The organism is Alkalicoccus chagannorensis DSM 18086 (assembly GCF_000429725.1).
GTDB classification, from domain to species: Bacteria; Bacillota; Bacilli; order Bacillales; family Salisediminibacteriaceae; genus Alkalicoccus; species Alkalicoccus chagannorensis.
Genome location: NZ_AUCK01000014.1, coordinates 1 through 101,773, shown reverse-complemented (window position 1 = coordinate 101,773; position 101,773 = coordinate 1). Strand labels below are relative to the sequence as shown.

The following is a 101,773-nucleotide window of genomic DNA, read 5'->3' as shown; positions in this document are numbered from 1 at the left end:
AGGGTCAACGAGGGCGTGTTCAGGTCCAGATGGACCGCAGACCACCCGGTAACATCCGATCCGTTGAACGCATCCAGGACTTCCGGGCAGAAGGTGCTGACGTTTCGATGAAACGTCCGCTGGCTGTAATCTTTCGTTTCTACCCAATCTGCCAGACTCATCCCGCTTTCCTGGTAAGCAGCGCCTTCGGCTCTCCACCAGGAAGCGCGGTCCTCCTGCCCATAAGTAACGTTACTCATACCTTGTGCCTCCTTATCTACTGGCTTGCTTTCAGTATAGATAAAGCGCACGTGTCTCGACAGGTACGTATTCTTTGACGCTTACCACGCCACCCTGTCGACTCAAGCCGAAACCCCGACGCCAAGAAGTTCTTTCTTCCTCCGCTCTACTATGCGAGCAGCGGCACAAGACTGCGCCGCCTCCATAAATGAGAACATTTCCATTCTTATCACATTAGAAATTATCCTTTTCGATTGAAACATCAAGAACATACGGGCTGTTTGGGATACGGCTGCCAGCGGAAAAAGCTTCTTCGGACCGGGAAGAAACCGTTCCATAACAAAAACCAGCAGCTGCCGTGAGTCGTGATCACTGGCAGCCGCTGGTTCAGGATGGATCGTTGTTGATCGGTTCGATGCCGCACCAGGAGATAATCATGTTCGTGTACACTTTTGTTACCTGCTTGAGGCTTTCCAAATCCACCCACTCATCAATTTCATGAAAACACCCGCCGGTCGGACCATAGCAGACTGTGTCAATATCGTAATAGAGCTGGAAGAAACGGGCATCTGTCGTCGACGGCAGCGAACGTCGCTGCGCGGCCTCGCCGACCACCGTTTCATGGGCCGTATCAAGTGCCTGAAAGATCGGCGCCTCGTCATCGCTGACCGTTGCCTCGGCATGAAAGCCGTAAAATTCAATTTCCGGCGGCTGCAGACGGAACCACTCATCGTCCTGCAGCTCTTCTGCCAGAAGCTGCTGCATCTGCTGCTGCCGTTCCTTCACCGTTTCTCCCGGCAGCACTCCGATGCGGCCCTCCATCTTCGCCGTGACCGGTTCGTTGGATTCAAAGTCCCCGGACTGTATTTTTCCGATATTGAGTTCGATCGGCTCCCGCATTTCCGCGAATGCCGGGTGGGTGACGTTTTTGTTCAGCCGATCCACAAAGGCATGAAGGCGGCTGATAATCACCTGGGATTTCTCGATGGCATTTGTCTGCACATGGCCGTCTTCTGTGCGTTTGATCGTATCCCACTTCACCCGGAACCAGAGGCTGCCCACCTGTGCATTCGCCGGGAACATGCCGAATGGTTCCGGTATGAGGGCAGCTTTCGCCGTGTACCCTTCATGCAGGGCGGCGAGGGCCCCATTGCCGGTGCGCTCCTCATCGGGTACGAACTGCATCATCAGATTCGACTTTGGCTGCCATCCAGCTTTGTACAGGGCACGGTAGGCAAACAGGAAAGCGGTCAGTCCCGCCTTCATGTCCGCGGCGCCCCGGCCGTAGAGCCGCCCGTTTTCCTCCCAGGGATCATACGGATCCTGCTTCCACAAGTGCGACGGCTCCGGGCTGACGACGTCGGTGTGCCCCTGGAAAATCAGGCTGTTGGCCTCTCCTTCCGATCCCTCGTGTTTCCCTACGACAATCGAGCTGTTCTCGTACGTCCACTCTACCGGCGAATATCCCGGCAGGTTCTTGATCTTGTCGATATCCAGTCCGAATGTATCTACCTGCAGATGCAGCTCCTTCTCTAAAAAAGAGGCGATATGACGGTGCACGTCCGCTTCCTGTCCACTTAACGAAGGGAACCGGGTGATTTCTTTGAGGAATTCCACCTGCTCCTCCCAGTCAGCGTCTACCATGTCGTGCAGCTGCGCTTGTACATCCTGCTTTATCTCTGTCACGGAAATCTTCCTTTCTTTATCCTTGTTAAAGGAGAATATTCCCGGTACAACCGTACATATAAACCTGCTGCCGTTGATTTCTTCGTGCTCGTTCAGGAATCGAGGTGCTTGAGGACACGCGCTGGATTTCCGCCTACGACGGTGTTTGGGGGAACTTCTTTCGTCACCACTGCGCCGGAAGCAACCACAGCTCCAGTACCGATCATCACTCCGGGATTGATGACTGCCGCACCGCCGATCCAGACATTATCTCCAATCGTAATAGGAATAGCAAATTCGCTGCCGGAGTTCCGTTCCTCGGCCCCGAGTGGATGCGAAGCGGTATACAAATGCACCCCCGGGCCGAGCATGCAGTTGTCTCCGATACGTATTTCCGCAACGTCGAGGAACGTGCAGTCAAAGTTTGCGAAGAAATGATCGCCGACATGCATGTTGTATCCGTAGTCGAAGCGGACGTCCGGTTCCATGAAAACCTCCCTGCCTGCAGATCCGAGGATATCACGGAGAGCATCTTCCCGTCCGGCTGCTTCTGCCGGAGAGGACGCATTATACTCCCGGACTTTCCGGCGGACGCGAAGCCGGTCTTCCATCAGCTCCGGATCGGAAGGCTTATACATCAGGCCGGCTGTCATCTTTTCTCGTTCTGTCATGCTGCATCTTCTCCTTCCCATATACAAAAGCGCAAAGCGCCTTTTGGCCTGTCGAAAACCGCATACATGCCTATCCTCTTAAACAACCCCCTGCCAAATCTCTTGTCCGGCAGGGGGCTCGTCGTCCTTAGATGTTTTTCTTTCCGCTGTGACGGTCCTCAAGACGCTGGAGCACGTCATCGATCGGGAGTTTCTGCTCCTGCAGCAGCACAAGCCAGTGGTAGAGAAAGTCTGCGCTTTCCCACGTCAGTTCCTGCTTGTCGCGGTTTTTCGCTGCAATGATGATCTCCGAGGCTTCTTCTCCCACTTTCTTGAGGATTTTATCGACGCCTTCTTCAAAGAGGTACGTCGTATAGGAGCCTTCCGGCATGTCCTGCTCCCGCTGCTGCAGCATCGCTTCGAGTTCACCGAGGATAGCGTACCGGTCCTTCTCCGGCGTATCATCGTTCCGCTGCCAGAGCGTTTCATAGAAGCAGCTGCGTGCACCGGTATGGCACGCCGGTCCGGCCGGCGTTACGAGCACGACGAGCGCATCCTGGTCACAGTCATAGCGAATTTCCTCCACCTGCTGCGTGTTCCCGGATGTTGCTCCTTTATGCCAGAGTTCGCTGCGGGATCTGCTGTAAAAGACGGTTTCTTCTTTTTCCAGCGTCATCTGCAGCGACTCTTCGTTCATGTAGGCGAGCGTCAGCACTTCTTTCGTGGAAGCGTCTTGAACGACCGCGGGAATCAGCCCATTCTCATCGTAGGTCAGGTCAGCTGGGTTCATCGAATAGGCACTCCTTTTTCTTTAAGATACGCCTTGACTTCCGCTACAGAGGTTTCCCTGTAATGAAAGATGGAGGCCGCCAGCGCGGCATCAGCGCCGGACTTCTGGAAGACGGTCTGGAAGTGTTCTTTGCTTCCCGCTCCGCCGGAGGCAATGACCGGTACAGGGACCGCATCGCCGACGGTTTTGGTCAAGGCTTCATCAAACCCGTTTTTCTCCCCGTCCTGGTCCATGCTGGTCAGCAGGATTTCGCCGGCCCCCTGCGCGACGGCTTCCTCTGCCCAGGCCGTCACTTCCTTGTCGACCGGATTTCTTCCCCCGTGTGTATAGACGCGCCAGGACTGCAGCTCGTCGTCCCATTTCGCATCGATAGCGACGACGATACACTGCGTGCCGAAGAAATCAGCGCCTTCCCGTATCAGTTCCGGGCGGAGAAGCGCGGCCGTGTTGAGCGAGACCTTATCTGCACCGGCACGGAGAATGCGCTTCATGTCTTCCAGCGAGTTGATACCTCCGCCAACCGTGAATGGAATCGCCAGCGTACCGGCCACTTCTTCGACGACGTCTACCATCGTGTCCCTGCCTTCGTGCGAAGCAGAAATATCGAGAAAGACGAGTTCATCTGCGCCCTGCTGGTCATAAAACGTCGAAAGTTCCACTGGATCTCCGGCGTCACGAAGGTTGACGAACTGGACACCTTTGACCACCCTGCCGTCCTTCACATCGAGGCAGGGAATGATTCGTTTCGTCAGCATCAGCGCACCTCCACTTCCGCGATGGCATGCTTGATGTCAATCGCATCCGTGTAAAGAGCTTTACCGATAATAGCACCGGAAATGCCCTGTTCAGCAGCCAGCAGCCGAAGGTCTTCCATCGAGCTCACACCGCCCGAGGCAATTACTTCCCGGTTCGTCGCTTGGCCGAGCGAAGCAATCGCCTCGGTATTCGGACCGCTCATCATCCCATCGCGTGAAATATCGGTCATGATGAACGTCTCTGCACCGGCTTCCGCTAATTCCCGGCCGAGCGTCTCCGCTTTAACTTCGGATGTTTCCAGCCAGCCGTGGGTTGCCACAAAGCCATCACGGGCATCGATACCGATCGCAATCCGGTCCCCGCCGTAGCGCTGCAGCATACGGCGGACGAAACCGGGATCGGCGATGGCGGAGCTGCCGAGAATCACTCGGGCGACGCCGGCATCCAGGTAACGGGCGACGTCTTCTTCCGTCCGGATGCCGCCCCCTATCTGAATACGCGCCTGGAGAGAGCCGGCAGCACGAATGACGTGGTCATGGTTGACTGGGGTGCCCTCTTTGGCACCGTCCAGGTCCACCATGTGGATCCAGGAAGCTCCCTTTTCTGCGAAAGCGGCTGCCATGTCGTAAGGCGAATCGCCGTAGACGGTCTCCTGATCATAATCGCCTTGCAGCAGACGGACACATTTGCCGCCGCGCATGTCGATTGCGGGATAGATCGTAAAACTACTCAGCGCGGACGCCCCCTTTCTGATTCACAAAATTACGCAGCAGACTCATGCCGACGTGGCTGCTTTTTTCCGGGTGAAACTGCGTTCCCCAGACACTGCCGGACGCCGTGACTGCTGCCACTTCCACGCCTGCGTACTCGGCGGAAGCGAGAAGAATGTCTTCTGCGGCGTTCACATAGTAGGAGTGAACGAAATAGACATAGCCTTCTTCCACTTGGTAGAGCAGCGGATGCTGCGGCTGCTTGAAGATCAGGTTATTCCAGCCCATGTGTGGAATCTTCGCCGCCCCCTGCGGAAATCGCTCCACGCGGCCGGGCAGCAGTCCAAGGCCTTTCGTTGTACCGAACTCCTCGCTTTCGTCAAAGAGGAGCTGCATGCCGAGGCAGATGCCGAGAATCGGCTTCCCATCGCCGGCCCACTGTTGAATAAAGGTATCCAGCCCCCGTTTCCTCAGCTCTTCCATCCCGTCTTTAAACGCTCCGACGCCAGGAAGAATCAGCAGATCCGCTTCTGCGAGTTTTTCGGCATGACTGGAGAGAAACGGGGTCTCGCCCAGTCGTTCCACCGCTTTCGTGACGCTGTGCAGGTTCCCCATGCCGTAGTCGATAATCCCGATCATGACAGACTTCCTTTCGTTGACGGAACGCCCTTCACCCGCGGATCGATGCTGACAGCTTCGTCCAGAGCGCGGCCGAGCGCTTTGAAGACAGCTTCGATGATGTGATGGGCATTCGTCCCGTAATGCACGTGCACGTGCAGATTCATTCTCGCTTCCAGTGCAAACTTCCAGAGGAATTCCTCCACGAGCTCGGTATCAAACGTGCCGAGCTTGCGGTGTGGAATGTCCCCGCGCAGTTCCATGTGCGGCCGGTTGCTCAAGTCGATGACGACATGAGCAAGGGCATCATCCATCGGAACAAAGGCGGATCCATAGCGGCGGATGCCTTTTTTATCCCCGAGTGCTTCCTGGAGGGCACTGCCGAGAACAATCCCGATATCTTCCGTTGTATGATGATCATCGATGTCTACATCCCCGCGCGCATCCAGCGTCACATCAAACAGCCCGTGCTTCGTGAAGAGGTCGATCATGTGCGTCATAAATGGAACATCCGTATGCAGGTCGGCCTTGCCTTCTCCATCCAGCTGCCATGTCAGCTCTATCTGCGTTTCTTTCGTTTTTCTCGTTACAGACGCCTGCCGATCACTCATGTTCTTCATCCTTTCCGAGTCGTAGTTCCACTGCCCGCGCATGCGCTTCCAGGTCTTCCAGCCGGGCAAAAGCCGCAATTTTCTCTCCGTGTTCGTGCAGTGCCCGTTCACTATAGGAGATGATGCTCGATTTTTTCGTGAAGTCCTCCACGTTCAGGGGACTCGAAAACCGTGCGGTTCCGTTCGTCGGAAGAACGTGATTCGGTCCGGCAAAGTAGTCGCCGACCGGCTCCGAGCTGTTCTCACCGAGGAAAATCGCTCCCGCATGGCGGATGCGGCTCATTACTTCCCACGGCTTGGCTGTATGCAGTTCAAGGTGCTCTGGGGCCAGTTCATTGACCGCCCATACCCCTTCGTCCATGTCCGCCGCTGTATAAATCGCGCTGTGCGTTTCGATCGCTTCCCGTGCAATCGCTTCTTTCGGGAGTGTCTGCAGCTGACGTTCCACTTCTGCCGCGGTCTCCTCTGCCAGCTCGCGGCTCGTCGTTACGAGAACAGCAGACGACATCGGGTCGTGCTCGGCCTGGCTCAGCATGTCCGCTGCGATGAAGTCCCCGTGTCCCGACTCATCGGCAAGGATCACGACTTCACTCGGCCCGGCGATCATGTCGATATCCACCGTTCCGTAAACGAGCTGTTTCGCAAGCGCCACAAAGATGTTGCCCGGACCGGTGATCTTGTCGACAGGAGCGATCGTTTCCGTGCCGTAAGCCAGTGCTGCGACGGCCTGTGCCCCGCCGACTTTGTATATTTCTGTAATACCCAGCTCTGCTGCTGTTGCAAGCACGGTATCATTGAGGCTGCCGTCCGGCTGGGGAGGAGAGACCATCACAATCCGCTCCACGCCGGCAGTCTGTGCCGGAATAACATTCATCAGAATAGAGGAAGGATACGCGGCCCGTCCTCCCGGTACGTAAACCCCGGCTGCATCGAGCGGCGTGACTTTCTGTCCGAGAATCGTGCCGTCCGGTTTTGTCGTGATCCACGTTTCCTGCCGCTGACGTTCATGGAAGTCGCGGACGTTGGCTGCCGCTTCGCGGATAAGTGCCTTCGTTTCTTCTGACACCCGTTCGAGCGCTGCAGCCGTTTCCGCCGCACTGACACGTCTGTCCGCCAGCTCCACGCCGTCAAACTGCTTCGTGTACCGGGCAACCGCTTCGTCTCCCTGTGCTTTCACGTCCGCGAGTATGCTTTCAACCGACCGCCGCTGGTTAGACGTTCCCTGATCCAGCGACCGTTTCAAACTTATATGGCTGCTCAGCGGGGTGACGTTCATGAAACCCCCTCCTCAATCACGGCTGCGAGACGGTCCACCATATCATCAATCACGGCTGCCTTCGTGCGGTAGCTGACGGGGTTGACAATAAAACGAGAAGTGATCGGGATCATCGTTTCCATTTCCACGAGGCCATTTTCTTTCAGCGTCTGGCCTGTCGACACTATATCGACGATCCGGTCCGCGAGGCCGACGATCGGCGCAAGTTCAATCGAGCCGTTCAGTTTGATGATCTCCACCTGTTCGCCCTGCTCCCGGAAATAGTCTGCCGTGAGCTTCGGATACTTGGAGGCGATCTTCGGATTGACGTCTTCCTCCGCCCGGTACGTCGGCAGTGCCGCAACGGCCATGTAACAGGCACTGATCTTCAAATCGAGTACTTCGTAGACATCCCGTTCTTCTTCAATCATGACGTCCTTTCCGGCTACGCCGACATCAGCGACGCCGTGTTCGACATACGTCGGTACGTCCATCGGCTTCGCGAGGATAAACCGCATCCCGGATTCCGGTGCATCAATGATCAGTCTGCGGGAGTCGTCAAATTCCGGCGGCAGGTTATAGCCTGCTTCGCGCAGAAGTCCCACCGCTTCTTCAAAAATCCGGCCTTTCGGCATTGCTACCGTTAATAGTCCGCTCGTCATCATCGAGCCCCTCCATTTCCGTTCGAGCCAATAAAATAAATCACTTCGTGGAACAGTGCGGAATAAGCGTCTACGTCAGCAATCCCGCCGATTTCCTGCATGACAACCGCACGCCCTTCGCGACGCAGATCAGCCGCATGCGTGATCGCTTCCCGTCGGCGCTCCGCACTGAATATGAGGCAGAGGTCTTTTTCGACGCCCTGCTTTGCCCGTCCGAGTGCCTCCGTCAGCCGATCGACCCGCAGGCCGAATCCGGTTGCCGGCTCTCCGTGGTGGAACTGGCCGAGCAGCTGGTCGTAGCGGCCGCCGCCGCCGAGCGGATATCCAAGCCCTTCGCTGTAGGCTTCGAACACCGTTCCTGTGTAATAGCTCATGTGCATCACGAGATTCAAATCAATCATGATATGCTCGTCCATGCCGTAGTCGTGGAGAATGTCCAGCAGCTGACGAAGCTGGGCCAGGGCGGCACGGCCTTCCGTCGATTCAACCAGTTCTGCTGCCTGATCCAGTACTTCCGGTCCGCCTTTCAGACGGAGGAGCTGATGCAGACGACGCTGATCGAGGGAAGACAGCGGCAGTTCGTCCACTGCTTTGCGGAACCCAACGTAGTTCTTCTCATACAGATAGCGGCGGAATTCAAGCGCGCGGGCTTCGTTGCCGAGAACCTCCTGCAGAAGCGCATTCACAAAACCGACGTGACCGACAGCCGCCTGAAACGACTGGATATCAGCCCGCTGCAGCGAAGAGAGCATGAGGGAAATCACTTCCGCATCAGCTCCTGCTGATTCATCGCCGATCAGTTCGACTCCGACTTGTTCGAATTCCGCAGGTCGTCCTCCTTCGTACTGCTGCGCACGAAAGACAGGTGCATCATACGTCAGACGGAGCGGCCGCTGCGCCTGCTTCAGGCTTGATGCAGCAATTCGTGCAATTGGAGCCGTCATATCCGGACGAAGCACCAGTGTGTTCCCCTGCTGGTCGAGCAGTTTGAACAGCTGCTGATCCAGAATCGCAGACGCCCCTCCAACCGTTTCATTGAATTCTACGGTAGGGGTTTCGACAGGTTCGTATCCCCACTGGTGGACTTCGCTGGAGACCGCTCCTTTTACCTGCTCCTTCAATGTATAGAGTTCCGGCAGGGTATCCCGCATCCCCTGTGGCTTTTCAAACATAAATAATTTCGTCATCGTGACATCCTTTCTACGGCTTCACTTTAGTCTGCTAACGTAATAGAGCAATAAAGTTCTGTAATGAGTAGTTTACCGTTCCAGTCTTTCCGCGTCAACAGCGGAGGTACAGCCTGCATTCTCGCAGAGAAAAAGAAGGTTCTCCGTCTCCGCGGCAATGCAGGGCGCGTGGAGCAGCAGGGCTTGAGGCCTGATCGTCGGAACGGCATGCGCGCCGCTGCCGGGTCCGCGCACGCCTTCCTTTCGGAAGAACACAGGCTTTCTTCATGCCGGACCGCAGACCCTCACGCCAGAAGCGCTTCCTTCTGGCGTGAGGGCCACCGGCAGCTGCCCCTGCGGTGGATTCAGCTGTTCTACTGTTCTGTCGTTTCTCTTCCTTCGCGGATAATTTTCATCGGGTTTCCTCCGACAAACGCACCCGGGGGAACATCTTTATGCACCAGGGTCGCCGCAGAGACGACCGCGCCATCCCCGATTGTGACTCCCGGAAGGATGGTCGCATTGGCGCCGATCATTACATTATCGCCGATGTTCACTCGTCCGAGACGATACTCATCGATGAGGTACTCATGCGCCAGGATCGTCGTATTGTACCCGATGACGGAGTTCTTACCAATCGAGATTTTCTCGGGAAACATTACATCCATCATGACCATCAGCGCCACCGCCGCCCGGGGACCGACGTCCATGCCGAGCAGCCTCCGGTACAGCATGTTTTTCACCGGCAGAAACGGCATGTAGCGCGCGACCTGTATGACAATGAAATTTCTCACGACTTTCAGAAAGGGCACCGTGCGGTACACGTGCCAGAGCGAGTTTGCCGTTTTTACTGGATAGCGGTCCGTTCGTCTCGGCATGGTTCTCCTCCTCAGCTTCCGGACGGCTGCCGCAGATAGCCAAGCAGGTCCGGCATCGTTTCAAGCATAACGTCCGGAGCAAAACGCTCCAGGTGTTCGCGACCTTTGATGGACCATGCCACCCCGGCTGCGTAGGCTCCTGCATTTTTCCCGGCGAGAATATCATGCTCGCTGTCTCCGATCATGATGGCCTTTTCCGCCTGTCGACCAAGTTTGTGCAGCGCCTGATCCACTGGTTCCGGGTCCGGTTTCCAGCGCGTAACATCATCCAGCGCGACGACCACCGGAAAGTACTTCTCCATGTTCATCAACTGCAGTCCTTTTCGTGCGGTGTCGTGGCGTTTCGTCGTGACAACCGCCATCGCATAGCCTTCCTCATGCAGCTTCTCCAGCGTATGATCCACGCCATGATACGCCCGTACAAGATCATCGTGATGTTCGTGGTTGAAACGGCGGTATACCTCGATCATTTCTTCGACGTGATCCGGATTCAGGCGCTCGAATGTTTCCGAGAGCGGCGGTCCGATGAAACCTGCGATGTCCTGCCTCGTGTACGTTCCCGGGAAATAGGCATCCAGCGTGTGCTGAAACGACGTCACGATGAGATCCATCGTATCAATGAGGGTGCCATCCAGATCGAAGAGCACCGTATCTATGTTTTTCATGCATCCACTTCCTTTCTACGAGGTGCCCGATCAGGCTGCCTCTGCATCGTCTTTTTGTTTCTGTTCTACTTTCTTCCATACTACTGCAACAGCGATGGTCAGAAGAACGGCTGTCGTAAACCGGACCAGCAGCAGCGGCAGCAGCGGAACCCCGAGCGGGGCGAAAATCAGCGTGTCCTCGATCACCGCGTGGCAGGCAACGAGGAAAATAAAAACAAGGTATAAATCTTTTTTATCCACGCCATCTTCTTTTGCTGCCTGAATCATGACCCCCGCCCCGTAGGCAAGACCGAAAAGCAGCCCGGAAGCAAGGGTCGTGGACGTATTCGGCTTGACGCCGAGAAGCTTTGTCATCGGCGTCATCCACCGAGAGAAAACCGGCAGCCAGCGCAGATCTTTCATCATCTGAACGAAGAGCATGATCGGAATCACGATCGCGGCCAGCTGCAGAATACCAATCACGGCACTCTCCACGCCGTACTGCAGAATCGGCAGCAGCCCTTCGACCTCTGCCGGCCTGGCAGGAACAAATCCATAGCTTGCTTGTTCGCTGCCGCCCTGCCACAGCAGGTGGATCAGCCAGGCAGAGACAAGCGCGAGACCAATCCGGACAGCAAGGACGACACTGATTTTCAATCCAATCTGCTTCGCTACAGCAGACTCAACGAACAAATTATGGGAGAAAGACAGCATCACAGCGAGGATGAAAACTTCTTTTACGGTGAATTCCATCGTCAGCATCGCCCCGATGGCCGCGTACAGATTCAGAAAATTCCCGAGGACGAGCGGCAGTGCCGCTTCCCCGGGAAGGCCGATCCAGCTCATCATCGGTGCAAGCAGCTGCGTCAGCCAGTCCATCACGGCCGTCTGGCTGAGCATGGTGACGATCAGCGTGATGGGAAAGATGATTTTCCCTAGTTTCCAGGTCGTCTGCAGGCCGACGAGAAGCCCCTGCTTCAGCGTCGGCAGCATCCGTTTAATCATCCAGATATCTCTTTTCTGCCAGGCCTGCGCTGCGGCGGTACCAGATCAGCACGGCCCCGCCGACAATGACGAGGATGGAGACCACCTGTGCGGTCCGGAATGTACCGAAGAGGAGCAGGTAGTCAGTGCGGATCCCTTCGATGAAGAGGCGCCCGAGCGAATAGTACATGGCGTACGTGATAAACATTTCACCCCGTCGGAGATTGACCCGCCTCAGATAAAGCAGGAGCGCCACCCCGAGCAGATTCCAAATCGACTCGTACAGAAACGTCGGGTGATAGTAGGCCCCGTTAATGAACATTTGATCGATAATAAAGTCCGGGAGCAGCAGTCCTTCCAGAAAGCTGCGGGACACTTCACCGCCGTACACTTCCTGGTTCATGAAGTTGCCCCAGCGGCCGATGGCCTGACCGAGCAGAATACTCGGAGCGGTAATGTCGGCTACCTTCCAGAAAGAAACTCCGCGGCGCCGGCAGAACCAGAGCGCTGTCAGGACAGCGCCGATCAAGCCTCCGTGGATGGCGAGACCGCCTTCCCAGACAGCCACCGCGGATAACGGGTTGTCCGCAAACTGCTCCCAGCGGAAAATAACATAGTAAAGCCTGGCGCCGATAATCGCCGCCGGCAGGGCGAACAGCAGCAAGTCTGCCAGGAAGTCATCCGGCAGCCCGCGCTTTTTCGCCTCGTGATTCGCCAGCAGGTACCCGAGAAACGCTCCGAGACCAATTAAAATCCCGTACCAGAATACGGTGATGGGTCCGATTTCGAACGCAATCGGGTCCAGTGGCTGTGTCTGCAAAATCATCATCATTTCATCCCTTCTTCAAGCGTGTTACACGTCATGATCGTGATCGCCCTCTTCAATGACCGACGTGAGCCGCTCGGAAAACTGCTCGGCCGCGTTGATTCCCATCCGCTTCAACCGGAAATTCATGGCCGCAACTTCAATAATGACGGCGAGGTTCCGTCCCGGTCTGACCGGAACGGTGATTTTCGGCAGATCGGTATCGAACACCTGCAGATGATCTTCATCGAGTCCGAGGCGGTCGTACTGCTTCTTCTGGTCCCAGGCTTCCAGATCGATGGAGAGGCCGATCCGTTTTTCGTTGCGGACGGACCCCGCACCGAACAGCGTCATCACATTGATAATGCCAAGACCGCGGATTTCGAGCAGGTGCCGGATCAACTCCGGGGACCTGCCTACGAGTACGCCGTCCTGCTCCTGCCGGATTTCCACTGAGTCATCCGCTACCAGCCGGTGTCCGCGGCGAACCAGGTCTAGTGCTGTTTCACTCTTCCCGACGCCGCTGGAACCGGTGATCAGCACCCCGATGCCGTATATATCAATAAGCACACCGTGGAGCGCTGTCATCGGAGCGAGCTTGCTCTCGAGATACATCATGAGCTTGGAACTGAGCCGGGTGGTGGTGATATCGGTGGAAAACACCGGCACCCCGACCTCATTTGCTGCTTCCTTCAGGACATCCGGTGCTTCCATGTCCCGTGACAGGATAATCGCAGGGGTATCGTATGTACAAAGGCGCATCATGCGATCCTGTTTGTGGTCTTCTGACAACTGTTCAAAGAAGGACAGTTCGGTTTTCCCGAGCAGCTGGATCCGCTTCGCCGGATAGTACGTGAAATAGCCGGCCATTTCCATGCCTGGACGGGAAATATCCGACGTCGTGATCGGCCGGTACGTGACGGACTCTTCATCGTTTACCAGCGTCAGATGAAATTGTTCGAGCAGGTCTTTTGCTGTTACTTCTGCCATGAGGAGGGCCCCTTTCTTCTTTCACTTTCCTGCTGTCTATTGTAGCATATGTTATTTCCGCAGGGGCAGATGGAGTTTACCGGATCAGGCGCCTTGTGCAGACGCACGGGCGCCTCCCTGTGCTGCGATCAAAAGCGCCCAGCTCCTTTTGGTCGGAACGGCGTGCATCGTCGCTGCAGGCTTTTCAAGGGAAGAACAAGTTTTTCGTTCTTCCCGCGCAGCATACGATGCCGCTGTCCTCTTGTATGAAAGCTTATACATTCCTATCCCGCAAAAAAATCCTCCCCTTCCCTGACCGGGAAGAAGAGGACGTCTGTTTCAGCTGCTGCGCCCGGCGCAAGGCACCGGGAAGATCCGTTCATGCCGCGGCTGCAGGAAGTCAGCTGTCTCTATTGAAAATCGGATCGACGATGAAGTTCGTGATGACCGCGTTCAGCGCTGCAAAGATGACCGCAGCGAGAACGGCGATCCAGAAGCCGTCAATGACAAAAGCATCGCCCATAAACCAGGCCGTCAGCAGCAGCGTCAACGCATTGATGACGAACAGGAACAGCCCTAGGGACAGGATCGTCGCAGGCAGGGTCAGCACGACCAGGATCGGTTTGACGATCGTATTCACCACGCCAAGTATGAGACTCGCCAGCAGCGCCATCCCGAATCCGCTCAGTTCAATGCTTTGAAACAAATTGGCCAGAATCAAGAGAATGACCGCATTGACGACGAGCTGTATCAGCCATTTCATGGTTCGTTCACTTCCGTATCATTCGGCATCAGAACGATGCCTGCTGCGTAAAGCAGCAGCACAGCCGCGGAAAATGGGATGAGCAGGATGACACTGACAATTCGCACCACCGTCGGGTCCACGTTGAAATACTCTCCGAGGCCGCCGCAGACTCCTCCCAGTTTACGGTCCCTCGTTGTTCTCGTCAGACGCTTCATGGTTCTCTGCCTCCTTTAACATAGCCTGATTATTTAATATGAACAGAACCGGTTGCCGCTTCTGCTTCGATATAGAAATGACCGTCGCCCTGCTTGTTCGCCAGGAAGGTCATCCGCTTGTTCGCAAAGTCTTTCTTTTCTTCAATGATGGACAAATTCGGCAGCTGGGCATGGATCGCGCCGACCGTTGTTTTGATATCCGCTTCGGTCTTGACCCCTTCCGGGACGGCGATGTGAATGCTGCCGGTCGTCGTCTTCACGTATGCTTTCGACTGGGACGCTTCAGCCAGACGGAAATGGACGGTTCCGTTGACAGACTCTGCGTGAATGTTCCCTCTGCCTGCATCGACATTGATGGTTCCATTCATTGTTTTCAGCGTGCCGTCCAGCGAATTGAGGCGGCGCACGTGAATCGGACCATTGAACGTCTCAATGTGAGCTTCCTTGGCATCCACCTGATCCAGCGAAATTTTTCCGTTGACGGCCTTCGCTTTCAGGTAATGTACCGGCAGGTTGTCTCCGCTGATCTTCCCGTTGAACGTATAAAGCTGCACCCGGTCGACGTCATTGGTCGGGAAGTAGACGATCGTGTTGACTTTCATCGACTTTTTCCGGGACTCCAACTGCAGCTTTCCATTGGAGAAACTGAACTGCGCATCCTGAAGAAATTCCCGGCGGGCCGTTTCCTCATCCCGAACGCGGTAGACCTGCACCTGACACTCAATTCGGATATCGTTTTCCTCCCACGGCCGCAGTTCTATACTGCCGTTTTCAATATGGAGGTCCACTTCCCGCAGCAGGACATCCTTATGCTGGAAGACGTGCTCGATCCGCTGGGACGGCCCGAAGTTCCAGTCAAAATCAGCATCTTTCACGCGCTTCACGGCGTCATCGACGAATTCTGAAAAACGGGAGGCAAACGACGTCATCTTTTCTTCCGCGCGGCGGTCCCAGCCGCTGGCACCTTCGGTAAACGGCGGCGGCAGCGGTTCCTCTCGATGCTGCGAGCCGGCAGAAGCGGACTCCTGCTGCTCTTCTTCCTGCGCTTTCTCGTCTTCTTTCAATGATTCGAGCAGGCGCATTCCTTCCTCTGCGGAAATTTTCCCGTCCTCGATCATCTTCAGTATCATTTTGCGTTCTTCCTGCATGCTGTAACGCCCCTTTCTCCTGTATCAGCTTCCTATATGCTAATGCTACGGTTTAAATCAGGAAAAGTTTCATCCATGCTGTGCTTTCGCTGTTCTTGCTTCCAACTGTTTTTCCATTCGTTCCCGTTCCCGTGCCAGAATCGGTTTCAGAAAGCGTCCGGTATGGGAAGCGTCGATGTCCGCCACCGTTTCCGGCGTGCCTTCTGCAACGAGGCCGCCGCCTTTATCGCCGCCCTCTGGACCGAGGTCGATGACATGGTCAACCGTCTTGATGACATCGAGGTTATGCTCGATGACGAGTACGGTATCCCCGTTCTCCACAAGCCGCTGCAGCACCTGCATGAGCCGGGCAATATCCGCCACGTGGAGTCCGGTCGTAGGTTCATCGAGAATATAAAACGTCTTGCCTGTGGAACGGCGGTGCAGCTGGGATGCCAGCTTGACCCGCTGTGCTTCCCCTCCGGAGAGGGTGGTTGCCGGCTGGCCGAGCTTGATGTAGCCGAGTCCGACATCCTTTAAGGTCTGTATTTTCCGCTTGATCCTCGGAATGTTCTCAAAGTAATCCAGTGCTTCGTCCACCGTCATCGCCAGAACGTCAGCGATGTTTTCCCCTTTATACGTGACGTCGAGTGTCTCCCGGTTGTAGCGCTTCCCGTCACACTCTTCGCAGGGAACGTACACATCTGGAAGAAAGTGCATCTCGATTTTAATAATTCCGTCTCCGCGGCAGGCTTCACATCGTCCACCTTTCACGTTGAAGCTGAAGCGCCCTTTTTTGTAGCCGCGGACCTTCGCTTCATTCGTCATCGCGAAAACATCCCGGATATCATCGAACACGCCGGTATAAGTGGCCGGATTCGAACGCGGCGTCCGGCCGATCGGCGACTGGTCAATGTCCACGACTTTCTCCAGATGCTCAATCCCCTTAATCTTTTTCACGCTGCCCGGCTTCTCTTTCGCCGTCGTCAGCTTCTGTGCCAGCGCTTTATGAAGAATGTCATTGATGAGGGTTGATTTTCCAGAACCGGAAACCCCCGTCACGGCAACGAGCAGTCCGAGCGGAATTGAAACGGACAGGTCTTTCAAGTTGTTTTCCGAAGCCCCTTCAATACGCAGCTTCCGCTTATCCGGTTTCCGTCGCTCCTGCGGCAGCGGAATGAATTTTTCTCCGGATAAATAGCTCCCGGTGACCGATGCTTCGTTGTCCATCACTTCTTCGGGTGTACCGACCGCACAGATTTCGCCGCCGTGGACACCCGCTCCCGGTCCGACATCAATCAGATGATCGGCTGCGAGCATCGTATCTTCATCGTGTTCGACGACAATCAACGTATTACCAAGATCCCGCATCCGCTCCAGCGTCCGAATCAGCCGGTGATTGTCCCGCTGATGCAGGCCGATCGAAGGTTCATCCAAAATGTAGAGCACGCCCATCAGCGCTGAGCCGATTTGCGTGGCAAGCCGGATCCGCTGAGCTTCTCCGCCGGAAAGGGTTCCAGCAGCCCGGGACATCGTTAAATACTCCAGCCCGACGCTCAGAAGAAATCCGAGTCTTTCTTCTATTTCCCGCAGAATCATCCGCGCAATCGTCATATCTTTCTCAGAAAGCTCCAGCTGTTCAAAAAACGTCTGCGCCTCTTTGATGGCCATATCCGTCACTTCACCGATATGAAGGCCGTCAATCTTCACCGCCAGCGGTTCCGGCGCCAGCCTGTTTCCGTGACAGGAAGGGCAGGCCTTCTGCGTCATGTACTGCTCCATCTGCTCCCGGATATAGTCCGACCCGGTCTCGTGGTAGCGCCGGGAAATGTTCTGCAGCACGCCTTCGAAATAGAGATGCTTCTCCCGCACCCGACCGAATTCATTTTCGTACCGAAAGTGAATCTTTTCACGGCCGCTGCCGTTTAAGATAATGTTCTTTTCCTTCTTCGTGAGCTTTTTATACGGCTTCGTCATATCGATATTGTAATGCTCGCACACGCTGGCCAGCAGGGAGGGATAGTACTGGGAGCTCGTCGGCTTCCACGCTGCAACAGCGTGGTTCTCCAATGACAGCGAGTCGTCAGGGATGACGAGATCGACATCTACTTCGAGTTTATGGCCGATGCCGTCACACTGGCTGCACGCCCCGAATGGACTGTTGAAGGAAAACATCCGCGGCTCCAGCTCGCCGATGGAAAATCCACAGTGCGGGCAGGCATGATGCTGGTTGAAGAGCAGTTCGTCCCCATCAATCACATCGATTTTCACCATGCCGCCGCCGAGATCGAGCGCCGTCTCGAGCGAGTCGACGAGACGGGATTCAATCCCATCCTTCACCGCGATCCGGTCGACAACCACGTCAATGTCATGCTTTTTGTTTTTGTCCAGCTCGATCTCCTCTGCGGCTTCACGCATCTCACCATTGACCCGGAGCCGAACAAATCCCTGCTTCTTCATGTCATCGAGCGTCTTCTGATGCGTCCCTTTCCTTCCGGATACGACCGGCGCGAGAATCTGCATCTTCGTCCGCGCCTCAAACGCCATGAGCTGATCGGTTATCTGCTGGACCGTCTGGGAGGATATTTCAATCCCATGCTCCGGACAGATCGGCTTCCCGACCCGGGCAAACAACAGCCGCAGATAATCGTAAATTTCCGTGACCGTGCCAACCGTCGAGCGCGGGTTTTTAGAAGTCGTTTTCTGATCGATCGAAATCGCCGGCGAAAGCCCTTCAATCGAATCGACATCCGGCTTGTCCATCTGACCGAGGAACTGCCGCGCATAAGCAGACAGCGACTCGACATAACGGCGCTGGCCTTCCGCATAAATCGTATCGAACGCGAGCGACGACTTCCCGGACCCCGAGAGTCCTGTCATCACCACCAGCTTATCCCTGGGAATCGTGACATCAACATCCTTCAGATTGTGAGAACGCGCGCCTTTAACTACTATATTCTCCAATGCCATTCCAGCATCATCCTTCCGCCTTCAATTCTAAAATCACGTCACGAAGCTCTGCCGCACGCTCGAAATCGAGGTCCTTTGCTGCCTGCTTCATCTCCAGCTCCATTCGCTCGATCACTTTGACCCGTTCCTGTTTCGACATGTTTCCGGAGAACGCCTTCTCCACCGCTTCGTACGTTTCTTCCTCTTCCGCTGCAAAAGTAGCCTGGATGAGCTCCGGAATCGCCTTCTGTATCGTCTGCGGCGTAATGCCGTGTTTGTCGTTATACTCCTTCTGGATCGTACGGCGGCGTTTCGTTTCTTCCATCGCCGTTTCCATGGAGCGCGTGATTTTGTCCGCATACATGACGACATGGCCGTTCGCATTCCGCGCGGCACGTCCCATCGTCTGGATCAGAGAACGTTCTGCCCGGAGAAATCCTTCTTTGTCCGCATCGAGAATCGCCACGAGCGACACTTCGGGAATATCAAGCCCTTCCCGCAGCAGGTTGATCCCGACCAGCACGTCGTATTTCCCCTGACGGAGCTCCCGGATAATCTCGATCCGCTCGAGCGTTTTAATATCAGAGTGCAGGTACTGCACTTTCACACCAACTTCTTTCAGGTAATTCGTCAGATCCTCCGCCATTTTCTTCGTGAGCGTCGTGACGAGTACACGCTCCTGCCGCTCGCGGCGCAGGCGCACTTCTTCAATCAGATCATCAATCTGTCCTTCAATCGGCCGCACATCAATCGTCGGATCGAGCAGCCCTGTCGGACGGATGATCTGTTCCACCATCTCCGGTGTTTTATCGAGCTCATACGGTCCCGGTGTCGCTGAGACGAAGACGATCTGGCTGATGTGATGTTCGAATTCTTCAAACGTCAGCGGCCGGTTATCTTTCGCGGAGGGCAGGCGGAACCCGTGGTCGACGAGGACATTTTTTCTCGCCTGGTCCCCATTGTACATCCCCCGCACCTGTGGCAGCGTCACATGGGACTCATCCACGACGATGAGGGAATCCTCCGGAAAATAATCCATGAGCGTATACGGGGTTGCGCCGGCTTCCCGGAACGTGAGATGACGGGAATAGTTCTCGATCCCGGAGCAGTAGCCGAGCTCCTGCATCATCTCAATATCGTACCGCGTCCGCTGTTCGAGGCGCTGTGCTTCCAATACGCGTCCGTTATCATGAAATTGCTTGAGCGTCTTTTCCAATTCCGCCTCGATGTTCACAATCGCTTTTTTCAGCTTCTCTTCCCGCGTGACGAAGTGGGAAGCCGGAAAGACGGCCGCATGTTCGCGCTCGCCCAGTACTTCGCCGGTGAGGGCATCGACTTCGGTAATCCGGTCGATCTCGTCTCCGAAAAATTCCACCCGCAGACAGTGTTCGTCACGGGAAGCAGGAAATATTTCGACAACATCACCGCGCACACGGAACGTTCCGCGCGTAAAGTTAATGTCATTGCGCTCATACTGCACGTCGACGAGCTGCCGCAGCAGGTCATTCCGCTCCCGCTCCATCCCGGTCCGCAGGGAGACGACAAGATCTCGGTACTCTTCCGGCGACCCAAGCCCGTAAATGCAGGAAACACTCGCGACGATGATGACGTCCTGACGTTCAAACAGCGCACTCGTTGCCGAGTGGCGCAGTTTATCGATCTCATCATTAATACTCGCATCTTTTTCAATAAATGTATCGGACTGCGGAATGTAAGCTTCCGGCTGATAATAGTCGTAGTAGCTGACAAAGTACTCCACCCGGTTCTCGGGGAAGTATTCTTTGAACTCGCTGTAAAGCTGGCCCGCCAGCGTTTTATTATGTGCAATCACCAGCGTCGGCTTGTTCACTTCCTTTATCACGTTTGACATCGTGAATGTTTTTCCTGTCCCGGTCGCACCGAGCAGTGTCTGGTAAGTACGGCCTTCCTGTATACCCGCTGTCAGAGCCTCAATGGCTTGAGGCTGATCCCCGGAAGGGCTGTATTTCGACTGGAGCTGAAATGGGACTGCTTCGGTCACTTGAACCATCCTTTCGTGCGTTTCTTCTATTCATATACCCGTTCTGCTCTCGACCTTATCATTATAGCATCACTTTTCTTGCAAAGCGAACATACGCTCCCTGAGAAGCACGTTGTTCTGTCTGCTTCAGAATAAGGAGACAACGCCCGCCTTGTCCTGTAGAAAAAGCAACAGGCTGACCTTCTGCTGTCTGCACCTACTGGCGTATACTTGGCGTGTAGAACAGGTTCCGGTTGCGGCAGATGGATGAGAAACAGGGAGCAGGGAAAGCTGTTTTTACTGGTTGTAACATAAATGTTGGGAGATAGGTTCATGTCCGTGGAATCTGTACTTCCGTTTCAGACGGACGCCTGCCAAGGGGCTGTCCTCAACCATTCTCCTGCGGGGAGGATATTCGGACGGCACTTGATCCCCCCGGCGCCGCTTTTTTATTTTCAAAGCTCTGTTCTTGTTTATTGTTGATAATGACAGAAAACGCCGCTGCAACTCGGCAGGCTTGCCGTGGAGGAAATCTCCAGCTTCCTCGGTCTTACGCCCTGCGGGATCTTCCGATCTCCTTCTTCCACAGGCGTCCGCCGGTCTTCGCTGCGTCCTTCTGAAAGAAAAGAAACTTTTATGAAACGGAGCAAGCCCAGGCTCTTTTTCGAGACGCCTGCGGATAAAGAAAGCGTGAAGATCCTCCCGGAGGTAAGGGAGGGAGAACGGAAGGATGTCTCCGCGGCAAGCGAAGAAAAAAGAGCCGCAGGCGTACTTTTGCTATAACAACACTAGGCTTTAACAGCGCCATTTCCAAAGAGAATCATGGGCCATATGAAAAGCGTCTGAGCGTACCTGCGCCTGTTCAACATGTGAAGGAGAACCTCTTTGTTGTATTAGGATGATTTTTCCATATTTGAAAGAACGCCTCCTGCCGGCATGAGGCAGAAGGCGTTGCGTATACGTTATTCATCGCTGCTTCTATCACGGCGTCGCCGCTTGGGCGCATGTTCTTCCATGAAGGCCTTCATGCCGGCCGCCTGACCGTAGACCAGCTCAGAATCACCGCTTTCCTGCCGGCCGGCCTCTTCCTCGGCCGCCGGAGTGTCGTCCGTTTCCTCATCGGAGCCCAGACGGCGCCGATCTTCATGAATGACCGTAGAAGACCGCAGCCCTCTTCTGGAGAGCGGCTGGTCTTCATTGTCCGGAAGAAATAAACATCCAGCCAGATAGTGATCGTGTTCATAGCGGGAAGCCTGGAGCATCCGCTTTTCCCCCTGATAATCGAGCACTTCGAGCTTCACATAAGTGGCCTGCTCCTGCATAATCCGGTAGAAATCACGCTGCGTCCGAATAAATTTCCCGTTCACGCGAAGGACGACTTCCCCTGTTTCCATACCGAGTTTCTCCGCAGTCGTCCCTGGGATAATCCCCATCAGAACCAGCCCTTTGTTGCGGGGGACATAAACACCGGCCCGGGTACGCTCCCCGGATTCAAACATGGAGAACAGCAGCTCTCTGCCGGCAAGCACAACGCCGGCGAGCACGAGCACGACAATTGGATAAAACCAGCCTGCAGCAAGCAGCACGCCGGCGGACAGAAGCAGCAGCGTCATTCTTCCGGTCAGCCGCCGCTTGGCCGACAGCGGAGTATCGCCGCGGACCGATGCATCGATGCCGAGTACAAGCGGGAGCAGCACAAAGCCGAAACCGCCTGCTTCCAGCAGCGGCCAGGCGCCTGTACCGGACATGCCGCCGACCGGGTACAGCGCGAAGGCGGGCATGATCCACATACGCCGCAGCAGCTGTTCCCCAACCACCTTTCCACGCGGACTTCTCGTCAGAGACGGGGATGGATGCCTCGCCCCATCCATTGCAAGCAGCACCGTCTCGAGAAAGAGCAGTGTTACCAGAAGCACGCCGAGGCTGAACAGGTCGGTTTCCTGGAGCAGGGCCAGCTGGTCATCCAGCCACACTGTCCCAGTTCCTCCGCCCGGCAGCATCGGCAGGATCAGGATCACGACGGAGGTCGTCACGGTGAAGCTGAATGCACGGAGACGACGGAAAGGCAGCTGAAGCAGCCAGATAACGGTCATCATCAGCAGCAGCGCAGAAGACAGTGTCACCCCGGTTCCGACAAGCAGAATCGAAGCAGCCGCCCCTGCCCCCAGACCAAAGGCGGCCTGTGTCAGCAGAACGGTAATCCCGTCGTGGGCCCGTGTATGAAAATGTCGTCGTTCTCTGCGGATTCCTGCAAAAATGGCGAGCAGGAAAACCGCAGCAGCAATATATGTAAGCGGATGTAAAAAGAACCGGCCGGCACCCAGCAGCAGTTCCTGCATCATTTCTCCCAAAGCAGAACCCCTCCAGACTATCTATTCAAACGCAAGGCGCACGTTGCAGCATACATGCTGTACATCGCCGTTCCTCGTCGCATCATATCGGACAAGTGCTCCATATTTCGAAGGGAGCGGACGATGCCGCCACCTCTATCGATGAAAACGGACATTTCCTGTTCATACAAGATAAATGCTTCTCTATTCATTTTATCTCAAATATACGAAAAGAAAAGACTTATTCAACAATTTTCCTGCTGATATCGCACTCCTTAGCCTATTTCCCGTCCAGCGGCTGCAGTCAAACCGTTCTCTCTGTTCGTCACACGGAGAAAGCTCCCTGTTTGCACGGCGGGGAGTGCCGCTGTACGTTCTGAAGCGGCGTCTTCTTGTATGAAAACTTGGTTCTCATTCACATGTATTTTAGAACCTAAAACTGCTACCTTCCTATAATTTAAAAAACCGCGCCAGATATGCCTGGCGCGGTTCGTCCGGAACGAGCCTCCACTCTGAGGAGGCCCTGCCGGAATCCGTTATTCATCGTCTCCAGTCAGTGCATCGAGGGCACGCTGGAATTGTTCATCTTCTTCTTGATCCTGAACGGCGTCGATGACTCTCTCCTGGAGCCGGTCCGCAGTCTCTTCCTCAATGATTCCATCCGCCTCGAGGGATTCATCCTCCTGGAACGATATCACAGCCTCTTCCGTCGATGCGTCAAAGTAACCGTCCGTCCGGTCCACGCTGTAGCCGAGTCCATCCAGCATGATCTGGGCGTTCTCAATATGCTCATTCAGCATATCCAGTTCCAGGGCTTCTTCAGCATCCACGGGCGCTGTATAAAAGTACTCCGGCTGTTCGACTTCCATCGTCGGCTGGACGCCTTCTTCGTCAATGTCATTGCCGTATGCAGTCAGCCAGCGGAACAGCGTCAGCTTCAGCTGACTGCCATCTCCCATCGGCATGGTCTGCTGCACCGTCCCTTTCCCGAAGGTCGGAAGGCCGATCAGCTCAGCACCAGCCGTTTCGTTAACGGCTGCAGCAAGAATTTCCGAAGCAGAGGCACTGCCTTCGTTAATCAGCACAGCCATCGGATACTCTTTATCCTCTTCCAGGCTGGACACGTGACGCATCACGTCCCCATCGCTGTCTTCAATCTGCACGACCGGCTCCCCGCCGGGTACAATTAAGTCTCCAATATCCTCGACACTCTGCAGATAGCCGCCCGGATTACCGCGTACGTCCATCAGCAGACCATCAATGCCTTCTTCTTCGAGTGCCTGCAGTTCTTCTTCAAAACGTTCCGCCGTGTTTTCCGAGAACGAACGAAGCTCCAGGACACCAATAGTATTTCCTTCGTGTTCAACAATGTCGCTGTAGACGGTCTCGATTGGAATTTCATCGCGCACCACATCGACATCCATGGCATCCGAGCTGCCGGGACGGTCAATCGTCAGCGTCACGGTCGAGCCTTTTTCTCCACGGATTTTCAGAACAGCGTCGGTAAGGGACAAGCCTTCAATGTCCTCCCCATCGACTTCCATGATCTGATCGTTCGGACGCAGCCCGGCATCCTCTGCCGGGGAATCACGGAAAGGTGCCACGATGGTCACCTGGCCGTTTTCCATACTCACTTCGGCGCCAATGCCTTCGAACGAAGAATCCAGTGATTCCATAAACTCTGCTGCCGTCGACTCGTTCATATATTCAGAGTAGGGATCATCCAGCTGCTCGATCATGCCGGTAAGTGCCCCTTCCACTAGATCTTCTTCTTCCATGTCATTAATATATGTGCTTTGAATCATCTGCATCGCTTGATTGATCTTATCCATTGAGGCATTCTCATCCGCGCTTTCTGCTTCTTCCTGCGCGTCAGCTTCCGATGATCCTGCCTCGTTCTCGACGCCTGCATGTTCCTGCTGTTCGGGTTGTGCAGTATCCGACATTGTCATCCATGTGTACGTCCCTGCTGCTCCCAGCAGCAGAGCCAGGACGAAAACGACCGGTATGAATACCTTGTTTGTCATTAGTCCACCCCACTTTAATATCTCTTCCCCGTAAAGCGTAAAGCTGCTTACTTATCGTTATCATAACAGACTTTGACTGCCGGGAAAAAGCAGGCGTGTCCCATCACATAAAATTTGAAGCTTTCGGTCTATGGCAGATATGGATTCGGGTTCACCGCAGAACTGCCTCCGCTGTATCCGCCTGGATGTACTTCAAAATGAAGATGGACTCCTGTGGAAACCCCGGTTGTGCCCATTTCGGCAATGACTTCCCCGCGTTCCACCCGGTCTCCCGCCGACACATCCATGGACGCGAGGTGCGCATAAAGCGTGGTGTACTCCTGGCCGCCGATCCGGTGCGAAATCAGGACGGTGTTACCGAATCCGCTCATTCTGGAAGCCGAGATGACCGTGCCGCTCTCCGCAGCATAGATATTCAATCCGCCGTCTCTGCCGTAATCGATCCCCCGGTGCGGTCTAACATCCCCATGAATCGGATGCACACGCTCCGGATTAAAGTCGGAGGTGACTCGTCCATCGGCCGGTCGGTGAAGCACCGGCCCGGCGGTTGTCTCAGAAACATCAGCAGCGCCTGCAGCTTCAGCTTCGGCCGCCTCTTCAACGCGCTCTGCCTCTTCAGCAGCTTCTCTCGCACGGCGCTCCTGTTCTTCCTGGCGCCGCTGTTCCTCCAGCCGCCGCTCTTCTTCCAGACGTTCCTGTTCTTCTTCCCAGTCTGTCAGCTCCTGTCTGGCTGCGTCCTCCTGTGCAGCAAGCAGTTCCCGTTCTTCTTCGAGGCTGAGGAGGTTTTCCTCAAGCATGTATCCTTGTTCATTCAGTTCTTCCAGAAGCACCTGCTTCTCTTCCGTCTGCCGCTCCAAGTCAGCCTGAAGCACTTCCAGCTCTTCTTTCTGCTTCTCCAGCTCTGCCAGCTGATTTTCCAGCGCGGCACGGTGGTCTTCCAGCGAATCCATATCTTCAATGTGAGCATCAATGACTCGGCGGTCCTGCTCGGCAATGTTGTGCAGAATCGAGAGGCGCTCAATCAGATCACCGAAACTCTTCGCCCCGAGAATGACTTCAATGTAGTTCACTCCACCGCTCTGGTGCATCGAACGGACTCGTTCCCGCAGCTGTTCATCCCTGTTCTCGATCGTATCTTCCAGCTGAAGGATGTCGCTTCGGAGCTCGTCCGCGCTGTTCGTCGTGGCTTCGATGTCGGATTCCTGTTCCTGAATCTCATGGCCGGTGTGGATCATGTCGTCATCGATGTCCCTGATTTCGTCCTCTACACCTGCCATTTCTTCTTCCAGTTCACGCAGTTCTTCTTCTGTGCTTTCCGCTTCCTGTTCCGTCTGATACTGTTCGTCCTGATACCGCTCAATGTCACGTTCCAGCTCATCTCCCGTATTTTCAGCCGATACCGCTGTCGTCAACATCAATAGAAATGCCAGGAACATGATGATAAACACCTTCACACTGCCGCCTCCTTTTGACTTATTTCCCGGGAAATAATTGATCATGTTTTAAGAAACTTGCGTACGCTCATAAGGCTGCCCCAGACACCAACGACGGCCCCGACGCTGACAAGCAGCAGCGCCGTCTGCCATAGAAGCGATTCCGGCGGCAGGAACGTGAAAAATTCCAGCTGCGCTGCTCCGGAAACGGCGTCATAAAACCGTTGATAGCCGTATGTCAAAAGCACAATCGGCAGCAGAGACCCGAGTACACCAAGAAGCAGGCCTTCGATAAAAAACGGCCAGCGGATGAAAGCGTTGGTCGCGCCGACCAGCTTCATGATCTGAATTTCTTTCTTCCTTGCGATGATTGTCAGCTTGATGGTATTGGCTATGAGAAAGACGGCGGTAAAAAGCAGTCCGAGAATCAGAATCAGGCCGACGACCCGGACGAAATCCGTGGCAGCAAACAGCTGTTCAAATACCTGCTGGCCGTATTCTGTATTATCGACCATGTCCATCCGGTCGATCTCTTCCGCTACCTGCTCTGTCTGCTGCGGTTCGGAAGCCTGAACAACAAACACATCATTGAGCGGGTTTTCCTCCCGGAGGTTTTCAAAGTACTCCGCTTCATCTCCCATCCCATCGATGAATGTATCGAGTCCTTCTTCCCTCGGTATGTAGTCGACCGCTTCGACGGCCGTCAACGAGGAGATGTCGTCCCCAAGATCGTCCTGATCAGACGCTTCTGCTTCCCGGTCAACGAAGACCCGAATTTCTACATCCGCTTCCAGTTCATCCGCGAAGTGGTTGATGTTTAAAATCAGCATGAGAAAAGCACCGACCACGAGCAGCATCACCGTCACGGCACTGACAGAAGCAAAGGTCATCCAGCCGCTCCTCACAAGGTTACGGCTGCCTTCTCTTGCGTGGCGGGTAAAGGTTCTAGCTTTCATAGCGGTACCCCCCGCGCACGTCATCTCTCGAAATGCGGCCGTTGTCGATCGCGATCACCCGTTTACGCATCGTATTGACGATATCCTTATTGTGCGTTGCCATTAAAATGGTCGTCCCACGGTCATTGATTTCTTCAAGCAGGTGCATGATCTCCCAGGACGTCTCAGGGTCCAGGTTCCCCGTCGGCTCATCGCAGATAACCACACTTGGGTTATTGACGATGGCACGTGCGATAGACACCCGCTGCTGTTCCCCGCCGGAAAGTTCATGCGGCAGAAACCGCGCTTTATTCTTCAGCCGGACGATGTCCAGCACATCCATGACGCTGCGGCGGATCGTGCTTTTACCGGCTTCAAGTACTTCCATTGCAAAAGCAATGTTCTCAAACACGGTCATCGACGGCAGCAGTTTGAAATCCTGAAAAACGACGCCGATGCTGCGCCGAAGAAGCGGAATCTGGCTCTCTTTCATGGTCGCCAGGTTCCAGTTCCCGACCATGATATCCCCTTGTGTCGGTTGTTCTTCACGGTAGATCATCTTTATAAATGTCGATTTGCCGGCCCCGCTTGCACCGACAATATAAACGAACTCACCCTGTTTAATATGTATGGAGATCCCGTTGACTGCCGACACGCCGTTTGGATACATTTTCCACACGTCGTGCATTTGAATCATGTCCATCCCACCTGACTGTTCATCTTCCGTTCACCGGATTTTTCCTGTCCCTGCATTATTATACCATGCAAACGACTGAATAAAAGAGCCCCCTTCTTACAATTCCATTGCAGACGGACACCGTGTAGCGCCTTTCGGTCTGAACGGCGTGTACCGCGCAGTTCGCGAGCAGGAATCGGCTTTATGTTCTTCCGTCGCAGCCTCCTGCAGATGCCTGTTCCTGCAGGAGGAATCGCCGCCGCTCCTGATCAGCAGCGGAGTGATACGCTGTGGAACACAAAATAAGCTCCCTTTACACGTCTCGTCGTAAAAGGAGCTGTTTTACCCTCATGCTGCTGCGTTCCGCATTAGTTCTGGTCTTCTACCCATGCAGCTACGTCTTCTGCATCTTCGCCTTCAACGAGGTCTGCCGGCATGCTGCCAGGACCTTCCTGAATGGCGCTGAGTACTTCATCAAAAGAGTATCCATCGAGAGCTGGGCCTGTTCCGCCGTCGAGGTTTTCCCCGTGGCACGATGCACATTCACCCATGTACATTTCTTCCCCGTTTGCGAGGTCATAGCTGTCGTCTGCGGCTTCGTTGTTGGTGTTGTTGTTGGCGTTGTTGTCTGCCGGATCGTCCGCCGGGTCGTTGTTTCCGTTATCCCCGCAGGCTGCCAGCAGCAGCGCAGTACCAAAAAGTCCTGCTGCGATTTTTTTCATGTGTTTACCTCCCTGCCGAAGCATGTTTTCACAGGATATGTAGAGTCCTGTTTTTCTAGTATAACCTATTTATCGTAATTTGAAACCTTCTCCAAGTACCTCCGATGTGTCTGATACGATGACAAATGCCTCCGGATCAATAGTCTGAACGACTTGTTTCAATTTTGTGACCTCGTTTCTGCTCACGACACACATCAGCACCGGCCTCTCATGATTCGTATAGCCGCCGAAGCCGGCCAGCTTCGTCACACCCCGGTCCACGCGCGTCAGCAGCCCTTGTTTCACTACTTCTTCCTGGGAAGAAATGATCAGTACCATTTTGGAATAACCAAAACCAATCTGCACGACGTCTATCGTCTTGCCGGTGACAAACAGCGCAATCAGTGCATAGAGGGCGAATTCCAGTCCGAACACAAAGGCGGACGTGGTGACGATCAAGCCGTCGATAATAAACACACAGCCGCCGAGCGTCATGCCTGTGTATTTATGGATAATCTGCGCAGCAAGATCCGTCCCCCCTGTAGAAGAATGAGACCGGAAGACGATCCCGAGACCGATTCCTACGCCAACACCACCCATGATCGAGGCAAGAAGAGGATCTGTTGTTCCAGGCTCCCAGTGCTGCGTTAAATACACAACGTATGGAAGAAAGATCGTGCCTGCAAGTGTTTTCGCCCCATAGGTGAAACTCCCCGTCAGGCTGCCCCCTAGCAGAAAGACGCCCGCGGCGAACAGAGGAATGTTCAGTGCCCACTGCGTATAGGCCGGTACGAAGCCGAACATCTCCAGAAACAGCGTGGAAACACCCGCCACGCCGCCGGAAGCTATCTGATTCGGGAGCAGAAACAAATTGAACGTCACGGCAACAATCGCTGCTCCGACCAGCACATGCGCAAACTCCCACGTGATTCTTTTTGCCGGCGTCATCATCACGGCGGTTCCCCGCCGCTGTTGTTTTTTCATCAAATGATCTCCCCCTCTGACAAAAGCGCCCGTATTTGTCGGAACGGCGTACGGCGTCCCAGCAGGTTTTTCGTTCGTCCCTCCTGCTCGCGACGCCGCTCTCTTCTATAAAAGAAACAGCGACCCCTCCGACCGGTCCGCTAAAATCCTTGGTCAGTATATCACCGGGTTGGGGGAATGTAAACGCAGTCTGAGCACCGCTTCACCGTGGCAGAGCAGTCTTCACAGCTTTTGGAGACAGCCCAGCTTGACGGGTTTTCAGAGTCCCCGGCCCGAAATCCAAATCCGCTCTGCTCATCCGCCTTCGGGAAGTCGGTTGATCGGCAGACGGGATGACTGCCGGATGCAGGGGCGGGGCTCCTGCACTGAAAGTCCGCTCCTTCACGCTGAACGTTTGCAGAGCCATGCTGTGTGTTCACCCAGCATCTGAACGTCTGCTTTCCTCCGCTGAGCCTCCGCTTCAGCTATAGAGCGTCGCCGCCTATCGCTGCTTTCATCAAATCACAACATCAAGAACAGAGACACTCATGCAACATCACTGCACCATGATAGATGAAACTCCTATGTTCTATTTTCAAGGCAGCTTTAAATAAAGCTCTGTTCTTGTTTATTGTTGATAATGACAGAAAACGCCACTGCAACTCGGCAGGCTTGCCGTGGAGGAAATCTCCAGCTTCCTCGGTCTTACGCCCTGCGGGACCTTCCGATCTCCTTCTTCCACAGGCGTCCGCCGGTCTTCGCTGCGTCTTTCTGAAAGAAAAGAAGCTTTTATGAAACGGAGCAAGCCCAGGCGATGTTTCGAGACGCCTGCGGAAAAAGGAAACGTGACGATCATCCCGGACGAAAGGAAGGGACAGCGGAAGGATTTCTCCGCTGCAAGCGAAAAAAAGGAGCCGCAGGCGTCCTGTTTATATTAACACCAGCCTTTAACAGAGCTTTTTTAAGTAGAGGAATGTAGATGTTTTCATACAAGAAGACGGCGGCTTCATGCGCTGCATGGGTTGATCCTGAAAAGACAAGCCCTCGGCACGCGATCGTCATGGGAAGAATCAACCCCACTCATACAGAAAGCCCTCACCAAAAATGGTAAGGGCTTCTTTCTATACTGGTTTTGTCCCAGCTTTTCTTTACTCAGATCAGGCGTCCATCTGCGAACGAAGGTAACCATCGATAAACTGAGTGAGGTTGCCGTCCATAACGCTCTGCGTGTTTCCGCTCTCAATGTTGGTCCGGTGGTCTTTTACCATGTTGTACGGATGGAACACGTAGGACCGGATCTGGCTTCCCCATCCGATTTCAGACTGCTCCCCTCGCAGCGCATCTGCTTCCTGCCGCTGCTTTTCCACTTCCTGCTGGAACAGCTTCGCTCGAAGCATCTTCCAGGCCTGCTCCCGGTTCTTCAGCTGCGAGCGCTCCGCCTGACAGCCGACGACCGTGTTTGTCGGCAGGTGCGTGATCCGTACAGCCGAGTCCGTCGTATTGACGTGCTGACCGCCGGCACCGCTTGAACGAAACGTGTCGATACGGACATCTTCCGTATTCACTTCAATTTCAATGTTGTCGTCCAGCTCCGGCATGACGTCACAGGAAGCAAAGGAGGTGTGGCGTCTCCCGGAGGAGTCGAACGGCGAAATCCGCACGAGCCGGTGGACCCCTTTTTCTGCCTTGAGGTACCCGTAGGCATTGTGCCCTTTGATCATGAGCGTCACGCTCTTCACGCCGGCTTCATCCCCTGGCAGGTAGTCAAGTGTCTCGACGCTGAATCCCTGCTGTTCGGCCCACCTGGTATACATCCGCAGCAGCATGGAAGCCCAGTCCTGGGACTCCGTGCCGCCGGCTCCTGGATGCAGCTCCAGAATGGCATTGTTGGCGTCATAAGGGTCGTTAAGAAGCAGCTGCAGCTCGAATTTCTCCAGGCGTTTTTCCACCTCTTGAATGTTGCTTACCAGCTCTTTGCGCAGCTCTTCATCGCTTTCTTCTTTGACGAGCTCATAGGATACTTCCATGTTGTCGATCTGCTCTTCCAGCGTGCGGAATTCTCCCGTCACCGCTTTCAGGGCATTGTTTTCACCGATGACTTTCTGAGCTTTATCCTGATCTTCCCAGAAAACAGGGTCGGCCATCCGTTCTTCCAGTTCCGCGGTGCGGGTCTCTTTTTCTTCTAAGTCAAAGAGACCCCCTGAAGTCCGCTAGTGTTGCAGCCATATTATCGAGCTTTTGTTTGATTTCTGCCATTTCCATATGCTCACCTCATGTTGAAATTTTTAACCTGCGGATTAGGAAACATCCTGCCCACAGCAGTTTTTGTATTTTTTTCCGGATCCACATGGACACGGGTCGTTCCGGCCAATCGTTTCCCCTTTGACAAACGGCTCTGCTTTCGATTCGTCCGCCTGCTGTTCCTGCGACTGCTCGGCACTCCGGTGCACCGCCTTGCCCTCTGCCACCTGCTCGCGCTTCAGGTTCTGCTGGATCTGCGCCTTCATGACATAGCGGGAGACTTCTTCTTCAATCGATGCCACCATCGTTTCGAACATTTCATAGCCTTCGAACTTGTACTCCCGGAGCGGGTCGTTCTGGGCGTAGGCGCGGAGATGAATGCCTTGACGCAGCTGGTCCATCTGGTCAATATGCGCCGTCCATTTCTGGTCGACCGTACGCAGGAGGATGACGCGTTCAAACTCACGCATCTGCTCGGAGGTGAATTCCTCTTCGCGTTCGTCGTAATCCGCCTGGACTTTCTCCATGATTAGTTCGTTCATTTCCTCCGGATCCAGGCCATCTACTTCCTGCTTCGTCAGTTCGCGCTTGGAAAGAACCGTCATGTTCATGTATTCAACCATACCGTCGAGGTTCCAATCTTCCGGTACATCTTCTTCCGGAGTGTAGGAATCGACAACGCGCTTGACGGTGGATTCAATCATCTGCTCCACGACCGGACGGAGGTTTTCTGATTCGAGCACTTCATCCCGCTGCTCATAAATCACGTCCCGCTGTTCCCGCATGACATCGTCATACTGCAGCAGCTGCTTCCGTGCATCGAAGTTGTTTCCTTCCACCCGCTTCTGTGCCTGCTCGACCGCTTTCGTGATAATGCGGCTTTCAATCGGCTGATCTTCTTCCATTCCGAGCCGTTCCATCATTTTGCTCATGTTCTCCGACCCGAACCGGCGCATGAGCGGATCTTCCAGAGACAGGAAGAACAGCGACTCCCCCGGGTCCCCCTGCCGGCCGGAACGTCCGCGCAGCTGGTTGTCGATACGGCGGGATTCGTGCCGCTCCGTCCCGAGCACGAACAGGCCGCCGAGATCGGCTACGCCGTCTCCGAGTTTGATGTCGGTTCCGCGGCCCGCCATGTTGGTAGCAATCGTCACCACGCCGCGCTGTCCGGCGTTTTCGATGATTTCTGCTTCCTGGGCGTGGTTCTTTGCGTTCAGAACGTTGTGCGGAATTTTCCGCTTTTTCAGCAGCTTGGAAATCAATTCAGAATTATCAACGCTGACGGTACCGACGAGCACCGGCTGCCCTTTCTCGTGCAGTTCGGCGATTTTTTCCACAATCGCACGCTGCTTGCTCTCGAGTGTTTTATAGATCAGATCCGACTGGTCGACACGGACGATCGGCACGTTGGTCGGTACGGAATAGACGTTCATGTTGTAAATGTTCGTGAACTCTTCTTCTTCCGTTTTCGCTGTACCGGTCATACCGGACAGCTTCTCGTACATACGGAAGTAGTTCTGGAACGTAATGGAGGCCATCGTCATGCTCTCCCGCTTGATCTTGACGCCTTCTTTCGCTTCAATTGCCTGGTGCAGCCCGTCGCTGAAGCGGCGTCCTTTCATGAGGCGTCCCGTGAACTGGTCGACAATCGCGACCTGGCCGTCTTCCACGACGTAATCCTCATCGCGCATCATCACTTTATGCGCCTTGAGCGCCTGATTGATATGGTGGTTCAACTGGACGTGCTCGGAATCGAACAAGTTATCAATATTGAAGACCCGCTCTGCTTTCGCCACGCCCGCTTCCGCCAGCTGGACCGTTTTCGCCTTCTCATCCAGCGTATAGTCCTGATCCTCTTTCAGCATGCGCACGAACGAGTTCGCCGCCCCGTAGAGTTCCGACGTCCGGTTCGCTGCTCCTGAAATGATCAGCGGTGTCCGTGCTTCATCAATCAGAATGGAGTCCACTTCGTCGACAATGGCAAAATGCAGTCCGCGCTGGACCATCTGGGATTTGTAGGTGACCATGTTGTCCCGGAGGTAGTCGAAACCGAACTCGTTGTTCGTTCCGTACGTAATGTCCGCTGCGTATGCCTCTCGTTTCTCTTCTTTAGAGAGGCCGGCTACGTTCAACCCGGTCGTCAAACCAAGGAACCCGTAAAGGCGTCCCATGTCTTCTGCGTCCCGGCGGGCAAGGTAGTCGTTGACGGTGATGACGTGCACCCCTTTTCCTGTGAGCGCGTTTAAATACACCGGCATCGTAGCTACCAGCGTTTTTCCTTCCCCGGTTTTCATTTCCGCTATATCGCCTTTATGAAGGACCACACCACCGGAGAGCTGCACCCGAAAGTGCGTCATACCGAGCACCCGCGTCGATGCTTCCCGGACGACGGCGAACGCTTCCGGAACGAGATCGTCCAATTTCTCTCCCTCTTCATATCGTTTCTTAAATTCATCCGTCTTGGCACGGAGACCATCGTCGCTTAACTTTTTCATTTCATCGCTTCGTTCTTCTATCTGGTTGACGATCTTATCCAGTTTCTTCAGATAACGCGCATCTGAATCGCCAATGACCTTTTTCAGCATACCTATCATCGGACATTGCTCCCTTTATTCTTATTTTCAGCCGGGCGGAAAGCGTGCATTCCACAGAAAAAGCAGCCGTCAGCTGCTGATGGCGAAACGGTCTCAGCCTATATGCTTTCATTATTTTATCAGTTTGCCCGTGTGCTTACAAGGAGAGGCCTCCATCTCCCCGCTGGGAAAAAGCGGTCGTTGAAACCGGTTCCCCTATCATGCATAATAAGCAGAGCAGTCAGAGAACAGAGAGCGGTTCCCTTTTTCAGCCGGTGCGCCGGGCGGATGCCGTCTCATCAGGTAAAGAAACGGTCCTTTCTGTATCTCCAACGAGAACGTATGGCTTTCCTACACTGATTAGAAAGGAGGTGACCGCTTTGATTCTCGTCGTGAAAGTGTTGAATAACAATGTCATTATCGCATCGCATCCGGAACACGGGGAGGTTGTGCTGATCGGGAAAGGGCTCGGTTTCGGCAAGAAAGAAGGCGATGCCGTCGCCGATGGCCAGGCAGAAAAGTTTTTTGTCCTCCGCAGCGGAGAAGAACAGCAGCAGTATAAGGAGCTCATGACCTACGTAGACGAATCGTTTGTCGGTATCATGAACGAGGAGATGGAAAAACTGGAGAGTCACTTCCAGTCCGCATTGAATGAGCACATCCACGTAGGACTGACCGATCACCTTTATTTTGCGGTGAAACGGATTCAGCAGGGCCACGGCATTAAAAATCCTTTTCTGCAGGAAACCGAGCTTGCCTATCCGCAGGAGTATCAAGCGGCCGCCGCCATGGCCGAACGATTCAATCAGGAACTCGGCATCCGTATCCCAGAGGGAGAAATCGGCTTCATCACGCTTCACATCCACAGCGCGCTGACGAACCGCGACCTGGCCCAGATCAACCGCCATACCCAGCTCGTCAGCAGTCTCGTCAAGATGATCGAGACGTATTTTGATCTCGACGTGGATAAAGAAGACTTGAACTACCTGCGGCTCGTCCGACACCTCCACCATGCCATCGAGCGCGTCACAACCGGGCATTACGCTGAGCAGCAGGATACATTACTTCTAGTGTTGCAGAAAGAATATCCTCTGTGCTATAATCTGAGTTGGAAGTTGATGAAAGTCATGCAGCAGGAGCTCGGCTGCCGTGTTCCCGATGCGGAAGCGGTCTATCTGACCCTGCACATTCAGCGGCTCATCAGCGCAGAGCAGACAACTTAACAAGTAAAAGCGGTATTTCTTTTCCGTGTTACTGGTCATGCAGGCATGAGAGAAAAGAAGGTGCCATAGAACAAGCGTCCTGCCCGACGTGTATGTTCTGTGCTGCCTTTTCTTCTCTCATGCCTTTTTTGTTGTCTGCCACACTATTTCATAACAGGAGGATGATGAACATGGGAGGTAGTGTCTTCGGTACACTCCAGAAAATCGGGCGGTCCCTCATGCTTCCGGTTGCACTGCTGCCGGCAGCCGGAATCCTGCTCGCCTTCGGGGATGCCATGCAGAACCCCGATATGATTGAACGATTTGCCTTTCTAGAAACACCCGTCATCGCAATGATTGCTACGATGATGCAGGAAGCCGGCGGGGTTGTCTTTGATAACCTGGCGCTCTTATTTGCGGTCGGTGTGGCCATCGGTCTTGCCGATGGAGACGGCGTTGCCGGTCTTGCCGCACTGATCGGGTATATGATTATCAATATCACAATGGGTGTGCTCGAAGGTGTCGACGCCTCGATGATCGGGGAAGACACCCCGGAGTATGCGATGGTGCTCGGGATACCGACTCTTGCCACCGGAGTGTTCGGCGGGATAATCGCCGGTCTGCTCGGGGCCTATATGTACAAGAAATTCTATAACATCGAACTGCCGTCCTACCTCGGCTTTTTCGCCGGGAAGCGGTTCGTGCCGATCGTCACAGCAGGTTCTTCCCTGCTCGTCGGGGCACTCCTATTCTTTATCTGGCCCTTCATTCAGGACGGCCTGAACACCTTCTCGATTTTCATGACCGAATCCAATCGGACGCTGTCCACCTTTGTCTTCGGTGTGATTGAACGATCCCTCATTCCGTTCGGCCTGCACCACATCTTCTACTCGCCGTTCTGGTTTGAATTCGGTACTTACACGAGTGATGCCGGCGAAGTCATCCGCGGTGACCAGCAGATTTTCTTCCAGCAGATCCGGGACGGCGCTGAGCTTACCGCCGGTGCCTACATGACAGGGAAATTCCCGTTCATGATGTTCGGTCTGCCTGCTGCCGCGCTTGCGATTTACCACTGTGCACGTCCAGAGCATAAAAAAGTGACGGCCGGCATCATGGGCTCTGCTGCCCTGACGTCGTTCCTGACAGGCATCACGGAGCCGATTGAATTCAGCTTCCTGTTTGTGGCCCCACTTCTCTTTGCCGTGCACGCCGTTTTTGCAGGACTCTCGTTTATGACGATGCATCTGCTTGACGTACAGATCGGACAGACGTTCTCCGGCGGTGCCATCGATTTCTTCCTTTATGGCATACTACCCGGGAGAACCGAATGGTGGCTCGTGATTCCAGTCGGCCTCGTGTTCGCTGTCATCTATTACTTCGGTTTCCGCTTTGCGATTCAGAAATTCAACCTGATGACACCAGGGCGTGAACAGCCGGAAGAAGATGCCGACGGACAGACAGGCGGCAAAGCCGGGAACGACGAACTTCCATATGAAGTACTAAAAGCGTTCGGCGGGCAGGAGAACTTGACGTACCTGGACGCCTGCATCACCAGGCTGCGAATCAGCGTCAACGATGTCGAGTCGGTGGATAAAGATCGACTGAAGAAACTCGGCGCCTCCGGTGTCATGCAGATCAACAACAACATTCAGGCGATTTTCGGTCCTCGTTCCGAAACCATCAAAGGACAGATGCAGGACATCATCAAAGGCAAAGCACCAGCAGCTCCAGCAAAAGAACCGGAAGAAGCAAGCGGTCCTGTGAAAAGCAGTATCACGATCGCCATGCCGCTGCAGGGCGAGGTAAAGCCGCTGGAAGATGTCCCGGACACCATGTTCTCAGAAAAAATGATGGGCGATGGCTTTGCGATCGAACCGAGTGACGGGCGCGTCGTCTCTCCAGTCGACGGGAAAGTCGTACAGCTCTTCCACACGAAGCATGCCATCGGGCTGGAAGCAGAAGACGGCACCGAAATTCTCATTCATATCGGTATCGACACCGTTAATATGAAGGGAGAAGGATTCGAAGCGTTCGTACAGCAGGGCGACACCGTATCGATCGGCGACCCGCTGATCACGTTCGACCTGGATAAAGTCCGTGCGGAAGCGAAAGCCTCCATCACGCCTGTTATCTACACGAACCTGGAAGAAGGACAAACCGTCTCCATTGAACAAGGACACGTGGACCGCGGCGACACCGATGCCGTCCGCGTCAGTTAAAACGCCGTTCCTCCGTAAAATGCGCCCTTAGACGAACACGTTCGTATCAGCCAACCGTTTGGAGCGCTCGGATAAGCAGAATAGAAAGAAGCCTTCACCATGTCGGTGAGGGCTTTCTGTATGAAAGGGGTTGATCCTTCCAATGACAATCGCCTGCCTGAGGGCTTCCGCTAATCTTCTCAAAAAACGGTTCTAACATAAATGTCGGGGTGGCATCTTTTCTTCTGTTTCAGGCGGACGCCTGCTAAGGGGGCGCTGCACTCCATTCCTGAGAAGGGTTCGTTTTTGTTTTTTCTTATCAAAGAGAATCAGAGGTGCTATTTGAAAAGCGTCTATTCCTGAGTCTGTTCAACATGTGAGCGACAGGGCATCTTCAGCCCTCGCTTTTCCCGCGGGGTGCCGTCCCCCTCAATAAACACCTATACATGCTGAACAATGAAAAGGGTATCCACGTCAAACAGGAGTGCGTTTTTTGATTGTGCTTTACGAATTAAGCGCTCTCGACGGTCCACCTCGGATCATCGAAAGCGCTTTTCACCTGCTGGAGACGAGGTTGTCCCAGCCTCTTTGTGTAAGCAGCCGAGAGCCGCAATGCACGAGCCGGGGTTTTCTTCCTTCTTTGCTGACAGATCGAGTTTCAGCGCCGGCCCTTGAGCCTCATTTCACTCGTACATTCACGCTGGTTAAAAAGAGTATTTTTTTTACAAGAATTACGCGTCTCCTATTGCAAATATATAGAATGAAGATATGATAGAAGTAAGACAATGGATGTACGATGCTCATAGATTTTAACATTTTAGTCCCGACTATCGGCGCTTTGATACAGGTCCATTTCCGTACGGAAGGGAGGCGTTTCCCATGAAAAGCAGCGACATTTTTACCGGGAGCACGGTGGCCGAAGCTGCTGCGTCAGCGGCGGAAGCGTTCGGGGTCTCGGTTGACCACCTGGAATTTGAAGTCATTCAAGAAGGTAAGGACAACACGTCGTTTTTCAAATTCCAGCGTGCCAGAGCGAAAATCCGGATCACCCGGAAGCCGCAGAAAGAAAAAGAAGCATGGGAAAAAATACTCGATGAGCAGCTCAATACCACTGCAGACGACCCGCAGACAACAGCCGAGCAGACCCCGACAGAAGGAAGAGCCTGGATTCAGGAAGGCCGTCTTTATTATCACGTATCCGAGGAGAAAAATCCGGTATTGCGTATTCCTGCGGAGATGACGGTGACCCGCAACGGGGAGACCGTAGAAAAACAAACCGTGATTCGAGAGGGCGATACGTTCGAATTTGATGTCTCGACCGAAGCAAAAGAAACCAACTGGTCGCTTCGAATCGACAAGGATAAACAAATCGTGACGCTTCATGTAGAGCCCGGGGCCGCTTTTACGGCCCATATGGAGGACCAGCCTCCGGCAGAAGAACTGCACCTCCGCTATCAGCTGACGGAAACGCCGGTCAATCAATTGTCCCCGGCTGCCGTAAAGGACCAGCTTGGATCTATGGAAGTCGTGCACGGCATCGACGACAACGCTATTGAAGAAGCCGCCAGCGCCCTGGATAGCACTACGGTCACGGTGGCCCGGGGAGAACTCCCCGTGCACGGACAGCATGGCCGTGTCGATTTCACGATTGATCTCGAACCGAAAAAGACCGAGTTCCACGAGCGGCATGACGGTACCGTCGATTTTCGGGACTCGATCTACATCCCTACCATCGAATCGGGCATCCGGATGGCTTCCATTATTGAACCGACGCCGGGCGAAGACGGAATCAGTCTTTTCGGTGAAATGCTCAAAGCCCGCCCGGGGAAACCGATCCGGCTGACAGCCGGAGAAGGCATTGAGCTCGACGACACGAATGGCGACATCCTCACTTCGCTGAGCGGAAGACCGATGGTAGAGCAGCGCGGCCAGACCATCCGCCTCTCCATCCTCCCTCTCCTGCAGCACCGCGGGAATGTCGATTTAAAAAACGGCAACATCCGCTTCATCGGGGATGTCGAAATCGGCGGTTCCGTCACCCAGCAGATGATGGTCGAAGCCGCCGGCGATATCTGGGTGCAGGAAACAGTCGAAGACGGCTATATCCAGGCGAGAGGGTCGATCATGGTGGGCAAGTCAGCACTGAATGCCCGCTTATCAGCAGGCAGAAGCAGCGCACTTTATCAAGAGCTTTTCCAGTACCTGCGCCACTTCCTCACCGTGTTCCGCCCGTTCAAAACCGCTTTTCAGCAGGTGATCGAATCCGACTCGTTCCGCGCCTCCTATTCGGCCGGCCAAGGTTGGGGTCCGCTCGTCCGGGCGATGCAGGAGAAAAAGTTTCCTGACGTTTACCCAAGGGCCGAAAAACTGAAGGAGTACATCGTACGGAACGGCCATGTCCTGGACGATTCGTGGCGCCGGTTTGCGGACGATCTGCATACCGCGCTTCTGAGTTTTCACCATAAGGAAAGGCCCGAGGAAGATTTGATGGTATCGATCGAGAGACGGGCCAATCAGAGCTATGACATGCTGCGGATGCCGTCCAGCGGTTCCTCCCGGATCGCCATCCGTTACGCCGCCAACAGCGAGCTGTATTCCGATGGGGAAATCGACGTCCTCGGCAAAGGGGTCATGCACAGCACCCTCTTTGCTGACGGGAATGTGACCATCCATCAAAAATGCATCGGGGGCCACGTGCACGGAGACGAAAGCGTCACCATCAAAGAGGCCGGATCCAGCGGGGGCGTGAAAACGTTCGTGAAAACCGGCAGCGCCGGGTATATTCGCATCGACTATGCGCATGCTGATGTAGTACTGGAAATCGGCGAGCAGCGGAAACTGCTGGACCGGGACTATGACTATCTGTATGCATTCATGAACAAAGACGGCCTGCTGGAAATAAAGGAACGCTAAGCAGCAGTACGCGTGAACCCGGAACAGTGGAACGCTGCTCGGGAAGAAGAAGATCAGCTTCCTATCGCAAAAAGGGGGTTCTCATTCACATGTTGAACAGGCTCAGGAATGCGCAGACGTTTTTCAAATAGCGCACCTAGGATTTTCTTTAAAAAGAAAAACAAAACGAAACCTTTTCAGGAGTGAAGGGCGGCGACGCCAGAGGGATTAAGCGTCGTCCGAAAATCCTCCTCGTAACGCGAGGAGAGTGGAGGGCAAGCGCCTTGGCAAGCGTCCGCCTGAAACGGAAGAAAAGATGCCACGGAAATGAACCTCAACCCCAACATTTATTTTAGAAACAAAAAGGGCGCCTCCACACACGGGAGACGCCCTTTCTTCGTATTGTTTTGATGTGGATCAGGATTCTGGTTCAATCAGCCCGTAGCGGCCGTCTTTCCGACGGTACACGACGTTGGTATCTCCGTTGATGGAGTTGGAGAAAACGAAGAAGCTGTGGCCAAGCATATCCATCTGCAGGATCGCTTCTTCTGCATCCATCGGTTTAAGATCAAACCGCTTCGTACGGACAATTTCCAACTCGTCATCATCCTGCACGTTTTCTTCCGCCACCGGCTCCAGTTCATTTTTGAACATATATTTCAAACTGTTGTCTCCACGGAATTTACGGTTCACTTTCGTTTTATGCTTACGGATCTGACGCTCCAGTTTTTCTACGACAAGGTCCACTGCCGCGTACATATCCGCATGCTTCTCTTCTGCTCGAAGCAGTAGTTTAGGCATCGGGATGGTGATTTCCACCTTTTGATCCTGACTGAGAACGCTCATCTTTACGTGAACGTCCGACGAAGGAGTAGAATCGAAATAGCGCTCCAGCTTGCCTACCTTTTTGTAGACATGGTCCTTCAACGCATCCGTAATCTCCATGTTCTCGCCACGAATGTTAAAATTCATAAGCTAACAACTCCTTTCGGTTATACGTACACTATTCTACGTACCCTTTCCGGAATCCTGCAAAAACATTCATTTTCTTCATGAAAAATTAATATACGTGTTGATCCCCTGCTGCCGATCCACTTCCTCCTCCTGCAGCTGATTACGGGACCTAAGCGCGGAGCACACTTTTGGTCAACACGGCCTGCAGCGCCCGAAGCCGCCGTCTTCCTGGACGAAAACGTATCTATTCTGATCAAAAGGAACAAAAGCACTTAGAACGTTTGTTGTGCACGGCGTTCTACGCTGCTGAAGGCACTCCGAAGAAGAACAAGATGCACCTGCTTTCTGTGCCGAAACAAACGAATGCTTCCTCTTTCTAATGAGAGTTCGTGCCTATACGTACTGGGTAAAAAACGTCCCGGGGCACACGCATGCCCGGGACGCTGAATGGATACGTTATTTTTTCATCACGTTGGAAGCCTGCGGGCCTCTTGCCCCTTCCACGATGTCGAATTCGACCTCCTGCCCTTCATCCAGAGATTTGTATCCTTCTTCATCAATGGCGGAGTAGTGAACAAACACATCCTCCTGGCCTTCTACCTCAATAAATCCGAAGCCCTTCTCTGCATTGAACCATTTTACTTTTCCGAGCATAGAGATCGTCAACTCCTTCGACATGGAATAAGTAGTCACGTTCACTATACCAGCCAGGGATACAGGAAGTCAATGAATTATCTGATAATTCTAACTTGACCTCTTTTTCACAAGTTAGGTATTTGTACTCATTTTTTATCCCGTCTTTTAGATTAATATATATTTGTAACCGCAAACAAGAAGTAATTTACATTTTTGACGTCCACAACGTTCAAAACATACGTTCTTGTTCCGTCGGTGATGAACTTGGGGAGGAGGACTTTACTGCACGATTGGATCATATAAAATAAAATGGAGCGAGGAGCAGAAAACATGTTTAATCAGTTCATTTTTGTAGGACGTATTGCCAAGAACCCCCATTTGGTCACAACAAATTCAGGTACCCCATTAACACGTTTCACCCTTGCCGTACAGCGTCCTTACCGTACGAAGAAAGGGACAGTCAATACCGACTTCGTCCAGATCTGCTGCTGGAATCAGCTCGCAGAGCGTGTAGCAGAATACTGCGGTACCGGCTCGATGATTACTGTGAAAGGACGCGTACAGACACGGGAACTCCACATGGACAACGAAAAAAAGATGACTGTACCAGACCTCACGGCTGATTCAGTCACCTTTCTGAAAATCAATAAAGTGACAGAACAGGAAGAGCGGATCTCCCTTGATGAGGACCGTCAGCTGGTGGAGGACGAAGTGCATGAATGAGAAAGAACTCATTCAAGCTGTGATACGCAAATTGAATACGATAGAATATCAGACTGCGAAACAAGATGATGTACTGGATTTAGTCGAGCAGCTCCAGGAGACGACAGATGCCATACAGTATCTGCATGTCACCGTAGCTGAGCTGAAGAGTCTTGTAGATACCCACTACATAGAAAACATGAATGCTGATGACATGATTATGCGCTCCTTTGTTGAATCAATGGAAAAATAACCACTACCCGCTTCATCCGGGAGGCCCAGGTTCGACCACCTGGCCGCCCTCTGTTTAAGGTCACCGGCGCAAAGAAGGCAGCACGTACCAGCCTGGATCAGGAAGACATGCTTCCATCCCCTCTGCCGGGTCCTGTCTCCCGTGACATCTGTTCGTTACGACGGAGCCAGGGCACAGTTCACCCTGAAATACAATAGACCGCACGTTTCACAGAGCCGCCCGCTGGACCCGGGCGGCTCTGCTCCGTTTTCTCCCCTGGACGCAGCTCCCCGCATGCTACGCCTTCGCACCCGGCTCTGCCACCACGACCTGCAGCTGACCTTCCCACTTCACGCTCGGAATGTCGGCCGGCACGACGAGATGATCGCCTTTCTTCACCTCATACGTCTCGCCTTTCACACAGGCTGTTCCTGCGCCATCGAGTACCGTCACGAGCTGATACGGTGCCCGCTTGCGGAGCATCATTTTCCCGTCCAGCTGCAGCGAGCGCACGGAGAAATAGTCAGTGTCAATCAGCTCCTCCACGAGAACATCGTCTTCCTGCCAGCGCCACCGTTTTGGCGTCCGATCCTGATGCGGAACCGTGGTACAGGCAATCGAATCCTCCACGTGAAGTTCACGGAGGCTCCCGTCCTGGCCCGGCCGGTCGTAGTCATAAAAGCGGTAGGTAATGTCCGAACTCTGCTGCACTTCCAGCAGCACAATGCCTGCTCCGATCGCATGCACGGTACCTGCAGGCACATACACGAAGTCGCCGGCCTTCACCGGCTTTCGGCGGAATACGTCTTCCCACCGGCCTTCGTGCACCATCGTCTCCAGCTCCTCCCGGGTGGCGGCGTTGTGACCAAGCACCAGTTCAGCGCCGGGGTCTGCAGACACAATGTACCAGCATTCCGTCTTCCCGTATGGATACCCCTCCTGCTCCTCAGCATAGGCATCATCCGGATGAACCTGCACCGATAGATCGTCTGCTGCGTGCAGCAGCTTGACGAGCAGTGGAAATTCCTTCTTCTTTGTCATACCGAACAGGTGCGGCTCTTCTTGCCATAGTTCGCGCAGCGTCCGGCCGGCATACGGCCCGGACGCCACTTCATTCGTCGCTGAGCCATGACCGGAAATGCCCCAGCATTCCCCTGTCTGTTCCCCCGGCAGCTCATAGCCGAACGACGCGAGCGCCGTTCCTCCCCATATTTTCTCCTTTAACATCGGTTTCAGCTTCAGCAGTGGCATGCCAGACTCCCCCTTGACTTCGATTTGCACGCGCTTTCACCAGTCTGCTATACTATGAAAAGCTTTCAGCTGCTGGCGCAAACGATTGCACTATTTCTTATCCTTATATTCAGCCGGAGCTGATTGAAAGAAAACCTGACTACTATTCTAATGTGAACCGCAGAGGACCGCAACACTAATAGAGTAAAAGCGCCGGGGGCGGGGCCTCCGCCTCCGGTCTCTGCGGACAAAAAGGAGGACAATGACGATGCTGCTAGAAGCGGTATTCCACCAGCCGAAATCCCACTACGCCTATGCCTACGATGAAGAAACGCTTCATATCCGTGTACGCACGAAACGGGACGACATGGACCGGGTCTCTGTCGTCTGGGGCGACAAGTATGACTTCAACGAAAAAACCATTACGGAAACCGAGATGCATATCTTTGCATCCGATACAATGTTCGACTATTACCAGGCGGAGATCCAGCCGCCGTTCCGCCGGTTTGCCTACGCGTTCAAATTTGAATCCGCCGGCCGGACCGTATTCATGAACGAAGTTGGCTTTTCCGAAAACGAACTGCAGTCCGGAGGGGTCGGCATGCTCTGGTCTCCTTCCGGCATGTTTGAATTTCCATTCATTAATCCAACGGACGTCCACTCCCCGCCGGAATGGGTGAAGGATGCCGTGTTTTATCAAATTTTCCCGGAGCGATTTGCCAACGGCGATCCCTCCTTGAATCCACCTGGCACCGAACCGTGGACACCGGACGCCGTGCCCGAACGGGATAATTTCTTCGGCGGCGATCTGCAGGGCGTGATCGATAACCTGGACTATCTGGAAGAGCTCGGCATCACGTGCATCTACTTCACGCCTTTTTTCGAAGCGCGCTCCAACCATAAATACGATACGATTGACTACCTGAAAGTCGATCCGCAGTTCGGGGACAATGCGAAAGCGAAAGAACTCGTCGATGCGGCGCACGCCCGCGGGATGCGCGTCATGCTCGATGCGGTATTCAATCATTCCGGCTATTACTTCCCGCCTTTCCAGGATGTCCTGAAACACGGGGAGCAGTCCCGGTTTAAAGACTGGTTCCATATCCGCAGCTTCCCGTTATCCACCGATCCGCTGAACTACGACACGTTCGGCTTTGTGGCGAGCATGCCGAAGCTGAACACCGAGAACCCGGAAGTCAAAGCATACCTTCTCGAAGTCGCCCGCTACTGGGTCGAGGACATCGGCGTCGACGCCTGGCGGCTGGACGTTGCCAACGAAGTGGACCACCGCTTCTGGCGCGAATTCCGCGACGTGGTGAAAGCAGCAGACCCGGATGCCTACATTCTGGGCGAAATCTGGCATAATTCCCTCGCCTGGCTCGGCGGCGATCAGTTCGATGCCGTCATGAACTATCCGGTGACCAACAGCATTATCGACTTCTTCGTCAAAGATGACATCGACGCTGCCACCTTCATGGGACAGCTCGATAAAATGCTTATTTCCTATCCGAAGCAGGCGAATGAAGCTGCCTTTAACCTGCTCGATTCGCACGACACGCCGCGGCTGCTGACGCTGGCAGAAGGGAACAAAGACCGCATGAAGCTCGCGGCTGCGTTTCAGCTGACGTACCTCGGATCCCCGTGTATTTACTACGGGGATGAGATCGGCATGGACGGCGGTGCGGACCCGGGCTGCCGGAAACCGATGATCTGGAACGAAGAGCATCAGGACCACGACCTCTTCCAGTTCTATCAGTCCATGATCGACCTTCGTAAAACGTATGCGGCGCTGCGCGACGGTACGTTCGTCTCCCGGCAGGCAGAAGCAGGATCACGCGTGATTGCATTCGAACGAAGCGATGACGACAACCGATTCGTCCTTGCGATGAACAGCAGCATCTCCCCTGCTGTGATCGAACTGGAAGAAGACGAAGGAACGGTCTTCCGAAGCCTTGACTCACACGAACGGATGCAGCCAGAAGCAGGAAAGCTGACGCTGGAGCTTGCTCCTTTTGAAGCTGTCATTCTGCAGGAAGACGGATAAGAATAATCACACGTTTTCCAGGAACGAAAGCGCGAGCGTCTTTCGGACGGAACGTGGCGCTGCAGCGCCACGTCTCCCTCAATGACCACGTCTACATTTTATGAAACAAGGAACCAACGCTTTCGATGATCCAGCCTGGATGATCGGAAGCGTTTTGTTTGTGACTGGACATCACTTGAGAACCGCATCGTCTTTCCTTTATGAAAGAACATAGAGTGCTCCTTCCCCAACGTGCGCAAAGGCGCGCTGCCGCTGCCTGGCAGGAGAACGGGGGCGGTGCTCTGTGCATAAACGAAAGTCCCCTTCTATTTGTGCCTTCTCTCCTTCTGGAGGCCCCGTTTATGACGCATGGTTCATCTTCTAATTTCCCATAACGAATGCCAGAAATAACTAAAAACTTTCATGATTTGGTTTTCCTTTCCCAGGATTGGGGTATGGGACCCCATGCACGAAAAAGCAAAAAGAGGAGAGGATGGGAGACGCGTATGGGAAAAAAACTGCAGATGCAGGTCAATGGTACCCCCGTAGAAGCGCAGGACGGAACTACGGTACTCGAACACTTAAACGAGTCCGGCAGTGAGGTGCCGCAGGTCTGTTACCACCCGAGCCTGGGCGCGGTGAAGACGTGCGATACGTGTATTGTGGAAGTCGACGGAGAACTCGTACGCGCCTGCGATACAAAAGTGAAAGAAGGCTCCAGTGTGTACACGGAGATTCAGGACGTAAAGGATGCCCAGGTCATTGCCATGGACCGGATTTTACATAACCACGAGTTGTACTGCACCGTGTGTGACTACAACAACGGCACGTGTGAGATCCATAATACCGTAAAGGATATGAAGATCGAACACCAGACAACGCCATTTGAACCAAAACCGGCAGCAAAAGACAACTCTCATCCATATTACCGTTATGACCCGGACCAGTGTATTCTGTGCGGACGCTGCGTAGAAGCCTGTCAGGACCTTCAGGTAACCGAAACCTTATCCATAGACTGGAACAGCCCGAACCCCCGCGTCATCTGGGATAACGATGTCGCCATCAACGAATCCTCCTGCGTCTCCTGCGGGCACTGCTCTACCGTCTGCCCGTGCAACGCTATGATGGAGAAAAACATGGAAGGCAAGGCCGGCTATATGACCGGTATGAGCCAGGATACACTCCGCCCGATGATTGAACTCACGAAAAGCGTCGAAACCGGCTACGGCTCCATTCTCGCGATCTCGGATATGGAAGCCTCCATGCGGGAATCGAAAATCAACAAAACAAAAACCGTCTGCACGTACTGTGGTGTCGGCTGCAGCTTTGACGTCTGGACACAGGGCAGAGAGATTTTAAAAGTGGAGCCGCATGCCAATGCTCCTGCCAACGGGATTTCCACCTGTGTGAAAGGCAAATTCGGCTGGGACTACGTCAACAGCGGCGACCGTCTGGAAAAGCCGCTCATCCGTGATGGCGAACGCTTCCGGGAAGCTTCCTGGGACGAGGCCTACACGAAAATTGCGGAGAACCTGCGCCGAATCGAGTCAGAAAAAGGCAAAGACGCACTCGCTTTCATCAGTTCGTCCAAAACAACCAACGAAGAATCCTATCTGATGCAGAAACTCGCACGCAGCATTTTCGGGACGAACAACGTGGACAACTGCTCACGTTACTGTCAGACTCCTGCGACGATGGGGCTGTTCCGCACCGTCGGCTACGGCGGCGACTCCGGCACCATTAAGGACATTCATAAAGCCTCCCTCGTGCTCATCATCGGCTCGAACACGGCGGAATCTCACCCGGTACTCGCCACTCGCGTGAAGAGTGCCCAGAAGCTGCACGGTCAGAAAGTGATCGTTTCCGACCTGCGCCGTCATGAAATGGCGGATCGGGCGGATCAGTTTATCCAGCCGCGCTCCGGTTCAGACCTTGTCTGGCTTTCGGCCGTATCCAAATACATTATCGACAACGACCTTCACGACAAGCAGTTCCTGGCCGAACACGTAAACTTCATGGAGGAATTCACACAGAGCCTCGAGCCGTTTACGATGGCCTACGCAGCGGAAATGACCGGGATAACAGAAGACGAACTGGTGAAAACGGCGCACATGATTGCTGAAGCAGACACGGTCTGCTCCCTTTGGGCGATGGGGGTTACCCAGCATCTCGGCGGAAGTGATACTAGTACAGCGATTTCCAACTTGATGCTCATTACCGGCAACTACATGAAACCGGGAGCCGGCACGTATCCGCTCCGCGGCCATAACAACGTCCAGGGTGCCAGCGACTTCGGCTCCATGCCGAACAAGTTCCCAGGCTACGAAGACGTCACCGACGACGAAGTCCGCCGCCGCTACGAAGCAGGCTGGGGCACTCCACTCTCCGGTGAGATCGGCTACAACAACCATCAGATGGTGGATGCGATCCACGACGGCAAGCTGCACGGCATGTATTTGAAAGGGGAAGACATGGGCATTGTCGACTCCAATCTCAACTACGTGCAGGACGCGTTCAAGAAGCTCGACTTCTTCGTCGTCCAGGACATCTTCCTTTCCAAAACAGCGGAATTTGCCGATGTCGTACTGCCGGCGAGTCCGAGCCTGGAAAAGGACGGCACCTTTACGAACACGGAACGCCGCTTCCAGCGTTTGTACCAGGCACTGGAGCCGCTCGGCGAATCGAAGCCGGACTGGCAGATCATCACCGAGCTCGCCAACCACCTCGGCGCCGGCTGGTCCTATGAGCATCCGTCCCAAGTGATGGACGAAGCCGCTTCGCTCGCACCGTTGTTTGCCGGCGTATCCTACGACCTTCTGGAAGGCTATAAGAGCCTGCAATGGCCGGTGGCTGCAGACGGAACCGATACGCCGCTTTTATTCGAAGACGGGTTCCCATTCCCGGACGGCCGCGCCCGCCTCTATCCAGTCGGCTGGACCGAGCCGCTCGACTTTGGAGAAGAATATGACCTTCATATTAACAATGGACGGCTGCTGGAACACTTCCATGAAGGAAACATGACGTACAAGGCTGAAGGCATTACGAGCAAAACGCCGTCGACGTTCCTGGAAGTTTCGCCGGAACTTGCCTCGGAACGCGGACTCGAAGACGGGACGCTCGTCCGTCTTACGTCTCCATACGGCTCCGCGAAGGTCCAGACGATCGTCACGGACCGGGTTAAAGGAACAGAGCTCTACCTGCCGATGAACGACAACGGCGAAGGGGCGATCAACCAGCTGACAAGCAGCTACGCCGATAAAGATACGGATACACCTGCCTACAAAGAAGTGTCTGCGAAGATGGAAATCCTCAAGCGCACCGGGGAGAGCCCGCTGCCGAAGAAGATCAATCACCGCTATGGCAACCCGCAGCCGCAGGTCGGTGTCAATGTCGAGGCCAAATGGGCACGCAAAGATTATATTTTCCCTGGAGATCTCGTAAGGAAAGGGGCCGATTCGAATGGCTGATCCAATCCGGCATATTGAGAAGCACGAGCCGACCCAAGAAGAAAAAAGACGGGAAACACTGACCGAAATTGAGGATGCGCTTGTCGACAATAAGGAAGCCGTCCTCGGCATGATCCAGCTCACGAAAAATTTGAATGAGACTGGTATAACCTCGGCTCTGAACGGGCTTCTGGCTGAAGGGGATGAGATACTCCATATCCTTGTCCGGGAGGCGACAAAAGAAGGCAATACGGAAGCGCTGAAGAACCTGCTGCTGATCGGATCGACGCTCGGCAAAATCAATATGAGTGAAATTGAGGTGCTGCTGGACCGCGTCAAAAATGGCGTCTCCAGAGTTGCAGAGGACCCGGATCCGGAAGAAAAGACGGGCTATCTGGACCTCATTAAAAAAGTCAAAGACCCGGAAGTGAACAAAGCCATCACCGTGATGTTCCGCTTCCTCGAAGGGATGGGTGAACCACCCAAAAACAAAGATCATTAGGAGAGGATGCGTGTCACTATGGCTGTTGAAGCAACGAAAAACCGCTGGCTGATTGCTGCGGCGGCGGTTGGTATTCATATTTCCATCGGCTCTGTGTATTCATGGAGCGTCTTTACCAATCCGATGAACGAAGCGTTCGGCTGGAGTCTGACAGCCATTTCGATCACGTTCAGTATTGCCATTGCTTTTCTTGGCCTCTCCGCTGCGTTCATGGGACATTTTGTTGAAAAGTACGGGCCCCGGGTATCGGGGCTTGTTTCCACCGGATTTTTTGCAGCCGGGATGCTCGGCTCCGGGCTGGCTGCCCAGCTCGAGTCGATCTGGCTGATGTATGTGGCTTACGGGGCCCTAGGCGGCTTCGGCCTCGGGGTCGGCTACATCACTCCTGTCTCCACCCTCGTTAAATGGTTCCCGGACCGGCGCGGGATGGCGACCGGTCTCGCTATTATGGGGTTCGGCTTTGCGTCTGTCATCGCCAGTCCGCTGATTCAGAACTTCATTGCTATGTTCGGCATTGCCGGTACATTCTTTGCGCTCGGCGCGATTTACTTTGTCGTCATGCTTCCATCCGCCCTTTATCTGGAGCGTCCTCCTGAGGGATGGAAACCACAGTCGATGCTCGACAAGGAAGAGGAAGAAGGCGAGGAGCAGGGAAACCAGGACCTCTCCTACCTTTCGGCTAACGAATCGATCAAAACACGCCGCTTCTACCTGCTCTGGCTGATGCTGTTCATCAACGTCACGTGCGGCATTGCGATTCTGTCTGTAGCGGGGCCAATGGGCGAAGAAATCGCCGGTCTGAGCGCAGCGGCTGCTGCAACGATGGTCGGGATCATGGGCTTCTTCAATGGAGCTGGACGTTTGGCGTGGGCTTCCATTTCCGACTATATCGGGAGAGCCAATGTTTATACTGCGTTTTTTGTCATTCAAGTAGTATCGTTCCTTGTCCTGCCAAGTATTACACACGCCCTGATGTTCCAGGCCATTCTATTCCTGATCATGACCTGCTACGGCGGTGGGTTCGCTACCGTTCCAGCCTTCATCGGCGATCTGTTTGGAACGAAGCAGCTGGGGGCTATTCACGGCTACATTCTGACAGCATGGGCTGCAGCCGGTCTCATCGGTCCTGTCGTCGTCTCGTGGCTGCGTGAAGTGACGGATAGCTACGTACTGACGATGTATATTTTCGGAGGCATGTTTGTTGTCGCACTCGCTGCCTCCCTTATCATCCGCATCGACATGAACCGGCTGCGGAAAGAAAATGCAGAGGCCGCAGAAAAAGGAAACACGTCTCCTGCCGGCAATTAATACCCCATGCAGCTAACGCATCCAGTCGTTGATTCGAAGAAGGCTTGGCCCTGAGGGGACCAAGCCTTCTTCTCTTCCTATCAAGATGAAGCCTTGTTACATCCAAAAAAGCTTCCGACCCTCCACCAAGGAGGATCGGAAGCTTTTTCTTTACAGATATGATGCAATTCGAGCTTGTACCTGCTTTATTTTCTATCCGGGATCAATCGGAAAATCAGTGGGAACCTGTACGTCTCACCGGAAAATCCTTTCACTGCTCCGATAATGGTCAGGACAATCAACGCAATGCCGATAATCGGAATCAGCACCCAGCCGATCAGTATGAATGTGAGAATGCTGGCGATCAACCCGTACACGAAATAGGAAATCGCAAGGTTGAAATACTCCCGGCCGTGAAAATCAACGAATGGCGACGTCTTCATCTTGACCAGCCAGATGATCAGCGGGGCGAGAATCGGAAAGAAAAAGCTCAATACGTAGATGAGTCCTGCAAGTATTTTATCTTCAGATGATGCATGCATAGAATACCCTCCTTTTACCAGTCTATGCCCTTTCTGACGAACATGTACACCTGTTTTATTGTTAATGATGCTGTCAGCCGGCCAAAAAGGGATTCATGGTCCCTTCGTGAGGAAAGAAAAAATGGCTTCAGGGTGACCAGGCAGGTTTTCATGAGCAAAATCCGGGTAGACGAGTACCTCTTTTGGTGATGTCAGCCGGTTGTATGCCGCAAACTGCGTCGACGGCGGACATTCTGTATCCATCAACCCGGTTCCCATGAGCACGTTTGCGCGCACCCAGGGCATCATGTGCTGGATATCAATATACCCGAGTGTATGAAAAAACGACTCTTCCCGCTCGTGCCGTGGATCAAAACGGCGGAACCAGCGGCGGATATCCTGATAGGAAGCTTCCGCCAAATCCATTTCCCAGACGCGGCGGTAGTCGCTCAAGAACGGGTACACCGGTGCACACCGGGATATCCGCGGTTCCAGCGCGGCACAGACGAGTGCGAGGGCTCCTCCCTGGGACCACCCGGTCGTACTGACGCGGCTGCTGTCGACAGTGTCGTCGCTGCAGACAAGGCGGGCGAGCAGCGCAGCATCCAGGAACACGTTTCGGTAAAATAACTGCTCCGGCCCATCTTCCAGCCCCCGTGTGATGTGCCCCTGCAGCGTCCAGCCGCTGACACCCCCGGGATCCGTGGATGCACCGCCCTGGCCGCGGACATCCATCGCAAATACGGACCAGCCTTCTGCGGCCCATGCCGCTTTTTCGAGCCAGCCGCCGGAAGAACGACCGTATCCATGGAACATGATCACGGCAGGAGAAGGGTCTCCTTCGGTCCAGCCGCGCGGACGAAGTTCTTTCACATGCACGTCCGCGCCGCCGATCCCGGTAAAGGTCAAATGCCAGCACGATGCCTGATTCGTCTGAAAATCAGCCTGCCTGCGGACAGGAGCTGCTTCATGATGATCAAGCTCCGCGAGCGCTTCGGTCCAGAATCGGCTGAAATCGTCAGGCTCCGGACTGCGCCCGCGGTATGTATACAATTGTTCCAACGGCAGGTCAATGAGGGGCATGGTTGTCTCCTTCTTTCTGCAGCCGCTGCTGCCATTGCAGTAACGCCGGCATCAGCGCACCCTGCACGAATTGTTTTTTCGCATCTGCTGCCGCGTCATCCGCCTGAATGTGGGAAGCGGTCACCATCGTTTCGTAGTGGACCTTCAACAGCTGCAGTGCTTCCTCATCTCCGGCGAAAATCGAGTACAGCGTCACGTTATCAGGATGATACATAAGCATGCCGCCGCACACAGATGTCAGCAGCCGGTCTCCAATATCATCATCTCCCTGCTCGTAGCAGGAAGCCGCGTACGCAGCAGCCTCTGCTATTTCATCCAGCAGCAGCCGGTACTGCTGCAGAAATATCTCCTGCTTCTCCGATAACCGTGCCATGCAGGCCCTCCTTCCGCTTTCTTTTTTCCTATCATATCATGTGCACAAAACGGCTGCACGAAACAAAGGCCTGCCAGTGCTGTCTTTTCCGCCCATCCCGTGGGGCGGCGATGCAGGTACTTCAAGAACAAGCGCTTCGTTCATCCAGTGTAGAAGACGAAGCCCCCGTCTCCATGGAACAATCGCAGGCTCTTTCCCGCACAAAGAAACAATGCTTCCGATGATCCACCTTGGATCGTCGGAAGCATTGTTTTGTCCAGCGCTTGTTCGTTCAGCACGATGCTGACGTTAGTTCCAGTTCGACGTGCCGGCAGCAACCGCTGCCTGCTGTTTTGCTTTCGCATATGGATTGGATGGTGCTCCTGCAGCCACCGCCTGCTGACGGGCTTTGGCATACGGGTTAGCCGGCTGGGCTTTGGACGGAGCCGCGGAAGCCGCTGGCTGGGATGTTTCTGATGCCGGGACAGCTTTTTTCTCCGGCTGGATTCGTCCTACTGCCTGTCCGTTCGTGCTTCCGGCCTGCGGAGCAGCTGGAGCTTCCGTACGCTCTTTCGTACCGAATCGCTGCCGGCGGTCTGCCTGCACCACTTCTTTCCACGTGTCGCGGAAGTCGATGGTGAACCGCTCGGCCCGCTTCAAGGCTTCCACATCGTTTTTCGTGTTGGCTTCGATCAGCTGATTCAGAATGTAGTCGTACAGCTGCATCATGTCGCTGCTCACCTGAACATCGGTGTTCAAGGTGACCATGAGCTCCCGGATGATGTTCTGCGCTTTCACCAGGTTCGTATGCTTCTCTTCGACTTCGTTTTCTGCCAAAGCTGTCTCTGCGCGTTTCATAAATTTCAGACATCCCTCGTACAACATCAACGTCAACTCGCCGGGGGACTTGGTTTCCATGGCATTCTGTTTGTACTGTGCATATGGATTAGAATTCACGATGCCGACACCCTTTCTGTACACTATCGTGCTTTTCATTGATGACAATGTTCCTATGTATTATATCGGCAGGCAGCCTGAAACCTTTAGCCTTCCTGCACTTTTTTCCTAACAAAAGTGCGAAGCGGCTTCTGGTCGAAACGGCGTGCGGCGTCGCTGCAGGCTTTTGAACGAAAACAGGAATTTTCTTTCTTCCCATGCAGCGCACGACGCCATGTAATCGGCATGGCGTGTACCGTAGGTTCTTGGAGAGAAGCATAGATGCTTCCAGCTTCCCGAGCAGCCGACACAGCCGATGCCTTCCTGCTGTGACTCGTTTCTTACAAGGTGAAAAGCACCCTTTCTTATCACTTGAAACTGCCTGCACCCCACGCCGAAGTCGACGCCCACGCTCTCTTCACTTCCCCCGTTCAGGCAGAAAAACCGCCTCCAGGTGGGAAGACGGTTTGCTGCTTAGATCCGTTCGTCGATGATGATGCCTGCAAATTCCAGCATGGACGAAATCATGTCGAGGAAATCCTCTGGAGGAATTTCCCTTACGATTTCCTCTGTCTCCCGGTCAATCACCTTGACCATCGTCCGATCGAGCGTGTCATGGTGCTCAAACTGAAGCGATCGGTCCTTGAACACGGCGAGCTCATTCATCGCCTCGATACCGCGGTCCAGATCCTCCTGCTGCCAGGTGCGCTCGGTCGAGTCTGCTGCTGCCGCCGTCACTTCCATGCTCCGGCCGGCTCCTGCTGCTGCCACTTCGCTCCGCTCCGATCGTTCCGAAGCATGCCGCGTGCGGGAAAACAGGTCATTCACAGACATCGAGCCAGCTTGATTCACTTCCATGTGATCAACTCCTCGATAAAATGTCGTGCACACCTTTAGTATCGGAAGAAAGCGGAGAAATTCCACCTTTCGACTCTTTTATTTTCATATTTCACCGCAAAAGGCTGTAAGCAAAGGTCCGCATACCCCGGCACCGGCTATTTTTTCGAGTCAAAAAACATCCCGTCCGGCGACGGCCCTGCATACGGATTTTCGTAGCGCCGTCCCGTCTGCCTTTTCTTCTTCAGCTTGTTGAGGTCCTGCTGGATCATCTGCTGCCGCTCCGCGAGCATCTGCTGCACGTCTTTGTTCATCTCCAGTACCTCTCTGGCCGCCTTCTGCTCCATTTCGGTCTCCGGTGCCGCTCCCTGATCCAGGTAGCGCTGACGGAGTTCCAGCAGTTCATTCACCCGGGCGATGTAGCCGTCCCGGTCATCGTCCGATAATGGATAGGGCTGCTTGAGCTGCTCACGGAGCTTGTACGTCGTCTGATACATTTCTTTGATCAGTGCCATGGTACCACTACCTCTCCCGTCATGCTGCGGCAGTGATCCGGCACTGCCGTTTAAAAGTTTCCGTACATCTGTGCGAAGAACGACTCCGACTGGGAATTGGCACGCTGCACGGCCTGCTCCATCGCATTGAACTGCGCCCAGTAGCGGTTTTCAATCTGTTCCAGCCGACGCTCAAAATTCGTCATCCTGTCCTCTATATTATTGATTTCCCGCCCAATCGTAAACTGGTGATTCACGGTACGTCCTCTGGAGCCCCCGGCACGCTGGGCAATCGATTCAATCAGCGTATCCGCGCTGGCACGGACACGTCTCGCAATGCCCTGCTCCTGCGGCGTCCCGTCTCCTGCGAAAAGCTGAAAAACACCTTCTGCATCCGTTTCAATGGCGGCCCGGAGCTTCTCTTCATCCACTTCGAGAATCCCGCCGTCGCGGAAATTCGACGTCGTGGAAATCCCTATTTGCGTGAGCTGGGTGATCGATGTATCGACATCGCCCATCACCGGCGTGTAGAACTGCTGGCGGAACGTATTCATGCCATTTCGAAGCAGCCCGTCGTTGCGGAGAAGGCCGCTCTCTGCACGCTCGTCCCACAGTTCCGCTTCCCGTTCGGACAACTCCCGGCGCTGCTCTTCGGTGAGCGGCGGGTAATCACGGAACGATTCTTCGCGAACACGGCCGTTGACGAGTTCCACAATCTCATTGTATTCATCGATAAAAGAGGTGATCGTCTCCATGATGCTGTCTGTGTTGCGGGAGACACCGACCGTTACATCCCGGTCGGAGAACGTATCCTGCAGCGTCAGCTGGATGTTGCTGATGGTAAACGTGTTCGAACGGCGGTGCGTCTCCAGCCCGTTCACCGTGAAGGCCGCATTGCGGGCAGCGGTTTCCCCAGCGTCATCCAGACGAAGTACGTCGTTAAAAAATGTTCCGCTGAACTGCATTTCCGGCTGGCCTTCCGCCGCAAACACGCCAGTATCTTCGCGCATGACCGACACGCGTCGGGACTGCTCATCAAAGAACGCATTGACGCCGGTCACCGAGCGGTTGAACTGCGAGATCACGTCCTCCATCGAATCCTCCGACGTGACGACGAAAGCATCCCGGACGGCCTGACCATCCTCATCATACACCGTCAGCTCGTTCACCGAGTACAGATCCGGACCATTCTCATCAGCCGTCATCGCAGTGACTTCCACACGGTCGTTCCGCGCGAGCGATTCTCCAAACGTCAGCTCATTCGTATCCGGATTGATCATGACCTGCGTCGCACGAAGCCCCTCATCGAACTCTTCCACCACTTTATACGCCTGGCCGTTCACCCGCACAACGACAGAATCCGGATTCCCGAGTTCTTCATCCAGCGACATCGTTGTATGCGCCTGCTGCACCGTAATCGTCTGCCGGTTCACCAGTCCACGTGTCCACGCACCGCTCTCTTCCCCGGCAAACGCCTGACTGCCGAACGACGCCTGCACATCCACCGGCTCCTCCGAGACAGCGCCTGCGCTCGCGTTCGACGCTGCGGAGGCCAGAGAAGTCACTTCCGTAATCCGGAGCGACGCCTGCGACGCCGAAGACGATGCCTGAGCCGTCACGAGGTTCTCATGTGAACTGGTCCCCTCATTGGCGAGCATCTGCGACCGGCGCAGCACCGAATCAAACGTATTATCCCGAAAATCCCGAAGCTTCTCATTAATCTCCCGGTATTGATCCATCCGGACCTCCGCGCGGATCTTGTCCTGCTCCATCCGCTCCATCGGCATCCGTTCCGCCTTCATCAAATCCTGCACCATCTGGTTAATATCCAACCCCGTCGCAAAGCCGGTCAGCCGCATATCGCCATCTCCTTTACCTCTATTCTGTTGTGGAAGCAGCCTCCAGGCAGTCTTTCGAGCAAACGTTGTGCCCGCAGCGGCCTCCGTCTTTTCCCCCGTCCGCCCTGCTCCTTCGGTCTTCAATCGGTTTTACTCTTTCTCTCTGCTTCTATTATCGGCCTTGTCATCGGAAGTCTTCACTGTTTCACGCAAAAAAGGGCTTTAGACCCTCAACCGGGCTAAAGCCACTATAGAAAAGCCTTATTCTTCTACCGCCCAGCGGCGGTTGTGCATAAACGAAACGGTCATCCATTTTTTCGGAGCAAGGCCGTTCATTCCCGATGCGATCTGCTCACGGATCTGGTCCTGTACACGCAGCGAATCCAGCGGGGTATCCGGCTCAGCGACGAAATCAACTTCGACCCAGATCGTTCTGCCGACCTTCGTCACCCGCAGAAACGTTTCGGAGATCGCATACGCTTCTTCTACGCCGCTCACGACGGCGGCAATATCCTGCCGGACTTCATCCGACGGACGCATCTCGAGCACTTCAGCGAGTGCTGCTTTCATTTCCTTCAGTGGAAAGCGGAGAAAATAGACAGAGACGAGGATCACCATCACCGGGTCCACGTAAGGAACCAGCGCCGTAGCGGTGCCCGTCTGCTCCATCAGAAAAGCCACCAGAAATCCGACAGCAACAGCGACGCTGATCATGGAGTCCATCATCCACTGATCAGACTCTGCTTTCACGAGGGCCGAGGTCCCCCGCACAGAACGCCAGCGCAGATAAAGCCAGACCCCGGCACAGGCAGCCATGCCAATCAGGCTGTAGACAAAGGACGGCCCGACATCCATCATCCGTCCCCCCTGCAGAACAGCCACAGCGGCCGCTGTGAGCGAGGCGAGGACGAGCAGCAGAATGACCGTATACTTGACGAGAATCACGAGCGGCTGGACCATGTCCTTGCCGAAAGGGTAGCGTTCCCAGTCTGCTTTCGACATAAACGAAGCCGCCAGCAGCGACAAGTAGGACAAGCCGACACTGATCAGCGAGTATAGTCCATCAAATAAAATCATCTGCGATTGGAACAGGAGACCGAACACAATACCGGCCCCGCTGAATAAAATGGCTGCAATCACAGACATCCACAATACGTTTTTTTCCTTTGCTTCGTTCATGATGTCTCCTCCAACATAATTTCCTGCCGGCCTTACTTGGAAGGCCGGATCATTTTATCGGTGATAAGCAGGAGCCTGGAGACGGCTTCGTCCTCCGTCTGCTCTACGGCTCGGGAGAGGATATGCCCTTCGGCTCCATGTTCGACCAGCCCGATCGTATAGTGCACGAGCTGCATTGGTTCCAGCTCATCCATGACGTTCCCTTCTTCCTGCAGCCGCGCAAAGGCGCCGGACAGCCAGCGGTTGTATGGCTCATACAGCGCCTCCCAGCGTTCAAACGAATAATACAGCGAAATGCCGGCATAGCAGAACGTGATCAGCGTCTTATACTGCTTCGTCATCGCAAAGGTGACGCGGATCATCGACTCGAGCAGCTGCCGCCGCTCCGGCTCTTCCCCGGCAGCTTCCTGAATACGGGCGAGCTGTTCTTCCAGGATCTGCTGGGCAATCGCCGGGACGAGCTCTTTTTTTGACTGGAAATAAAGATAGAACGTGCCTTTGGCTGTGCCGGCTCGCTCCGTCACTTTCGATACGGAAGTCTGATCAAAGCCGTCTTCTTCAATAATCGCTTTGGCTGCTTCCAGGAGCGCTTCGTATTTGGCCGGGTGCTCTCCCATCGCCGTTCACCTCCAATACATGAATGATGTTTAGTGACTGACCGTCAGTCATTAACTTTTTCTACTTTACCTCACCGTTATCTTTCTGTCAAGCCGGTGGAAGAGCCATGGGAACGGGCCGATAGAGGAGGCCTTGACTTCCATGCCATAAGAGGCGTTTGCGAAGAAGGCATTTTATCCTGCCGGTCAGCGTGGATGCCGGATTGGGAGCCGATCGGACGTTCGTGCTGCCAGAGCGGACGTTCAGCTGCAGCGGGCGGTCACTCAGCAGACCGCAGCAGACGTTCAGCAGCGAAAAGCAGTCACTACGGCTCTGGGCGGTCACTCCAGGTGCCGGAGCGGACGTTTCGCGCACCGGAACGGTCACTCCGAGCGGACGTGCAGTCACACGAATGAAAAACTCCCCCTTTTCCACTAATGCTTAAAAGCGCAGATCGCCTTTGGACCGGAACGGTGGATACGGCAAGCATGGGTTCTTCATCCTTCCCGAGCAGCTGCGGAAGCCGCCAACAGCCTGCTATTTATTCAAACAAAGCACTCCCTCCGAAGCGGCTGCTTCGAAGGGAGTGCTTGAAATTCCTATATCCAGGCGGAACTTGAGTCCGCCGTTCACAGCGTAAAAGGTTGTCGGGCGTGTGCTTACATCTGGCCGCCCATGCCGCCCATCTGCGACATCATCTGCTGCTGCTGGTTGTTCGCTTCGGCCATCGCCTGCTCCATGCGGGTGAACTGGCTCCAATAGCGTTCCTCCACTTGGTCCATTCGTCGTTCGAAGTTGGAGATACGGTCCTGCTGCTGCTCAAATTCGCGTCCCAGCGTAAAAGATTCATTTTGAGCGAGGTCGGTTCTGCCGGCTCGTTCGCCGATCTGCGCCATCACATCCGACGTGCTGTCGAGGACCCTTCGGGCAATCCCACGCTCTTCCGGTGTATCCCCATCTCCGCGGAACAGATTCTCGACAGCGTCCGGATCTTCGGCAATTGACGCGCGCAGCTCATCTTCATCCACTTCCAGGATACCGCCCTGCCGGAAGTCCGACGTGGTGGTGATACCGATTTCCGTCAGTTGATTGAACGAAGCGTCCATTTGATCGGATTCGACAGTTTGATACATCTGCTGGCGCATGCTGCTGAGACCGCTTGTAAGAATGCTGTCCCGCTGCAGGAGACCGCTGTTGGAACGCTCTTCCCACAGCTCCACCTCGGATTCATCCAGTTCACGGCGCTGTTCGTCGGTAAGGGGCGCATAATCCCGAAAGTACTCTTCGTTCGTTTTTTCCTGTACCGTTCCGACGAGCTCGTTGTAATCTTCGACAAAGCCCATGACGGTGTCGAAAATGCGGTCGTCATCCGCAGCGACATCGATGCGCACCGACTGGTCTTCAAACGACTGATTCAGCGTCAGGTTCAGACCATTCTCGCTGTATGTGTTCCCCTGCTGCTCCATGTCGATTCCATTAAGATTGAAGGTCGCATTCGATGCGGCCTGAACCGGGGCGTCGTCGTTGGAAAATTGAAAGGCTGATGTCATCAGGCCGTCCTCCGTTGCCGTAAACTCGCCGCCGTCCATGGCGCCAAAGAGGATTTCCCCTTCCTCATCAGGATTAAAGACACCTTCTTCACTCCGCTGAATCGACATCTGCCCCGAACCGGGATCAAAGAAAGCCTGAATACCGAGGTCCGAGTTGTTCATCCCGTTCACGACGTCATTCATCGAGTCGTTGTCTCCGATCTCGAACTCTCTCGCTATTTGTTCTCCCGCTTCGTTGAACGTGGCGATGGCAAACGTGAGGTCTTCCCCTTCTTCCATGCCATCGATCATCTCCAGCTGCTCCCGTATCGGCATCGATGGATCAAAGTTCTCCGTATCATTCACGATCGCTCCATCCGAAGCACGAACTTCCTGCTGGGACAGGGAGACGTCCGAGACAGTGTAGGAACCTTCTCCAGCGGCTGAGGTGGCCGAGGCCGAGACGAGCGACTCATCCGAACTCTCCGCTTCCCGGCTCGAGAGCGTGTTCGTTCGGATCATGCTTTCGCGGATACTGTCATCAAATTCGAGGAATTTCCGGTTCATGTCCCGGTACTCATCAATTTTCATCTCTGTCTCCCGCAGATCCTGCTGCATTGGTTCGAGTGGTTGACGCTCCGCTCGCATCATATCCGCCACCTGCTGATTGATATCCATGCCGGATGCAAAGCCGGTCATTCGATTCACACCATCCATTGTGGTTCCTCCTTTAAATAAAAAACAGAAAAAGGCGGCCGAGGCACGCTTTTTCTGTTTTCAGTACCGTTTTCTCTACCCCTCGTATCGGCAGATGTTCAATAATGTTAAGCTCCTGCGCCTGATTTTTTCAGAAACATCTCTTTTGTCATGGAAGCATCCCCGCGTTATTCTTGAGAGAGATCATGCTCAACAAGGCGGCTTCAAAAGCCACCTTGTTGAAAAAACTTTTCAGGAGGGATCCGGCATGCACCAAGTATTTGCCACGACTGACTTTGTCGAAAAGGAGCAGGACCGCATCACACTGCTCGACGCGACGGTTTTTATGGAAGAGACGAGCGAAGGGCTGCGGGTGACCGGCGGGCGTAGTGCCTATGAGCAGGCACACATCCCTGGAGCCGTGTTTGCTGACCTGCTCCGGGATTTCTCGGATACGGCTTCTCCCTATCCGTTCACCGCACTTGGACATACGGCCTTTGCCGAGGCTGCCGCAGCCGCCGGTGTTTCGGATGACAGCACGATCGTGATTTATGACCGCGGTCCGGATGTCGCAGGCACCTCGGAGGCATCGGACTGGGCGAGCAGACTCTGGTGGCAGTTCCGGCTGGCAGGGCACGAGAACGTATACGTCCTGGCAGGAGGGATGCCGAAGTGGGAAGAAGAAGGCCGGCCGCTCGAATCAGGTGCCGTCACTCCTGCACCCGGCAGCTTCGCTGGGCGCCCTGCTCCAGGCTGGTATGCGTCCACAGCGGATGTGGAGCAGGCGCTGCACGATCCCGGGATCCTGCTGATGAACTGCCTGTCGCCTGCTGACCACCGAGGAGAGACATCGACCTATCCACGCCCCGGCAGCATTCCCGGCAGTCAAAATATTTTTTTCCATGACCTATGTCCGGCACACGGCCCACCGCAGGAAGCAGCGCTGAGAGAGACGTTCGCTGCAGCCGGCCTGCCGGACCCGGACAAAAAAGTCATTGCCTACTGCGGCGGCGGGATTGCAGCTACCTGGAATGCCATGCTGCTCCACGCGATCGGGCAGCCGGAAGTGTCCGTCTACGACGGCTCGATCACCGAATGGGCCTCGGATGACAACAGGCCGATGGAATCCGGCTGATAGAAAAAAGAAGCAGCGCCTTTTGCGCGCAGCGGTGGGCGGCGTCGCTGCAGGATTACAAAGGGAAGAACAGAGTGTTTGTTCTTCCCTAACAGCTAGAATGACGAATCAATCAGAGAGCCCGTCCTCCGTGGACGGGCTCTCTGTTTTTTAGGGACATGACTGCCTTCGCCGGCCGGGCCCTTCTTCCCCAAAGGGCTGTACTAGAGCACCCGCTTCATGACGCCCGGCGCACGGCCGTCCACCGTCTGAAATCCGGCAGCGGCAAACATGTCCTCCGTTTTTTGGCGGAACACCGTGTTGCCAAGGTCCGGCAGCACGGTCACGGCATCTACCTGCAGATCGGTCAGCGAATCCACCACGTCCTCGACAAACCATGTACCACGGCCGCGGCCGCGTACCGCCTCTTCAACATGCACCCGGCCGATGACCGCCACGGTACCCGTGTGGTGCATGTCTTTTTCCAGATGGAAGGCACGTACGGCTTCCACTACGTCATCCGAGACGTGAGCCGCTGCCTCAACCATGCCGACATGCCGGCGCATCGACGGAGGAAATAAAAAGATGGATGCCTCCCCGCAGTAGACGTCCTGATCTCCGCTGCTCTCAAACAGCCTCGTCAGACACTGGGAATAGCCAAGTTCCGGTAATTTCGTAATATAAAAGTCGGTCCATAAATGACGGTTCATAAGACATCATCCTCTCTGAGTAATAAATGTACAAAAGTTGGAAATATGGTACAATACAGAAAAATGACAGGGAGGCTGACCCATGTACAACCATGTGCTCTACACGCCTTTTTTCCACGAATCTGTTCCTCTGGATGAAAAAGAACTGCTCGACTCTTTCACAGAAGAAATCCACCTAGCCAGAGAACAAGTCCTGTATTTCGAAGGAGATCATGGAGACAGCATGTACGTTGTCCGCTCAGGAACACTGAAAATTTTCCGCGAGTATCATGGCGTACAGATGGTTCTCGGGCACCAGTTCCCCGGGGAGGCCGTCGGTGAGCTCGAAGTTTTCCATTACAGCAGTGTGAGAACCGCCTCGGTTGCAGCTATCGAAGAAACGGTCGTCTGGCGGCTGCCTGCACCGGAAATGCGTTCCATCGCTTTCCGCTATCCCGGCCTTCTGTATAAGACCGTCTACATTCTGAGTGAGCGACTCACGCAGGCGGACCGAAAAATCGAATACCTCGCCTTCTACGATGTCCGGATCCGGACTGCCAACCTGCTGCTCGATCTCCTCACCAACTTTGGTGTCCGGACGGAGAAAGGCATCCGTATCGGCTGGAAGCTGACACACCAGCATGCCGCAGCCATGATCGGTGCATCCAGGGAATCTGTGAGCCGGGCACTCCGGGAACTGCAGATGGAAGGCGTTATTGAGCTGCACAAACGGACGGTCTACATATTAGATGAAGAGCGCCTGAAAGAAGAGGCTGACACTTCCAATGGTATTTCGCACGACCGGGCCTGGCACCGCACCCAGTCCTACCTGGACCACAAAAATGAATAGACTTTGTATCCTCTACGAAATACCCGGTGTTGTCTTCAAATTGTAGCATAGGAAATGAATGTTATTCAGTGACCCAGCTCACAAAAGGTAAGTACAAACATTTTTTTCTTCCACAGGATGGGAATCTGATGTGCAGAAAACCCCTTTCTCCCGGGATGAAAGCTCGACTTCTTGAGGAGAACGTTTCTTTTCGGCGTCATGAAAAAAGTCGTTCCTGCCTCCTTCCTCCCTTTCCTTAGTATGGTACAATCGTTTCATATCGATACGTTTGAAGGGGGAATTTGTATGTTGTATCTACTTACGGCTCTGATCGGTGCGGCCGCAGGGGCCCTGATCTACCACTTCGTGCAGCAGCGGAAGCATCAGCACATCAAAAACATGCTGAAAAAAGCAGCAGACGGAGATTTTATGCATGGTCTTCAGCACCAGACCAGCGGATCGGAAACACTCGCGTACATACAGCAGTTGAACGAGAGCCAGAAAAAAACGTTCGAAGAAATGGTCATCGCTTCCCTCCGGACGTCGGAAATGGCGGGAAAACTGACCTCGTTTATGAAAGATAATCATGAGCGCATGGAAGAGGCCGGCCGCGAAGTCAGTGGGCTGGCGGAAAGCACGGACACCTATGCGTCGGCATTTCAGGACGTCCAGTCCAACGTCAACGGCACCGCTGCCGCCATCGAACATGTGATGGAGAGCGCAGCTACGACGGGGGCCGCAGCTGAACAGAATGCAGCGGATGCATCCGCTGTCCGGACAAACATCGAGACGTCGGTTGAAACCGTGAAAAAAATGGGCACAGAAGCGGCAGCGATGAAACAGCAGATTGAAGACGTGCAGCAGGCAGCTGCCCAGATCGTCTCCTTCACCAAGGTGATCGAAGACATTGCCAACCAGACGAACCTGCTCGCCTTGAACGCCAGCATTGAAGCCTCCCGGGCCGGAGAAGCCGGGAAAGGGTTTGCGGTTGTCGCCGATGAAATCCGGAAACTATCGGAAGGAACCTCCAACTCCCTGTCCCAAATCAACGATGCCGTTTCGAATGTCACCGGGGCTCTCGACGGCGCTGCCGAACAGACCAACGTGAACGAAACGCTCGCCTCCCAGGTGCAGGAAGAAGTCTTTCTAGCAGCAGACGCCATCTCCGCGATCGCTGAGCAGGCCGGCACAGCCCGCGAAGAGATGGCCGGAATGAATGACACGCTGCAGTTGATGCGGACCGAACTGCTGCAGATGAATGACGAAATGCAGACACTCGAAGAAAAAACAGGCAGAAACAAAGAACAGGTGCAGCGGGTGCGCCGGACATTTGATCAAGTGGAAGAAGAGATGAACGGCCTGCAGACTTCCGTACAGGATCTAGAGGAAGTCAGCTCCCACGTCTACGCCTTCGTTTCCGACCAGAGTATCCACGTCGTTCTGGAGAATCAGCTGGAGCTGCTGAAAGAACAAGTCGATGCGTCCCATACGCCAGAGCAGGCTTCGGCCCTCGCCGGCAGGCTCGGCACCGGTAATTTCCAGATTCTCGATTCCTCGGGCACCGTCGTCTGCGCAACAGAACAAGAGGCCCTCGGACTGAATTTGTTCGAGCTGTTCCCGCCGTATCAAACGTTTGCAGAAGATGGCAGCCGGCAGAAAATCTTCACACCGATTGTCACCCGCCTGGACGGATACTACGGGAAATTCGCCGCTGTCAAACAAGGCGATCTGATCATTATCGTTGAATACGCGTTTAACATTCAAGGAGATAAACCAGCAGACACAGCCGCCTGACTGCACCAGGTGCTTTCTCCAGCAGACACCCGCGCCGCTAAAAAAACGGCGGGCAGCGCGCGGAGCCGCCGCCCTCTTCTAATAAAAACGTTCCTAAGAACAAAAGCTCAAAGCGCCTTTTGGTCGGAACGGCGTGCGGAAGCGCTGCAAGCCTTTTGAGGGAAGAAGACGTTTTTGTTTCTTACCGAGCAGCGCATGAAGCCGCCGTCCCCTGTATGAAAACTTTTACTTTCTTATACTTTGAAAAAAGCACGCCGGAAGCATCTCTGCTTCCGGCGTGCTGTCGTATCAGAACTGTATAGAAACATAGACAGGAATGCCTTTCTTACTGCTGCTGTTGACTCATCTTCTCCACCTGTTCTTTAGAAAAAGGACCCGCCAGCGGGAATTCGAACCATTGTCCCTGGTAAGCTTTGATCATGCAGACAATCCATACAATGAGAGCTACCGGTGTCAATAGTGCTGCGAGAAGCCATCCGAGAAGCGGAATGAATCCAAGCACCGTGCTGAGAACAAAGAAGGCGACGGAGAGCACAATGGACTGCATCGCATGGTAACGGACAAACTTGTTGTCTTTTTCAAGAAACAAGAAGATCAGTCCCGTGATGAAACCAAGCACGTAGGCAAGTACTGCGGCGACATTCTGCGTCAGGCCCGAACTAGTGGTCTGCTCCTGCGGCTGATGCGGCTGCTTATCGGTCATGATAAACCTCCTCCTTCATCTAAACATAGTCCAATGCATTGATTTTATTATAGCATTTTTGAAAAGTATATAAAATCAGAATTTTCTGCAAAATTAGTCCGCCATACGAATATTTCGATAGACTGAACGTCATAAGTGATAAAAGAACCAGGATAAACGTTATTTATCTTGCTTATTTATACAAATGGGAGGGAATTATCGCGTCGTAAGCGGATGTATCTTCTTCCCCACCCCTAAGATGAGTCTATTTGACTAATTTTCTTCTTTATTATGCAGGGCGGTGTCTGACGTCGACAGTTGCGCCTTACTGCAGGTTCGCTGCGGAAAGCATAGGCTTTTTACGCTTTCAGAGCAGCTATCCGCTCCTTTACATTCTGATCCATCGGTTTAAAATCCAAAACCCGCGCCGGAAGCAGATACTTCCGACGCGGGTTGTTCTTTCATTCATTTAGTTTTCGTAGTAAATAGGTGCACCAGGTCCGAGATCGACGCCGAGCAGGATCCAGACGACGAGCATAATGATCCAGGTGATCGTAAAGAAGATCGTATACGGGAACATGACGGAAATCATCGTCCCTATGCCCATCTTCTTATCATACCGCTGCGCGAACGCGATGATGATCGCAAAATACGTCATGAGCGGCGTGATAATATTTGTTGTCGAGTCGGCGATCCGGTAGGCCATCTGTGTGACTTCCGGGGAATATCCCATCTGCATCATGACAGGGACGAAAATCGGTGCCATCATCGCCCATTTGGCCGATGCACTTCCGATGAAGAGATTGATGAAGCCGGCCACAAAGATGAACGCAATCAGCAGCGGTATTCCACGCAGGCCGCTGGCATCGAGTGCTTCTGCGCCGTAAACCCCGATGACGATGCCCATGTTCGTTTCGGCAAAGTAGGCAACAAACTGCCCCGCAGTGAAGGCGAGGACGATAAACATCCCCATCGCCGCCATCGTTTCGGAAAGTTTGTTTGCTACATCCTTATCATTCGTAATGTCCTTCGTCACAATCCCGTATACGAGTCCCGGAAGGAAGAAGAGAATCGCGATAATCGGCACGATGCCATCCATGAACGGAGACTGAATCACGCCGCCGTCATCGGCACGCAGCACACCCTGCTCCGGCACGACAAGCGCGGCGACAATGGCAAGGCCGGCCGCAACGGAGAGGCCGGACCACAGCAGTCCTTTTTTCTCCACCCCACTCAAGCCGTTCAGATCCTCAGTGTAGTCTCCTTCATACTTTCCGAGACGGGGCTCCACAATTTTTTCCGTCACGAAAGCGCCGACCAGCGTCAGCAGAAAGACGGACACGATGATGAAGTAATAGTTCATGAGGATGTTCATGCCTTCGGCGTACGTCTGATCCATCATCGCCGCAGCGGAAATGGTCAGTTCCGCGAGCAGCGGATCCGTCGCAGACACGAGCAGATTGGCACTGAACCCGGCAGAAACTCCGGCAAACGCAGCGGCCAGTCCGGCCAGTGGATGACGGCCGAGCGCAGCAAAGATAACAGCACCGAGCGGCGGCAGTACGACGTAACCAGCGTCGGATGCCACGCTCGACATAATGCCGGCGAAAACGAGCCCGGCTGTGATGAGTGCTTTCGGAATCGACAGAACAAAACCGCGCAGACACGCACTGATCAACCCAGTCCGCTCTGCCAGACCGATCCCGAGCATCGTTGCGAGAACCACACCGAGCGGCGCAAAACCGATGAAGTTATCTACCATGCTCGTGAGCATGTACTGAATGCCTTCCCGGTCGAGAAGACTTGTAACGGCAACTACCTCTCCTTCCTCTCCCGGATGTTCAACCTCGATCCCGACAGCCGAGATCACTGCAGACAATCCGATCACAAGCAGCGTCAAAATCGCAAACAGCGTGACCGGATGCGGCAGACGGTTCCCTGTTTTCTCGATCCCATCGAGAAACCGCTGAAAAAAACCATGACGTTTTCTTTCCATATGTAGGATCCTCCTTTTTTCAGATCGCTCTGTTCAAGCTCCTATTGTTTGGCGTGTCTGCGGCTTCTTTCTTGAAGAACCGCCCGACACCAGCAGGCGCCTGTAAACCGAGTATGCAGCTGACGCCACTTCCGAACAGACGTTAACAGAACGTGTAAACTGGCAGCCTACACGGTAGTATAGCGCTTACGCGTGCAAAAAGGAAGAAAAAGTAAAATAGTGAGAATGATGGGAAATTTCAGTCTAAAAAAGACTTTTAGAGGATATAATGGATAATAATGGATATTTTTAAGCCGAAAGAAATATCACACCGCAAAGACGCTGTAGACGGTTGTTTTCAGCTGTGTCCCCCTGTGCGCGGAGTTCGCATGGAAGAGGTGGCCATCGGCCGAAACGACATACGCCGACTTGCAATGGAAGCCCGCACTTCTTGCTGTAAGCGCAGGGAACGGAGCTGCCGTCTTCCTCGCTGCGATGAAGTGGGACAAAAGGTTATCTGTTTTCTATGCCAGTGACAAGCTGGCCGTTCTTCGCCCCTGCCGCTGGTCCGGCAGAAACCTGGTCGACTCGACAGGCAAAGCATGTCGCCCGGGCCCTCCAACCTCGTCGCCCCGCGGCAAAAGGCCGTCGCCCCGGAGAAAAAGCCCGCCAGACGGATCAAACCCCGCCACACGAGGCAAGAGGTACGTCGAGGTATGCATGAGGCCCTGTCGACTCACACCGAAACCCCGCCATCACGCAGCACCTTCCTCCTATCTGCAGAAGAAATGCAGCTCGGAACGGGAAGCCGCTGCAGGCGGTTAACGGGAAAGAGGCGTGTGTCCTTTGCAGCGGAAGCAGCCGCCGTCTTCTTGTATGAAAACTTATACATTCCTATACTTCAAAAAAGACCCGCCGGAAAACCGGCGGGTCTGGCGGAACTATGCAAAGAAATCGATATTTCCGCCGAGATACGGCTGCGCATTCTGCTGCGCTGCCTGCATCTCCTGCTGGCGCATGCGCTGATCTTCCCAAGAGCGTTCACTCTGCTCCTGCTGCTCTTCGTTCTGCGCATCCGGAGCCTGGTCAGTCTGATCAACGACCTGGCCCGGCTGTACTCCAGCACGCTCCACCTGCTGTTGCTGCTGATGAAGCTCGGAGATTTGGTGCTGCGTCTGCATTTGATTTGCTGCATGTGACATGCGGCCAAGATCCACAGTCCGCACCTCCTTTCTACGGGATAGAATCCCGCTACTTTCTTATCGGCTTCTTTTCCCTTCTCTTCTACCTATTACACCTACTTTCTTTCAAAATCCAGCACAAGTATCAACAGGAAGAAACTTCTCTGCATTCGCCGTGGAATGGATTCCGATCAAAAGGGCGGTACGGCGTGCGGACCAGGTTTTTGAAGGGAAGAAAGGATTCTTCCCGCGCAGCGCGCGACGTCGTCTCTCTCTCAATAAACCATCTCCAGCTTATCGCCCAAAGAACTTTCTGCCTTCTTTCCACCGCTACTCCGATCTGCTTCAAACGAACAGGCACTTCCCGCTCTTTAAACATCGGCCTTTTCCTGCAGGTTTCTTCATGCTCCCTCCCGCAGGCAGCGTAGTCCCCGGCTTCATGCAGGGGGCGGCGCGTCTATGTCCGTCCTCCCTCTATGTTTTCAAGAGGAGATGCAGCGCCTGGCCTCGGTCGGGCTTCTCTTTTCCAGAGATGTGGGCAAATGTGAGAAAAACATCGAATGCTATTTTTTTTGATAAAAAACAGAGGAAAATTCAGCGGGATAAGAGAGCGCTTTCCCGCTGATTTCGCAGTACGAAGCGGTAAAAACGATGTACCAAAGCACCAGACGTAAATTATGTAACAATGTAAAAAACAGGGTGTGTACGTTTGAACATCCAGCCAAATGGCAATACCCGAAGTAGAGTTCAAATTAAAGGAGGAACTATTTCCATGAAAAAAACACTACAAATTTCCGCAGTATCTACACTTCTCGCAGCAGGCGTACTCGCAGGCTGTGGCGATAACGAGAACATGAATAACGACGGCCTGAATGACAACGGTGGCGTCGACAACGTCGAGAACGACCCAATGAACGATGATGACAACATGGACAACAACATGAACAACGACCTTAACAATGACGATAACATGATGAACGACGATGATGATGACGATGACGACATGATGAACGACGATGACGATGATGATGACGACCTCATGAACGACGACGATGACGATGATGACGACGACCTCATGAACGACGATGACGACGACGACGACGATTATTAATTAGGAAGCACCAGCAGCGGAGGATGTTCCTCCGCTGCTTTTTTTATAGTATAGGAATGTATAAGTGTTCATACAAGAAGACGTCGGCTTCATACGCTGCACGGGAAGATAGAAGCCCTCTTTCTTTTCTCGAACGCCAGCGGTTCAGGCCGTTCCGATCAAAAGTCGCTCTGCTTTTGTTCTCTGCATATAAAAAGGCCGTCCCTCCCGCTGGCAGAGGAACGGCCTTCTCTCTATGACGAAACGCGCCGGAAGAATCGCTTCCGGCGCGTTGCTGCTCCTCCTGCCCGGCCGCGTGCAGCCGGACCCTTCTCTGAGGATTCTTTGCTATTCGTGATGCCCCGATTTTTCTGCTTCCGCCGTTTCTGACTCCAGCACGTGGAGGTATTGGAGGAAACTTGAGACGTTATGCTGGGTAAAATCATTGCGCACGGTATAGTGGACCAGGCTCTCCCGGAGCGCCCCGATCAGAAGCGGCTGATACGGAAAATGATGTACCGTCGCTTCCGTATACTGCATCTGCATCTGAAACGCCACCGCTAGTGCCATCGACTCGCGGCAGCGGCTCATCAGCTCCTTTTTCCCATGCCTTGCTGCCAGCTGCCAGAGAGCGCCGGTTCCTTCCGTCCTGCAGGCTGTCGGCGTCGACCTCGGCGGGCCTTTCATCCGGCTCGAACCGACCCACGATTCCTGCACGCCTTCGATCCGCTGCGCCTGAAAAATCGCTTCGCCAATCAGCTCGGCATGCGCGACGTACTTGTCGTTCGGCCGCAGGGCCTCCAGCTCATTGAGCGCATACAGCAGCCAGTGGTCATGGGCGATCGTGTGGATCGACTTGCCTTTATCTCTCCGGTCAATCAAATACGACGCCTCGCGTTCCGCCGCATCCAGCCAGCCTTCCCGGCCATCGAGCTGGTGCAGGCGGATCAGGCCGAGCATCGCCTCTCCCGGATAATACCCCGATTCGAAATCCGCTTTCTCGCCCGTCTCCGCATTCATCTTATGCACCGCAAACCGGCCCGTCTCATCCTGGGTGCCAAGAATCCACGAAGCCAGATCCTGCATGAGCGGGACATAGCGGCGGTCGTTCTTCACTTCCGTCCACTTGGCCATTGCAACAAGCGCCAGCCCATTTCCCCCGAGCTTCACTGCATTGTTATGCACGAGTGCCTGCTGCCCCTCGCTGCCTACCGGCTGGATCTGTTGTTCGAGAAAATGGAGTGCTTTCCCGGCCTGAGCGAGCAGCGTCTCCCCTCCGGTCCGCTCATATAATTCCAGCATCGCATACACCGTACCGGCGTGCCGGAGCATGTTGTATCCGCGTGCTTTTTCCCGGGTCGCCGGGTTCCATTCATACAGAATACGGCCGTCCCTGCTTACCGCCTCGGAAAAATAATGATCTCCCGCGCGGCGGGCCGCCGCCTCTACCACTTCCGGGGAAGGAACGGGCCGTTCACCGAGACGCACGACGCCGCGGTCGTGGACAAACCACGACTCGCACGTGACGACCTCGACGTCCTCCTGCTCTTCCACGAAGAGCTCCCGGAGCATCTCCTCCGATACCGAAGACGAGGCGGTAAGCGCCCGCTCGACCCGGTCCGGATGCCACATGTGGTTCTCGGCAATCCCGAAGGCTTCTATCTCTCCGGGGAACAGCGTCATCGTTTCTCCGATGATCAAAGCATCCGTGCCGACTTCGATGCGCAGTTTTGCCCCCGGGCGCAGGATCGTGCCGAGGCTGCGCCTCGATACCGGCACATCCACGCGCAGGCCTTTGCCCGGAAACGCCGCAGACGCTTCGTCCAGACGAACAGCCGGCCGGATGCCATCACTGACGGACAGAAAAAGTTCTTTTTCCGGCAGATCCGGCTGCGGCGCACCTGCTTCGGTAAACCACTGCCAAAGCTGCTGGAGATGACTTTCCTGCAGCCGGTTCATAGCTCCATATACGCTTCGAACGTGTCATCAATCGCCCGGCGCCACGCCTTAACGGCCGGGACGAACGTAAACTGAGCGATTTCTGCCGCCTTCGGCTGGTCCTTTTCTTCGTAGGCGTCGACGAGCTGACCGAGCGCCCGCTGCAGTTCGAACGCCTGCTGCTCGATTTCCGGCATCACGTCGATCTCACGACGGATCGGCTCCATCGACTCCTGTACCGTCGCGAAGGCACTTACGACGTCTTCCAGCAGGTACGCGGTCTGTTCAATCTCGGTTTCCAGCAGCAGCCGCTGAATATGCTCTGCGGCTTTTTCGACTGTTTCTGCAATCTGCATGCACTGCTGCATCACGGGAATTGTTTTTTCCATTTCGATCACTACCCTTCTATGTACGTACTGCTTCTATCATACAGACAATGACAGCTCCTGCACAAGAAAACACCTGCTTTTGTGCTCCTGCAGATTTCGATGTGCGAGCAGGCTTCGGCCTGGGCAAGGGGAGGACCCCGCCGCACAGCAGAATCCCCCGCCGGAAGGAACGTCCTTCTGACGGGGGATTCTGTCTTTCGATCGATGCAGCGGTGACTTATTCCATGCCGCCGGAAGCCGGGTCATATTCTTCCCGATTCATCTGAATAACCCCTTCGGCGATGTTGGAAGCGTGGTCTCCAATCCGCTCCAGGTTGCTCAGCATGTCGAGGAAGACCATGCCGCTCGCGCCGGAGCAGATGCCTGCATTCATGCGCTGGACGTGGGATTTACGTCCTTCTTTTTCGAGATAATCAATCTGTCCTTCGAGTTCGAGCACTTTCATCGCTGCTTCGAGATCCTGCTTTTCGAGTGCTTCGAGTGCTTGACCGAACGCCTCGGACGTAACGGAAATCATGTGTTCCAGCTCTTTTGTTCCTTCTTCGGAGAAGTTGATTTTATGCGCAATCGAGTACTCGGAGAGCTCCATCAAGTTTTCACAGTGGTCCCCGACGCGTTCAATATCGGTCACGTTATGCATCAGCAGGGAATTCATCGACGACTGCTGCTGGTTCAACGAACGCACCCCGATTTTCGTCAAGTAATCGACGATTTCGTGGTTCAGGTCGTTGATGATTTCTTCTTTTCGTATCGTGCGCTCGCCTTCTTTGGCATCGTTTTTCAGCAGCATGTTCGTGGAATGGACGACGTTCTCTTTCGCGAGTGTCCCCATGTGTACCACTTCCTGACGGGCCTTCTCGAGGGCAAACGTCGGCTGCTGGATCAAGGCCGGGTTCAAGTACTGCGGGCCGTGCTGGATGATATCATCTTCTCCACGGATGACTTTCGTTGCAAGAATGGCATACAGCCCGATCAGCGGGAACTGCAGCAGCACGTTGACGGAGTTGAACAGGCCGTGCGCGTAGGCAATTTCACGGGCGATGTCCCCGCCGAAGTTCGCAGACATCCAGACGACAACAGCCTGGACGATCGGCAGAATAATAAGGAACATAATCGTGCCTGTCACATTGAAAATCACGTGAATCATCGCGGCACGCTTGGCAGCAACGGTCGCACCGATGGAAGCAAGCACGGCCGTGATCGTCGTCCCGATGTTATCCCCAAAGAGGATCGGAAGCGCCTGCTCCAGCGTTACGAGGCCATCGACGGCCATCGTCTGCAGCACCCCGATTGCCCCGGTTGAGCTCTGGATCAGCATCGTAAAGCCGGTTCCTGCCAGCACCCCGAGCAGCGGATTCTGCCCGAGCGTCGCCATCATATCAACAAATGCGGGAACGTCCCGGAACGGATACAGCCCCTCGGACATCGTGTTCAGCCCAAGGAAAATCATCCCGAAACCGAAAATGACCTGGCCGATGTTGTTAATTCGTTTTTTATTAAAGAAGAAAATCAGGATCATGCCCGCAAACAAAATCGGCAGCGCGTAGTCACCGATTTTAAAGGAAATCATAAACGCGGTCGCGGTCGTACCTAGGTTTGCGCCGAGCAGCATCGGAATGGCACGCCGGAAGCTGAGCAGCCCCGCGTTGACGAGTCCGATGATCATGACGGTCGAACCGGTGGATGTCTGCAGCAGCATCGTGACCAGCATCCCCGCAAAAATACCGCGGACAGAGCTGTTCGTCGCCGCCTCCAGGATTTTTCGTAATTTCTCGCCGGCTGTCTTCTGCAGCCCGTCACTCATATATTTGATTCCAAAGAGGAACACCCCGAGTCCCCCGAGGAATAAAAACAACATCGCCTGTACATCCATGAATGATCATCTCTCCCATGTTTCAGCTTTTTTTGACAACATGGCTAACCTTACCATCGGATTGTAAACATCTTGTTGTACGAATATTAATTTTTTGTAAAGATTGTCGCTTTTGTTGCGGATAGGGGACAAAAAGATGGAAATGAAAAGGGGGGATCCCGCGGGAAGGGGCGGTACAGAGGAAGAAGGCCGGGAGCAGACGGCCGTATGCTGGGGAGGTATGTAAAAAAGAAAAGACCAAATGCACGAAGGGCATTTGGTCAGAAGTGCCGCCTGGGTGGGTGGTTCCAATTGCTGGTCGTCGATGGTCCGGCTGGAAGTGGCTCAAATGGCCGGCAGACCGTCTCAAACTTGCTCACGGGCTGCCGGTTCCACGCTCGTCCTGTCTCAATATTACCGTGCTGGCTCCTTTTTCTGGCCAAGCGACCCGTTTTTTCCGCCAGCCGCCCGCTTCATGCCGGCAGGCGACTCGATTTCACCGTGAAGCGACCCGCTTTTCCTCTCAACCCCAGCAGCCGACTTCGATGGACGGTCATGCGGAAAGTGTTCATTCATCTAGGAGCAAGCCACCTTTTCTCTTATGACCTACTGGCAGAGCCGGCCCCCAAGGTTTCCAGCTTCAGCGGAAATCCACACACTCTCCATCAGGATGACGCCGATCCGGATCCGGTGAACGGCCGGCGCGTCGCTTCGCCTTGCTGCTGGACATCCTGCCGTTGGAGTACCTTCGCTGCAGTCCGCACGAGAATCCATAGATCCCCGGCAACCGAATGCCGGTCCACGTAGGCGGTATCGAGGCGGAACGTTTCTTCCCAGCTCAAGTTGTTGCGGCCGCTCACCTGCGCCGGACCGGTGATACCCGGCCGCACGAGGTGCCGCCGGCGCTGGTCCTCTGTATAAAGCGGCAGATAGGCCATCAGCAGCGGGCGCGGACCGACGAGGCTCAGGTCGCCGCGGAGCACGTTCCAGAGCTGGGGTAATTCATCGAGGCTGAGGGAGCGGATTTTCCGTCCGACGGGCGGCAGCCGCTGCTCATCCGGCAGCAGCTCTCCATCCGGGCCGCGTGCATCTGTCATCGTTCTGAATTTATAGAGGGTAAACGGCGTTTCATGGAGCCCCGGCCGGACCTGGGTGAAGAGAACCGGTCCGCCGAGCCGGAGGCGGATGACGATGGCCGTGCCTGCCAGAAGCGGGAGGAACAGCACGAGCAGGACAGCCGACACGACCACATCCAGCAGCCGCTTCATTGGAGCACCTCCGCTGCCTGCTGCTGTTCCCAGCGCCAGGCATCCCGGCACATGTCCTGCACGCCGCGCTCGGGCTTCCACTGCAGCAGGGCCACCGCTTTGTGTGTATCTGCAAAGCTGACGGCGGCATCCCCCGGTCTGCGTTCGACCATTTTGAGCGGGATCGGACGTCCGAGTACCTGCTCATACGCCTGCACCAGCTCCAGTACCGACGTTCCCGCTCCGGTACCGAGGTTGATTTCTTCATAGCGGCAGCTGTCGGACAGCACTTCCAGCGCCCGCACATGGCCGGCAGCAAGGTCACAGACGTGGATGTAATCTCGGACGCCGGTCCCGTCCGGTGTCGGATAGTCGCTGCCGAACACGTGCAGCTCCTCCCTCACGCCTGCAGCCACCTGCGATAAATACGGCATCAGGTTGTTCGGAATGCCGTTCGGCTTCTCTCCGATGCGCCCGCTCGGATGGGCACCGGCCGGATTGAAGTACCGCAGGCTCACGATGCTCCACTCCTTGTCCGCTTCCCACGTATCGCGGAGCATTTTTTCAATGAATTCTTTCGTCCTGCCGTATGGATTACCGGCTTCGATCCCGCTCGTTTCTTTCAGCGGCATGGCTGCTGCCTGGTCATACACGGTGGCAGAGGAGCTGAACACGAGATTGCGCACATCGGCTTCCTCCATCACTTCGAGCAGCGTGATCGTGCTCATCAAGTTATTCTGATAGTAGGAAAGCGGCAGCTTCACTGATTCGCCGACGGCTTTCCAGCCGGCAAGATGAATCACGCCATCCGGCTTCTCCGTGCGGAAAATCCGCTGCAGTGCTTCCCGGTCCCGCAGATCGGCTTCATAAAACGGAAGCGCCCGCCCTGTCATCGACGACAGGACGTCCGGCGTTTTCGGGCTGCTGTTGGACAGGTTATCAACCAATACGACGTCGTATCCTGCATGGACGAGTTCGACGACGGTGTGGCTGCCGATATAGCCGGCGCCACCGGTTACGAGTATTTTCATGATGGTACCTCCTCTGTCAGCTTCGGCCGGGGACGCTGCAGCGAGAACAGTTCGTTTGTTTCCCAGCTGTATACCGGCTTGTATGTCAGGCGGTGAATCGCTTCTGCTTCGCGGTGGCTGCTTTCCACAAAAAGATCGGCATCACAGTGTGCGTAAACATCTGCTTTATGCGCCGTGCTGGAGGCGAGCGTCCGATGCGCACCGGGAGGAAGGTGCATCATGAGCAGCTCGCCATAGTCGACGCCATGTGCCTCCAGCCAGAGCTCCGTCTCCGCCCGGTACTGCTCCAGGCGGCTCGTGACGACATACGGCACCCGCCCCTTTGGCAGGAAGAGCGGCGGGGCCGTTGCGAGAAAGTGGCGGTAGCGTTCCCCATCGGCATCCTCTTCCGGCGATGGGTCCCGGCAGAGCACCCCATCGATGTCAAAACAGGCTCTGGACGTGATTTCCTCCTCGAACAGGGACCATTCGAACAGGACCGGTCGCTGAAGTACATCAAAGACATAATCGACTGCCGGTGGATCGACCTCATCTGCGTAGATCGAGACAATCGTCACGTCGATTGTTTTCCCCTGCTGCCGGATCAGCTGCTTGAGGCATCCGGCGTCGGAGAGCATGTAGTCCACCAGCAGCACCCGCTCCGCTTCGGACGGGAGTTGAAGCGCCTGTTTTGTCTTTCTCGTGGACCCTTTTTTCAATGGTTTATCCTGGACATAATCCTCGAGCGAGCAGCAGTGTACGTTGATCAACAGCGCCGCCATGTAGGCGGGCACCATCGCTCGTTCACTGACACCGATCACGAGGTCATACCTGCCGGCGTTCAACACCTCGGCGTGCTGCTGGATGCGTTGACGGACATCGTTATAGGATCTGTACTGCATCGTCTTCCTCCTTCATCATGTAAAGTGCCGGCTGGCAGCCGGGTCGAGCAATATTCCGACGACTGCTTCAGCGCGGGGCCCCTGCCCTCCACGGCACTCTGCGGGACAGCCATTTCAACGATGCCGGGACGGGGCCTGGCAGCGCTTCGGCTTTGTTCCGCACCCTGCTGTATACATAGTGACGGGCCGTGCGCGACCCCCGGAGCGCGGTATAGAGAATTCCCCGTGAGAACAGGCGGTTTGCTTCTGTCGAAAAGACCGGCCTGCCGGAGCGGGCGAAAACGGCCTCTGCTTCTTCCACGGATCCCGCTACGAAAAGCTCTGCACCGCTCTTTCGGTACACCTGCGCTTCCCAGCTTCCGGCTTTGGACGACTGCTTCTGTTCCGGCTGGAAGACCAGCTGCCGGACCTGGATTCCGTAATAGGCGAGCCATGCTTCGACACTGCTGCGGGAAGCTTCCGGCAGAGGACAGAGCAGCGTATGAATCGGTTCGGCGGGAATGATTTTCGGGCGGCTGTACCGGCAGCACGCTTCTATTTTTTCGGCAGCCGCCGCCTTCGGCATAGACGTCAGGAGCGCCCGCAGCGAAAACACCGCTTCTCTCACGATAAAACAGTGCATGATGTTCCACTCGTAGACCGCGACGCGCGGCAGGTATTCAAGAAACAAATCAACGTCTGTGCGCTCCGGCTGGTTTGAATACAGGCAGCACGTCCTCAGACGTGAATGCACGTTGGCCGGGATCGCTTCGAGTACTTGACGAAGCGATCCTCCCGTACCGATACAGTCATCCACCAACAGGATTCGTCCGCCTTCCTCCGGGTTCTCGAGAAACGTCTGCAGATCGATCACCGGTGCATGCAGCAGCGCACCGAGCATGTACGCGGGTATCATGCCGCTACGTGGAATCCCGACGATCGTGTCTGGCTTCATGGGCCGGATGCGGTGCAGCTGCTGCCGCAGGAGTGTATCTGCATCTTCGTAACTGCGGTATATCATATGGCTCCCTCCGTTTCGTTTGTCAGCTCGTTTCTCGAGCAGCCGGCTGCCTCGTGCCGATCACCTGGCCGTCCTGGAGCTCGTAGATCAAATCGCAGTTCTCGATCGTCGACAGACGGTGGGCGATGATGATGAGGGTTTTCTCCCCCTTCAATGCATCGACGGCTTCGATAATGTGTTTTTCGGTTTCTTGATCCAGGGCGGAAGTGGCTTCATCCATGAAGAGGATATCCGGATCATGATAGAGCGCTCTCGCGATGCCGAGACGCTGCCGCTGCCCGCCGGAGAGACGGACCCCGCGTTCTCCTATCACCGTATCGATACTCTGCGGCAGCTCAGACACAAACTGATCGACGTTGGCCTGCTTCAAAGCCGACCAGACCGCTTCCTCATCAATGTCCTCTTCCGCGATGCCGAACGCCACATTCGCGCGGATGGAATCATCGGATAAATAAATGTGCTGCGGAATGTAACCGATCCGGCGCTTCCATCGGCCGAGCTGATCAAACAGTGGAATCCCATCGACGTGAATCGTCCCTTCGTCCGGCTGATACAGCCCGAGCATGACATCCACCAGCGTGGATTTCCCGGCCCCCGATTTTCCGACGAAGGCGGTAGAACTGCCAATCGGAATCGACAGCGAAATGTTTTGCAGCGCCGGGGTATCCTGGTCCGGATACCAGTACGATACCTGGTCGACATCAATCGATTTCGTGAAAGCAGGACCGCTTTCGCCGTCCGGCCTGTCCCATTCCTCCAGCTGCTGCATATCCTGATGAACGACTTCCAGTGCCGGCCGGTTGAACCGGATCGCATTCAGCATGTTCACCACCCGGTTGATGGAAGGCATCAGCCGGAATGCAGCCATCGCAAACAGTCCCATCATGGCAATAATGCCTTCCGGGGACGTCTCCTGGAAAAGAATGATCAGCATGGACACGAGCACGGTCGACACGATGAACGTCTCAATGAAGAGCCTCGGCGTCTGCTCCAGCATATTCATGTACAGCGTGTTCTTCGCATGCTCTTTGCTCCGCCCGGCATAGGAGTCGATGAAAAACGCCTCCCGGCCGGAGACTTTGATTTCTTTCGATGCGCCCAGGCCCTGGTTCACTGATTTGATCATCCCACCGTGAATGACCTGCTGTTCATAGCCGAGCGTGGAGACTTTCCGCCGGAAGAACAAGAAGAAACTCCCGATCCCGACTGTCAGCAGCCCTGCTGCGGTCAACGTGGCACCCGGCGCTGAAACGAGGAGAAGCGTCAGGATGAAGAGAATCACGAGCAGCTCCGTCATCAGCTGGAAGCCGGACATGACGAGTCCCTGGAACACTTTCTGCGTCTCCCCTTTGACATTCCGGAGGAGGTCCGCCGTGTTCCGCTGCAGATGGAATTCATACGGCTTCGTTAAATACCGTCGGAACAGCCGCACCGACAGCCGCACCTGCTGCTTTAAGATGACGCGCTGCTGCATGTAGAGAAACAGCATCAAGTACAAGTTTTTCAGCAGAAAGACGAGCAGCATCGCCCCCACTGCCGCCACCGTGAACGCGAACGTGGACGTGAAGCCGCCCGCATCATACAAGTAAGCAAGCGCAGCCTGCTCCTGAATGATGCCCGGATTGGTGACAATGCCGATCAGCGGAATAATCAGTCCGATACTCAGCGTTTCAAGAAAAGCAGCAATGATCATGAAAAAGAGGAGCATCACTAAATGGCGGCGCTCCCTCGTTGAAAATAGACTCCAAAGTTTCTGTATCGTATCAAGCACGTGCTCCCTCCTTTCTTCGTTCCTTCCACAACAGCAGGTGCTGTTTCGTACTGCTCAGCCCCAGCACCATCCCCGGCATGTTCCATCCGGCCGTCCGGGCGAGCAGCCGGTAGTACACGGACGGCGGTGCAAAGGCCGACAGCGCATCCTGAAAAGCGCTGCTGGCAAGCACCTTCGCAGCAATGTCGCGCTTTTTTTCGTCCGGCAGCGGAGCAGCCGCTGCTTCTTCGAGATACGCGAGCGCATATAACGCGAAGTCGTGTTCCATGTGATCGATCAGTTCGGGCAGCTCGTATCGGCGGCACAGCTCGATGCCGAAGTCTCTGCTTTCCCGGTAATAGTCAAATAAATCCTCGCGGAACCCGCGTGTGAGCGATGGCGCTTCCCGGATCATGTAGCGGTAGAACGGCAGCGGGACGAACGCAATCCGCTCCGCGCGCTCCAGCAGCTCGAGGTTCAGCCGGACATCCTCCCCGTGTGAGCGGGTTTCGTCGAAGGACGCCCCTTCGAGCAGATCCCGCCGGTACAATTTGTTAAAGCAGGCTTCCAGGCTGAAATGGCCGCGGTTCAACAACGCCGGCATGAGTTCCGTCCGGATCTGCGCCTGCTCCAGCACGTCCGTACCGTCCCAGTGCGGCGAGACGGTTTCCCGCTCGTCCTGGACAATCACGTACGGCGCGGTGACCAGCTGCGCTCCGGTGGTGAGGGCGGTGTTCATCACGGCTTCGTACCCCGCATCGGCTAGTTCATCATCGGCATCCACGAAAGCGATATACATGCCGCGGGCTGCACGAATGCCGTGGTTTCTCGCAGCGGAGACGCCCGCATTCTGCTGCTGCAGGAGACGCACTCTCTGGTCGTTGCAGGCGCGCACTTCTTCGGCCGAGCGATCCGTCGAGCCGTCGTCGACGACGATCACTTCCAGCGTCGGCCATTCCTGACGGAGAATCGACTCCAGGCAGGCGCTGATATGCGTTTCTGCATTATAGACGGGGATAATAACGGTTACTAATGGGATCATCGTGTCCTCCTTTTTAAAACACCGGCCGTGTTTTGACTGATTTGGTCCGCTGCAGCAGGTACGTGCAGAGGACGGGATGAAGTTTGGATGCGGTCAGCAGGACTTTCGCCTTCCGCGGAAGCGCCTCATCTTTGACGGCTTCGCCGTAGATGCTGTTCATCCGGCGGGCGATACGCCTCATCTGCTGCCGCCGATCGGCATGGTCCGGTGCGGCCGCCATCCCTGCGAGCAGGGAGAGACAGACATCGGCCATCTTCCGCGATGCCAGTGTCGTCAGCTCCGGGTAGTTTTCCGCCAGAAAGGTGTACATGCCGGCGTACACCTCCACCGCGTCATCCCGCAGATCGGCCGCAGCCGCGCTCATGATGCTGCCGTCCCGTTTGTAGTAATGGTAGAGCGGCAGGCCGAGCGACGCGACATGTTCCGTTTCGTGCAGCGCACGGTACGTAAAATCGGTATCTTCATAAATGATGCCTTCCGTGAACTGGACGTGCTCCAGAATGTCCCGGTGAAACAGCTTCGTCCAGACCACTTCATCGAAATGCGTGCCTTCGAGCATGACACGCATCGCTTCTTCTCTCGTATGCACGTGCAGCCCCCGTCCTCCGGTGCTGACGGTCTTATCCGGATAGTGGATCAAGCTTGCCACGCTGGCTGCCTCACTGCCGGTATCTTTACAGAGACTGTAGAGCACGTCATACATTTGCGGATCCACGGTATCATCACTGTCCACGAAGCCGATGTAGGTGCCGGCTGCCGCGCGGATGCCGGTATTCCTGGCTCCACTCAAGCCTTTGTTCTGCTGATGGATGACGCGGAAGCGGCTGTCTTCTGCAGCGGCTGCTTCGCATATCGCTGCGCTGTGATCGCTGCTGCCGTCGTTGACGAGAATGAATTCGATCTGCGGCAGGGTCTGTTTTTTCAGAGAAGCGATACAGTCGCCTAACAGCCGTTCCATGTTATACACCGGCACGACGACGCTGACGTTTATTTCCATGATTCGTTCCCCCTGTCTTCGTTAATTCCCTCATGTTCCGCTGCAGGTCGACGAAGGAGGCCATCCGGCTGTAGGAAACCTGCTCCGACAGCCGTTCCCGCTGCCGGGGGTTGTCGATCAGCATGCGGATCGCGCTGCTCAACTCCCGTGGTTCCTTTCGGACGACGACACCGTCAAAATAGGAGCGGATCTGTTCAGCCGCTCCGGTAAAATCGGTTGTAACGATCGGCCTGCCTAACAGTTTCGCCTCCGCGAGAGTCAGGCAGAACCCTTCATGCAGCGAAGGCTGAATGTAGATGTCGGATGCGCCCACGAAAGGATACGGGTTTTTTTGTCTGCCGAGCAGCTGAAAACAGTCGGCAAGTCCACGGCTGCGGACCTCCTCTTCGACTTTGTCCCGTTCCGGCCCGTCTCCGACCCAGTACCAGCAGAAGGCGATCCCTTCCTTTTTCAGTTGGGCGGCTGCTTCCAGCGCCAGATACGGTCCTTTTTCTTCGGAGAGGCGTCCGACCGTGACGAGCCGCATCCCCTGTTTCTCCCCGCTGAATCCTTTTTCTTCTGCCTGCCTCCGGATCTGTTCGGCTGGAAGCGGCGTGTAGAAGACGCTCGTTTTTTTCTCTAATTCCGGCGTTTTCAATGTGGCAATCAAATGACGCTCTGCCTGACGGGAGACGACAAAGATATGATCATACTCGGCGTACAGACGCTGATACAGCCGGCGGTTGACTGGAAAGGAACCGACATCGAAGTGCACCCACCCTATTTTCCGCCGGGCGTTTACTTTTTTTGCTACGTAATAATCAAGAATGTCGGTCGGTCCCTGGTAGGCGACCACGGTATCATAGTCCTCTTCCAGCTCCGGCACGCCGGAAAAAAGCATCCGGTAGAAGAAGGTGCGATCGCTGGAATACGTCGAGATCAAGGTGCCTGCACTGAATGTGAGCGCCTGTTTGATCCGCCCCATCCGCAGATCCTGCTGCACGACCTGCCGCGGCGGCGCCAGCAGCGGACGCTTCATCGCTTCGTACCAGGGGGCTTCGAGTACCCGCACCCAGGAGGGCAGTTCCTCCAGCAGTTCGCCCGTCTTTTCGAGCAGGAGGACATCTACCTGCCAGCCTTCCCGCGGAAAGGAGGCAAGCAGCGCCAGGAACGACTTCTCCACCCCGCCCAGCCGCATGCTGCTCAGCACAAACAAGATTCGCTTCACAGGCTCTCCTCCTTCGCCCGCGGAGGAATACGCAGCAGTTTGAGTGCCTCGGTGGACGTATCCGGTTCTTCCTGTTCCAGGGCACTGCTGAAGGCGTGCCGCTTTTCCGGGTCCTGAAGCAGTTCGAGCATCCCCGCTGCCAGAGACGGCGCGTCCTCCTCGGTGACAATACCTGTCTGTTGATGGGCGATCTGTTCCTCTGCCCCGGTGAAATTCGTCGTGACGATCGGCCGGTTAAAACAGCGTGCTTCGGCGAGCGTCAGGCAGTATCCTTCATGGCGGGACGGCTGCACGTAAAGGTCGCATGCCTGAATAAACGCGTACGGGTTCTCAATCGTCCCGTGGAACGTGACCGCCCCGCTGAGATCGAGCCGGTCTGCAAGAGCCTCCAGCTTCGGGCGCATCGGCCCGTCTCCAATCAGATGAAGGTGCCAGCCGGCCGCTTCTTCCCGGACAAGTGCCGCGGCCCGCAGCAGCTCATCCTGCCCTTTTTCCCAGCAGAGCCTGCCGACCGAGACGACGTGCAGCAGTGAAGGATCAAAAGGCGGCCTTGCTGCCATCTGCGCCTCCAGCATCAGCCGCGCCGGAGAGAGGACATTGTACACCGTCTCGGTCCGGTCGGCGAGTTCCGGCATGGCTGCACGGAACAGGGACGCCGCTCTGGACGACACCGCAAAAACGTGATCGAACTTCCGGTAGACCGGCAGCATCGCCGGTGCATGAAACCCGATGCGTGTAATATCAAAATGAATCCACTGCACTTTCCGCTCGGCGGATATCCGCTCGGCGACGTAGTAACTGATGAAGTCAAACGGACCGGCAAAGGCGACGGCGATATCGTATGTTTCTTTCTGCTGCGGAATCCCGGAGGCCATCTGCGACAGCAGCGGCGCGTTCGTCCGTCCGCTCCGGCTCTGCATCCATCCGCGGACAAAGCGGACAGCCTCTCTGCGGCGGCCTTCCCGCCACAGCCTGACACTCGTTTCCCTCGGCGGCTGATCGAGCATACTCGTCAGCTCATCCGGGGCTTCCAGCGCCATCACCCGGACGTCCGGGGGAAGCTGTTTTAAAAACGCCCCCTCTTTTTTCATGAGCAGCACCGTAATATCAGCGCGGCTCCGGTCCATTTCCCACAGGAGCGACAACAGGGCCCGCTCGGTCCCTCCGATCCCGAGACTCGGCAGCATAAAAAGCATCCGTTTCATTCCGATCACCTCCTAATAGCAGTTGATGTAATGCATGTTCCGGCACCGGCACAGGGGAAGATGGCTGCGGATGTTCCAGCATATGGGCACAGGCAGCGCCCAGTGCCTCGGCTTTCACGAGCCAGCCGCCGGTCTGCCTGCACAAATCCGGCGCTGTGCCGAACGGGGTGCAGATGATCGGCAGGCGGAGGGCGGCTGCTTCGAGCACCGCCATCCCAAACCCTTCCTTTCTGGAAGGCTGCACGTAGAGGCCGGCCTGCTTCATGAGCGGATACGGATTGGCCCGTGCGCCTAGAAGCTGTACCTCCTCCTCCACCTGGTACGCCTTCACTGCCTGTTCTACCTCTGCCCGTGCCGGACCCTCCCCGATCACGTACCAGCGGAAATCGACACCCGCCTGTTTCAACTCTGCCGCCGCTGCCGGAATCCGGTCGATGCCTTTCGCCGGATCCAGTCTGCCGACGGTCACGATGCGTCGGACGCCGTGCAGGTCTTCCGCCGGCGCTTCGGCCAGCCGCTGCACGAGCGACGGATCGACAATGTCCGGAAAACAGACCGTTTTCCCGCTCATCTCCGGACAGTGCTGCTCCAGTGATGCTTGAATGTAAGGGGAAACGGCGGTAACCTGATCGAACTGTTCATAAAAAGCAGCATCCATCTTCCGATCGAACGTGCCCGCGGCATAGTCCATGTTGATCCAGGCGGTTTTCCTGTCCGCCTGCAGGTGCGAGGCCACATAGGTCGGCATCCCCTGGCTGTAGGCAATTACCGTGTCATACCGTTCTTGAGGCAGATCCAGCACTCGACGGATCGTTGAGAAAACTGCCTGTTCTGGATGAAGCCTAGTCAACCGCAGCCGCAGCGAAACAAGCATCCGCAGGAGCGGGAAGATCCCACGTCCCTTCTCCCCCTGCAGCCAGCGGAAGTATGCCGGTGCTGCCACTCTCTTCACATAGGCAGGCACCTCCGCTTCCCACGCACCGCCGGCGGTAAGCACCAGGAGCGACACGTCATAGGCATCCGGATCCAGCCGGTGAAGCAGCGTGAGGAGGCTTTTTTCTGCCCCGCCGATCTGCAGCGAATCAATAAGGAATAGCAGCTTCGGGCGTGTCATGAACGTTCCCTCCCAGCAGTGCGTAGATTTTATCTTTCTCCTGTTCGTTCCCATACGAGCGCGCCCGGCAGGCAGCTGCCAGCCGGCCCCTCAGCTCATGATGATGAGCGAGCCGCCGGACAGCGGCAGCGATACCATCGGCTGAGAGGGCACAGATCATGCCGTCCACGCCGTCTTCCATCTGGCTCGAAGCCGTCGGGTAATCCGTGATGAGTACTGGCTTCCCGAGAATCTGGGCTTCGCTCACGGTGACCGCTTTGCCTTCGTAGCGGGAGGGCTGCACGTACACATCCGCTGCCTCGATATACGGGTACGGATTGACCTTTTTGCCGAGCAGGTACATGCAGTCCTCGAGGCCGTGATCGGCGATCCGCTGCCGGAGCATCGCTTCATCTCCCCCGTAGCCGACGACATACCAGGCAATGCCGGTAATCCCTTTTTCCTTCAGCTTTTTCATCGCATCCACGGCGATATCAATGCCTTTGGCGTACGAGAGACGGGCGACTGTCACCAGCTTGATGCGGGGATCGTCCTCCATTTCCGGAGCTCCGCACGCTTCCGCCTCTCTGCGGATAAACGCCGGCGACTGCAGGTTTTCGATGACGATCGTTTTCTCCGCGAGCCTCGGGTATTTCGTGACGAACGCGTCCCGGCAGGCTTCCGAGACAGCGACGATATGGTCGTAGGCATTCCAGATCGTCTCGTCCATCTTCGGGTCCGCCTCCACCGTGGAGAAATCCGTATGAATCCAGGCAATTTTTTGTTTCGCCTGGACTTTTTCGGCGACGAAATAATGCGGCCATAAGTAGCTGATGGCGGTGTCGTATTCGGTCTCCAGCTCCGGCAGGTACCGCAGCGCATATTTCCACATGTACTGCAGCTGCATGTAGCCCGGCTCAAACAAACGGCGCCGGTGCCCGAGCCAGAGGGCTTTGTACCGGGAGAACAGCCGGACCGCGCCGATCGTGTAATGCCCTTGGCGCAGCACGTCGGCAATCGGATAACGAAACGTGCTGTAGGCCGGAACTTCCGGCAGCAGCGTCACTTCTTCCGGCAGGTACTGCATGAATTCGCCGACGTGCCGGTACAAAAATAAGTCCACCGGCACCTCATCGCCGGCGAACTGTTCCAGCAGGGTAATGAGACTCCGCTCGACCCCGCCGACTTCCATATCATACGAGGCGATCAACGTTTTGTTCATGGCGCTCCTCCTCTTCTGCTCCATAGATAATCCGGAGCTGATCGACGATGTCGCTCATCGAACGCCCCTGCTGCTCAAATGCCCGCCGCCGGACCGGGACGGGAACGTGGGGTTTCACCGCTGCTTCGGTCAAGGCAGCATCCGCCCATGCTGCGGCGCCGTCTGCGAGCCGGCAGCGCCGCAGCAGATGCAGGCCGAGATCGGCTTCCGGCTGGACTGCTTCGGATACGAGGCACGGCACCCCGGCGGCCTGCGCTTCCAGCAGCACGAGGCCGAGGCCCTCGTAATAGGACGGAAACAAGAAGCAGGACATGGCGTGCAGCGCCGGTCGGACATCCTCCAGCGCGCCGGTGAAGCGGACGCGGTCGCGGATCCCGAGCCGCGCTGCGAGCGCCTTCGTTTTCTCGAGCGTCTCTCCTTCTCCGACGAGCAGAAGCGTCACATCGGTGCCGCCATCGACGAGCGCTTTCGTCACCTGGAGCAGGTGGGCGTGGTTTTTCGGCTCGATGAAACGGCCGATATGACCGAGCACCATCTCATCTCCGATCTGCCACCGCTGTTTGAATGCTTCTATCTCCTCGCGGCTGCAGTGCATCATCCGCTCATACGGGACATAGTTCGGCAGGTGCAGTCCGCCCTCCCGGCCGTACAGGCAGGCGGCGGCTTCGGCGCTGCAGCTGACGGTGTCCGTCGAGAACTGCTGGATCATGTTCCGCATCAAGGAGCGGTAGCACGAACGCAGCAGCGAATCGGTATCGTCCTGCGTCGTGTGCGCATGGGAGATGCGTACCGGCACGCCGGCAAGTTTGGCTGCTGCCATGGCCATGCCGCAGTGAAACATCGTATGGGCATGCACCGCATCATACGGTCCGGAGACTTTCATCACCCGGTAGAGCGCCCGGATCGACGTCTGATCGGATACATACAGCACCCGGCCCCCGAGCTCCCGGATTTCATCATCGTAATCCCCTGCTTCAGTCTGGAAAGAAACAAAGTCAAACTGGATCCGGGAGCGGTCGAGCTCCCGGTACACGTTCATCAGCATCGTTTCCGTCCCCGCACGGTTCATCCTTCCTGTCACATGGAGCACCCGTTTCATCGTGTCACCTCCTTGAAGATATGGAAACAAACCGCTGCCGCTCTTCGCGGAGGCGGGCGAGAATACAGTTGATCACCCACTGCTGTTCCACATCCCGCAGCGCCGATCCCGACGGCAGGCAGAGTCCCTGCTCGAACAATCCTTCCGACACGCTCGTCTGATTGCTGTGCGGGTGGTACTCCACGCCTTGAAAGACCGGCTGCGTATGAAGCGGCTTCCATACCGGACGCGCTTCGATATTCTGCTCGGCGAGCGTTTCGATCAAGTGATCCCGCGTGACTTTCGTGAACTTCGGATCGACCGTCAGCGTCGTCAGCCAGCGCGTCGAATAGGACCCCTCATACTCCGGCATGAACGTAAATCCTTTCACCCGGTCGAGTGCGTCCTGGTAAATCTCGAATACCGCCCGCTTCTGCTTAATGCGGATGCGGAGCTGCCGCAGCTGCGCCCGACCCACCGCGGCAAGCAGGTTGCTCATGCGGTAGTTGTAGCCGATTTCTTTATGTTCGTAATGCGGCACCGGTTCTTTCGCCTGCGTCGCGAGCTTTTTCGCCCGGTCAATCGCCGGAATCGAACGGGAGACCAGCATGCCGCCCCCGGACGTCGTGATGATTTTATTGCCATTGAACGAAAAGGCGCCGTACATGCCCATCGATCCGGTCTGGACGCCAAAGTAGGAGGCGCCGAGGGATTCGGCGGCGTCTTCGATCACCGGCACATCGAAATGACGGCAGATGCGGAGAATTTCCCGCATTTTCGCGCTCTGGCCGTACAGGTGGACGACGATGACCGCTTTCGGCAGCCGGCCGTCGAGCGCGTCCTGCTTCATCGCCCGGCGCAGGGCACGCGGCGACATGTTCCACGAATCCGGTTCAGCGTCGATAAACACCGGCTCCGCTCCGAGGTAGAGCGCCGGGTTGATGCTCGCAATAAACGTGAAGCTCGAGCAGTACACCCGGTCCCCCCGGCCGATGCCGAGCAGTTCCAGCGCGAGGTGAATTGCCGCGGTGCCGGACTGGACGGCCGCTGCGCCCTGCATGCCGGTAAAGGAAGCAAACTCCTGTTCAAAGGCATCCAGATGCGGACCGACCGGCGCGATCCAGTTGCTCGCAGTCGCATCGTCGAGAAACTCGATTTCTTTTCCGCTCAAATGCGGTGGTGATAGATGAATTTTATGATTGTTGATGTTGGACAAAAACAGCACCTTCTCTCTTGATAATTTTCGCGGGCGTGCCGACAGCTGTGACACCGGCGGGCAGATCATCGATCACCGTCGATCCAGCTCCCGTCACCGCCCACGCCCCCACGTTCTTGCCGGGAATCACGCAGCTGCCTGCTCCGAGATGCCCTCCTTCGTGCACCGTGACACTGCCGGTCAGCGTCACGTTCGGCGACAGATGCACATAGTCGCCGATCGTATTGTCGTGCTCGACCACCGCCCCCGTGTTCACGATGACATGACGGCCGACCTCCGCATCCGAATTGACGACCGCCTGCGGTCCTAGCAGAGTTCCGGCACCGATTCGGCTGTCGCCGTTGATCTGCGCCGACGGATGGACGAGCGACGCGTAGGCCGTTTCGGGAAAGTCCAGCCGGGCGGCCAGCTGCTGACGGACCCGGTTGTTTCCGATGCCGATAAACCACTTCACATCCGGGAATCCTTGATGCAGCGCTTCTGCATACGACACGGGCGCATACATGCGCCCGTCTGTAATCTTCATATGGGTAAACCGGTCATCGAGGACCCCGGCGAGTTTTACGCCGGGCATCCGGGCAGCGATGGCGGCGGCCACTCGGCCGTGTCCCCCCGCGCCGACAATAATCAGATCCATCAATATCCCTCCCCTTTGAACGACGGCAGGATGTCACTTAAATATTGAATGTTGAGCGTCATGCTGTATTCATACCAGAAGAATCCCGCATACAGGACGACAATAGCGAAGTAGATCAGCGGCTGATCGCGCCAGCTGAAGATTTTCACTACCCAGGCAATCAAAATGAGATTGAACAAGTCGAAATAGATGGCGAAGCGGGCGAAAATCCAGTTCTGTGTGGAAATCAGCATAAATACAATGCTCAACAGCGCCAGGTTGACGAGGTAGTCGCTTTTTGGATACAACGCTTTGAGCTGCTTTCTGCCGATAAACGCGAGCAGCAGCGGCGCAGCGGAAACGGCCACCCTCATCGCATTGGCACCGCCTTCGTTGAATTCGGAGTATTCCCCGTACTGCGTTTCCGACATCGCCTCAAACAGCACTTCCGACAGCTGCTGGTAGCCGATGACCCCGAGCACGCCAAGCGCGAGCAGCCCCATCGTGGACCAGGACCAGGCTTCCCGCCGGACGATGAAGTAGACCGGCAGCAGGATGAGCGCACTCTGGTGAAACGTCGAAGCGAGCAGCACACACCCGGCATAGCCGAGAAACTTGCCTTTCATGATGAAATGAACGGAAGCGAACACGATCGAGGCGGCCAAGTACTGCCGGATGCCGTTCATCGAGACGAGAAACATACCCGAAGCGATGAAGACGAACAAACTCAGTTCAAAGAGCGGTGAATACCGATACAGAACGAATCCGATCAGCGACAGCGTGATCAGTGCGCTGGCAAAAATCATCAGCTGCGCATCATGGGAAAACTGCTGCAAAAACATCTGCAGCACCACGAATCCTTCGTCCTGCATTTCCGGAAGATCGCCCCACGTGAACGTATCCCGTTCATAAATATTGCTGTACACATACGTATCGCCGATGTTCGTGCGGAACCCGGAGACGAGAATCATGCAGAGCACCGCTGCAGCTGCAAACATGCCGTCCGGCCGCCGTTCCAGTCCGGCCAGCTGCATCATCTCCGTTTTCGGCTCCGGCCGGGCCAGTGCTCTCGCCATCAAACCGAGCATCATCACAAACAGCAGCTGCAGCGTAATGATCTCCATGCGCGTCCCTCCTTAAGCGGTTGTTTTCCATTGAATATAACAGTACAGCAGCGCACCGAATGGAATCGCTGCAATCGTTGCTCCTTTTTTCGGCGATTCCCGGAGAAACCGCCGATTGCGGCCGAGCATCGAACTCGACACGTAATGAATGCACTGCCGGAATTGAAACGGCAGGCAGGATTGTTCGAGCTGCATCAGCTCCCGCCGGTAGAAAGCAAATCCCTGCGGATTCGATTTGTACTGGTAGAGCATGTTATGGGACGAACCGTCCAGCTGATAATCGACGTAGCAGACCGGCTCGTTCATCAGCAGCAGTGGATAATGCTGATCGAGCTTGTAATACTTATAGGCGAGGCCGACGTAGCGCTCCCCGTGAAACAGCGGGTATGGATACAGCTTCGTCAGCTCGGTTCGGTACACGAGCTTTTTATCACCGCGGACCGACCAGCGGTTGTACAAATCAAAGAGCGTCGACCGGGTCAACGTGGAAGGAAACGGTGTGCCAATGAGCCGGCCCTCCATGTTCGTGTTCAGCGCGGCAAAGCCCGCCGCCTCCGTCGTACCGAACATCTCCCAGAAAAGGAGCATGTTATGTACGGCATCCGGATAAAAAAAATCGTCCGAATCAAGGCAGACGTTCAATTCCGTATCGATATGGCTGTAGGCTGTATTGTGGGCGCCGTGCATGCCCTGGTTCTGCTGGTAAATGTAGCGGATATCGACCGCTCCTTCCCGCTGCCACGTCCGCACGAGCGCGCGCGTATCGTCGGTGGAGCCGTCGTCGACAATCAGCCAGACGAACCGCTGATCCCGCTGTTCCATCAGGCTGCGGTAGCAGCGAGGCAGGTAGGCGGCGCGGTTATACGTCGGCGTGAAAACGGTAATCTTCGCGTCCATCGGCGGCCCCCTTTCCTTTCTGCAGGTAAAAGCCGGTCAAGGATGCTGCTGTTTTCTCAGCGTCGACCTGATCCAGCACCGCTTCCGGAATACGATGCCGTTTCGGCGGCAGCAGCATCCGGATTGTCTCGATCCAGCTGCCGGTATCGTGCAGCGGCAGGTAGTGCAGCAGCCCGGCCTGCAGGTCGACCTCTTTCGTGATATGATCCGAGACGAGGCACGGCAGCCCCGATACCTGCGCTTCGATCAACGTGACCGGGTACCCTTCATGAAACGACGGCATGATGAACAAATCTGCCGCCGACAAGTACGCAGCGACATGATCCTGAATACCGGTGAAATGCACATCGGAAGCGACCTGCAGCTGAATCGCCAGGCTTCGCAGCCGGTGCTTCTCCGGACCGTCTCCAACGAAAAACAGCCGCGCATCCGGCCGCTTCTTTTTCAAGGCGGCGAACAGGCGCAGCGTCATCTCGTGATTCTTCGGTTCTTCCATTCTTCCGACCTGCACTAATACCAGCGCCTTAGAAGAAATTTGCCAGGCCCGCCGCATCCGGTGCCGGTCGAGCGAAGAATAGCGGAACCGGTCCGTATCGATCGTATTCGGCAGCACGAAAAACGTGCGTTTCCCCTTTTCAAACAGCCACTCACCAGCTTCTGTCGAACAGGCGAAGCGGTCGGTAGCGGTCGTCCGCAGCTGCTTGCCTGCGTACCATTTATAGAGCCGCTTGAGCCTTCCCCCTTCGCTCTTCGTGCTGTGGCTGTGCGCAATCCGCACCGGCAGCCCGGCCCGGGCCGCCTGCCCCAGCACCATCCCGCTCATCTGATCCATGTGGGCATGCACAATCTGGTACTGCGGATGCCTGCGGAAAAAGTCGTACAGCGCGCTCTGATACAACTTCGGACCGACTTCCCCGGCTCCCGGGATCCGGTGGACCGTCCCTCCGAGCGCGCGGATCTCTGCATCGAATACGCCGGGCTTCGACGTAAGAAAATCAAACTGGACCAGGCTGCGGTCCATGCGGCGGTAAATATTCATTAAAAACGTTTCGGCACCACCCCGATTCATGTTAACGAGGACGTGCAGTACTCTCATCGGTTTCACGAAGCGACACCTCCCTGTCCATAAACGGCCGGTACATCGCCTGAAGCTGCTTCTGGACGACCGGCCTGCTGAACTGTTTCACGATTTTTTGTCTGGCCGCCGCCCCACACGCGGCTGCTGTTTCCGGATGCTGCTGCAGATACTGGATGACGGCAGCGAACGCTTCCGGCTGCTCGTCAGGCACGATGAAGCCGTCTGTCTCGTGCTCGATCAGCTCGCGGTGCCCCCGGTTCGCCAGCGCCGCCACCGGCAGGCCGCAGGCCATCGCTTCCATAATGTTGACCGGCAGCCCTTCCCGCCTGCTTGAGGCGGCTACGGCATCGCTTGTGATGTACCAGGCGCGCATGTCCCGCTGCTCGCCCACAAAAAACACCCGGTGTCCGACACCGAGTGACGCTGCAAGTGCTCTGCCCGACGCGGCCTCCCCCGGTCCCGCGAGCACCAGCTTCACCTCATCCCCGCAGAACGCGAGCATGCGGATCAGCAGCTGCTGGTTTTTGTTCTCGTTGTATTCCGCTGCGTAAAACAGCACGTAATCTTCGCTCCCCCACCCTCGTTTCTTTCGTTCGCGCTCTCTTTCTTCCATCCCCCCTGGATAGAACTGTTCTGTATCGACGCCGACACCGGCCACGTACGCCAGAGAGCCGGATCGCAGCCGGCGGTCCGCCAGCTGATAGTCTTCCTGATTGATGGTAACTAAGCCGTCCGTCACATAAGAGAGTACGTATTCCACCGGATAGTAGCTCACCCACGCTTTCCAGGACGCCCCGCGGCAGAAATGAAAGCCGTGCGCCGTGTAGAGACTTTTCGTCTCCTTCAGGCCGGCTGCGGCGGTTCGTGCCAGCAGGCCGCCGACCGGTGTATGACTGTGGACGATCTCATATTTCTCCCGGCGCATGATCCGCCGGAGCTCGGCTGCGGCGCGTGCGTTTTTCCACGTCAGCGGCGACCGCTCCAGCTCCATGTGGTACTGGCGGTCGACCGAGGGGAGCGTCTCTTCGCCATTGGAAAAGGTATGCACCTCCCAGCCTTCCTCCTGCAGCCACTGGAAAACCGGAAGATGGAACAGGCGGAAGTGATACGTGACGCTCGCGCAGAAGAGGATCTTCGGCCGGCTCATGACAGCACGCTCCGCTCCCGGGTCACGACGTCCTGCATATGATCGATCAACCGCTCCCGAAGCTCCGGATACTGGAGCGCATAGTGGATCGTCGCTTCCAGGAACCCGAATTTTTCGCCCACGTCAAAGCGCTTCCCTTCAAACTGGAATGCCTCGACCGGCTCCACGGCAGCGAGACGCGAGATGGCGTCCGTCAGCTGCACTTCGCCGCCGGCCCCAGGCTCCTGGGAGGCAAGGAATTCAAAAATGCGCGGGGACAAAATGTAGCGGCCGAGAATCGCAAGGTTGGACGGCGCCTCGCTCGGATTCGGCTTTTCGACGAGCCGCTGTACCTGGCGCCTTCTACCTCCCCCTTCGGACACCGGATCGACAATCCCGTACCGGTGCAGCGTCTCGCGCGGCATCGGCTGCACCCCGAGCAGGCTCGCCGGTGTGTCGTCGAACGCATCCAGCATCTGCTTCAGGCACGGTTCCTCGGCATCGACAATGTCATCACCTAGCAGCACCGCAAACGGTTCATTGCCGATAAACTTTCGAGCACACCAGACAGCATGTCCGAGTCCTTTCGGTTCCTTCTGGCGGATGTAGTGAATGTCCACCATGTTGGAGGTGCGTTGCACTTCTTCCAGCAGGGCGAATTTCTTTCCATTGCTGAGCGTGCGCTCGAGCTCCGCCGCCGAATCGAAATGGTCTTCGATTGCACGTTTGTTTTTTCCGGTGACAATGATGATATCTTCAATGCCGGACGCAACAGCTTCTTCAATAATCAGTTGAATCGTCGGCGTATCGACGATCGGCAGCATTTCTTTCGGCATCGCTTTCGTCGCCGGCAGAAACCTCGTTCCAAGGCCTGCAGCCGGAATGATCGCTTTCTTGACACGCATGGTTACACCCTCCTTCAAGCTTCGTAGGAATACACATCGGCTTTCGCCGTATCGTTTGCGAGCGTAATGATGGCTTCCCGCAGTTCGTCATTCGTCATCGTCGAGAACTGCTGCAGAAAGGCCGCCGTATTCGATGTATCCGCGAAGTACGGCCGCCCGAGGTAAATCTTCGGGAAGATCTGCTCGTCGTGGATCTCTTCTTCGTTCAACAATTCTTCATACAGCTTCTCTCCGGCCCGGACGCCGGTGTAGCGAATGCCGATATCGTCGGCGGTGTGCCCGCTGAGCCGGATCATGTTGACGGCGAGATCGACGATTTTCATCGGTTCTCCCATGTCCAATACGAACGTCTCTCCGCCCTCCGCCAGCGTGCCCGCCTGAATCACGAGGCGCGATGCCTCGGGGATCGTCATGAAATACCGCTCCATGTCCGGGTGGGTGACCGTCACCGGTCCACCGGCTTCGATCTGCTCGCGGAAGAGTGGAATCACGCTGCCGCTCGATCCGAGCACGTTGCCGAAGCGGACGACCGCAAACGTCGTCCGGCTCCGCCGGTTCATCTGGTGCACCATAATTTCAGCAAGCCGCTTCGATGCTCCCATCACGCTAGTCGGGTTAACCGCTTTATCGGTAGAGACCATGACAAACACAGCCACACCTGCATGATGGGCTGCTTCGGCCGTCTGGAGCGTGCCGATCGTGTTGTTTTTCACGGCTTCGTGCGGATTCCGTTCCATAAGCGGCACGTGTTTGTGAGCCGCGGCGTGGTAGACGACGTCCGGTTTCTTCTGCAGGAAGACTTCCTGCATGCGCTCCCCGTCCTGAACGTCTGCGATAACGGTCGTGACGACGGTCTCTCCTGCAATATGCAGCAGCTCCCGTTCGATTTTATAGATGCTGTTTTCGCCGTGGCCGAGCAGAATAATCTCCGCCGGGCTGAACTTCAGCACCTGCCGGCAGATTTCGGAGCCGATGGACCCCCCAGCGCCGGTAATAAGCACTTTTTTCTTCGTGATGGATTCCTGGATGCCGCACTCATCGAGTTCGACCGGTTCCCGTCCGAGCAGATCTTCGACGGACACATCTCGGAAATGACTGATCTCGACCTGCCCGGTCGCCAGATCCTCGATCATCGGCAGAATCTGCGTCTTCGCCGGCGCCTGGGCACAGGCGTTGTACATGTGCTTCAGCCTGTCGCGCCTCAGCGACGGAATGGCGATGACGATATGTTCAATCCGGAAACGTTTGACGATGCCCGGAATATCTTCGGTCCCTCCGGCGACTGGCAGCGATAAAATATCCAAGCGCTGTTTGTTGATATCGTCATCGGCAAACGCCACAGGAAGCAGCTCGCTGTCTTTGTTTTGAATGAGCTGCCGGGCAATCATCGTACCGGCGGCGCCGGCACCGACGATGAGCGTGCGCCGCCGTCCTTTCTGAGCGAACGGCGATCGGCTCTGCAGCATGCGGAGCCAGAAGCGGGAGCCTCCGACACCGAGCACCATCAGAAGCCAGGTGACAAAGAGAATCCGGTATTGAATAAAACCGAAGACGAGCAGGTGCAGCAAGGCAATCAGCGCCACCGAGGCGGTGAGCGCTTTGAGTATCCGCTTCAATTCGCCGATACTGGCGAACTCCCACGACTGACGGTGCAGCTCAAACAAAAACGAAATCAAATGATAACTGAACAGGATGATCGCGAGCGTCATCCAGAAGCTCGGCGTCCAGTAGATACCGGGCTCGTTAATGATAATGAAGCTTGCGAGAAAAGCGGAAATCATCATCACGGAATCGAGCAGCAGAAATATCATAACTCTCGTCCGGTGCTTCACGTTATTCCTCCTTTCCGCCCGGGAACACCCGGCTTCTCCTTGCTTTACGAACGTGGACCGGTTTCCAATCATACCGGGGACGGCCGTCTCCGACGTGTTCCAGAGCGGCCCCCGGCCTTCGTTGTATCGGCGTTCCATTCATGTTTGCGTTGGTGTATACTAGGGAATGTACTGGTAACGGCGATTCTTCATGGTGTCACCGTATTCCTGCTGTTGAGATGGTACAGGCACTGAGCGGACGCTGATACTCCGGTGGCAGCCGGAAGCAGTACCCGCGTGCTCAGCACCTTCTTGCAGCCGTGTACAGGAAGATGGCAGTCTTCCTGTACACAGCAGTAATCGGGCCTTCAACCCATCCCCACTCCATACCACCGACGACCGGCGTCTAAGGTCATAACGACCCACAGCATAGACGAGTACCGTCGGTGATAGGGGATCAGCGGTGTCTCCCGTTCCTGCATGCTTCCAGCTTTTACAGCTGGAAGCTTATTTTTTTGTGGTGTTCCGGATGAAGAACTGTTTGAACGTGTACTGCTTGCGGTTGAGAATGACGCCGATGATGTTGGTGCCGCGTCCTTCCAGTGATATTTTCGTGTCCTTTAAGTCTGCTGCTTTCGTCCGGTTCCGCCTCGCGACAATGACGGTACCGCCGCAGAGGCCCGCAGCCGCCTGGCTGCTTCTTCCTTCGAGAATCGACTCTGTCTCGATAAGCACGTAGTCAAACTGGCGCTCCACTTCTTTAAGCATGCGCCGGAATGCGTCCAGGTAGACAGCCGGATCAACGGCCGAGGACATCACCCCGCACGGCAGAATGGACAAGCCGGTGAACTGCGTTTCATGCAGACACTCTGATGTCCGTTTCTGCCCGAGCAGCACGTGACTGAGGCCGGCCCCGGTGTCACAAGTGAAATGCTGATGCATGACCGGCTCCTGGAAGTTGGCGTCAATGATCAACACCCGCTTCCCCTCTTTGGCCATCGTCAGCGCGAGATGCCGGACAATCGTGGATTTCCCTTCCCCATTTCTGGCAGAGACCACGGCGAAACTTTTATGCTGATGAAGCTCCGAAGCAAATTCCAGGCTCGACTTCAGCCGTCGGAACTCTTCATGAAAGGTAGAGCCGTAGGAGCTGTAAAACTGCTGCAGCCTCCTGCTTTCGGTTTTCTTTGTCATGATGATCTCTCCTCCTCCTGTAACGATGATTCCACTGCCGCGGGATCCGGCTCTTTCACCCTCCGGGATGGCCGGGAAATACCGGCAATCACCGGCAGGCCGACCGCTCGTTCAATATCCCGCTCGCCCCGGATTTTGTCGTCGAGTGCATCGAGCAGCAGTGCCAGCCCGATGCCGAGCAGCAGCCCGAGCACGGTACCGAAGATCAGCAGGTTGTTCGTCGGCGTATAGACCGGATTATCGAGACTGACCTGCACATCTGCGGTGGACAGCGGCAGTACTTCGACATTGCCAATGGTGCCGGAGACCACTCCCGGGAATACCTCCGTGATGGTATTGGCGATTTCCACCGCATTCTCTGCCGATGTATGTTCGACGTCAATTTGGATAATGTCCGAGCCTTCCCCCGACGTCGACGTCACCCGTTCCGCCATCTCGGAATGGCTGATGGGAAACGACAGCTCTTCAATGACAGCATCCATAAACAATGGTTCGTTGATCATTTCCGTCATCGTATTCATATTGACGTTCTCTTCCGTGACGATGACCGACGACTGCGCCCCGTAAATATGCACCAGCTGGTTCTGCTCCATATAGAACATCAGCAGCCCGCCGATCGCGAGCGTGGTGACCACAATGACGCTCCACCTTCTTCGTACAGCACGGATCACCTGTCTGACCCGCAGTCCCTGTTTTTCTTCCTCACCCATACCAATATCCCTCCCTGATCATGAAAATCTCCACTGAATGACTGCTGCCTGGTTAAGTCGTTGTACATATTCTATAAAGGAAGGATAAAAGACGCAATTAAACTTTCTGAAAATTCTACCAATGAAGTTCTAAACCCTCTTCAACCCAACCAGGCCAATCGAACCCCCAACCGTGCCGGCTGCTTCGAGTCGAACACGCGCGGCTGTTGCTGCCTTTCGCTTTGCGTCCGTTTCTGTCCCACGTAGAAAAACCCCTCCGTCATCCGACGAAGAGGGATGCCTGGGTCACAGGCAATAGACCTTTCCCATGCATTACACATTATTACACAATGAATCGGTGCTCATTTACCTACGGGTTTATGCCCAATTCGTCCGTTCGTTGATAGGTTGGGGAAAGAAAAAAGCACTTTTCCCGTCAAAACGGCTCTCAGCGGCGAAGTCGGCCTTTCTTTTTCCGAAAATGACCCCTCCCATCTGCTTACACAATCGCACACAATCCAGGTCCTGCGTCACATCCTTTTTGCACAATTCCTGCCGTTCCTCCGCACTTCTGGTCGTATCGTCGGAAAAAATGCTGCGTGCCACGACAGGCGGATACAGCCGGTGCCTGCTCGAAGAACGAACAAGCGCTGCTGATCGGAGATCTTTTTAAAAACAACGCTCTGTTAAAGGCTGGTGGTGATAGAAACAGGACGCCTGCGGGTAAGCGTCAAAGAATACGTACGGAAATCAGGCACTGTGCCTGCCGCGCCGGGCTTTCCGCAGGGCTTGTCTTCAAGTCCTTCTTCCCCTCTCCCGGGGAAGAAGGAATTTTCAGAAGGCGCGGCTCGGGATCCGCGCCTTCTGCTCGGGCACGTGAAAAAGCCGTATACCTTTCTCTTTTTGAAGAATGGCATACGGCCCACAGGAACAGACCGAAAAGCAAAAAAAGGACGGCACCATGAAGGTACCGCCCGCCTGAGCTGTTGTTATTCGTCTTCTGCTTCGACTTCATCGTCGTCGAAGAATTCAATTTCTACTTCGAGCTCGTCATAGCCGTCTTCCAGATCAAAGGCTTCCATGGTCGCATCGAGGATTTCGTCGTCCGAGCTGTCTGCGTCCAGATCAAGTTCTGTCAGCGGCTCTTCCAGCTCATCCAGTGCTTCGTCGCCTTCCATCTCTACTTCTTCACCGCCGCGGGAATCTTCAATTTCCGCTTCCGGCTCTCCATCATTATACTCATACTCTACTTCGTATTCGCCGTCATCGTACTCAGCATCGAGTTCAAACTCATCAAAGTTCAACTCTTCATACCAGTCGCCATCCGCGTCACCCGCGGCTTCGTTGTTCATGTCATCGTCGTCGTTGTTCATCATGTTGTCATCGTCATCATCGTCGTCATCGTTCATCATGTCGTCGTCGTCGTCATCATCGTTCATCATGTCGTCATCGTCATCATCATCGTCGTTCATGTTGTTATCATCGTTGACGACGTTGTTGTTGTTTCCGAGGTCCGCGTTTGGATTGTTATCCGTACCGCCGTTATCGTCGTTGCCGCATGCAGCCAGTGTCAGGACCGCTGCTGCGGTTACTGTTGTCAGCATGGTCTTTTTCATGAATGATACGCTCCTTCAATGTTTCCTGGATTCATTGTGTTACAAGTGGACTCTTCCCCGGTGTATTCGTCATTAAACATCAACCGAAGAACTAGTTGAATGAATCCGTTTCCAGGAAAACATTTGTTTATTTCAAAAAGTTTTTTTCGTGACGGTGATAGAAGTAGAAAGCAGCAAGACGAAAAGCGAAGCCGTCTTTGCATCGGAGCGCGCCTCCAGCTTCTGGACTTCACGCGCCATTTACAGGAACATATGTTCTTTTTTTACTGCAAAAAAAGACCCCGGAAAACCGGGGTCGATTCGTTATTACTTCTGCACGTTGGCAGCTTGTGGTCCACGCTGGCCTTCTTCGATGTCGAAGTTGACAGTCTGGCCTTCGTCGAGTGTCTTGAAGCCTTCGTCCTGAATAGCGGAGAAGTGAACGAATACGTCGTTCTGTCCTTCAACCTCGATGAAACCGAAACCTTTTTCTGCGTTAAACCATTTTACTGTACCTGTAGTCATACAATATTCCTCCTGTGTGGGGGTTGCCCACGTAGTATTGCTAGTTGAT

86 protein-coding genes and 1 pseudogene are annotated in these 101,773 nt (G+C 55.2%); 13 read left to right on the top strand and 74 right to left on the bottom strand.

Annotation, left to right across the window (positions count from 1 at the left end; genetic code table 11):
- The 30 genes from G477_RS0109415 to secA all read right to left on the bottom strand — a co-directional run.
- A partial coding sequence (locus G477_RS0109415) for a hypothetical protein (RefSeq protein WP_026697744.1) occupies nt 1-239 on the bottom strand: 239 nt, incomplete at its 3' end.
- A gap of 367 nt (nt 240-606) precedes the next feature.
- Nucleotides 607-1,905 carry an ArgE/DapE family deacylase gene (locus G477_RS0109405; RefSeq protein ID WP_026697742.1) on the bottom strand — a complete coding sequence of 433 codons (1,299 nt, stop codon included), beginning with the start codon at nt 1,903-1,905 and terminating at the stop codon, nt 607-609.
- A 92-nt stretch (nt 1,906-1,997) separates the two neighbouring features.
- The gene (locus G477_RS0109400) at nt 1,998-2,555 is read right to left on the bottom strand and encodes a sugar O-acetyltransferase (protein ID WP_035211681.1); all 558 of its coding nucleotides are present in this window, start codon (nt 2,553-2,555) and stop codon (nt 1,998-2,000) included.
- 127 nt (nt 2,556-2,682) lie between these two features.
- Nucleotides 2,683-3,324, bottom strand: coding sequence for a bifunctional phosphoribosyl-AMP cyclohydrolase/phosphoribosyl-ATP diphosphatase HisIE (hisIE, locus tag G477_RS0109395; RefSeq protein WP_026697740.1), 642 nt, complete (start codon nt 3,322-3,324; stop codon nt 2,683-2,685).
- The gene (gene hisF / locus G477_RS0109390) at nt 3,321-4,079 is read right to left on the bottom strand and encodes an imidazole glycerol phosphate synthase subunit HisF (protein ID WP_026697739.1); all 759 of its coding nucleotides are present in this window, start codon (nt 4,077-4,079) and stop codon (nt 3,321-3,323) included. The genes hisIE and hisF overlap by 4 nt, the downstream gene beginning before the upstream one ends.
- Nucleotides 4,079-4,813, bottom strand: a complete 735-nt coding sequence (hisA, locus tag G477_RS0109385; protein ID WP_026697738.1) for a 1-(5-phosphoribosyl)-5-[(5-phosphoribosylamino)methylideneamino]imidazole-4-carboxamide isomerase — start codon at nt 4,811-4,813, stop codon at nt 4,079-4,081. Before hisA ends, hisF begins: the two co-directional genes overlap by 1 nt.
- Entirely contained in the window at nt 4,806-5,429 is a 624-nt protein-coding gene (gene hisH / locus G477_RS0109380; protein WP_026697737.1) for an imidazole glycerol phosphate synthase subunit HisH, read from the bottom strand. Before hisH ends, hisA begins: the two co-directional genes overlap by 8 nt.
- Nucleotides 5,426-6,019: an imidazoleglycerol-phosphate dehydratase HisB gene (gene hisB / locus G477_RS0109375; protein ID WP_026697736.1), complete on the bottom strand. Its 594-nt coding sequence runs from the start codon at nt 6,017-6,019 to the stop codon at nt 5,426-5,428. Before hisB ends, hisH begins: the two co-directional genes overlap by 4 nt.
- Nucleotides 6,012-7,295, bottom strand: coding sequence for a histidinol dehydrogenase (gene hisD, locus G477_RS0109370; protein WP_026697735.1), 1,284 nt, complete (start codon nt 7,293-7,295; stop codon nt 6,012-6,014). Before hisD ends, hisB begins: the two co-directional genes overlap by 8 nt.
- On the bottom strand, nt 7,292-7,936 hold the full coding sequence (gene hisG, locus G477_RS0109365; RefSeq protein WP_026697734.1) for an ATP phosphoribosyltransferase: 645 nt from the start codon (nt 7,934-7,936) through the stop codon (nt 7,292-7,294). Before hisG ends, hisD begins: the two co-directional genes overlap by 4 nt.
- Nucleotides 7,936-9,123 (bottom strand): ATP phosphoribosyltransferase regulatory subunit, encoded by a 1,188-nt coding sequence (locus tag G477_RS0109360; protein ID WP_026697733.1) that lies wholly within the window; start codon nt 9,121-9,123, stop codon nt 7,936-7,938. Before G477_RS0109360 ends, hisG begins: the two co-directional genes overlap by 1 nt.
- A gap of 353 nt (nt 9,124-9,476) precedes the next feature.
- Nucleotides 9,477-9,980, bottom strand: coding sequence for an acyltransferase (locus tag G477_RS0109350; RefSeq protein ID WP_026697731.1), 504 nt, complete (start codon nt 9,978-9,980; stop codon nt 9,477-9,479).
- 11 nt (nt 9,981-9,991) lie between these two features.
- Nucleotides 9,992-10,645, bottom strand: coding sequence for a pyrophosphatase PpaX (gene ppaX / locus G477_RS0109345; protein ID WP_026697730.1), 654 nt, complete (start codon nt 10,643-10,645; stop codon nt 9,992-9,994).
- Between the two features lie 30 nt (nt 10,646-10,675).
- Nucleotides 10,676-11,629: a nucleoside recognition domain-containing protein gene (locus G477_RS0109340; protein ID WP_245575453.1), complete on the bottom strand. Its 954-nt coding sequence runs from the start codon at nt 11,627-11,629 to the stop codon at nt 10,676-10,678.
- Nucleotides 11,622-12,434 carry a prolipoprotein diacylglyceryl transferase gene (gene lgt, locus G477_RS0109335; protein WP_026697728.1) on the bottom strand — a complete coding sequence of 271 codons (813 nt, stop codon included), beginning with the start codon at nt 12,432-12,434 and terminating at the stop codon, nt 11,622-11,624. The genes G477_RS0109340 and lgt overlap by 8 nt, the downstream gene beginning before the upstream one ends.
- A gap of 27 nt (nt 12,435-12,461) precedes the next feature.
- Nucleotides 12,462-13,403: an HPr(Ser) kinase/phosphatase gene (hprK, locus tag G477_RS0109330; RefSeq protein WP_026697727.1), complete on the bottom strand. Its 942-nt coding sequence runs from the start codon at nt 13,401-13,403 to the stop codon at nt 12,462-12,464.
- A gap of 379 nt (nt 13,404-13,782) precedes the next feature.
- Nucleotides 13,783-14,145 carry a phage holin family protein gene (locus G477_RS0109325; RefSeq protein ID WP_026697726.1) on the bottom strand — a complete coding sequence of 121 codons (363 nt, stop codon included), beginning with the start codon at nt 14,143-14,145 and terminating at the stop codon, nt 13,783-13,785.
- Entirely contained in the window at nt 14,142-14,342 is a 201-nt protein-coding gene (locus tag G477_RS0109320) for a PspC domain-containing protein (protein WP_026697725.1), read from the bottom strand. Before G477_RS0109320 ends, G477_RS0109325 begins: the two co-directional genes overlap by 4 nt.
- Before the next feature lie 29 nt (nt 14,343-14,371).
- Complete coding sequence (locus G477_RS0109315; protein ID WP_026697724.1) at nt 14,372-15,490, bottom strand: DUF4097 family beta strand repeat-containing protein; 1,119 nt, start codon at nt 15,488-15,490, stop codon at nt 14,372-14,374.
- A 69-nt stretch (nt 15,491-15,559) separates the two neighbouring features.
- On the bottom strand, nt 15,560-18,439 hold the full coding sequence (uvrA, locus tag G477_RS0109310; RefSeq protein ID WP_026697723.1) for an excinuclease ABC subunit UvrA: 2,880 nt from the start codon (nt 18,437-18,439) through the stop codon (nt 15,560-15,562).
- Between the two features lie 7 nt (nt 18,440-18,446).
- Entirely contained in the window at nt 18,447-20,438 is a 1,992-nt protein-coding gene (gene uvrB / locus G477_RS0109305) for an excinuclease ABC subunit UvrB (RefSeq protein WP_415783265.1), read from the bottom strand.
- 941 nt (nt 20,439-21,379) lie between these two features.
- Nucleotides 21,380-22,768: a PDZ domain-containing protein gene (locus G477_RS0109295; RefSeq protein ID WP_026697720.1), complete on the bottom strand. Its 1,389-nt coding sequence runs from the start codon at nt 22,766-22,768 to the stop codon at nt 21,380-21,382.
- A 515-nt stretch (nt 22,769-23,283) separates the two neighbouring features.
- The gene (locus G477_RS0109290) at nt 23,284-24,774 is read right to left on the bottom strand and encodes a S41 family peptidase (RefSeq protein WP_026697719.1); all 1,491 of its coding nucleotides are present in this window, start codon (nt 24,772-24,774) and stop codon (nt 23,284-23,286) included.
- A gap of 128 nt (nt 24,775-24,902) precedes the next feature.
- Entirely contained in the window at nt 24,903-26,228 is a 1,326-nt protein-coding gene (locus tag G477_RS0109285; protein WP_026697718.1) for a murein hydrolase activator EnvC family protein, read from the bottom strand.
- Nucleotides 26,229-26,269: 41 nt separating this feature from the next.
- Nucleotides 26,270-27,163 (bottom strand): permease-like cell division protein FtsX, encoded by an 894-nt coding sequence (gene ftsX / locus G477_RS0109280; protein ID WP_026697717.1) that lies wholly within the window; start codon nt 27,161-27,163, stop codon nt 26,270-26,272.
- On the bottom strand, nt 27,153-27,839 hold the full coding sequence (gene ftsE / locus G477_RS0109275; protein ID WP_026697716.1) for a cell division ATP-binding protein FtsE: 687 nt from the start codon (nt 27,837-27,839) through the stop codon (nt 27,153-27,155). The genes ftsX and ftsE overlap by 11 nt, the downstream gene beginning before the upstream one ends.
- Nucleotides 27,840-28,186: 347 nt before the next feature.
- A complete protein-coding gene (locus G477_RS0109265; RefSeq protein ID WP_026697715.1) occupies nt 28,187-28,540 on the bottom strand; it encodes a c-type cytochrome in 354 nt (117 codons plus the stop codon).
- 69 nt (nt 28,541-28,609) lie between these two features.
- Nucleotides 28,610-29,467 (bottom strand): YitT family protein, encoded by an 858-nt coding sequence (locus tag G477_RS0109260; protein ID WP_415783267.1) that lies wholly within the window; start codon nt 29,465-29,467, stop codon nt 28,610-28,612.
- Nucleotides 29,468-30,639: 1,172 nt separating this feature from the next.
- Nucleotides 30,640-31,744, bottom strand: a protein-coding gene (prfB, locus tag G477_RS0109250) for a peptide chain release factor 2 (RefSeq protein ID WP_156897326.1) whose coding sequence is annotated in 2 segments (ribosomal slippage) — nt 30,640-31,671 and nt 31,673-31,744 — 1,104 coding nt in all. Because the reading frame shifts where the segments join, the coding sequence is not laid out codon by codon here.
- Nucleotides 31,745-31,779: 35 nt separating this feature from the next.
- Nucleotides 31,780-34,317 carry a preprotein translocase subunit SecA gene (gene secA, locus G477_RS0109245; RefSeq protein WP_026697711.1) on the bottom strand — a complete coding sequence of 846 codons (2,538 nt, stop codon included), beginning with the start codon at nt 34,315-34,317 and terminating at the stop codon, nt 31,780-31,782.
- Nucleotides 34,318-34,676: 359 nt separating this feature from the next.
- Here secA and glcT point away from each other — a divergent pair, with 359 nt between their 5' ends.
- From glcT to G477_RS0109230, 3 genes are all read left to right on the top strand, one after another.
- Nucleotides 34,677-35,519 (top strand): glucose PTS transporter transcription antiterminator GlcT, encoded by an 843-nt coding sequence (gene glcT, locus G477_RS0109240; RefSeq protein ID WP_026697710.1) that lies wholly within the window; start codon nt 34,677-34,679, stop codon nt 35,517-35,519.
- A gap of 170 nt (nt 35,520-35,689) precedes the next feature.
- A complete protein-coding gene (gene ptsG, locus G477_RS0109235) occupies nt 35,690-37,717 on the top strand; it encodes a glucose-specific PTS transporter subunit IIBC (RefSeq protein ID WP_026697709.1) in 2,028 nt (675 codons plus the stop codon).
- 858 nt (nt 37,718-38,575) lie between these two features.
- Nucleotides 38,576-40,609 (top strand): flagellar assembly protein A, encoded by a 2,034-nt coding sequence (locus G477_RS0109230; RefSeq protein ID WP_026697708.1) that lies wholly within the window; start codon nt 38,576-38,578, stop codon nt 40,607-40,609.
- Nucleotides 40,610-41,005: 396 nt separating this feature from the next.
- Here the strand turns inward: G477_RS0109230 and hpf are convergent, their stop codons facing one another.
- Both hpf and G477_RS0109220 read right to left on the bottom strand, forming a co-directional pair.
- Complete coding sequence (hpf, locus tag G477_RS0109225) at nt 41,006-41,560, bottom strand: ribosome hibernation-promoting factor, HPF/YfiA family (protein WP_026697707.1); 555 nt, start codon at nt 41,558-41,560, stop codon at nt 41,006-41,008.
- Nucleotides 41,561-41,998: 438 nt separating this feature from the next.
- Complete coding sequence (locus tag G477_RS0109220; protein WP_026697706.1) at nt 41,999-42,196, bottom strand: cold-shock protein; 198 nt, start codon at nt 42,194-42,196, stop codon at nt 41,999-42,001.
- A 312-nt stretch (nt 42,197-42,508) separates the two neighbouring features.
- Between G477_RS0109220 and G477_RS0109215 the strand changes: the two genes are divergently transcribed.
- On the top strand, nt 42,509-42,901 hold the full coding sequence (locus G477_RS0109215; protein WP_026697705.1) for a single-stranded DNA-binding protein: 393 nt from the start codon (nt 42,509-42,511) through the stop codon (nt 42,899-42,901).
- On the top strand, nt 42,894-43,133 hold the full coding sequence (locus G477_RS0109210) for a hypothetical protein (protein ID WP_026697704.1): 240 nt from the start codon (nt 42,894-42,896) through the stop codon (nt 43,131-43,133). The genes G477_RS0109215 and G477_RS0109210 overlap by 8 nt, the downstream gene beginning before the upstream one ends.
- Nucleotides 43,134-43,409: 276 nt before the next feature.
- Here G477_RS0109210 and manA read toward each other — a convergent pair whose 3' ends face one another.
- The gene (manA, locus tag G477_RS0109205) at nt 43,410-44,363 is read right to left on the bottom strand and encodes a mannose-6-phosphate isomerase, class I (RefSeq protein ID WP_026697703.1); all 954 of its coding nucleotides are present in this window, start codon (nt 44,361-44,363) and stop codon (nt 43,410-43,412) included.
- A 247-nt stretch (nt 44,364-44,610) separates the two neighbouring features.
- On the opposite strand from manA, the gene G477_RS0109200 reads away from it, so the two are divergent.
- The 4 genes from G477_RS0109200 (at nt 44,611) to G477_RS0109185 (ending at nt 51,621) form a co-directional block, all read left to right on the top strand.
- Nucleotides 44,611-46,386, top strand: coding sequence for an alpha-glycosidase (locus tag G477_RS0109200; RefSeq protein WP_026697702.1), 1,776 nt, complete (start codon nt 44,611-44,613; stop codon nt 46,384-46,386).
- Between the two features lie 485 nt (nt 46,387-46,871).
- Complete coding sequence (gene fdhF, locus G477_RS0109195; protein ID WP_026697701.1) at nt 46,872-49,832, top strand: formate dehydrogenase subunit alpha; 2,961 nt, start codon at nt 46,872-46,874, stop codon at nt 49,830-49,832.
- Complete coding sequence (locus G477_RS19225; RefSeq protein WP_051287867.1) at nt 49,825-50,313, top strand: helical membrane plugin domain-containing protein; 489 nt, start codon at nt 49,825-49,827, stop codon at nt 50,311-50,313. The genes fdhF and G477_RS19225 overlap by 8 nt, the downstream gene beginning before the upstream one ends.
- Nucleotides 50,314-50,331: 18 nt before the next feature.
- Nucleotides 50,332-51,621, top strand: a complete 1,290-nt coding sequence (locus tag G477_RS0109185) for an L-lactate MFS transporter (RefSeq protein ID WP_035211679.1) — start codon at nt 50,332-50,334, stop codon at nt 51,619-51,621.
- 185 nt (nt 51,622-51,806) lie between these two features.
- Here the strand turns inward: G477_RS0109185 and G477_RS0109180 are convergent, their stop codons facing one another.
- The 10 genes and pseudogenes from G477_RS0109180 to fliD (G477_RS0109125) form a co-directional block, all read right to left on the bottom strand.
- Nucleotides 51,807-52,142 (bottom strand): DUF4870 domain-containing protein, encoded by a 336-nt coding sequence (locus G477_RS0109180; RefSeq protein WP_026697699.1) that lies wholly within the window; start codon nt 52,140-52,142, stop codon nt 51,807-51,809.
- A gap of 93 nt (nt 52,143-52,235) precedes the next feature.
- The gene (locus G477_RS0109175) at nt 52,236-53,204 is read right to left on the bottom strand and encodes an alpha/beta fold hydrolase (RefSeq protein ID WP_026697698.1); all 969 of its coding nucleotides are present in this window, start codon (nt 53,202-53,204) and stop codon (nt 52,236-52,238) included.
- Nucleotides 53,191-53,577, bottom strand: coding sequence for a DUF8042 domain-containing protein (locus G477_RS0109170; RefSeq protein ID WP_026697697.1), 387 nt, complete (start codon nt 53,575-53,577; stop codon nt 53,191-53,193). Before G477_RS0109170 ends, G477_RS0109175 begins: the two co-directional genes overlap by 14 nt.
- 552 nt (nt 53,578-54,129) lie before the next feature.
- A pseudogene (gene fliS, locus G477_RS21550) lies at nt 54,130-54,552 on the bottom strand (flagellar export chaperone FliS); the annotation flags it as partial.
- Nucleotides 54,553-54,966: 414 nt separating this feature from the next.
- The gene (locus G477_RS0109155; protein WP_026697695.1) at nt 54,967-55,350 is read right to left on the bottom strand and encodes a flagellar protein FlaG; all 384 of its coding nucleotides are present in this window, start codon (nt 55,348-55,350) and stop codon (nt 54,967-54,969) included.
- 137 nt (nt 55,351-55,487) lie between these two features.
- Complete coding sequence (gene fliT / locus G477_RS0109150; RefSeq protein WP_026697694.1) at nt 55,488-55,844, bottom strand: flagellar protein FliT; 357 nt, start codon at nt 55,842-55,844, stop codon at nt 55,488-55,490.
- Between the two features lie 50 nt (nt 55,845-55,894).
- Nucleotides 55,895-57,682, bottom strand: coding sequence for a flagellar filament capping protein FliD (gene fliD, locus G477_RS0109145; protein WP_026697693.1), 1,788 nt, complete (start codon nt 57,680-57,682; stop codon nt 55,895-55,897).
- 240 nt (nt 57,683-57,922) lie between these two features.
- Nucleotides 57,923-58,840, bottom strand: a complete 918-nt coding sequence (locus tag G477_RS0109140; RefSeq protein ID WP_035211676.1) for a cation diffusion facilitator family transporter — start codon at nt 58,838-58,840, stop codon at nt 57,923-57,925.
- A gap of 32 nt (nt 58,841-58,872) precedes the next feature.
- Complete coding sequence (locus G477_RS19215) at nt 58,873-59,457, bottom strand: TetR/AcrR family transcriptional regulator (RefSeq protein WP_051287865.1); 585 nt, start codon at nt 59,455-59,457, stop codon at nt 58,873-58,875.
- 639 nt (nt 59,458-60,096) lie between these two features.
- Nucleotides 60,097-61,683, bottom strand: a complete 1,587-nt coding sequence (gene fliD / locus G477_RS0109125) for a flagellar filament capping protein FliD (protein ID WP_026697690.1) — start codon at nt 61,681-61,683, stop codon at nt 60,097-60,099.
- Nucleotides 61,684-61,930: 247 nt separating this feature from the next.
- On the opposite strand from fliD (G477_RS0109125), the gene G477_RS0109120 reads away from it, so the two are divergent.
- Nucleotides 61,931-62,797 (top strand): sulfurtransferase, encoded by an 867-nt coding sequence (locus G477_RS0109120; RefSeq protein WP_026697689.1) that lies wholly within the window; start codon nt 61,931-61,933, stop codon nt 62,795-62,797.
- Nucleotides 62,798-63,000: 203 nt separating this feature from the next.
- Here G477_RS0109120 and G477_RS0109115 read toward each other — a convergent pair whose 3' ends face one another.
- Nucleotides 63,001-63,486 (bottom strand): hypothetical protein, encoded by a 486-nt coding sequence (locus tag G477_RS0109115; protein WP_026697688.1) that lies wholly within the window; start codon nt 63,484-63,486, stop codon nt 63,001-63,003.
- 82 nt (nt 63,487-63,568) lie between these two features.
- On the opposite strand from G477_RS0109115, the gene G477_RS0109110 reads away from it, so the two are divergent.
- Nucleotides 63,569-64,315, top strand: coding sequence for a Crp/Fnr family transcriptional regulator (locus tag G477_RS0109110; protein WP_026697687.1), 747 nt, complete (start codon nt 63,569-63,571; stop codon nt 64,313-64,315).
- 285 nt (nt 64,316-64,600) lie between these two features.
- Entirely contained in the window at nt 64,601-66,088 is a 1,488-nt protein-coding gene (locus G477_RS0109100) for a methyl-accepting chemotaxis protein (protein WP_026697686.1), read from the top strand.
- A gap of 325 nt (nt 66,089-66,413) precedes the next feature.
- On the opposite strand, the gene G477_RS0109095 is transcribed toward G477_RS0109100, so the two are convergent.
- The 3 genes from G477_RS0109095 to G477_RS0109085 form a co-directional block, all read right to left on the bottom strand.
- The gene (locus G477_RS0109095; protein WP_026697685.1) at nt 66,414-66,791 is read right to left on the bottom strand and encodes a DUF4870 domain-containing protein; all 378 of its coding nucleotides are present in this window, start codon (nt 66,789-66,791) and stop codon (nt 66,414-66,416) included.
- A 448-nt stretch (nt 66,792-67,239) separates the two neighbouring features.
- Nucleotides 67,240-68,766: an AbgT family transporter gene (locus tag G477_RS0109090; RefSeq protein ID WP_026697684.1), complete on the bottom strand. Its 1,527-nt coding sequence runs from the start codon at nt 68,764-68,766 to the stop codon at nt 67,240-67,242.
- A 920-nt stretch (nt 68,767-69,686) separates the two neighbouring features.
- Nucleotides 69,687-69,962: a hypothetical protein gene (locus G477_RS0109085; protein WP_026697683.1), complete on the bottom strand. Its 276-nt coding sequence runs from the start codon at nt 69,960-69,962 to the stop codon at nt 69,687-69,689.
- A 736-nt stretch (nt 69,963-70,698) separates the two neighbouring features.
- Between G477_RS0109085 and G477_RS21200 the strand changes: the two genes are divergently transcribed.
- On the top strand, nt 70,699-71,037 hold the full coding sequence (locus G477_RS21200; protein WP_026697681.1) for a hypothetical protein: 339 nt from the start codon (nt 70,699-70,701) through the stop codon (nt 71,035-71,037).
- A 327-nt stretch (nt 71,038-71,364) separates the two neighbouring features.
- Here G477_RS21200 and G477_RS0109065 read toward each other — a convergent pair whose 3' ends face one another.
- The 27 genes from G477_RS0109065 to G477_RS0108920 all read right to left on the bottom strand — a co-directional run bounded on the left by G477_RS0109065 (nt 71,365) and on the right by G477_RS0108920 (nt 101,724).
- Nucleotides 71,365-72,975, bottom strand: coding sequence for a glycoside hydrolase family 88 protein (locus G477_RS0109065; protein WP_026697680.1), 1,611 nt, complete (start codon nt 72,973-72,975; stop codon nt 71,365-71,367).
- Entirely contained in the window at nt 72,972-73,343 is a 372-nt protein-coding gene (locus G477_RS0109060; RefSeq protein WP_026697679.1) for a DUF8042 domain-containing protein, read from the bottom strand. The genes G477_RS0109065 and G477_RS0109060 overlap by 4 nt, the downstream gene beginning before the upstream one ends.
- Before the next feature lie 217 nt (nt 73,344-73,560).
- The gene (locus tag G477_RS0109055) at nt 73,561-75,201 is read right to left on the bottom strand and encodes a Na/Pi cotransporter family protein (protein ID WP_245575451.1); all 1,641 of its coding nucleotides are present in this window, start codon (nt 75,199-75,201) and stop codon (nt 73,561-73,563) included.
- 659 nt (nt 75,202-75,860) lie between these two features.
- Nucleotides 75,861-76,463 (bottom strand): sugar transferase, encoded by a 603-nt coding sequence (locus G477_RS0109040; RefSeq protein WP_026697677.1) that lies wholly within the window; start codon nt 76,461-76,463, stop codon nt 75,861-75,863.
- A complete protein-coding gene (gene galE / locus G477_RS0109035; RefSeq protein WP_026697676.1) occupies nt 76,460-77,473 on the bottom strand; it encodes a UDP-glucose 4-epimerase GalE in 1,014 nt (337 codons plus the stop codon). The genes G477_RS0109040 and galE overlap by 4 nt, the downstream gene beginning before the upstream one ends.
- Nucleotides 77,470-78,354, bottom strand: coding sequence for a hypothetical protein (locus G477_RS20530; protein ID WP_051287863.1), 885 nt, complete (start codon nt 78,352-78,354; stop codon nt 77,470-77,472). Before G477_RS20530 ends, galE begins: the two co-directional genes overlap by 4 nt.
- 67 nt (nt 78,355-78,421) lie before the next feature.
- Nucleotides 78,422-79,354, bottom strand: coding sequence for a phosphoribosyltransferase (locus G477_RS0109025; protein WP_026697675.1), 933 nt, complete (start codon nt 79,352-79,354; stop codon nt 78,422-78,424).
- Between the two features lie 22 nt (nt 79,355-79,376).
- Nucleotides 79,377-81,125, bottom strand: coding sequence for an ABC transporter ATP-binding protein (locus G477_RS19205; RefSeq protein ID WP_035211671.1), 1,749 nt, complete (start codon nt 81,123-81,125; stop codon nt 79,377-79,379).
- Nucleotides 81,118-82,146, bottom strand: a complete 1,029-nt coding sequence (locus G477_RS20525; RefSeq protein ID WP_051287861.1) for a glycosyltransferase family 2 protein — start codon at nt 82,144-82,146, stop codon at nt 81,118-81,120. The genes G477_RS19205 and G477_RS20525 overlap by 8 nt, the downstream gene beginning before the upstream one ends.
- Nucleotides 82,147-82,159: 13 nt before the next feature.
- Entirely contained in the window at nt 82,160-83,143 is a 984-nt protein-coding gene (locus G477_RS19195; RefSeq protein ID WP_051287859.1) for a glycosyltransferase, read from the bottom strand.
- A complete protein-coding gene (locus G477_RS19190) occupies nt 83,106-84,350 on the bottom strand; it encodes a glycosyltransferase (protein ID WP_051287857.1) in 1,245 nt (414 codons plus the stop codon). Before G477_RS19190 ends, G477_RS19195 begins: the two co-directional genes overlap by 38 nt.
- Nucleotides 84,347-85,555: a glycosyltransferase gene (locus G477_RS19185; protein WP_051287855.1), complete on the bottom strand. Its 1,209-nt coding sequence runs from the start codon at nt 85,553-85,555 to the stop codon at nt 84,347-84,349. The genes G477_RS19190 and G477_RS19185 overlap by 4 nt, the downstream gene beginning before the upstream one ends.
- The gene (locus G477_RS0108995) at nt 85,458-86,669 is read right to left on the bottom strand and encodes a glycosyltransferase (RefSeq protein ID WP_026697674.1); all 1,212 of its coding nucleotides are present in this window, start codon (nt 86,667-86,669) and stop codon (nt 85,458-85,460) included. Before G477_RS0108995 ends, G477_RS19185 begins: the two co-directional genes overlap by 98 nt.
- Nucleotides 86,638-87,870, bottom strand: coding sequence for a glycosyltransferase (locus G477_RS19180; protein WP_051287853.1), 1,233 nt, complete (start codon nt 87,868-87,870; stop codon nt 86,638-86,640). Before G477_RS19180 ends, G477_RS0108995 begins: the two co-directional genes overlap by 32 nt.
- Entirely contained in the window at nt 87,842-88,969 is a 1,128-nt protein-coding gene (locus tag G477_RS19175) for a glycosyltransferase (RefSeq protein ID WP_051287850.1), read from the bottom strand. The genes G477_RS19180 and G477_RS19175 overlap by 29 nt, the downstream gene beginning before the upstream one ends.
- A 4-nt stretch (nt 88,970-88,973) precedes the next feature.
- Nucleotides 88,974-90,164 carry a DegT/DnrJ/EryC1/StrS family aminotransferase gene (locus tag G477_RS19170; protein WP_035211669.1) on the bottom strand — a complete coding sequence of 397 codons (1,191 nt, stop codon included), beginning with the start codon at nt 90,162-90,164 and terminating at the stop codon, nt 88,974-88,976.
- Complete coding sequence (locus G477_RS0108975; RefSeq protein ID WP_026697673.1) at nt 90,142-90,801, bottom strand: acetyltransferase; 660 nt, start codon at nt 90,799-90,801, stop codon at nt 90,142-90,144. Before G477_RS0108975 ends, G477_RS19170 begins: the two co-directional genes overlap by 23 nt.
- Entirely contained in the window at nt 90,801-91,904 is a 1,104-nt protein-coding gene (locus G477_RS0108970; RefSeq protein ID WP_026697672.1) for an EpsG family protein, read from the bottom strand. The genes G477_RS0108975 and G477_RS0108970 overlap by 1 nt, the downstream gene beginning before the upstream one ends.
- A 12-nt stretch (nt 91,905-91,916) precedes the next feature.
- The gene (locus G477_RS0108965; RefSeq protein WP_026697671.1) at nt 91,917-92,801 is read right to left on the bottom strand and encodes a glycosyltransferase family A protein; all 885 of its coding nucleotides are present in this window, start codon (nt 92,799-92,801) and stop codon (nt 91,917-91,919) included.
- Nucleotides 92,764-93,897 carry a glycosyltransferase family 1 protein gene (locus G477_RS19165; protein WP_245575458.1) on the bottom strand — a complete coding sequence of 378 codons (1,134 nt, stop codon included), beginning with the start codon at nt 93,895-93,897 and terminating at the stop codon, nt 92,764-92,766. Before G477_RS19165 ends, G477_RS0108965 begins: the two co-directional genes overlap by 38 nt.
- Nucleotides 93,872-95,026, bottom strand: a complete 1,155-nt coding sequence (locus G477_RS0108955) for a glycosyltransferase family 4 protein (protein WP_026697670.1) — start codon at nt 95,024-95,026, stop codon at nt 93,872-93,874. The genes G477_RS19165 and G477_RS0108955 overlap by 26 nt, the downstream gene beginning before the upstream one ends.
- Nucleotides 95,023-95,910: a UTP--glucose-1-phosphate uridylyltransferase GalU gene (gene galU / locus G477_RS0108950; RefSeq protein WP_026697669.1), complete on the bottom strand. Its 888-nt coding sequence runs from the start codon at nt 95,908-95,910 to the stop codon at nt 95,023-95,025. The genes G477_RS0108955 and galU overlap by 4 nt, the downstream gene beginning before the upstream one ends.
- Before the next feature lie 14 nt (nt 95,911-95,924).
- Entirely contained in the window at nt 95,925-97,742 is a 1,818-nt protein-coding gene (locus G477_RS0108945) for a polysaccharide biosynthesis protein (protein WP_026697668.1), read from the bottom strand.
- A gap of 486 nt (nt 97,743-98,228) precedes the next feature.
- The gene (locus G477_RS0108940; protein ID WP_026697667.1) at nt 98,229-98,915 is read right to left on the bottom strand and encodes a CpsD/CapB family tyrosine-protein kinase; all 687 of its coding nucleotides are present in this window, start codon (nt 98,913-98,915) and stop codon (nt 98,229-98,231) included.
- Nucleotides 98,912-99,625 (bottom strand): YveK family protein, encoded by a 714-nt coding sequence (locus G477_RS0108935; protein ID WP_026697666.1) that lies wholly within the window; start codon nt 99,623-99,625, stop codon nt 98,912-98,914. The genes G477_RS0108940 and G477_RS0108935 overlap by 4 nt, the downstream gene beginning before the upstream one ends.
- Before the next feature lie 968 nt (nt 99,626-100,593).
- Nucleotides 100,594-101,220: a YusW family protein gene (locus tag G477_RS0108925; protein WP_026697664.1), complete on the bottom strand. Its 627-nt coding sequence runs from the start codon at nt 101,218-101,220 to the stop codon at nt 100,594-100,596.
- A 306-nt stretch (nt 101,221-101,526) separates the two neighbouring features.
- Nucleotides 101,527-101,724: a cold-shock protein gene (locus G477_RS0108920; protein ID WP_026697663.1), complete on the bottom strand. Its 198-nt coding sequence runs from the start codon at nt 101,722-101,724 to the stop codon at nt 101,527-101,529.
- Nucleotides 101,725-101,773: the final 49 nt, after the last annotated feature.

Coding starts and splice junctions, on each gene's coding strand:
- G477_RS0109400 (WP_035211681.1), bottom strand. CDS start 2,555: ATGACAGAACGAGAAAAGATGACAGCCGGCCTGATGTATAAGCCTTCC.
- hisIE (WP_026697740.1), bottom strand. CDS start 3,324: ATGAACCCAGCTGACCTGACCTACGATGAGAATGGGCTGATTCCCGCG.
- hisF (WP_026697739.1), bottom strand. CDS start 4,079: ATGCTGACGAAACGAATCATTCCCTGCCTCGATGTGAAGGACGGCAGG.
- hisH (WP_026697737.1), bottom strand. CDS start 5,429: ATGATCGGGATTATCGACTACGGCATGGGGAACCTGCACAGCGTCACG.
- hisB (WP_026697736.1), bottom strand. CDS start 6,019: ATGAGTGATCGGCAGGCGTCTGTAACGAGAAAAACGAAAGAAACGCAG.
- hisD (WP_026697735.1), bottom strand. CDS start 7,295: ATGAACGTCACCCCGCTGAGCAGCCATATAAGTTTGAAACGGTCGCTG.
- hisG (WP_026697734.1), bottom strand. CDS start 7,936: ATGACGAGCGGACTATTAACGGTAGCAATGCCGAAAGGCCGGATTTTT.
- G477_RS0109360 (WP_026697733.1), bottom strand. CDS start 9,123: ATGACGAAATTATTTATGTTTGAAAAGCCACAGGGGATGCGGGATACC.
- G477_RS0109350 (WP_026697731.1), bottom strand. CDS start 9,980: ATGCCGAGACGAACGGACCGCTATCCAGTAAAAACGGCAAACTCGCTC.
- ppaX (WP_026697730.1), bottom strand. CDS start 10,645: ATGAAAAACATAGATACGGTGCTCTTCGATCTGGATGGCACCCTCATT.
- G477_RS0109340 (WP_245575453.1), bottom strand. CDS start 11,629: ATGATTAAACGGATGCTGCCGACGCTGAAGCAGGGGCTTCTCGTCGGC.
- lgt (WP_026697728.1), bottom strand. CDS start 12,434: ATGATTTTGCAGACACAGCCACTGGACCCGATTGCGTTCGAAATCGGA.
- hprK (WP_026697727.1), bottom strand. CDS start 13,403: ATGGCAGAAGTAACAGCAAAAGACCTGCTCGAACAATTTCATCTGACG.
- G477_RS0109325 (WP_026697726.1), bottom strand. CDS start 14,145: ATGAAATGGCTGATACAGCTCGTCGTCAATGCGGTCATTCTCTTGATT.
- G477_RS0109320 (WP_026697725.1), bottom strand. CDS start 14,342: ATGAAGCGTCTGACGAGAACAACGAGGGACCGTAAACTGGGAGGAGTC.
- G477_RS0109315 (WP_026697724.1), bottom strand. CDS start 15,490: ATGCAGGAAGAACGCAAAATGATACTGAAGATGATCGAGGACGGGAAA.
- uvrA (WP_026697723.1), bottom strand. CDS start 18,439: ATGGCATTGGAGAATATAGTAGTTAAAGGCGCGCGTTCTCACAATCTG.
- G477_RS0109290 (WP_026697719.1), bottom strand. CDS start 24,774: ATGACAAACAAGGTATTCATACCGGTCGTTTTCGTCCTGGCTCTGCTG.
- ftsX (WP_026697717.1), bottom strand. CDS start 27,163: ATGAAAGCTAGAACCTTTACCCGCCACGCAAGAGAAGGCAGCCGTAAC.
- ftsE (WP_026697716.1), bottom strand. CDS start 27,839: ATGATTCAAATGCACGACGTGTGGAAAATGTATCCAAACGGCGTGTCG.
- G477_RS0109265 (WP_026697715.1), bottom strand. CDS start 28,540: ATGAAAAAAATCGCAGCAGGACTTTTTGGTACTGCGCTGCTGCTGGCA.
- G477_RS0109260 (WP_415783267.1), bottom strand. CDS start 29,467: ATGACGCCGGCAAAAAGAATCACGTGGGAGTTTGCGCATGTGCTGGTC.
- secA (WP_026697711.1), bottom strand. CDS start 34,317: ATGATAGGTATGCTGAAAAAGGTCATTGGCGATTCAGATGCGCGTTAT.
- ptsG (WP_026697709.1), top strand. CDS start 35,690: ATGGGAGGTAGTGTCTTCGGTACACTCCAGAAAATCGGGCGGTCCCTC.
- G477_RS0109230 (WP_026697708.1), top strand. CDS start 38,576: ATGAAAAGCAGCGACATTTTTACCGGGAGCACGGTGGCCGAAGCTGCT.
- hpf (WP_026697707.1), bottom strand. CDS start 41,560: ATGAATTTTAACATTCGTGGCGAGAACATGGAGATTACGGATGCGTTG.
- G477_RS0109220 (WP_026697706.1), bottom strand. CDS start 42,196: ATGCTCGGAAAAGTAAAATGGTTCAATGCAGAGAAGGGCTTCGGATTT.
- G477_RS0109215 (WP_026697705.1), top strand. CDS start 42,509: ATGTTTAATCAGTTCATTTTTGTAGGACGTATTGCCAAGAACCCCCAT.
- G477_RS0109210 (WP_026697704.1), top strand. CDS start 42,894: ATGAATGAGAAAGAACTCATTCAAGCTGTGATACGCAAATTGAATACG.
- manA (WP_026697703.1), bottom strand. CDS start 44,363: ATGCCACTGCTGAAGCTGAAACCGATGTTAAAGGAGAAAATATGGGGA.
- G477_RS0109200 (WP_026697702.1), top strand. CDS start 44,611: ATGCTGCTAGAAGCGGTATTCCACCAGCCGAAATCCCACTACGCCTAT.
- fdhF (WP_026697701.1), top strand. CDS start 46,872: ATGGGAAAAAAACTGCAGATGCAGGTCAATGGTACCCCCGTAGAAGCG.
- G477_RS19225 (WP_051287867.1), top strand. CDS start 49,825: ATGGCTGATCCAATCCGGCATATTGAGAAGCACGAGCCGACCCAAGAA.
- G477_RS0109185 (WP_035211679.1), top strand. CDS start 50,332: ATGGCTGTTGAAGCAACGAAAAACCGCTGGCTGATTGCTGCGGCGGCG.
- G477_RS0109180 (WP_026697699.1), bottom strand. CDS start 52,142: ATGCATGCATCATCTGAAGATAAAATACTTGCAGGACTCATCTACGTA.
- G477_RS0109175 (WP_026697698.1), bottom strand. CDS start 53,204: ATGCCCCTCATTGACCTGCCGTTGGAACAATTGTATACATACCGCGGG.
- G477_RS0109170 (WP_026697697.1), bottom strand. CDS start 53,577: ATGGCACGGTTATCGGAGAAGCAGGAGATATTTCTGCAGCAGTACCGG.
- G477_RS0109155 (WP_026697695.1), bottom strand. CDS start 55,350: ATGGAAGTGAATCAAGCTGGCTCGATGTCTGTGAATGACCTGTTTTCC.
- fliT (WP_026697694.1), bottom strand. CDS start 55,844: ATGGCACTGATCAAAGAAATGTATCAGACGACGTACAAGCTCCGTGAG.
- fliD (WP_026697693.1), bottom strand. CDS start 57,682: ATGCGGCTGACCGGCTTTGCGACGGGGTTGGATATTAACCAGATGGTG.
- G477_RS0109140 (WP_035211676.1), bottom strand. CDS start 58,840: ATGAACGAAGCAAAGGAAAAAAACGTATTGTGGATGTCTGTGATTGCA.
- G477_RS19215 (WP_051287865.1), bottom strand. CDS start 59,457: ATGGGAGAGCACCCGGCCAAATACGAAGCGCTCCTGGAAGCAGCCAAA.
- fliD (WP_026697690.1), bottom strand. CDS start 61,683: ATGGATGGTGTGAATCGAATGACCGGCTTTGCATCCGGCATGGATATC.
- G477_RS0109120 (WP_026697689.1), top strand. CDS start 61,931: ATGCACCAAGTATTTGCCACGACTGACTTTGTCGAAAAGGAGCAGGAC.
- G477_RS0109115 (WP_026697688.1), bottom strand. CDS start 63,486: ATGAACCGTCATTTATGGACCGACTTTTATATTACGAAATTACCGGAA.
- G477_RS0109110 (WP_026697687.1), top strand. CDS start 63,569: ATGTACAACCATGTGCTCTACACGCCTTTTTTCCACGAATCTGTTCCT.
- G477_RS0109100 (WP_026697686.1), top strand. CDS start 64,601: ATGTTGTATCTACTTACGGCTCTGATCGGTGCGGCCGCAGGGGCCCTG.
- G477_RS0109095 (WP_026697685.1), bottom strand. CDS start 66,791: ATGACCGATAAGCAGCCGCATCAGCCGCAGGAGCAGACCACTAGTTCG.
- G477_RS0109090 (WP_026697684.1), bottom strand. CDS start 68,766: ATGGAAAGAAAACGTCATGGTTTTTTTCAGCGGTTTCTCGATGGGATC.
- G477_RS21200 (WP_026697681.1), top strand. CDS start 70,699: ATGAAAAAAACACTACAAATTTCCGCAGTATCTACACTTCTCGCAGCA.
- G477_RS0109065 (WP_026697680.1), bottom strand. CDS start 72,975: ATGAACCGGCTGCAGGAAAGTCATCTCCAGCAGCTTTGGCAGTGGTTT.
- G477_RS0109060 (WP_026697679.1), bottom strand. CDS start 73,343: ATGGAAAAAACAATTCCCGTGATGCAGCAGTGCATGCAGATTGCAGAA.
- G477_RS0109055 (WP_245575451.1), bottom strand. CDS start 75,201: ATGTTGTTTTTATTCCTCGGGGGACTCGGGGTGTTCCTCTTTGGAATC.
- G477_RS0109040 (WP_026697677.1), bottom strand. CDS start 76,463: ATGAAGCGGCTGCTGGATGTGGTCGTGTCGGCTGTCCTGCTCGTGCTG.
- galE (WP_026697676.1), bottom strand. CDS start 77,473: ATGAAAATACTCGTAACCGGTGGCGCCGGCTATATCGGCAGCCACACC.
- G477_RS20530 (WP_051287863.1), bottom strand. CDS start 78,354: ATGCAGTACAGATCCTATAACGATGTCCGTCAACGCATCCAGCAGCAC.
- G477_RS0109025 (WP_026697675.1), bottom strand. CDS start 79,354: ATGATATACCGCAGTTACGAAGATGCAGATACACTCCTGCGGCAGCAG.
- G477_RS20525 (WP_051287861.1), bottom strand. CDS start 82,146: ATGATCCCATTAGTAACCGTTATTATCCCCGTCTATAATGCAGAAACG.
- G477_RS19195 (WP_051287859.1), bottom strand. CDS start 83,143: ATGGAAATAAACGTCAGCGTCGTCGTGCCGGTGTATAACATGGAACGG.
- G477_RS19185 (WP_051287855.1), bottom strand. CDS start 85,555: ATGAAACGGATGCTTTTTATGCTGCCGAGTCTCGGGATCGGAGGGACC.
- G477_RS0108995 (WP_026697674.1), bottom strand. CDS start 86,669: ATGACACGCCCGAAGCTGCTATTCCTTATTGATTCGCTGCAGATCGGC.
- G477_RS19180 (WP_051287853.1), bottom strand. CDS start 87,870: ATGAACAAAACGTTGATCGCCTCGTATGATATGGAAGTCGGCGGGGTC.
- G477_RS19175 (WP_051287850.1), bottom strand. CDS start 88,969: ATGAAACGGGTGCTCCATGTGACAGGAAGGATGAACCGTGCGGGGACG.
- G477_RS0108975 (WP_026697673.1), bottom strand. CDS start 90,801: ATGGATCTGATTATTGTCGGCGCGGGGGGACACGGCCGAGTGGCCGCC.
- G477_RS0108970 (WP_026697672.1), bottom strand. CDS start 91,904: ATGGAGATCATTACGCTGCAGCTGCTGTTTGTGATGATGCTCGGTTTG.
- G477_RS0108965 (WP_026697671.1), bottom strand. CDS start 92,801: ATGGACGCGAAGATTACCGTTTTCACGCCGACGTATAACCGCGCCGCC.
- G477_RS19165 (WP_245575458.1), bottom strand. CDS start 93,897: ATGAGAGTACTGCACGTCCTCGTTAACATGAATCGGGGTGGTGCCGAA.
- G477_RS0108955 (WP_026697670.1), bottom strand. CDS start 95,026: ATGAGCCGGCCGAAGATCCTCTTCTGCGCGAGCGTCACGTATCACTTC.
- galU (WP_026697669.1), bottom strand. CDS start 95,910: ATGCGTGTCAAGAAAGCGATCATTCCGGCTGCAGGCCTTGGAACGAGG.
- G477_RS0108940 (WP_026697667.1), bottom strand. CDS start 98,915: ATGACAAAGAAAACCGAAAGCAGGAGGCTGCAGCAGTTTTACAGCTCC.
- G477_RS0108935 (WP_026697666.1), bottom strand. CDS start 99,625: ATGGGTGAGGAAGAAAAACAGGGACTGCGGGTCAGACAGGTGATCCGT.
- G477_RS0108925 (WP_026697664.1), bottom strand. CDS start 101,220: ATGAAAAAGACCATGCTGACAACAGTAACCGCAGCAGCGGTCCTGACA.
- G477_RS0108920 (WP_026697663.1), bottom strand. CDS start 101,724: ATGACTACAGGTACAGTAAAATGGTTTAACGCAGAAAAAGGTTTCGGT.